General features: G+C 70.4%; 106 protein-coding genes and 3 pseudogenes (1 of these 109 running past the window's edge). 67 read left to right on the top strand and 42 right to left on the bottom strand.

Annotated elements, in window-relative coordinates:
• Positions 1–381 carry the 5' portion of an AAA family ATPase gene (locus tag LR393_RS20395; protein ID WP_231485658.1) on the bottom strand. Its footprint begins 171 nt before the window's first position, so only the first 381 of its 552 coding nucleotides appear in the window; its start codon is at positions 379–381; its stop codon lies beyond the left edge, outside the window.
• Position 382: 1 nt separating this feature from the next.
• Positions 383–775: a MerR family transcriptional regulator gene (locus LR393_RS20390; protein ID WP_231485657.1), complete on the bottom strand. Its 393-nt coding sequence runs from the start codon at positions 773–775 to the stop codon at positions 383–385.
• Between the two features lie 60 nt (positions 776–835).
• Here LR393_RS20390 and LR393_RS20385 point away from each other — a divergent pair, with 60 nt between their 5' ends.
• Positions 836–1,537, top strand: coding sequence for an SDR family oxidoreductase (locus LR393_RS20385; protein WP_231485656.1), 702 nt, complete (start codon positions 836–838; stop codon positions 1,535–1,537).
• A 24-nt stretch (positions 1,538–1,561) separates the two neighbouring features.
• On the opposite strand, the gene LR393_RS20380 is transcribed toward LR393_RS20385, so the two are convergent.
• On the bottom strand, positions 1,562–2,002 hold the full coding sequence (locus LR393_RS20380; protein WP_231485655.1) for a BLUF domain-containing protein: 441 nt from the start codon (positions 2,000–2,002) through the stop codon (positions 1,562–1,564).
• 351 nt (positions 2,003–2,353) lie between these two features.
• Positions 2,354–3,460: a CaiB/BaiF CoA transferase family protein gene (locus tag LR393_RS20375; RefSeq protein ID WP_231485654.1), complete on the bottom strand. Its 1,107-nt coding sequence runs from the start codon at positions 3,458–3,460 to the stop codon at positions 2,354–2,356.
• A gap of 116 nt (positions 3,461–3,576) precedes the next feature.
• On the opposite strand from LR393_RS20375, the gene LR393_RS20370 reads away from it, so the two are divergent.
• The 3 genes from LR393_RS20370 to LR393_RS37100 all read left to right on the top strand — a co-directional run bounded on the left by LR393_RS20370 (position 3,577) and on the right by LR393_RS37100 (position 5,662).
• Entirely contained in the window at positions 3,577–4,587 is a 1,011-nt protein-coding gene (locus tag LR393_RS20370) for a phosphotransferase family protein (RefSeq protein ID WP_231485653.1), read from the top strand.
• Between the two features lie 69 nt (positions 4,588–4,656).
• Positions 4,657–5,103 (top strand): NUDIX domain-containing protein, encoded by a 447-nt coding sequence (locus LR393_RS20365; protein ID WP_231485652.1) that lies wholly within the window; start codon positions 4,657–4,659, stop codon positions 5,101–5,103.
• Positions 5,104–5,275: 172 nt separating this feature from the next.
• On the top strand, positions 5,276–5,662 hold the full coding sequence (locus LR393_RS37100; RefSeq protein WP_407937338.1) for a TDP-N-acetylfucosamine:lipid II N-acetylfucosaminyltransferase: 387 nt from the start codon (positions 5,276–5,278) through the stop codon (positions 5,660–5,662).
• A gap of 33 nt (positions 5,663–5,695) precedes the next feature.
• Here LR393_RS37100 and LR393_RS20360 read toward each other — a convergent pair whose 3' ends face one another.
• Positions 5,696–6,295 (bottom strand): GNAT family N-acetyltransferase, encoded by a 600-nt coding sequence (locus tag LR393_RS20360; protein WP_231485651.1) that lies wholly within the window; start codon positions 6,293–6,295, stop codon positions 5,696–5,698.
• A 130-nt stretch (positions 6,296–6,425) separates the two neighbouring features.
• Here LR393_RS20360 and LR393_RS20355 point away from each other — a divergent pair, with 130 nt between their 5' ends.
• The 4 genes from LR393_RS20355 to LR393_RS20340 all read left to right on the top strand — a co-directional run bounded on the left by LR393_RS20355 (position 6,426) and on the right by LR393_RS20340 (position 10,658).
• Positions 6,426–7,229 carry a universal stress protein gene (locus tag LR393_RS20355; RefSeq protein ID WP_231485650.1) on the top strand — a complete coding sequence of 268 codons (804 nt, stop codon included), beginning with the start codon at positions 6,426–6,428 and terminating at the stop codon, positions 7,227–7,229.
• A gap of 294 nt (positions 7,230–7,523) precedes the next feature.
• A complete protein-coding gene (locus tag LR393_RS20350) occupies positions 7,524–8,780 on the top strand; it encodes a quaternary amine ABC transporter ATP-binding protein (RefSeq protein ID WP_231485648.1) in 1,257 nt (418 codons plus the stop codon).
• The gene (locus LR393_RS20345) at positions 8,773–9,711 is read left to right on the top strand and encodes an ABC transporter permease (protein ID WP_231485646.1); all 939 of its coding nucleotides are present in this window, start codon (positions 8,773–8,775) and stop codon (positions 9,709–9,711) included. Before LR393_RS20350 ends, LR393_RS20345 begins: the two co-directional genes overlap by 8 nt.
• 26 nt (positions 9,712–9,737) lie before the next feature.
• Positions 9,738–10,658, top strand: a complete 921-nt coding sequence (locus LR393_RS20340; RefSeq protein WP_231485645.1) for a glycine betaine ABC transporter substrate-binding protein — start codon at positions 9,738–9,740, stop codon at positions 10,656–10,658.
• Here the strand turns inward: LR393_RS20340 and LR393_RS20335 are convergent.
• Positions 10,636–10,818, bottom strand: a complete 183-nt coding sequence (locus LR393_RS20335) for a hypothetical protein (RefSeq protein ID WP_231485644.1) — start codon at positions 10,816–10,818, stop codon at positions 10,636–10,638. The two genes, LR393_RS20340 and LR393_RS20335, sit on opposite strands and share 23 nt — an antisense overlap.
• 269 nt (positions 10,819–11,087) lie before the next feature.
• Here LR393_RS20335 and LR393_RS20330 point away from each other — a divergent pair, with 269 nt between their 5' ends.
• Positions 11,088–12,089 (top strand): LLM class flavin-dependent oxidoreductase, encoded by a 1,002-nt coding sequence (locus LR393_RS20330; RefSeq protein WP_231485643.1) that lies wholly within the window; start codon positions 11,088–11,090, stop codon positions 12,087–12,089.
• Positions 12,090–12,101: 12 nt separating this feature from the next.
• Positions 12,102–12,716, top strand: a complete 615-nt coding sequence (locus LR393_RS20325) for a phosphoribosylanthranilate isomerase (RefSeq protein WP_231485642.1) — start codon at positions 12,102–12,104, stop codon at positions 12,714–12,716.
• Here the strand turns inward: LR393_RS20325 and LR393_RS20320 are convergent.
• Together LR393_RS20320 and LR393_RS20315 are read right to left on the bottom strand one after the other, a co-directional pair.
• A complete protein-coding gene (locus LR393_RS20320) occupies positions 12,713–13,480 on the bottom strand; it encodes an SDR family oxidoreductase (RefSeq protein ID WP_231485641.1) in 768 nt (255 codons plus the stop codon). The two genes, LR393_RS20325 and LR393_RS20320, sit on opposite strands and share 4 nt — an antisense overlap.
• A gap of 97 nt (positions 13,481–13,577) precedes the next feature.
• Entirely contained in the window at positions 13,578–14,408 is an 831-nt protein-coding gene (locus LR393_RS20315; RefSeq protein WP_231485640.1) for a GNAT family N-acetyltransferase, read from the bottom strand.
• 206 nt (positions 14,409–14,614) lie between these two features.
• Here LR393_RS20315 and deoC point away from each other — a divergent pair, with 206 nt between their 5' ends.
• Positions 14,615–15,289, top strand: coding sequence for a deoxyribose-phosphate aldolase (gene deoC, locus LR393_RS20310; protein ID WP_231485639.1), 675 nt, complete (start codon positions 14,615–14,617; stop codon positions 15,287–15,289).
• Positions 15,290–15,392: 103 nt separating this feature from the next.
• Here the strand turns inward: deoC and LR393_RS20305 are convergent, their stop codons facing one another.
• Positions 15,393–18,770 (bottom strand): pyruvate carboxylase, encoded by a 3,378-nt coding sequence (locus LR393_RS20305; RefSeq protein ID WP_231485635.1) that lies wholly within the window; start codon positions 18,768–18,770, stop codon positions 15,393–15,395.
• A 183-nt stretch (positions 18,771–18,953) separates the two neighbouring features.
• On the opposite strand from LR393_RS20305, the gene LR393_RS20300 reads away from it, so the two are divergent.
• The 3 genes from LR393_RS20300 to LR393_RS20290 all read left to right on the top strand — a co-directional run bounded on the left by LR393_RS20300 (position 18,954) and on the right by LR393_RS20290 (position 22,096).
• The gene (locus tag LR393_RS20300; RefSeq protein ID WP_231485633.1) at positions 18,954–21,041 is read left to right on the top strand and encodes a beta-galactosidase; all 2,088 of its coding nucleotides are present in this window, start codon (positions 18,954–18,956) and stop codon (positions 21,039–21,041) included.
• 140 nt (positions 21,042–21,181) lie between these two features.
• Positions 21,182–21,364, top strand: coding sequence for a hypothetical protein (locus LR393_RS20295; protein ID WP_231485631.1), 183 nt, complete (start codon positions 21,182–21,184; stop codon positions 21,362–21,364).
• Positions 21,365–21,412: 48 nt separating this feature from the next.
• Positions 21,413–22,096, top strand: a complete 684-nt coding sequence (locus LR393_RS20290; RefSeq protein ID WP_231485629.1) for a carbohydrate kinase family protein — start codon at positions 21,413–21,415, stop codon at positions 22,094–22,096.
• Here the strand turns inward: LR393_RS20290 and helR are convergent.
• The 3 genes from helR to LR393_RS20275 form a co-directional block, all read right to left on the bottom strand.
• A complete protein-coding gene (helR, locus tag LR393_RS20285) occupies positions 22,086–24,239 on the bottom strand; it encodes an RNA polymerase recycling motor ATPase HelR (protein WP_231485627.1) in 2,154 nt (717 codons plus the stop codon). The two genes, LR393_RS20290 and helR, sit on opposite strands and share 11 nt — an antisense overlap.
• A 188-nt stretch (positions 24,240–24,427) precedes the next feature.
• Positions 24,428–25,081 (bottom strand): MBL fold metallo-hydrolase, encoded by a 654-nt coding sequence (locus LR393_RS20280; RefSeq protein WP_231485626.1) that lies wholly within the window; start codon positions 25,079–25,081, stop codon positions 24,428–24,430.
• Positions 25,082–25,145: 64 nt separating this feature from the next.
• Positions 25,146–25,595 (bottom strand): nuclear transport factor 2 family protein, encoded by a 450-nt coding sequence (locus LR393_RS20275; RefSeq protein ID WP_231485625.1) that lies wholly within the window; start codon positions 25,593–25,595, stop codon positions 25,146–25,148.
• A gap of 105 nt (positions 25,596–25,700) precedes the next feature.
• Between LR393_RS20275 and LR393_RS20270 the strand changes: the two genes are divergently transcribed.
• Entirely contained in the window at positions 25,701–26,027 is a 327-nt protein-coding gene (locus LR393_RS20270; RefSeq protein WP_231485624.1) for a winged helix-turn-helix transcriptional regulator, read from the top strand.
• A 15-nt stretch (positions 26,028–26,042) separates the two neighbouring features.
• Here LR393_RS20270 and LR393_RS20265 read toward each other — a convergent pair whose 3' ends face one another.
• The gene (locus tag LR393_RS20265; RefSeq protein ID WP_231485623.1) at positions 26,043–26,600 is read right to left on the bottom strand and encodes a TetR/AcrR family transcriptional regulator; all 558 of its coding nucleotides are present in this window, start codon (positions 26,598–26,600) and stop codon (positions 26,043–26,045) included.
• A gap of 91 nt (positions 26,601–26,691) precedes the next feature.
• On the opposite strand from LR393_RS20265, the gene LR393_RS20260 reads away from it, so the two are divergent.
• From LR393_RS20260 to LR393_RS37090, 6 genes and pseudogenes are all read left to right on the top strand, one after another.
• Positions 26,692–27,564, top strand: coding sequence for an alpha/beta hydrolase family protein (locus LR393_RS20260; RefSeq protein ID WP_231485622.1), 873 nt, complete (start codon positions 26,692–26,694; stop codon positions 27,562–27,564).
• Positions 27,565–27,860: 296 nt separating this feature from the next.
• Positions 27,861–28,586 (top strand): annotated as a pseudogene (locus LR393_RS37095) (DUF222 domain-containing protein); the annotation flags it as partial.
• A gap of 645 nt (positions 28,587–29,231) precedes the next feature.
• On the top strand, positions 29,232–30,185 hold the full coding sequence (locus LR393_RS20250) for an HNH endonuclease signature motif containing protein (protein WP_231485620.1): 954 nt from the start codon (positions 29,232–29,234) through the stop codon (positions 30,183–30,185).
• Between the two features lie 20 nt (positions 30,186–30,205).
• Positions 30,206–30,391 (top strand): hypothetical protein, encoded by a 186-nt coding sequence (locus tag LR393_RS20245; protein WP_231485618.1) that lies wholly within the window; start codon positions 30,206–30,208, stop codon positions 30,389–30,391.
• Between the two features lie 122 nt (positions 30,392–30,513).
• Complete coding sequence (locus LR393_RS20240; protein ID WP_231485617.1) at positions 30,514–30,663, top strand: hypothetical protein; 150 nt, start codon at positions 30,514–30,516, stop codon at positions 30,661–30,663.
• Positions 30,664–30,676: 13 nt separating this feature from the next.
• Positions 30,677–30,893: pseudogene (locus tag LR393_RS37090) on the top strand (ABC transporter ATP-binding protein); the annotation flags it as partial.
• On the opposite strand, the gene LR393_RS20235 reads toward LR393_RS37090, so the two are convergent.
• Together LR393_RS20235 and LR393_RS20230 are read right to left on the bottom strand one after the other, a co-directional pair.
• On the bottom strand, positions 30,853–31,464 hold the full coding sequence (locus tag LR393_RS20235; RefSeq protein WP_231485616.1) for a DUF1349 domain-containing protein: 612 nt from the start codon (positions 31,462–31,464) through the stop codon (positions 30,853–30,855). The pseudogene LR393_RS37090 and the gene LR393_RS20235 overlap by 41 nt on opposite strands.
• Before the next feature lie 29 nt (positions 31,465–31,493).
• Positions 31,494–35,423 (bottom strand): amidase family protein, encoded by a 3,930-nt coding sequence (locus tag LR393_RS20230; RefSeq protein ID WP_231485614.1) that lies wholly within the window; start codon positions 35,421–35,423, stop codon positions 31,494–31,496.
• A 167-nt stretch (positions 35,424–35,590) separates the two neighbouring features.
• Here LR393_RS20230 and LR393_RS20225 point away from each other — a divergent pair, with 167 nt between their 5' ends.
• The 3 genes from LR393_RS20225 (at position 35,591) to LR393_RS20215 (ending at position 37,452) form a co-directional block, all read left to right on the top strand.
• Complete coding sequence (locus tag LR393_RS20225; RefSeq protein ID WP_231485613.1) at positions 35,591–36,235, top strand: TOPRIM nucleotidyl transferase/hydrolase domain-containing protein; 645 nt, start codon at positions 35,591–35,593, stop codon at positions 36,233–36,235.
• Between the two features lie 50 nt (positions 36,236–36,285).
• On the top strand, positions 36,286–36,819 hold the full coding sequence (locus LR393_RS20220; protein WP_231485612.1) for a YbhB/YbcL family Raf kinase inhibitor-like protein: 534 nt from the start codon (positions 36,286–36,288) through the stop codon (positions 36,817–36,819).
• A gap of 159 nt (positions 36,820–36,978) precedes the next feature.
• Positions 36,979–37,452: a hypothetical protein gene (locus LR393_RS20215; protein WP_231485609.1), complete on the top strand. Its 474-nt coding sequence runs from the start codon at positions 36,979–36,981 to the stop codon at positions 37,450–37,452.
• On the opposite strand, the gene LR393_RS20210 is transcribed toward LR393_RS20215, so the two are convergent.
• Positions 37,453–38,628 carry a glycoside hydrolase family 53 protein gene (locus LR393_RS20210; protein ID WP_231485608.1) on the bottom strand — a complete coding sequence of 392 codons (1,176 nt, stop codon included), beginning with the start codon at positions 38,626–38,628 and terminating at the stop codon, positions 37,453–37,455. It abuts the gene before it with no gap.
• Positions 38,629–38,769: 141 nt separating this feature from the next.
• Here LR393_RS20210 and LR393_RS20205 point away from each other — a divergent pair, with 141 nt between their 5' ends.
• Positions 38,770–39,825, top strand: coding sequence for a LacI family DNA-binding transcriptional regulator (locus LR393_RS20205; RefSeq protein ID WP_231485607.1), 1,056 nt, complete (start codon positions 38,770–38,772; stop codon positions 39,823–39,825).
• Positions 39,826–39,933: 108 nt separating this feature from the next.
• Entirely contained in the window at positions 39,934–41,046 is a 1,113-nt protein-coding gene (locus LR393_RS20200; protein ID WP_231485605.1) for a glycoside hydrolase family 53 protein, read from the top strand.
• A 41-nt stretch (positions 41,047–41,087) separates the two neighbouring features.
• On the opposite strand, the gene LR393_RS20195 is transcribed toward LR393_RS20200, so the two are convergent.
• The 4 genes from LR393_RS20195 to LR393_RS20180 all read right to left on the bottom strand — a co-directional run bounded on the left by LR393_RS20195 (position 41,088) and on the right by LR393_RS20180 (position 45,366).
• Positions 41,088–43,244 (bottom strand): putative bifunctional diguanylate cyclase/phosphodiesterase, encoded by a 2,157-nt coding sequence (locus LR393_RS20195; protein ID WP_231485603.1) that lies wholly within the window; start codon positions 43,242–43,244, stop codon positions 41,088–41,090.
• A gap of 50 nt (positions 43,245–43,294) precedes the next feature.
• Positions 43,295–44,101: an SAM-dependent methyltransferase gene (locus LR393_RS20190; protein ID WP_231485601.1), complete on the bottom strand. Its 807-nt coding sequence runs from the start codon at positions 44,099–44,101 to the stop codon at positions 43,295–43,297.
• A 243-nt stretch (positions 44,102–44,344) separates the two neighbouring features.
• Complete coding sequence (locus LR393_RS20185) at positions 44,345–44,548, bottom strand: DUF397 domain-containing protein (protein WP_269327571.1); 204 nt, start codon at positions 44,546–44,548, stop codon at positions 44,345–44,347.
• Positions 44,545–45,366 (bottom strand): helix-turn-helix domain-containing protein, encoded by an 822-nt coding sequence (locus tag LR393_RS20180; RefSeq protein ID WP_231485599.1) that lies wholly within the window; start codon positions 45,364–45,366, stop codon positions 44,545–44,547. Before LR393_RS20180 ends, LR393_RS20185 begins: the two co-directional genes overlap by 4 nt.
• A gap of 134 nt (positions 45,367–45,500) precedes the next feature.
• Between LR393_RS20180 and LR393_RS20175 the strand changes: the two genes are divergently transcribed.
• Positions 45,501–45,824, top strand: a complete 324-nt coding sequence (locus LR393_RS20175) for a hypothetical protein (RefSeq protein WP_231485597.1) — start codon at positions 45,501–45,503, stop codon at positions 45,822–45,824.
• A gap of 258 nt (positions 45,825–46,082) precedes the next feature.
• Here LR393_RS20175 and LR393_RS20170 read toward each other — a convergent pair whose 3' ends face one another.
• From LR393_RS20170 to LR393_RS20160, 3 genes are read right to left on the bottom strand one after another with little or no spacing between them, the layout of a single operon-like run.
• Positions 46,083–46,736, bottom strand: a complete 654-nt coding sequence (locus tag LR393_RS20170; protein ID WP_231485596.1) for a methionine ABC transporter permease — start codon at positions 46,734–46,736, stop codon at positions 46,083–46,085.
• Positions 46,733–47,788, bottom strand: a complete 1,056-nt coding sequence (locus tag LR393_RS20165; protein ID WP_231485594.1) for a methionine ABC transporter ATP-binding protein — start codon at positions 47,786–47,788, stop codon at positions 46,733–46,735. Before LR393_RS20165 ends, LR393_RS20170 begins: the two co-directional genes overlap by 4 nt.
• Positions 47,775–48,752 (bottom strand): MetQ/NlpA family ABC transporter substrate-binding protein, encoded by a 978-nt coding sequence (locus LR393_RS20160; RefSeq protein WP_231485588.1) that lies wholly within the window; start codon positions 48,750–48,752, stop codon positions 47,775–47,777. The genes LR393_RS20165 and LR393_RS20160 overlap by 14 nt, the downstream gene beginning before the upstream one ends.
• A 463-nt stretch (positions 48,753–49,215) precedes the next feature.
• Between LR393_RS20160 and LR393_RS20155 the strand changes: the two genes are divergently transcribed.
• On the top strand, positions 49,216–50,583 hold the full coding sequence (locus tag LR393_RS20155; RefSeq protein ID WP_231485585.1) for an LLM class flavin-dependent oxidoreductase: 1,368 nt from the start codon (positions 49,216–49,218) through the stop codon (positions 50,581–50,583).
• Between the two features lies 1 nt (position 50,584).
• On the opposite strand, the gene LR393_RS20150 is transcribed toward LR393_RS20155, so the two are convergent.
• From LR393_RS20150 to LR393_RS20135, 4 genes are read right to left on the bottom strand one after another with little or no spacing between them, the layout of a single operon-like run.
• The gene (locus LR393_RS20150; RefSeq protein WP_231485584.1) at positions 50,585–50,995 is read right to left on the bottom strand and encodes a HutD family protein; all 411 of its coding nucleotides are present in this window, start codon (positions 50,993–50,995) and stop codon (positions 50,585–50,587) included.
• Positions 50,996–51,001: 6 nt separating this feature from the next.
• A complete protein-coding gene (locus LR393_RS20145) occupies positions 51,002–51,862 on the bottom strand; it encodes a sulfurtransferase (protein WP_231485582.1) in 861 nt (286 codons plus the stop codon).
• Between the two features lie 32 nt (positions 51,863–51,894).
• The gene (locus LR393_RS20140; protein WP_231485581.1) at positions 51,895–52,941 is read right to left on the bottom strand and encodes an LLM class flavin-dependent oxidoreductase; all 1,047 of its coding nucleotides are present in this window, start codon (positions 52,939–52,941) and stop codon (positions 51,895–51,897) included.
• On the bottom strand, positions 52,938–53,645 hold the full coding sequence (locus LR393_RS20135; RefSeq protein WP_231485579.1) for a GntR family transcriptional regulator: 708 nt from the start codon (positions 53,643–53,645) through the stop codon (positions 52,938–52,940). The genes LR393_RS20140 and LR393_RS20135 overlap by 4 nt, the downstream gene beginning before the upstream one ends.
• Before the next feature lie 143 nt (positions 53,646–53,788).
• Between LR393_RS20135 and LR393_RS20130 the strand changes: the two genes are divergently transcribed.
• The 5 genes from LR393_RS20130 to LR393_RS20110 are packed head-to-tail and all read left to right on the top strand — an operon-like array spanning position 53,789 to position 57,948.
• Entirely contained in the window at positions 53,789–54,385 is a 597-nt protein-coding gene (locus tag LR393_RS20130; protein WP_231485578.1) for a uridine kinase family protein, read from the top strand.
• A 60-nt stretch (positions 54,386–54,445) separates the two neighbouring features.
• Positions 54,446–55,504 carry an ABC transporter substrate-binding protein gene (locus tag LR393_RS20125; RefSeq protein ID WP_231485576.1) on the top strand — a complete coding sequence of 353 codons (1,059 nt, stop codon included), beginning with the start codon at positions 54,446–54,448 and terminating at the stop codon, positions 55,502–55,504.
• A gap of 4 nt (positions 55,505–55,508) precedes the next feature.
• Positions 55,509–56,423, top strand: coding sequence for an ABC transporter substrate-binding protein (locus tag LR393_RS20120; RefSeq protein ID WP_231485575.1), 915 nt, complete (start codon positions 55,509–55,511; stop codon positions 56,421–56,423).
• Between the two features lie 8 nt (positions 56,424–56,431).
• Positions 56,432–57,202 carry an ABC transporter permease gene (locus tag LR393_RS20115; protein WP_231485573.1) on the top strand — a complete coding sequence of 257 codons (771 nt, stop codon included), beginning with the start codon at positions 56,432–56,434 and terminating at the stop codon, positions 57,200–57,202.
• Positions 57,199–57,948: an ABC transporter ATP-binding protein gene (locus LR393_RS20110; protein WP_231485568.1), complete on the top strand. Its 750-nt coding sequence runs from the start codon at positions 57,199–57,201 to the stop codon at positions 57,946–57,948. Before LR393_RS20115 ends, LR393_RS20110 begins: the two co-directional genes overlap by 4 nt.
• Here LR393_RS20110 and LR393_RS20105 read toward each other — a convergent pair.
• Positions 57,945–58,985 carry an LLM class flavin-dependent oxidoreductase gene (locus LR393_RS20105; RefSeq protein ID WP_231485566.1) on the bottom strand — a complete coding sequence of 347 codons (1,041 nt, stop codon included), beginning with the start codon at positions 58,983–58,985 and terminating at the stop codon, positions 57,945–57,947. The two genes, LR393_RS20110 and LR393_RS20105, sit on opposite strands and share 4 nt — an antisense overlap.
• Positions 58,986–59,336: 351 nt before the next feature.
• Here LR393_RS20105 and LR393_RS20100 point away from each other — a divergent pair, with 351 nt between their 5' ends.
• From LR393_RS20100 to LR393_RS20085, 4 genes are all read left to right on the top strand, one after another.
• Positions 59,337–60,284 (top strand): LLM class flavin-dependent oxidoreductase, encoded by a 948-nt coding sequence (locus tag LR393_RS20100; RefSeq protein ID WP_231485565.1) that lies wholly within the window; start codon positions 59,337–59,339, stop codon positions 60,282–60,284.
• A complete protein-coding gene (locus tag LR393_RS20095) occupies positions 60,281–61,174 on the top strand; it encodes an LLM class flavin-dependent oxidoreductase (protein ID WP_231485562.1) in 894 nt (297 codons plus the stop codon). The genes LR393_RS20100 and LR393_RS20095 overlap by 4 nt, the downstream gene beginning before the upstream one ends.
• A 97-nt stretch (positions 61,175–61,271) precedes the next feature.
• The gene (locus tag LR393_RS20090; RefSeq protein ID WP_231485561.1) at positions 61,272–62,426 is read left to right on the top strand and encodes an LLM class flavin-dependent oxidoreductase; all 1,155 of its coding nucleotides are present in this window, start codon (positions 61,272–61,274) and stop codon (positions 62,424–62,426) included.
• Positions 62,423–63,544: an LLM class flavin-dependent oxidoreductase gene (locus tag LR393_RS20085; RefSeq protein ID WP_231485559.1), complete on the top strand. Its 1,122-nt coding sequence runs from the start codon at positions 62,423–62,425 to the stop codon at positions 63,542–63,544. Before LR393_RS20090 ends, LR393_RS20085 begins: the two co-directional genes overlap by 4 nt.
• Before the next feature lie 14 nt (positions 63,545–63,558).
• On the opposite strand, the gene LR393_RS20080 is transcribed toward LR393_RS20085, so the two are convergent.
• Positions 63,559–64,131, bottom strand: coding sequence for a TetR/AcrR family transcriptional regulator (locus tag LR393_RS20080; protein WP_231485557.1), 573 nt, complete (start codon positions 64,129–64,131; stop codon positions 63,559–63,561).
• Between the two features lie 92 nt (positions 64,132–64,223).
• Here LR393_RS20080 and LR393_RS20075 point away from each other — a divergent pair, with 92 nt between their 5' ends.
• Positions 64,224–65,663, top strand: a complete 1,440-nt coding sequence (locus LR393_RS20075) for an MDR family MFS transporter (RefSeq protein ID WP_231485556.1) — start codon at positions 64,224–64,226, stop codon at positions 65,661–65,663.
• On the opposite strand, the gene LR393_RS20070 is transcribed toward LR393_RS20075, so the two are convergent.
• The 6 genes from LR393_RS20070 to LR393_RS20045 form a co-directional block, all read right to left on the bottom strand.
• Positions 65,627–66,304, bottom strand: coding sequence for an ABC transporter ATP-binding protein (locus LR393_RS20070; RefSeq protein WP_231485555.1), 678 nt, complete (start codon positions 66,302–66,304; stop codon positions 65,627–65,629). The genes LR393_RS20075 and LR393_RS20070 overlap by 37 nt on opposite strands.
• Positions 66,301–67,260, bottom strand: a complete 960-nt coding sequence (locus LR393_RS20065) for an ABC transporter substrate-binding protein (RefSeq protein ID WP_231485553.1) — start codon at positions 67,258–67,260, stop codon at positions 66,301–66,303. The genes LR393_RS20070 and LR393_RS20065 overlap by 4 nt, the downstream gene beginning before the upstream one ends.
• A gap of 27 nt (positions 67,261–67,287) precedes the next feature.
• Entirely contained in the window at positions 67,288–68,124 is an 837-nt protein-coding gene (locus tag LR393_RS20060; protein ID WP_331282967.1) for an ABC transporter permease, read from the bottom strand.
• Positions 68,121–68,912, bottom strand: coding sequence for a hydroxyethylthiazole kinase (gene thiM, locus LR393_RS20055; RefSeq protein WP_231485551.1), 792 nt, complete (start codon positions 68,910–68,912; stop codon positions 68,121–68,123). The genes LR393_RS20060 and thiM overlap by 4 nt, the downstream gene beginning before the upstream one ends.
• On the bottom strand, positions 68,909–70,276 hold the full coding sequence (locus LR393_RS20050; RefSeq protein ID WP_231485550.1) for an LLM class flavin-dependent oxidoreductase: 1,368 nt from the start codon (positions 70,274–70,276) through the stop codon (positions 68,909–68,911). The genes thiM and LR393_RS20050 overlap by 4 nt, the downstream gene beginning before the upstream one ends.
• A 93-nt stretch (positions 70,277–70,369) precedes the next feature.
• On the bottom strand, positions 70,370–71,107 hold the full coding sequence (locus tag LR393_RS20045) for a GntR family transcriptional regulator (protein ID WP_231485548.1): 738 nt from the start codon (positions 71,105–71,107) through the stop codon (positions 70,370–70,372).
• Between the two features lie 422 nt (positions 71,108–71,529).
• Between LR393_RS20045 and LR393_RS20040 the strand changes: the two genes are divergently transcribed.
• From LR393_RS20040 to LR393_RS20005, 8 genes and pseudogenes are all read left to right on the top strand, one after another.
• The gene (locus LR393_RS20040) at positions 71,530–73,143 is read left to right on the top strand and encodes an ABC transporter substrate-binding protein (RefSeq protein WP_231485547.1); all 1,614 of its coding nucleotides are present in this window, start codon (positions 71,530–71,532) and stop codon (positions 73,141–73,143) included.
• A gap of 1 nt (position 73,144) precedes the next feature.
• Positions 73,145–74,107 (top strand): ABC transporter permease, encoded by a 963-nt coding sequence (locus LR393_RS20035; protein WP_231485545.1) that lies wholly within the window; start codon positions 73,145–73,147, stop codon positions 74,105–74,107.
• Between the two features lie 47 nt (positions 74,108–74,154).
• Positions 74,155–74,991, top strand: a complete 837-nt coding sequence (locus tag LR393_RS20030) for an ABC transporter permease (RefSeq protein ID WP_345718944.1) — start codon at positions 74,155–74,157, stop codon at positions 74,989–74,991.
• Positions 74,985–76,592, top strand: a complete 1,608-nt coding sequence (locus tag LR393_RS20025) for a dipeptide ABC transporter ATP-binding protein (RefSeq protein ID WP_231485542.1) — start codon at positions 74,985–74,987, stop codon at positions 76,590–76,592. Before LR393_RS20030 ends, LR393_RS20025 begins: the two co-directional genes overlap by 7 nt.
• A complete protein-coding gene (locus LR393_RS20020; protein ID WP_231485541.1) occupies positions 76,589–77,395 on the top strand; it encodes a DUF1684 domain-containing protein in 807 nt (268 codons plus the stop codon). Before LR393_RS20025 ends, LR393_RS20020 begins: the two co-directional genes overlap by 4 nt.
• Before the next feature lie 29 nt (positions 77,396–77,424).
• Positions 77,425–78,630: an LLM class flavin-dependent oxidoreductase gene (locus LR393_RS20015; protein ID WP_231485540.1), complete on the top strand. Its 1,206-nt coding sequence runs from the start codon at positions 77,425–77,427 to the stop codon at positions 78,628–78,630.
• A 3-nt stretch (positions 78,631–78,633) separates the two neighbouring features.
• Positions 78,634–79,986: an NtaA/DmoA family FMN-dependent monooxygenase gene (locus LR393_RS20010; protein ID WP_231485538.1), complete on the top strand. Its 1,353-nt coding sequence runs from the start codon at positions 78,634–78,636 to the stop codon at positions 79,984–79,986.
• A 179-nt stretch (positions 79,987–80,165) separates the two neighbouring features.
• Positions 80,166–80,495 (top strand): annotated as a pseudogene (locus tag LR393_RS20005) (nucleotide disphospho-sugar-binding domain-containing protein); the annotation flags it as partial.
• Positions 80,496–80,574: 79 nt separating this feature from the next.
• Here LR393_RS20005 and LR393_RS20000 read toward each other — a convergent pair.
• Both LR393_RS20000 and LR393_RS19995 read right to left on the bottom strand, forming a co-directional pair.
• On the bottom strand, positions 80,575–81,096 hold the full coding sequence (locus tag LR393_RS20000) for a cupin domain-containing protein (protein ID WP_231485537.1): 522 nt from the start codon (positions 81,094–81,096) through the stop codon (positions 80,575–80,577).
• Position 81,097: 1 nt separating this feature from the next.
• Entirely contained in the window at positions 81,098–82,006 is a 909-nt protein-coding gene (locus tag LR393_RS19995) for a LysR family transcriptional regulator (RefSeq protein WP_231485536.1), read from the bottom strand.
• A 205-nt stretch (positions 82,007–82,211) separates the two neighbouring features.
• Between LR393_RS19995 and LR393_RS19990 the strand changes: the two genes are divergently transcribed.
• From LR393_RS19990 to LR393_RS19955, 8 genes are all read left to right on the top strand, one after another.
• Positions 82,212–83,579: an LLM class flavin-dependent oxidoreductase gene (locus LR393_RS19990; protein WP_231485535.1), complete on the top strand. Its 1,368-nt coding sequence runs from the start codon at positions 82,212–82,214 to the stop codon at positions 83,577–83,579.
• Between the two features lie 146 nt (positions 83,580–83,725).
• Entirely contained in the window at positions 83,726–85,261 is a 1,536-nt protein-coding gene (locus LR393_RS19985) for an ABC transporter substrate-binding protein (protein WP_231485533.1), read from the top strand.
• A gap of 12 nt (positions 85,262–85,273) precedes the next feature.
• On the top strand, positions 85,274–86,293 hold the full coding sequence (locus tag LR393_RS19980; RefSeq protein WP_231485531.1) for an ABC transporter permease: 1,020 nt from the start codon (positions 85,274–85,276) through the stop codon (positions 86,291–86,293).
• Between the two features lies 1 nt (position 86,294).
• Entirely contained in the window at positions 86,295–87,173 is an 879-nt protein-coding gene (locus LR393_RS19975; RefSeq protein WP_231485530.1) for an ABC transporter permease, read from the top strand.
• Positions 87,170–88,009, top strand: coding sequence for an ABC transporter ATP-binding protein (locus tag LR393_RS19970; protein WP_231485529.1), 840 nt, complete (start codon positions 87,170–87,172; stop codon positions 88,007–88,009). Before LR393_RS19975 ends, LR393_RS19970 begins: the two co-directional genes overlap by 4 nt.
• Positions 87,996–88,838: an ABC transporter ATP-binding protein gene (locus LR393_RS19965; RefSeq protein WP_231485528.1), complete on the top strand. Its 843-nt coding sequence runs from the start codon at positions 87,996–87,998 to the stop codon at positions 88,836–88,838. Before LR393_RS19970 ends, LR393_RS19965 begins: the two co-directional genes overlap by 14 nt.
• The gene (locus LR393_RS19960) at positions 88,835–90,190 is read left to right on the top strand and encodes an NtaA/DmoA family FMN-dependent monooxygenase (protein ID WP_231485523.1); all 1,356 of its coding nucleotides are present in this window, start codon (positions 88,835–88,837) and stop codon (positions 90,188–90,190) included. The genes LR393_RS19965 and LR393_RS19960 overlap by 4 nt, the downstream gene beginning before the upstream one ends.
• Positions 90,187–91,902, top strand: coding sequence for an FAD-dependent oxidoreductase (locus LR393_RS19955; RefSeq protein WP_231485520.1), 1,716 nt, complete (start codon positions 90,187–90,189; stop codon positions 91,900–91,902). Before LR393_RS19960 ends, LR393_RS19955 begins: the two co-directional genes overlap by 4 nt.
• Here LR393_RS19955 and LR393_RS19950 read toward each other — a convergent pair.
• Both LR393_RS19950 and LR393_RS19945 read right to left on the bottom strand, forming a co-directional pair.
• Complete coding sequence (locus LR393_RS19950; protein WP_231485519.1) at positions 91,895–92,278, bottom strand: MerR family transcriptional regulator; 384 nt, start codon at positions 92,276–92,278, stop codon at positions 91,895–91,897. The two genes, LR393_RS19955 and LR393_RS19950, sit on opposite strands and share 8 nt — an antisense overlap.
• A 351-nt stretch (positions 92,279–92,629) precedes the next feature.
• Positions 92,630–93,028, bottom strand: coding sequence for a universal stress protein (locus LR393_RS19945; protein ID WP_231485517.1), 399 nt, complete (start codon positions 93,026–93,028; stop codon positions 92,630–92,632).
• Positions 93,029–93,136: 108 nt separating this feature from the next.
• Between LR393_RS19945 and LR393_RS19940 the strand changes: the two genes are divergently transcribed.
• From LR393_RS19940 to LR393_RS35550, 8 genes are all read left to right on the top strand, one after another.
• On the top strand, positions 93,137–93,391 hold the full coding sequence (locus tag LR393_RS19940; protein WP_231485515.1) for a hypothetical protein: 255 nt from the start codon (positions 93,137–93,139) through the stop codon (positions 93,389–93,391).
• 229 nt (positions 93,392–93,620) lie between these two features.
• Entirely contained in the window at positions 93,621–96,263 is a 2,643-nt protein-coding gene (locus LR393_RS19935) for an aminotransferase class III-fold pyridoxal phosphate-dependent enzyme (protein WP_231485514.1), read from the top strand.
• Entirely contained in the window at positions 96,260–97,309 is a 1,050-nt protein-coding gene (locus LR393_RS19930) for a 3-oxoacyl-[acyl-carrier-protein] synthase III C-terminal domain-containing protein (protein WP_231485512.1), read from the top strand. The genes LR393_RS19935 and LR393_RS19930 overlap by 4 nt, the downstream gene beginning before the upstream one ends.
• A 25-nt stretch (positions 97,310–97,334) precedes the next feature.
• Positions 97,335–97,595, top strand: coding sequence for an acyl carrier protein (locus tag LR393_RS19925; RefSeq protein ID WP_231485510.1), 261 nt, complete (start codon positions 97,335–97,337; stop codon positions 97,593–97,595).
• A complete protein-coding gene (locus LR393_RS19920) occupies positions 97,592–99,331 on the top strand; it encodes an N-acyl-D-amino-acid deacylase family protein (protein ID WP_231485509.1) in 1,740 nt (579 codons plus the stop codon). The genes LR393_RS19925 and LR393_RS19920 overlap by 4 nt, the downstream gene beginning before the upstream one ends.
• On the top strand, positions 99,328–100,368 hold the full coding sequence (locus tag LR393_RS19915; RefSeq protein ID WP_231485508.1) for an NAD-dependent epimerase/dehydratase family protein: 1,041 nt from the start codon (positions 99,328–99,330) through the stop codon (positions 100,366–100,368). Before LR393_RS19920 ends, LR393_RS19915 begins: the two co-directional genes overlap by 4 nt.
• A gap of 1 nt (position 100,369) precedes the next feature.
• Positions 100,370–101,308 carry an SAM-dependent methyltransferase gene (locus LR393_RS19910; RefSeq protein WP_231485507.1) on the top strand — a complete coding sequence of 313 codons (939 nt, stop codon included), beginning with the start codon at positions 100,370–100,372 and terminating at the stop codon, positions 101,306–101,308.
• 239 nt (positions 101,309–101,547) lie between these two features.
• The gene (locus LR393_RS35550) at positions 101,548–102,099 is read left to right on the top strand and encodes a response regulator transcription factor (RefSeq protein WP_269327569.1); all 552 of its coding nucleotides are present in this window, start codon (positions 101,548–101,550) and stop codon (positions 102,097–102,099) included.
• A 14-nt stretch (positions 102,100–102,113) separates the two neighbouring features.
• Here LR393_RS35550 and LR393_RS19900 read toward each other — a convergent pair whose 3' ends face one another.
• The 3 genes from LR393_RS19900 to LR393_RS19890 all read right to left on the bottom strand — a co-directional run bounded on the left by LR393_RS19900 (position 102,114) and on the right by LR393_RS19890 (position 106,577).
• On the bottom strand, positions 102,114–104,591 hold the full coding sequence (locus LR393_RS19900) for an MMPL family transporter (RefSeq protein ID WP_231485506.1): 2,478 nt from the start codon (positions 104,589–104,591) through the stop codon (positions 102,114–102,116).
• The gene (locus LR393_RS19895) at positions 104,588–105,889 is read right to left on the bottom strand and encodes an MFS transporter (RefSeq protein ID WP_231485505.1); all 1,302 of its coding nucleotides are present in this window, start codon (positions 105,887–105,889) and stop codon (positions 104,588–104,590) included. Before LR393_RS19895 ends, LR393_RS19900 begins: the two co-directional genes overlap by 4 nt.
• Before the next feature lie 70 nt (positions 105,890–105,959).
• Entirely contained in the window at positions 105,960–106,577 is a 618-nt protein-coding gene (locus LR393_RS19890; RefSeq protein WP_231485504.1) for a TetR/AcrR family transcriptional regulator, read from the bottom strand.
• A 218-nt stretch (positions 106,578–106,795) separates the two neighbouring features.
• Between LR393_RS19890 and LR393_RS19885 the strand changes: the two genes are divergently transcribed.
• From LR393_RS19885 to LR393_RS19865, 5 genes are all read left to right on the top strand, one after another.
• Positions 106,796–107,776, top strand: coding sequence for a TOMM precursor leader peptide-binding protein (locus tag LR393_RS19885; protein WP_231485503.1), 981 nt, complete (start codon positions 106,796–106,798; stop codon positions 107,774–107,776).
• A complete protein-coding gene (locus LR393_RS19880; RefSeq protein ID WP_231485502.1) occupies positions 107,773–109,392 on the top strand; it encodes a SagB/ThcOx family dehydrogenase in 1,620 nt (539 codons plus the stop codon). Before LR393_RS19885 ends, LR393_RS19880 begins: the two co-directional genes overlap by 4 nt.
• 2 nt (positions 109,393–109,394) lie before the next feature.
• Entirely contained in the window at positions 109,395–111,539 is a 2,145-nt protein-coding gene (locus tag LR393_RS19875; protein WP_231485501.1) for a TOMM precursor leader peptide-binding protein, read from the top strand.
• 15 nt (positions 111,540–111,554) lie between these two features.
• Positions 111,555–112,328 carry a DUF5944 family protein gene (locus LR393_RS19870; protein ID WP_231485499.1) on the top strand — a complete coding sequence of 258 codons (774 nt, stop codon included), beginning with the start codon at positions 111,555–111,557 and terminating at the stop codon, positions 112,326–112,328.
• Positions 112,315–113,330: insulinase family protein (locus tag LR393_RS19865; RefSeq protein ID WP_231485497.1), on the top strand; the 1,016-nt coding region annotated here is incomplete at its 3' end. The genes LR393_RS19870 and LR393_RS19865, both read left to right, overlap by 14 nt.

Below are 113,330 nucleotides of genomic sequence, written 5' to 3'. Positions count from 1 at the left end.
GTGTTCCTGGGTCTGCGGGGCCTGCGTGCGCCGGGCGAAACGAGCGACCGCCTCGTCCACGTCGGAGACCAGAGCGATCTCGACGAACGGCACCCCGGCTCCGGCCGCCAGGCTTTCGAGCTGGAGGACGAAGTCCAGGCGGCCCAGGAACTGCGGCACGACCACGTCGTGCCCGGTGCGCAGGTGCACATCCGCCATGGCCAGGGCGAGTTCGCGGGCGGCCAGACCGGACTCGGTCGGCTGCTCCAGCCATCCACCCAGCATCCCCCGCACCGTGTCGATGTCGAGGGCCAGGGACAGCGGATGATCGTCCGCGAAAATCCGCGCCAGGGTTGACTTCCCGCTGCCCGGAGCGCCATTGAGCAGAATCAGGCGGGGCATCTCAGCGGGATGTCGCGTGGGGAGCGACCTCGGGGGCGGCGGCGCAGTGACCCGGAACGGTGGCGATGACGATCACCTCGTCCAGGCGGTTGCGGGTGGCGGTCAGGTCGCGGATCTGCTGGTCGATGCGCTCGCGCTCGGTGCGGAGCACGGCGAGGGCCTCGGGGCTGGTCTCCTGGGCGTCGACGCAGGGCAGGAGGGTGGCGACGCCCTGGCTAAAGAGGCCGGCGGAGTAGAGATGCTGGATGGTGCGCACCCGCTCGGTGGCGGACTCGGGGTAGTACCGCTGTCCGCTGGTGCTGCGGACGGCGGCCAGCAGGCCCTTCTCCTCGTAGTACCGCAGGGCGCGGGTGCTGACGCCTGCCTGTGCGGCGAGGTCACCGATGCGGAACACGAGATTCCCTCCAGAAAGGACTTGCCCTTGACGTCAGCGTCAAGTTTTAGCGTACTTCGCATGGAACTCAAGAACTCCGTCGCACTCGTCACCGGCGCCAACCGGGGGCTGGGAAGGCATTTCGCGCAGCAGCTGGTCGATCGCGGGGCGGCGAAGGTGTACGCCACGGCCCGCCGCCCGGAACTCGTCGATCTGCCCGGCGTCGAGGTGCTGCCCCTGGACATCACCGATGAGGAGGCGGTCGCCCGGGTCGCGCAGGTGGCGACCGACGTCACCCTGCTCGTCAACAATGCCGGCGTCACGTCGATGGCCGACCTGATCACCGGCGACAAGGCCCAGATCCGCCAGGACCTGGACATCTTCTTCTGGGGAACCCTCGAGATGATGCGGGCCTTCGCGCCGGTGCTGAAGGCCAACGGGGGCGGCGGCATCGTGAACGTCAACTCGGCGATGTCCTGGGTCGCGGCCGACCGGGCAGGCGCCTACCACGTGGCCAAGGCCGCCGAATGGGCCCTGACCAGCGGCGCCCGGCTGGAACTGGCCCAGCAGGGCACCTACGTCGGTGGCGCCTACCTGGGCATGACCGACACCGGGCACCAGGAATGGTGGGACGGGCCGCTGGGCGACGCGGCCGAGGTGGTCGGGAAGATTCTCGACGGCGTCGAGGCCGGTGACCTCGAGATCATCGTCGACGAGCTGGCCGCCCGCGCCAAGGCCCTGCTCGCCGGCGACCCCCGGGACGCCTACCCGAGCTCCTCCTGACCCGGCTGCGGGAGGCTGTCCGGGTCAGCCGGCCCGGACGGTCTCGGCCGTCAGCAGGGCCCGGGCCACGAAGGTGTCCTTCAGCAGGCCGAACGTGTCCTTGGACGTCATCCGTTTCACCTGGTCGCCCACGACCAGCGGCAGCACGGCGTCGGTCGTCGTCGCGGCCAGGCGCATGCGCCAGCCCCCGAACGACCGGGCGACCGTGGTGCCCCGCTGCACCAGGGTGACGTCGGTGTGCAGGGTGCTGTGCCGGATGCGCTCGTAGGTCCGCTCGACCGACTCCTGCGGGCCCTCGAGGAGCTGCACGTAGAAGGCATGGTGCGTCGGCTCGTCGTGCACGTGCAGCAGCATTCCGGTGATGTCGGCGTGCGCGTTGAGGTCGCGGCTCGGGCCGATGAGCATTTCCAGCTCGCCATCGGTCAGGTCCACCACGGCGCGACTGGCGTAGATGAGCTCGTACACGGGCACCTTCTCGGGGTAGCCGGACTGTTACGGCTGTCGCTACGGAGTTCGGCGTCTGGGTGCCCGGCTTGAGTGCTGACGGCAACAAGCCCTCCAGCGGAGCCCCGATTCAGGACGGGTGGTACCGCAGGCGCAGATCCTCCGGTACCAGCGTGATCGTGGTCGGCACCCGCTCCGGTGTCCCGCCCTCCAGATGCTCCACCTGCTGCGGCACCTCGCCCACCAGGTCGTCCAGCCGGGCCGGGGACAGCTGCGCCCGGACACACCGGCGGGTACCTACCCTTAAATCAAGTATTCGCTCGAACCGGGGCGAAAACCATGGTACCGCCCGGGAAGGAACTGTTCACGTGCTCAGGCACCCGGGGCCGGCCAGTCGCGGAGCACGGCGGCGGCCCCGATCCCGGAAGATGCCGGTGGAGCCGGGTTTCCGGGTGGGGTCCGGGAGAAGCGCGGCGCCGGGCCGGGCTGCGGGACGCCGTGGATCTCGAGATGGGTGCCGTGCGCGCGCAGATGCGGGTCGTCCAGGGCCTCGGTCATGCTGAGGACGGGCGTCACGCAGGCGTCGGACCCGTCGAACACGTCCCGCCAGTGGGCCAGATCGTGCCGGGCGAACGCGGCGGTGAACCGTTCGCGCAGGATCGGCCAGCTCCCGCGGTCGGCCCGGTCGGGCAGCTCGTCCGGGGTGATCCCGAGACCGTCGAGAAGCTGCGCGTAGAAGGCAGGTTCGAGGGCGCCGACCGCGACGTGCCGGCCGTCCGCACAGCGGTAGGTGTCGTAGAAGGGTGCGCCCCCGTCGAGCAGGTTGGAGCCGGGGGTATCGGTCCAGCCGCCCTGAGCCCGCCACGACCACATCATCTGCATCAGCAGCGAGGCCCCGTCGACCATGGCGGCGTCCACCACCTGCCCCCGCCCCGAGACCCCGCGTTCGACGAGTGCGGCCAGCACACCGGTGACCAGGAACATCGACCCGCCACCGAAGTCACCGACGAGGTTCATCGGGGGCACGGGCCGCTCCCCGGGCCGGCCGATGCCGTGCAGCACCCCGGCCAGGGCCAGGTAATTGATGTCGTGCCCGGCCTGGTGCGCCCGCGGGCCAGTGCGACCCCAGCCGGTCATCCGGCCGTAGACCAGGCGCGGGTTGCGGGCCAGGCACACGTCCGGCCCGATCCCGAGTCGCTCCGTCACACCCGGCCGGAATCCTTCCAGCAGCACGTCGGCCCGGTCGGCCAGCTCCAGCAGGGTGTCCCGGCCCGCCGGGGACCTGAGATCGAGCTCGGCGGCCCGCCGCCCGCGCAGCACCTGGTCACCGGCGTCCAGGCCCCCGGGCCGGTCGACCCGAACGACGTCGGCCCCCAGATCGGCCAGGATCATCGCGGCGTGCGGAACCGGCCCGATTCCCGCGAGCTCGAGCACCCGCAGCCCCGTGAGTGGTCCCGCGGACCGGCCCTCGTCGCCCATGGGCCGAGTTTATGGCGCGAGTAGGCTGAACGGCGCGAACGGCAGGTGACGAACTCCCGGCGTTGATCACGGTGGGTGGAGCACGGTCAGGGCGGTGGAGAAGGAGCGCGGTGCGGATGGATGAGGTCAGGCGTCTGGCCCGGCCCGATCTGGTCGCTCCGGCCCTGGTGCGGGCCACCGGCGACGAGGGCTGGCGGGACGTGCGGGCCGAGCTGATCACGGGCGGCCGGTCCAACCTGACGTTCCGGCTGCTGAGTGCGGCCGGGGAGCTGATTCTGCGGCGTCCGCCGAGCGGGAACGTGCTGCCGACCGCGCACGACATGGGGCGGGAGACCCGCGTCCAGCGGGTCCTGGCCGAAAGCACCGTGCCGGTGCCGGAGATCGTGCTGGAGGATGCCGGTGAGCTGATCGGGGTGCCGTTCTACGTGATGACCAGGGTGCCTGGCGTCGTCGTCACCGACACCCTGCCGCCGGCGTACGACCTCGAGGATCGCGCCCACCTGGGGGAGAACCTCGTGGACGTGCTCGCCGATCTGCACACCGTCGACCCGAAGGCTGTCGGGCTGGGGGATTTCGGCCGGCCGGAGGGTTTCGCCGAGCGCCAGGTGCGGCGCTGGACCCGGCAGATCGAGGCCACCCCGGCGCCCCCGGTCGACGCGCTCGCGGAGCTGGCCTGGATCCTGGCCCAGCGGCCGCCCGTGAGCAGTGCGGCGTGCGTCGTCCACGGCGACTACCGACTCGACAACTGCGTGGTGGACGAGAGGCACCCGAAGCTCAACGGCGTCCTTGATTGGGAGATGTCGACGCTCGGCGACCCGCTGACCGATCTGGGCCTGCTGATGTTCTACTGGGAGTCGGTCGAGCGTCTGGCGCCCACGCTGGTGCGCTCGGTGACCACGCTGCCGGGTTTTCCGGGGGCTGACGCGATCGCCGCCCGGTGGTCGGCCCAGACCGGGATCGATGTCGAAGACCTCGACTGGTACCGGGCTTTCGCCCACTTCAAGTTCGCTGCCATCGTTCTCGGCGTGCAGGCCCGGGTCGGGGCCGGGGCGATGGGCGGCCAGGACTTCGGCGACCTGTCCGGCAGCGTGGTGGCCATCGCCGAGGCCGGGCTGGAGATCGTCTAGGACAGGACCTGGTACGCGCGCGGAACTCAGGCTACCGGCGGGTCAGTTCCGACCGGTAGCGTCTGCGGCGTGGCTGGAAATGATCACGCGAGCCTCGTGGACGTCTTCGGGCTGCTGAAAGACGACCACGGCCGCCTGCTGCTGATGAAACGGGCCGGGGACATTCCCGGTAGCGGTCAGTGGGCCCTGCCCAGCGGCAAGCTCGAGGCCGGGGAGAGCCTGCCCCAGGCGGTGCGGCGGGAACTGCACGAGGAGCTCGGCGTGACCTGTGACCCGGGCGACCTCGCCTTCAACGGGGTCGCGCACGTGCGCCCGCCCGGCGGCGAGCCGCGCATCGGGTTCAGCTTCGTCGTCACCCGCTGGCACGGGGTGCCCGCCGTGCTGGAACCGGATCTCTGCGACGCGCTGGGCTGGTTCCCGCCCGGACAGCTTCCGGCCGACACTTTCCTCTACACCCGCCTGATCATGGGCCCCCACCTCGGCGGCCAGAACTTCTCCATCTGGGGTTGGTCCTGACGGGAACGGCCCGGTAGACGGCTGATTTCGGCGCGCTGTCGCCCCACGGGGGCTCGTCCGGCGCAGGCCTCTCACAGGCTCTTGCCGGTCGTCCGCCCGGCCAGAACATGATCGGCAGGACGGCAACGGGCGGCGGTCATGAAACCGATCTGGATCGAAAGGTTTTGCTGAAATGCCGGCCTGCAACGGTTCTCGGCCCGGATCGGCGACTGCGACCTGTCGGCCCGCCCGGCGGCAACCGGGTGTCGGCCCGCTGTATCTGCTGCTGCGGCAGGGCGTTCCGGTGGTGCTGCGCCGGGAGGACGGGTTCACGCTCGACCGGGCCCGGTCCGGGGTGCCGTTCCTGACCGACGACTGGGACGAGGCTGCCCTCGTGCGCTGTCACGAGACTCTGGCCGGCACCCGGGTCGAGGTGACGCCCTTCGCCCGGGCCGCCGGCCGTGGTTCTGGCGTCCGGAGGTGCCGGCCCCCGCACCCGCGTTCTCGTTCGACGCCTGGTTCACGCTGCTCTTCCTGGTCACCAGCTACCTCGGCATCCCGCGGTCCTGGCTGCTGGTGAGGTTCTTCGACGTCCCCGCGGTACCGGCCGGGATCAGGGGGCAGCGGTGGGACGGCCGAGGTACAGGTCGTCCGGGTCACCGACCTCGAGCACCCGGAAGCCCAGGCGCTCGTAGAAACCCAGGGCGCGGGTGTTGGCCGGATCCATGCCCAGATACACGGCGGGGGCCCCGGCCGTGTGCACCGTGCGCAGGAACCGCTCGATCAGGGCCCGGCCGTGGCCACCGCCCTGGACCTGCGGCAGCAGATCGATGTGCAGGTGGGCCGGGTAGGCCTCCAGGCCCGGTACCAGCATGTTCTCCGGGTGCAGGCCCAGCTGGAGCAGGCTCCGGTCGGACGCGGCGGGCTCACCCGGATACCGCTCCAGCAGTCGCGGAACCCAGATCTCCCGGTAGCGGCGCACGTACGCCGGGGTGTCGGCGGTGCCGAGCACGTAGCCCACCGGCACGTCGTCGTCGGTGAGGACGAACGCGCACTGCGGCTCGAGCGCCAGGTAGGGCGCGGCGAAGAGGTCGCCGAGCAACTCGTCACTCCCGAACTTCCCCCGCGCGTCGTGGCCGGCCGCCCCGGTGCGCACGCAGATGCCGTAGCAGGCGGCGAGGTCGTCGGCCCGGTACGGACGAATCGTCAGCATCCCGTGGAGTCTTCCTTCTTTCCGTGATCAGGCCAAGGGGCGGGCGACCGTTGCGCGATGAGGGGACTTTCGCCCGTGGACGCTGTGCGGGGGCTGAAGCAGACTGAGGGCAGCGGGGAAGGAGCTGATCATGACGTTCAGGACACGCAAGACTGTCGTCGGTTACGACGGATCTGCGTCCGCACAGGCAGCCCTCGACTGGGCCGCGGTCGACGCCGCCGAGCGGGGCTCGGAACTACTCATCCTGCACGTGGCCGAACGGGGTCCGGCCGAACCCGGCGCGGGCGGTGCGCCGGAACCGCTGGAGCGGGCCTCGGCCATCGTGCTGCAGGACGGACTGGCCCGGGTGCGCCGCCTGGCGCCCGAACTGCCGGTGACGCTGGAGACGGGTCTGTCCGGCATCAGTCGTTCGCTGGTCACGGCCTCGTGTACGGCGGAGCTGGTGGTGCTGGGCGTGCCGGAGTACCGGGCCATCGAGGGCCGGGTGCTCGGTAACACCACAGCCGCGGTCGTGGCCCGGGCCCACTGCCCGGTCGTCGTGGTCAGCCCGGGAGCAGGCGTGGTCCGCGGCCGGTGCGTGACCGTCGGGTACGACGGTTCCACCGGCGCCGAGCGGGCCCTGTCCTTCGCCGCCGAGCGGGCGGGCCGTCAGGGCGTGCCGCTGGTGGTCACCGTGGCCTACGAGGAGGCACAGGAGGCGACCCGGGTCGGGGAGCTGGCCGTCGCCTGGGTGCACCGTTGCTTCCCGGAAGTGGGAGTACGGTACGAACTCGTCGAGGGAACGGCCGTACCGGTGCTCTCCGACGCCTCCCACGGCTGCGGGATCGTCGTGGTCGGTAACCGCGGTCGGGGGCTGACGGCCGGCTTGCTCACCGGATCGGTGGGGAACGGTCTCATCACCCGCTCGCACAGCCCTCTGGCCGTCGTCCATTAAGAACACCGAAAGACCCGTTTCAGCGCGCTCTCGCACACCTGGCCCGGCGACCAGGTGCGCGAGGCGCGCTGACTCATGCTATGACCGCCAGAATCGTGGTGACGCGGTCATTGCTCAGCGTGACTGAGACGAGCGTCACGTAACGCCGGAAGTTCCCTCGGCGATGTCTCCGAAACGCCTTGCTCCGGCGCACTTCGGAAGCCCATCCGGGCCGGTCCGTCCCGGGTGGGCCGGGCGCACTTGCGGCGCAACAAAATTCACTTGGCTTGACACTCTGTCAAGACCGGCGCGAGGGTGAACCGCGATTTTCACAGCAGCAGAGAAGAAGGCCCTCGCGGCGTAGCAAGTGAAATGGAGCGGCCATTGACTTCAGGCACATGGAGTCCGCAGCCGGCACTGCCCACCCAGGCGCCCAGTGCCGAACCTGCCATCGAAGTCACCGGGTTGACGAAGGTCTACGGCGCCCCGGATGCCTCCAGTGGATGGAGGAAGTGGTTCGGCGCGAAGCGGCCCGGGCCCGTCGGCGCGAACGCGGTCGCGAAGAAAGCAGCGGCCGACGACGTCAGCTTCACCGTCGAGCAGGGCGAGTTCTTCGTCATCATGGGACTGTCCGGCTCCGGTAAGTCGACCGTGCTGCGCATGCTCAACCGGCTGGTCGAGCCGACCGCCGGCCGTCTGGTCATCGACGGCCGCGACGTCGCGGCGATGAACCCGGACGATCTGCGCGGTCTCCGGAACCGTAAGATCAACATGGTCTTTCAGCACTTCGCGTTGTTTCCGCACTTCACCGTACGGGAAAACGCCGCCTACGCCCTGCAGGTCCGCCAGGTGCCCGTCGCCGAACGCCACGAGCGGGCCGACTGGGCGCTGGAGACGGTCGGTCTCGGCGACTGGGGCGACTCCCTTCCCGGCGAGCTCTCCGGCGGTATGCGCCAGCGGGTCGGGCTGGCGCGGGCTCTCGCGTCGGACGCCGACATCCTGCTGATGGATGAGCCTTTCAGTGCGCTCGACCCGCTGATCCGCCGCGACATGCAGGACCTGCTGATGACTCTGCAGCGAGACCTCAAACGCACGGTCGTTTTCGTCACGCACGACCTCAACGAGGCGATGCGGATGGGCGACCGGATCATGATCATGCGTGACGGTCGCGTGGTGCAACTGGGCACGGCCCAGGAGATCCTGAAAACCCCTGCCGACGAATACGTCTCGGAGTTCATCGCCGACGTCGACCGTACCCGCGTGCTGACGGCCGGCGACATCATGCAGGAGCCGGTGGCGGGCTCGGTGGGCGACGACCACCAGCGGGTCCGCGACGATGCCGCCCTGAGCGACATCTTCTCGCTGGCCGGCCGGAGCAGCGTGCCGCTCGCGGTCACCGGCCCCGGCGGACAACTGCTCGGCGTCATCCCGCAGGCCACGCTGCTCGCCGCCCTGGCCACACCGGTCCGCGAGAAACCGGGCCGCGAGCAACCGTTACGCGAGAAACCGGTGCGCGAGAAACCGGTGCGCGAGAAACCGGTGCGCGAGAACGGGAAGGAAGCCCATGCCTGAGATCCCCGTCATCGATCTGGGCTCGCCCGTCAGCGACGCCGTCGACTGGCTCACCGAGCACCTCGGCCCGGTCTTCGACCTGGTCACCGACGTGATGCTGCACCTGCTCAACGCGGTGCTGTACGTGCTCACCGCACCGCACGCCTACGTCGTCACCCTGGTCTTCGTGGCGCTGCCACTGGTGCTGCGCCAGGTCGGCCTGGCCCTGTTCGCCCTGGCCGCGTTCATCCTGATCCAGGCGATGGACCTGTGGATCGAGGCGATGCAGACCCTCGCGGTCGTGGTCGTCGCCGCGGTCATCGCGGTGCTGATCGGCGTGCCGGTCGGGATCACCGCCTCCAGCAGCCGCCGCGTCAGTGGCGTGGCCCGCCCGCTGCTCGACCTGATGCAGACCCTCCCGGTGTTCGTGTACCTGATCCCGGCCGTGTTCTTCTTCGGCGTCGGCGTGGTGCCGGGCGTGGTCGCCACCACCGTCTTCGCGATCCCGCCGGCCGTGCGGCTCACCGAGCTGGGCATCCGCGGGGTCGACGCCGAGGTCGTCGAGGCGGCCCAGGCGTTCGGCACCAAGCCGCTGCAGACGTTGCGCCGGGTCCAGGTGCCGCTGGCCATGCCGTCGATCCTGGCCGGCATCAACCAGACGATCATGCTGGCCCTGTCCATGGTGGTCATCGCCGGCATGGTCGGCGCCGACGGCCTGGGCTCCGTGGTCGTGCGCGGCATCAGCACCCTGGACGTCGGCGCGGGCTTCGAGGGTGGTCTGGGCGTCGTGCTGCTGGCCATCTACCTCGACCGTCTGAGCCACGCCCTGGGACAGCCGCGCCGCCGCCCGCGGCGTCCCGCCGAGAAGCGGCCGGCCACCGATCAGCAGCCGCGGCCCTCCGCCGGGACCGGGACCCAGCCGGCCGGCGAGGCTGCCCTCGCGGCTTCCTGAAGCCTTCCGAAAGGGAGAAATCAATCGTGACAAGCAGTTTCAGCAGGCGTTCCCTGCTTGGCGGCCTGGTGGCCGCCACCACCGCCGGTCTGGCCGCGTGCAGCGGCCAGACCGCCCGGTTCAGCGGCGGTTCGGGCTCCGGTTCGAGCAACGGCGACGACGGGGACAGCAAGACGCTCAGCATGGCCGTGGTGGCCGGCTGGGACGAGTGCATCGCCTCGACCAACCTCTGGAAGGTGCTGCTCGAGCAGCGCGGCTACAGCGTGACGCTCCAGGACCTCGACGTCGCCAGCACCTTCACCGGTGTCGCGAACGGCCAGATCGACCTGTACATGGACGCCTGGCTGCCCGGCACCCACGCCGACTACTGGGACCGGTTCGAGGACGACCTGGAGACCGTCGGCACGTGGACCAACGGCACCCTGGTGCTGGCGGTACCCGAGTACACGGACATCAGCTCGATCGCCGACCTGAGGAGCCGCAGGAGCAACTTCGGCGGGCGCGTCGTCGGGATCGAGGCCGGCGCCGGTGAGATGAAGGTGATGCGCGAGAGCATCATGCCGAAGTACGGCCTGGACGACTTCACCCTGGTCGAGGGCAGCACCGCGGCGATGCTCGCCGAGCTCCAGTCGTCGATCAGGCGTCAGCAGGACATCGTGGTGACGCTCTGGACGCCGCACTGGGCGTTCGGCAAGTTCCCGATCAAGACGCTCGACGACCCGGACGGCAACTGGGGCGACCCCGACCAGCTCACCACCATCGCCACCAGGGGCTTCAGCGAGGCGAACCCCGAGGTCGCGGGCTGGCTGAAGAACTACCGGATCGAGGACGACGCCCTCGCCGGGCTGATGTCCCGGATCCAGGAGGCGGGGTCCGGCCAGGAGGCCGAGACCGCGCGGAAGTGGGCCTTGGACAACCAGAAGATCACGGACGCCTGGTTCGCCTGACCTGATCACGTTCGCGCCGGCGGTTCTTCTCCCGGTGGAGGGCCTCGTCGGCGCGGGCGTTCGGTCGTTCCGCGGCCTCACCCAGGTGGCGCACCGCGAACTCGTCGCCACCGATCCGGAAGCCCCGGTCGGTGGCCTCCGGGACGGTACCGGTCTCCATGGTGACCACGCCGTCGGCCCGCAGGAGATCGGCCGCCCGCGGGCCGTCCCTCTCGGGCCCGCTACGCGTCCGCGTCGAGGCCCGGTTCTGGCCAGGACCGCAGTGGGCGTTTGCGGTGATGGTGGCTGCATCGGCTGTGGGGAGGGTCGGGTCGGGGGTGGAAGTTTTCCTCGCCCATCCGTGGTGATCCGACCGGACGTCCCGTAATCTCTATTGCTTCAGTAGAGAATGTGGTGGTGCAGAGAAACGGAAGGCGGTCCGAACCGAGCATGCCGGCCATTACCTCCCTGGCGTTCCTGACTCCCGGCAACTTCGACGACGACGATCCGTACTCCGGTCTCGAGGACACTCTCCAGCTCTTCGAGTACGGCGAGGCCCTGGGTTTCGACGGCGGCTGGATCCGCCAGCGCCATCTGGAGCACGGTGTCGGCTCGGCGGCGGTGTTCCTGGCCGCGGCCGGTCAGCGCACCCGCCGCATCGAGCTCGGTACCGCGGTGATCCCGATCGGTTACGAGAGTCCCTTCCGGCTGGCCGAGGACCTGGCCCTGTCCGACGTGCTCTCGCGCGGGCGGCTGCAGCCCGGCTTCAGCGCGGGCGTGCCCCCGCACGCCGACCTGATGGGGCACCTGGTCTTCGACGGCGACTGGCACACCTACGACCTGTCGTACGGGCGTATCGAGCGGCTCCTGGCCAACCTGCGGGGCGACTTCCTCGGCGACGACGACACGGTGATCCGCTCACCGGGCAACGTGCAGCGGCCCCGGCTCCAGCCGTACAGCCCGGGCCTGGCCGGCCGGGTCTGGTACGGCGGGGGCAGCATCCGCTCGGTGCGCTGGGCGGGGGAGCAGGGGCTCAACCTGCTCACCGGCAACATCGTGGCCGCGGAGCAGGAGACGTTCCTGCAGTCCCAGCTCCGGCTGGTGCGCGAGTACCGGCAGCTCTGCGCCGGTCGTGTCGCCCTGGGCCGGGTGATCGTGCCGTTCGACAGTGCCTCGCGGGCCACCCGCGAGCGCTACCGCGCGTACGCGGCGAGCCGGCACGAGCGCACCCTGGCCCCGGTCGAGTTCGGCGGCCGGCGCATGCACGTCGGGGCGGACCTGGTCGGCCCGAGCGACGAGATCCTCCAGAAGCTGCACGCCGACCCGGTGCTGGCCGAGGTCTCGGAGCTGCGCCTGGAGCTGCCCTACGAGTTCGTCCGGGAGGACTACGAGCAGATCCTGCGTGACACCACCGAGCTGATCGCCCCGGAACTGGGCTGGAAGGCGTCCTGACAGAATGGCCCGGTGTTCGTGAAGATCTGTGGCCTGCGTGACCTGCCGTCAGCCCGAGTGGCCGTGGACGCCGGGGCCGACGCGATCGGTTTCGTCTACCACCCGGCCAGTCCGCGTCACGTCGAGCCGGCGCAGATCCGGTCGATCGTCGACGCGCTGATGGTGGACGGGCGGGGTGACGTTCCGGTCGAGACCGTCCTGGTGGTGCGGGGGCGGCCGGTCGAGGAGGTGCTGCGCGTGGCCCGGGAGGGTGGCGTGCGCACCGTCCAGTTCCACGGCGGTGAGCCCGACGCCGACCTGCAACAGGCCGTGGACGCGGGGTTCACGGTGATGCGGGCGCTGTCGCTGGCCGAGTACGTCGCGGGCGGTTCCTCGTCCACTGTTGATGCCCGTCTTCTCCTGGACGCTCCGGAACCCGGCCAGGGCCGGCTCATGGAGGTTCCCGACCGGGCTCTCCTGCCCCGCACGCCGTGGATCCTGGCCGGTGGCCTGGGGGTCGGCAACGTCGGGGCGCAGATCGAGAATCTGCGCCCCGACGGTGTCGACGTGTCCAGCGGCGTGGAATCGGCGCGCGGGGTGAAGGATCACGCGAAGATCCGGCAGTTCGTCGCGAACGCGCGCGCTTAACGCCCCAGGGCGGCGAGGGCCCCGGAGAACCGGGTCAGCATCTGGTCGTAGATGCCGTTGACCACCGCGTGGCGCTGGGCCCTGACCCGCTCCACCGTGACCTCGCGCGGCGTGGGCTGCTGGGAGAGCAGGCCCACCGACTCGTCGACGAAGTCCTGCAGCGGCATGGCGTTCGGGTCGTTCGCCTGGTCGTCACCCATCAGCGTGGTCGCCACCAGCGGCGGGATCAGCTCGGTGACCTCGACACCGGTGCCGGCCAGCTGCTCGCGCAGCGACTCGGTGTACGAGTGGATGCCCGCCTTCGTCGCCCCGTAGGCCGGGGTCAGCGGGAACGGCACGAACGCGATGCCCGACGTCACGGTGACGAGGGTGCCGGTGCCGCGCTGGAGGAAGTGCGGGGTGAACGCGTCCAGTACGCGGACGGTGCCGAGCAGGTTCGTCTCGACCGTGCGCCGGGTCGTCTCGAAATGGTCAGCCTTGCGCAGGTCTTCGGCAATCATGATGCCCGACATGGTGATCACGGCGCTCAGGCCGGGGTACTGCGCGAGCACCGCGTCGCGGGCCGCGGCCACGGAGGCGTCGTCGGTGACGTCGATCTCCACGGTGCCGATGCCCGGGTTCTGGGCGGCGATGGTGGCGAGCAGGCCGGCCCGGCGGCCCCCGACGATGACGGTGCTACCGGCCGCGGCGAGCTTGCGGGCGATGCCGAGCCCCAGGCCACTGGTGCCGCCGGCGATGAGAACGGTGCTGTTGGTGATGTCCATGGGCGACAGCCTGCGCCGCCTGCGGGCCGGGTGGCAGAGTCCACTCATCCATGGATCGGCGATCCCCGTCTGGGAAGGGCCGCACCGGATCGGGCCCTTATCCGGCGTAGGTGATCTGCAGGAAGTCGGTCTCGGGCTCGAAACCCAGCCGGCGGTAGAGGGCATTGCTCGTGGGGTTCGCCAGATCGGTGAAGAGCACGACCGTGGTGGCGCCCTCGCGGATGGCGCGGCGGATGCTCGCGGTCACCGCGCCCGCGGCATAACCCTTGCCGCGCAACGAAGGTGGCGTGTACACCGAGGTGACGCGGGAGGTGCCGCCGGTGGGGACGGTGGTGCCGGCCAGCGAGACCGGGTGCCCGTCCACCTCCCACAGGGTCAGTGATCCGGTGGCGAGGCGGTCGTCGACCGAGGCCGGCAGGTCGACGACCGCGCCGGTCTCGTCGCCGAACGCGCGGAACCAGTCCAGCAGCAGGCCGCGGTCCGGGGGCAGGGCGGTGCGGGCGGAACCGGCGGGCCACGGGTAGGGCTTGATCAGCTGCTCGAGGTGGAAGAGTTTCTGGGCCATCTCGCCGGCCCGGGACCGCGCGGTGCGGGGCTCCCAGGTGGCGGTGAACTCCTCGACCGTGTCCCGGGGGCCCTGCACCGCCTGGACGGAGGTTCCCCGGTCGGCCAGTTCGACGGCCAGGGCCCGGCCGGCATCGGGTGGGAGGGGGCCGAGGATCAGGGTCCGGATGGTTGTGAGCAGGTAGCTTCCGGTCACGGCGCCGTCGGTCGCCTGCCACCAGCCACCCGTGTGCGCGGGGCCGTCCGGCTCCAGGGCCCGGGAGCTGAGGCTCAGGAAGAGCGTGTGCCGGGCGCGATCGGTGGCCCAGAGACCGCCGGCGGCGCGCACGAGGGCGGGCAGGGATTCTGCGGTGCGCCAGGCCATGACCACTTTCTACCGGAGAAGGAGTGGTGGGCGCCGCCACTTTTCGGAAGGGCGTCACGCTGGTCCGGCCGAATACCGGGAGGGCCCACCCCCGTGAGCGGGCCCTCCGCGTCCTGAGGCTCGTCCTCCATGGTGGGTTGTTCAGTTGCCCGGGCACCGCCGACCGGCTGCCGATCGTCTCCCGGCGGCCCCGTAGGGTGAGAACCATGACCGAGAACCTCGCCCGTTACATCGACCAGACGCTGCTCAAGCCGGAAGCCACGCCCGACGACGTGCGCAAGCTCGTCGCCGACGCCCGGGAGCTCGCCGTGTTCGGTGTGTGCGTGTCGCCGTCCCTGGTGACCGTCGCCAAGGAGGCTGCGGCCGGTTCGGATCTCGCGGTCGTGACGGTGTGCGGTTTCCCCAGCGGCGCCCACAGTGCCGCCGTGAAGGCCGACGAGGCGAAGCGCTCCGTCGCCGAGGGGGCGGACGAGATCGACATGGTGATCAACGTCGGCGCCGCGGTGTCCGGTGACTACTCCACGACCGAGCAGGAGATCGCCGCCGTCCGGGCCGCGGTCCCCGCCCCGCACCTGCTCAAGGTGATCGTCGAGTCGGCCGCCCTGACCGACGAGCAGCTGACCGCCGTGTGCCGGGCCGCGACCCGCGCCGGCGCCGACTTCGTGAAGACCTCCACCGGTTTCCACCCGACCGGCGGCGCCACCGTGCACGCCGTCGAGGTGATGCGCGCGGCCATCAGCCCGCAGGTGCGGATCAAGGCCTCCGGCGGCATCCGGACCCTCGAGGACGCCGAGGCGATGATCGCCGCCGGTGCCACCCGCCTCGGTCTGTCGTCGGCGCGCACCGTGCTGGCGGGCCAGGCATCGACGAGCGCCTACTGAAAACCCTTCCGTGATCGTGCAAACCTTCCCCGGGGAAGGTTTGCCCGACCACGGCGGAAGGGTCTGAGCAGCGCACAGAAGATCCGGGCAGAGGGCTGAACGGCTAGGCCAGTTCGAGCACCAGGTCACCACCGTCCACGCTCTGCACCCCGCTGAAGGCCAGCCGCTGCACCACGCCCTCGACCGGGGCGGTGATCGAGGCCTCCATCTTCATCGCCTCGATCGTGGCGACCGTGTCCCCGGCGGCCACCTTGTCGCCCGCGGCCACCACCAGCGTCACCACGCCCTGGAACGGCGCGGCCACCTGCCCGGGCCGGGCCGGATCGGCCTTCTCGGCCGACGGGATCTCGGCCGCGATCTTGGTGTCGCGCACGCTGATCGGCCGCATCTGCCCGTTCAGCCGGGCCATCACGGTGCGGAAGCCCTTCTCGTCCGGCTCGCTGATCGACTGCAGGCCCATGATCAGGGTCTTGCCCTCGGACAGCTCCACCACGTGCTCCTCGCCCCGGCGCAGACCGTAGAGGTAGTCCAGGGTGGGCAGCCCGGAGGTGTCGCCGTAGGTCGACCGGGCCTCGGCGAAAATTCTTGCCGGGCCGGGGAACAGGAGCTCGTTCAGGGCCTTGCGGGGATCCGCCGCGAGCGCTTCCTCCTGCTCGGCGCTCAGCTCCTCCGAAGGGGCCGTCCAGGAACGCCCTTCCAGGGCCCGGGTGCGGAACGGCTCGGGCCAGCCGCCGGGCGGGTCACCCAGCTCGCCGTTCAGGAAACCGATCACCGAGTCGGGGATGTCGAAGGAGCCCGGGTGCTGGGCGAACCCCTCCGGGTCGGCCCCGGCCGCCACGAGCGAGAGGGCCAGGTCGCCGATGACTTTGGACGACGGGGTCACCTTGGGCACGTTGCCCAGGATGTCGTTCGCCGCGGCGTACATGTCCTCGATCTGCTCGAACTTCTCGCCCAGGCCCAGCGCGATCGCCTGCTGCCGCAGGTTCGACAGCTGCCCGCCCGGGATCTCGTGCCGGTAGACCCGCCCGGTCGGCGAGCTCAGCCCGGACTCGAACGGAGCGTAGACCCGGCGTACCGCCTCCCAGTACGGCTCCAGCGCGTTGACCGCCCGCAGATCCAGGCCGGTCTCGCGCTCGCTGTGGTCGGTCGCGGCCACCAGCGCGGACATCGGCGGCTGGGAGGTGGTGCCGGCCATCGAGGCGCAGGCCGCGTCGACCGCGTCCACCCCGGCCGCGATCGCCGCGGTGAGGGTGGCCAGCTGACCGCCCGCGGTGTCGTGGGTGTGCAGGTGCACGGGCAGGTCGAACTCCGACCGCAGCGCCGTCACCAGCCGCGACGCCGCCGGTGCGCGTAACAGCCCGGCCATGTCCTTGATGCACAGCACGTGCGCCCCGGCCTCCACGATGCGGTGGGCCAGGCGCAGGTAGTAGTCCAGCGTGTAGAGCTTCTCGCCCGGGTCGGAGAGGTCGCCGGTGTAGCAGAGGGCCACCTCGGCCACGGTCGTGCCGGTCGCCCGCACCGCCTCGATCGCGGGACGCATCTGCTCGACGTCGTTGAGGGCGTCGAAGATGCGGAACACGTCGATACCGGTGGACGCGGCCTCGGCCACGAACGCGTCGGTCACCCGGGTCGGGTACGGCGTGTAGCCCACGGTGTTGCGGCCGCGCAGCAGCATCTGCAGGGCGACGTTCGGCACCGCCTCGCGCAGCGATGCCAGGCGCTCCCACGGGTCCTCGGCCAGGAACCGCAGCGCCACGTCGTAGGTCGCCCCGCCCCAGGCCTCGATCGACCAGAGTTGCGGGGTGGTCCGGGCGACGTGGGGCGCGACGGTCAGGAGGTCCCGCGTACGGACGCGGGTGGCCAGCAAGGACTGGTGGGCGTCCCGGAACGTGGTGTCGGTGACGGCGACCCGGTTCTGCTCTCGCAGGCTGCGGGCGAACTCCTGCGGACCGAGATCCAGCAGCAGCTGCCGGGTTCCGTGCGGTGCGGCGCGGTTCAGGTCGGTGGCGGGAAGCTTCAGCGTGGGGTCGAGCATCACCGGCGCCGGCCCGTGCGGCTGGTTCACCGTCACGTTCGCCAGGTAGGTCAGCAGCTTGCTGCCCCGGTCGCCGGTACCGCGGGCCTGGAGCAGGTGCGGGTGGGTCTCGATGAAGGCGGTGGTGACGTGCCCGGAGGCGAAGTCCGGGTCGTCCAGCACCGCCTGCAGGAACGGGATGTTGGTGGAGACCCCGCGGATCCGGAACTCGGCCACGGCGCGGCGGGCCTTCTCCACCGCCGAGGTGAACGTGCGGCCCCGGCAGGTGAGCTTGGCCAGCATCGAGTCGAAGTGCGCGCTGACCTCGGCTCCGGTGTAGGCCGTGCCGCCGTCCAGCCGCACGCCCCCGCCGCCGGGAGAGCGGTAGGTGGTGATGACACCGGTGTCCGGGCGGAAGTTGTTGGCCGGGTCCTCGGTGGTGATCCGGCACTGCAGGGCCGCGCCCCGCAGCCGCACGGTGTCCTGCGACAGACCCAGGTCGGCCAGCGTCTCGCCCGAGGCGATGCGCAGCTGCGACTGCACCAGGTCGACGTCGGTGACCTCCTCGGTCACCGTGTGCTCGACCTGGATGCGCGGGTTCATCTCGATGAACACGTACGTGCCGTCGGGTGCGAGCAGGAACTCCACCGTGCCCGCGTTCCGGTACCCGATCTCGCGGGCGAACCGCACCGCGTCCGCGCACATCTGCGTCCGCAGTTCCGGGTCGAGATTCGGGGCCGGGGCGATCTCGATGACCTTCTGGTGACGTCGCTGCACCGAGCAGTCGCGCTCGAACAGATGGATGACGTTCCCCTCGCCGTCGGCGAGGATCTGCACCTCGATGTGCCGCGGGTCCACCACGGCCTGCTCGATGAACACCGTCGGGTCACCGAACGCGCCGTCGGCCTCGCGCATGCAGACCCCGACCGCCTCGCGCAGGTCCTCCGGGCGGTCGACCCGCCGCATGCCGCGCCCGCCGCCCCCGGCGACGGCCTTGACGAAGAGCGGGTAGGGCAGCTGCTGCGACGCGGCCACCAGCTCGTCGACGTCGCGGGTCGGCTCGATACTGGCGAGCGTGGGAACGCCCGCCGCCCGGGCCGCCGCGATCGCCCGCGCCTTGTTGCCGGTCAGCTCCAGCACGTCCGGGCCCGGCCCGATGAACGTGATGCCGGCCCGGGCACAGGCCTCGGCCAGGGCCGGGTTCTCGGACAGGAACCCGTAACCCGGGTAGATCGCGTCGGCCCCGGCCCGCACGGCCGTCGCCACGATCGTCTCCGGGTCGAGGTAGGCGCGCACCGGGTGCCCGCGCTCGCCGATCTCGTAGGACTCGTCGGCCTTCAGCCGGTGCTCGCTCCAGCGGTCCTCGTAGGGGAAGACCGCCACGGTGCGGGCGCCGACCTCGTAGGCCGCGCGGAAGGCCCGTACGGCGATCTCGCCCCGGTTCGCCACCAGTATTTTCGAGAACACGGGCCTGGCTCCTGACTCGTTCGGTGATGCGGCTTCCGGGGCAGGATAGGTCGCCGCGCGGCGCGGAAACCGGGCCGTGAGGTGGGCTGGATCACAGAGCGGGCGGGGGCGTCACGGTGACGGGGACAAAAGGGAGAATGGCGCCCGACGGACGTTCCCGACGGCAAGGACGCTGACGAACCCATGCTCTACGGCGCGGACTACAACCCCGAACAATGGCCGGAACACGTCTGGGACGACGACGTGCGCCTGATGAAACGGGCCAGTGTGACCACCGTGAGCCTGGGCATCTTCTCCTGGTCGCGGCTGCAGCCGGCTCCGGGCGTCTGGGACTTCACCTGGCTCGACACCGTCATCGGCAAGCTGCACGCGGCCGGTATCGGCGTGAACCTGGCCACGGCCACCGCCTCGCCGCCGCCCTGGATGAGCATCGAGCACCCGGACATCCTCGCCACCGACGAGAACGGCGCCACCTACTGGCACGGGTCCCGGCAGCACTACTCACCCGCGTCGAAGACCTACCGGCGTCTGGCCGCCGAACTGGTGACGCGTCTGGCGGCGCGGTACGCGCGGCACCCGGGTGTGGTGATGTGGCACGTCAACAACGAGTACGGATGTCACCTGCCGGTCGAGTACTCACCCGCCGCCCAGGAGGCCTTCCGGGAATGGCTGCTGTGGCGCTACCGCAGCATCGAGGCGCTGAACGAGGCCTGGGGCACGGCGTTCTGGTCGCAGCGGTACGGCGAGTGGGCCCAGGTGATGCCCCCGCTCAAGGCCCCCTACAGCCGTAACCCCGCGCAGTTGCTCGATTATCAGCGCTTCATGTCCGACCTGTGGCTGGAGTGCTACCTGGCCGAGCGCGACATCATCCGCGCCGCCGGTGCCACCCAGCCGATCTCGACGAACATGATGGGGGCCTTCAAGCCCGCCAACTACGCCGACTGGGCTCAGCACATCGACGTCATCACCGACGACTGCTACCCCGACCCGCAAGACCCGCACCGGGTGCGCAACACCGCCTTCCAGCGTGACCTGATGCGCTCGCTGAAGCGCGGCACGCCGTGGATCCTGATGGAACAGGCCACCGACGCGGTCAACTGGCGTCCCACGAACCCGTCGAAGCAGCCCGGTCAGCTGGCGGCCGAGACCGCGCAGTCGGTCGGGCGCGGCGCGGACGGCATCTTCTACTTCCAGTGGAGGCAGTCCCGCGCGGGCAGTGAGAAGTTCCACTCCGCCATGCTCCCGCACGCCGGTACCCGCACCCGCACCTGGCAGGAGGCGTCCACCCTGGGGGCCGACCTCGCCGCCCTGCCCGGCCTGCCCCCTCCCGGTGACGACGCGTCCGTTGCTCTGGTGTTCGACTGGGAGAACTGGTGGGCCGTCGAGAACCCCGACCATCCTGCCACTCTCGACTACCTGACGTTGATCCGGGAGTGGTACGGCGCGTTCCACCGGCGCGGCGTCCAGGTCGACATCGTGCCGCCCGAGAAGGTCGACGCCCGTTACCGTCTCGCGGTCGCACCGGTTCTCTACCTGATCCGCGACGAGACCCCGCTGACCACCTTCGTGGAGAACGGCGGCGTGCTGCTGACCGGCCCGTTCAGCGACGTCGTGGACGCGCAGGACCGTTTCTGCGACGGCGGTTTCCTGACCCGGCTGGGCCCGCTGCTGGGGGTCGGGGTCGAGGACTTCCGTCCCCTGCCGCCCCCGGTCCGGCAGCGGGTCGCCGAGAGGGCGGGGGAGAGGGTGCTTCAGGACGAGGCGGGCACCGGCGGTGCCGGCCGCACGTCGGTCTCCTTCGCCTCCGGGGAGGCGGGTTTCGGGGCAACCTACTTCGCCGAGGCGCTGTGGGCCGACGACGCGGAGGTCGTGGCCACCTTCACAGACGGCCCGTCCGCGGGCCGCCCGGCCCTGACCCGGCGCGAGTACGGGGGTGGGCAGGGGCACGGCCAGGGCCGTGGGCAGGGTCGTGGGCAGGGCCGGGGTCAGGGTCGTGGGAAGGGTCGCGGTCAGGGCTGGTACGTCGCGACCATGCCGGACGCGGCCGGGCTGGACGCGATCGCCAACCGCCTGCTGGAGGCGGCGGACATCCCCTCGGCCGAACTGCCCGAAGGGGTCGAGACGGCCCGGCGCGGTGACGTTCTCACGGTGATCAATCACGGGGTCGTCCCGGTCTCGGTGACGTTCGAGGGCACCGACCTGCGCACCGGGGCCGCGTTCGGAACCCGGGAGCTGGCCCCGCAGGGGTTCGCGTTCATCCGCACCGGGTGACGTGATCGGGTGGCAGACGCAATCGGTTCTCAGGCCGGCTGGTTCGCGCTCGCGACGATGCTGAGCATCACCGGCCGGGGCAGGAGCCGGAGCAGTCGCAGGTTGAAGCGGTTGCGGGCGCCGGAGACGACGCTGGACGGTTGGCGGCGGGGGGCCGGTCCACCGCCCACGGCGTCGTCTCGCTGCGCATCCACAAGGCCCTGCGCACCGGGCGCACCGACCCGCTCGACGAGGCCGAGAGGCTGCTGGGGCAACTGCTCGGACGTGGCCCGTTGCTCCGTACGGGTGACGCCGCCCGCGCCCGTCCGCGGTGGGCTGACTAGGCTCGCCGTGAGTTCACAGACATCCGACGCGGGCGGGACGTGATCACTGTGACCGGTACTCAGCAGGACCATCGCATCATCATCATTGACCGGGGCGTCGATCAGGCAGCCGCGGCGCAGGCCTTTCTCGGGGAACCCGGCGTGTCGCTGCTGGGGGTGGGCAGCGACGAGCCGCTGAGCCCTGACGACGTGAACACCGACGAGGTGGCCGGGGCCGACGTGGTCCTGGTGGCCCTGGACGTACCGCCGGAAGTGGTGCGGACCGCGCTTTCTCACGCCCACGGCAAGGTTCTGCTCGACCCGACCCCGGTGCCCGGACTCGACGCCGCGGCCCTGCGGGCGTGGGTCGAGACATTCGCCCCCTTCGTCCATGTCCTGCTGCCCGACCTGCCCACCCTGGCGGCCCTGGTCAGCGAGACCGACGAGACCGAGGTGGTCGCGCTGGCCGGGGGTCTCGCCGAGCAGCTACGGGTGAACGTCGTCGTGCCGCTGGGCCGGCAGGGAGCCGTGATCGCCCTCCAGGAGCAGGAACCCGAGGTCGTCGAGGCACCCGAGGCCGAGACGGTCGATTCCTCGGGTGCCGACGACTGCTTCCGGGGCGTGCTGTCCGTGCTGCTGGCCGAGAAGACACCCCTGACCGAGGCCGTCCGGATCGCGGTCCGGGCCACGGCGGAGTACTCGGCCTCGGGGGCCCTGCCGACCAGGGAACGGTCCGCCGCCGTCAGTCGCTGAGGATCACCAGCTGCTGGGTCGCCCGGGTCATCGAGACGTACCGGTCGACGGCGCCCTCGGTGCCGTCGCCGAACTTCTCCGGGTCGACGATCACGACCAGGTCGAACTCCAGGCCCTTGGCCAGGGCCGGCGTCAGCGAGCGCACGCGGGGGGTCGGCCGGAACGTGGGATCGCCGATCACACAGGCGATTCCCTCGGCGTGATCGGCCAGCCAGGTGTCGAGCACGTCACTCAGCTCGACCGGGGTGCCGTAGCGCACGGGCAGGCCGCTGCTGCGGATCGAGGTCGGCACGTTCGCGTCCGGCAGGACGGCGCGGATGACCGGCTCGGCCTGTGCCATCACCTCTTCCGGGGTGCGGTAGTTGATGCTGAGCGAGGCCAGCCCGATCCGGTCGAGCCCGACGCGCTTCAGGCGGTCGGGCCAGCTCTCGGTGAACCCGTGCCGGGCCTGGGCCCGGTCGCCGACAATGGTGAAGCTGCGGGAAGGGTTACGCAGCAACAGCATCTGCCACTCGGCGTCGGACAGTTCCTGGGCCTCGTCCACCACGATGTGGGCGAAGGGCCCGGCCAGGGCGTCGGGAGTCATGGTGGGCCGGGCGGCCTCGTCGACCAGGGCGTCCTGCAGGTCCTTGCCCATCAGCATGGCCACGGCACCCTCGAAATCGTCCTGGGCCTGCAGAAGAGCGTCGGCGACCGCACCGCGGCGCTCGGCCTCGGCCGCGATCGCTGCGTCCTGTCGCATCTTGCGCTTGGCGGCCTGCGGGTCGCCGAGCCGCTGACGGGCCACGTCGAGCAGGGGAAGATCTTCCAGCGTCCAGATCTGCTCGCCGCGCTGCAGGAGGCGGATCTCCTCGCGGGTCAGCCAGGGGGCGCAGCGGCGCAGGTAGGCGGGCACCGTGAAAAGGTCGGAGATCAGGTCTTCCGCCTCCAGCCAGGGCCAGCCCCGGTTGACGGCGCTCGCCAGCTCGGCTGTCTGCCGCAACGACTTGCGCACCTGCCGCGGGGTGGGCCGGTCACCGTTGTCGTCCGCCGGATGCTTGTCGGCCAGGATCGAGGCGATCTCGTCGAGGATGTACTCCTGGCTCTCGTTGTGCGGCGTTCCGGGCGGGGGAGCGTCGAAGGCCAGGGCCCAGTCGTCCGGGGTGAGCCAGACCTCGGCCCACGGGGTGCGCAGGCCCATGGTCTCGGTGGGGGCCTCTTCGTAGAACCGCACGGCCGAGTCGATCACCTTCACCACGTTCAGTGCCGACTTCAGCCGGGCCACCTCCGGGTCGGTCTCCGGCCGGGCCCGGGTGCCCTGCGGAACCAGGTCGCGCAGCGTGCAGGTCTGCACGCCCTCCTCACCCAGGCTCGGCAGCACGTCACCCACGTAGTCCAGGTACGGCTGGTGTGGTCCGACGAACAGCACCCCGCCGCGATGGTGGCCCAGCCGGGGGTCGGAGTAGAGCAGGTAGGCCGCGCGGTGCAGTGCGACCACGGTCTTGCCGGTGCCCGGGCCGCCGTCGACGATCAGGGCACCGCGGGAACCCGCGCGGATGATCGCGTCCTGGTCGGACTGGATGGTGCCCAGCACGTCGCGCATCCGGGGTGAGCGGTTGCTGCCCAGGCTGGCGATGAACGCCGACTGGTCGTCCAGCGCGGCGTTGCCCTCGAGGCCGTCGGCGGTGAACACCTCGTCCCAGTAGTCCGTGATCCGGCCCTGCGTCCAGCGGAACCGCCGGCGGCTCGCCAGCCCCGTCGGGCTACCGTGGGTGGCGCCGAAGAACGGCTCGGAGACCGGCGAGCGCCAGTCGTGCAGTAGGCGGCGTCCGTCGTCGGCCGTGAGACCGAGGCGACCGATGTACAGGGTCTCGCCGTCGTCCTTCACGATGCGGCCCAGGCAGAGATCCAGGCCGAAACGCCGCAAAGTTCGCAGTCGCGAGGTCAGCCGGTGCACCTCCTGGTCGCGCTCGAGCGCGCGCGGACCGCCGCCACCGGGCAGCCGGCGCACGGCGTCGAGGCGCTCGGTCAGCTCGGTGATCGACTGCTCGAGGGTGCCGGCGATCTCGGCGAAATGCTTCTCGTCCGTGGCGATCAGCTGGGCGGCGGACTTGGCGCCGCGGTCTTCGGGAAGGTTGAAAGCGCTGTGGTCGAGGGCTTTCATGAGGTAGGGCTCCGATCTGATGCCGATGCACGGCAGGTCACGATCGGTGATTGTGAGCCATGACCAGGGCCTTGCCGCAAGGCCCCCCTTGCGCTATAACCTTATTAGAGGCAGGGAGCGGGTTCCTTGCCTATTTTCATGCCTACGGGTTTGGTCGCGACCCCTTTGTCGTGGCCTCACCGTACGGATCAGCCCGCGATCTCGATCGACTCGCCGACCGGCACCACGGTGAAAGGCGTCCTGGTCAGGCCCTTCTCGCTGAGGAAATGGGCGGTGGACTGCTGCCCGATCTCGCTGAGCATGGCCTCGTGGATCTGCACGGCCTGCCGCGGGCTGACGGCCCGCACGAAGTCGACGGCCTCGCCGAGCTTGGTCCAGGGGCCGCTGGTCGGCACAAGCAGGGTGTCGACGGCCACACCGGGCACCAGGTAGGTGTCGCCCGGGTGGAACACGCTGCCACCGGCGCTGTCACCGATCAGGTAGGCGGCGTTGTCGGGCATCGTCAGGTCCGGGTGGATCTTGGCGTGGCCGGTGAGGAAGACCTGCACCGGCACCGGGCCGACGGAGAATGCCAGGCCGTCCGTGGCCTCGATCAGGTGGCCGGCCCCGATCTGCGCGATCACCGAGGCCGGGGCGTAGACGGGCAGGTCGGGGCGCTGGGCCACGACGTCCTTGACCGCTTCGACGTCGAAGTGGTCGAAGTGGTCGTGGGTGATCAGGACGGCATCGGCCGTGCTCAGGAGATCACGGGCGTTCGTGGCGAAGGTGCCCGGGTCGACCACGATCGTCGTGCCCTGGTCTTCGAGCACCACACAGGCATGGACGTGCTTCGTCAGCTTCATGACCGCTCCTTGTCGAATCAATACAGTCTAGCTGTATTGATTCGACACCCGGGCGGAATGGCTGTCAACTCGATGCGGCCGTCCGGGGGTCGCCCTCCAGCCAGCTGAGGTGCTGCACCAGCCGGGCGATCTTCCACCCGCCCGCCGTGCGGACGAGGTGGTTGTCGTACGAGCCGCGCATCACGTAATCGCCCTGCTCGGTGTGGTGCTGGGCGTACATCGCCGAGTAGCAGACGGCCTCGTCGCCGTTGATGACCACCTGGTGGTTCGGGCTCAGGTGCTGGGTGGCCGGCCAGATGTCCAGGCCCTGCCGGGCGAAGCCGACGAACTGCTCCCGCGGGAAGTCGGCGGCGGGCATCCCGGCCTCGGAGAAGTCGACGTGCACCTGGTCGGTGAACAGCGAGCTCCAGGTGTTCCAGTCGCGGCGGTCGATGGCGGTGGCGTAGCTGATGACGACGTCGACGATGGCGGCGCGGTCTTCCAGGCGCTGGATGCGGGCTTCGAGAGTGGTCACGGTACGGCTCCCGGGGTGAGGCATGATGGAGGACGAAGTTGAGGGAAAGTTTGCAACTTACTTTTTGTAAGTCGCTTGGATGAGGTAAGCGCGAAGGAGTCGCTCGTGTCAAGTGCGCAGGCGTGCGAGAGCCTGGGGGAACCGCTCTCCCGGGTGATGACCCTGCTGGGCAAACGCTGGACCGGGGTGGTGCTGGCCACGCTGATGCCCGGGTCGGTGTACTTCAGCGAGCTCCGTCGCGGCGTGCCGGGCATCAGCGACCGGGTGCTGAATGAGCGACTGACCGAGCTGATCGGTGAGAACCTGGTCAGCAGAACGGTGATCGAGGGGCCGCCGCTACGGGTGCGGTACGAGCTGACCGAGCACGGCTACGCCCTGCGCCCGGCTCTGGATCAGCTGACGGCCTGGGCGCAGGAGCACCTCGCGCCCTGAGGTGGTTCTCGGGTCCTACTTGCCCAACCCGGCCACCAGGAGACCGACCAGGTGCCGCGCGTCATACGTTCTCGTCGTGCCGGACCCCGCGCACAGGCTGCCGACGGCCCGCATCAGTTCGTAGGGGTCCTGGCCCGGGTTGATCTCGCCGGAATCCTCGGCCGCGCGCAGCAGTTCGGCGCAGACCGGCTCCAGTCGCCCGACGAAGTACTCGTGCAGTGGGTCGTAGCAGGGGTCCGCGGACTGTAGTACTGCGGGCAGGCCGTGCTTGGTGATGACGAAATCGACGAACTCGTGCAGCCACCGGCCGAGAGCCTGGTGCGGTGTCACGTCGGGGCCGGTCAGTTCCGGCCCGCGGGCCGCGAGTGCCTCCACCTGATGCCGGTAGACCGCCACGATCAGGTCGGCTCGGGTGGGGAAGTGGCGGTAGATGGTGGCCGTGCCCACTCCGGCCTCGGTCGCGATGGCCCGGATCGGGGCCTCGACCCCCTGGCTGACGAACACCGCGGCCGCCGCGTCGAGCAGGGTCTCCTGGTTGCGGCGCGCGTCGGCGCGCAAGGTCTTCCCGGTCACGGACGAGAGTCTAGTTGTTAAACGGGACACTGTCCCGTATATTCGAAACGGGACAGCGTCCCGTTTTATTGGTGACCCGAAAGGCCTTCTGATGGAACCCCTTGTCTCGGTCAAGCCACTCATCGTCTCCGCCCCCGGACGGGACGGCGACCTCCAGGTCCGGGTGTCCGCCCCGGCGTCCGGCGACGGTCTGCCGATCCTGCTGTTCGCCCACGGATTCGGTTCCTCGATGCACGGTTACGGACCGCTGACCGACCACTGGGCGTCCGCGGGCTTCGTCGTGGTGCAGCCGACGTTCCCCGACTCCCGCACGGTCGGGGTGGGTCCCGGTGACCCGGGATGGGCGGACGTCTGGCGCACGCGGGTGGCGGACCTGGTGCGGGTTCTCGATGCGTGGGACGAGGTCGAGAGGGCCGTTCCGGGCCTGGCCGGGCGCGTCGACCCGACCCTGGTGGCCGTCGCCGGGCACTCCTTCGGCGGGCAGAGCGCCGGCAGCCTGCTCGGGCTGAGAGTGCTCGACCGCGTCACGGGTGAGGGGGAAGACCTGTCCGACCCCCGGGTCCGGACCGGGGTGCTCCTGGCCACCGCCGGCCGGGGCTCCGACATGACTCCCGAGGCGGTCCAGATGCTGCCGTTCATCAACCCGGACTTCAGCGGCATGACCCGCCCGGCCCTGATCGTCGCCGGCGACCGTGACGACTCCCCGCTCAGCGGTCGTGGGGCCGACTGGATGACCGACCCGTATCACCTGAGCCCCGGCCCCAAGAGCCTGCTCACCGTGTTCGGGGGCGAGCACTCGCTGGGTGGCATTCCCGGGTACGAGGCGGCCGAGACCACCGACGAGAACCCGGCCCGGGTGGCGATGATCCAGCAGGTGACGACGGAGTATCTCAAGGCCGGGCTGGGGCTCGCGTCGTCCGGCGTGGTGGTGTCCGCGGAGCTGGGGCGGCTGGAGAGCAGGTGACCTGCGGCCGCGGAGAATGCCGACGATATTGTTGACAGTGCCGGCATTCTTCAACGGGTGAGGTTGCGAGTGCCGTGACGGTGTCATCGAGGCGCTGCGGCAGGCTGACGTCATGTGAGTCAGGCTGATTCTGTTGCTTCGTCAAACTTCTTGCTAATAGGTGCTTTCTAGATCTCTGGGCCTGCTTCCCCGCTGCTGTTTGCTCATGCGTCACTCCCGGTTTGAGCGGTCTTGCCTACACAAAAATGACGTAGACTGTGGACACCTGTTCGAACCAGGAGTGCGGGGGCGCGGTCATGGGAGAAGCTCTGCTGTCGGCGTGGCCGGAGGTCGATCTCCGGTCCCTGTCCGCCCTCGAACTTCATCAGGCCATCAAAAGCTCGTCCTGGTCAACGGGTTCGGAGAGCGTCTGCCTGGGATCCGTCGTGGCGTCCGAGCGGATCAAACGGAACCTTGACGCAACCCAGGCCGAATGTCTCCACCGGGCGGCTATTCTCGCGGCGCGGAGCACCCCGTCGAACACCTCCTACGACGCGCTCGACGGCATCGAGCTGGTCGGCAGTGAGATCGCCCTGAACCTCGGCCTGAGCAACCGCGACGCCATGGAACGAGTCGGGGACTCCATCGAGATCTGCGAAGACCTGCCACTGATCCTGGCCCTGGTCCGCGAAGGCAACCTGGACTGGCGGGCCGCGGTTTCGGTCAACACCCAGATGCGCATCGCCCTGCAACCCGGCACCCCCGCCTGGAACACCGTCCAAAAAGCCCTGGCCGCCCGTCTGGCCGGCAAGAACCAACGCCAGGCACGAGACATCGCCCAGCAGGAGATCCAGAAGGTCGACCCCGAAGCCGCCCGCAAGCGTCGTGAAGCACGCATGAAAGAACGCTGCGTCTACGCCTCCCCGCTGCCCGACGGTATGGGCCAACTGGAAGCCATCCTCCAGGCCGACCACGTCATGCTCATCCACTCCGTTCTGGACGCCCTGGCCGACGCCTGCCGCGACTACTCACGCCGAGCCGGCACCCCCGACCCCCGCACCCACCAAGAACGCCGAGCCGACGCACTCGTCAGCATCTTCCACGCCATCCACCACCACTATCCCCTGCCCTTCATCCCCGTGCCACCCGACCCCAGTGACACCTTCAGCGGGCGCGTCGTGCCTCACGACCACCCCGACGCTCCTGATACCCCCGACGCCGCTGACATCGCGGGCAAGAACACAGCGCCCACGGCATCAGATGCCTCGAGCGGGCCGGACACCCGGAGCTCATCGAGTGCCCCGCGTTCTTCTCGGGCCCCGCGTCCACCTGGCGATGCGGGTAGGTCTGGCGCTACGGATTCGGCTGGTGGGTCTGGCGTGTCAAGCCCGTCGGCAAGACCGAGAAGGTCTGATACTCCGAGCGCCTCTGCGGCAGCGAACCCCCCGGCCGGAGCGAGCGGAACGGGGGCCTCGGGTTTGTTGGGCAATCCCGGTGGACCCGGAGCCCCGCACCCCTCTACCAGCGCGAACGGGCCCGGTGGACCCGACGCCCCGCACCCCTCTACCAACGCGAACAGGCCCGGTGGACACGGGGCCCCGAGTTCCTCTGCCGGAACAAGCGCGCCTGGAACCACGGGTTCGTCGGACGGTGCGGGCGGCTCCCATGCCCCCAGCCCATCGGGCACCATGAACCCGGAAGACGGTTCACCCTCGACCAGGGCCGCAAACCCGTCCCACGTCCCCTCACCCGGTGCGCCGACGACGGCTGCTACCGCGACGCCCACCGATACCTCGTCCGGCCCGGCAAGCGACGACACCCCATTGGTCCTGGGCTGGTGGCTCCCACCGCAACTACCCAACCAGCAAGGCCGCAAACCCCAACTCGTCGTCACCATCAGCGCCGACACCCTGAGAGGAATCGACGACCTACCCGGCGAACTCAAGCGCTGCGGGGCGATCCCGGCCGACCTCGCCCGGGAAATAGCGCGCCAGGCGGGCAAGGTCACCGTCATTTACATAGGCGAGACCGGTGATCGGCAGGGAAGTAATCAGCAGGCCCGCGAACAGCGTGCCCACGACCGGAACGCCGATATACAGCCCGCCCACGGCTCCGGTGACCCTGCCCAAGGCTCCGGTGACCCCGCCCAAGGCTCCGGTGACCCTGCCCACGGTCCCGGCGACCAAGCCAACTGCACCGAGACCTCACGTCGTTACAAGCCCCGTCAGAGCGTCATCGATCAGGTCGTGGGGCGGTTCCAGACGTGTGTACACCCCGGATGCGGCCGCGACGCCGCGCAATGCGACGTCGACCACGCCATCCCCTTCGCCAAGGGCGGGAAATCCTGCCCCTGCAACCTTGTTCCGCTCTGCCGGGCGCATCATCGTCTCAAGACGCACGGCGGCTGGGCCATGCGCCTGACCCGTCCCGACGAGCCGTACCCGGCGGGCAGCATCGAATGGAGAAGCCGCCTGGGCCAGCGCCGCATCGAGCTTCCCGAACCTCTCCCTGGCGAACCGGACCGGGCCACGCGCGACCGCATCCGCCGCGAGGCCTGGCAGCAAGAACTACGGCGCGTTGATCCCGGAGTCCGCCCGGCCCCGGCGGTTCCCGACGACTACTGGGGAAAGCCGCCCTTCTGAGCCTCAGGCAGGCGCTCGGGGTGGCCCAGTCATCCGGTGCCGTCCCGCGCACCTACGCCCTGGTCGGCGTGGTCGGCGTGGTCGGCGTGGTCGGCGTGGTCGGGGTGGTCGGGGTGGTCGGGGTGCTCGTCAATCTCCTTGCCCGTGGAGCGAAACGCCGCCTGATGCAATGGCATTCGTCGATCCGGCGGGAGGCGGCCGGGTGAGTATCCGAAATTTTGGACGAAGCACCGCGTCCGCGCTCACGGTGCCCCTGCTGCTGGTCGGGTTGTGATGGGCACCGACGGCGAACGGTACGAGTTTCTTCTGGCCATCACTGTCGACCGGGGTGAAGGCGTTCCCCGGCACCTGGTTCGGCGAGCGCATCACCGCCGACTTGCTGCCCAGCGTGGCCCGCCTCAGCGTCGGCTACCTCGGGCGCCGGGAAGACCACGCTACTGCGGTGCATCCGCGGCCTGCTGGAGCCCACGGGCGATGAGGCGCTGCTCGGCGCTGTCTGCCTGGGGGAGCGGGTGCTGGTGCTGTCGGACCGGCCCACGGTACTTCTCGAGGACGTCACCGTGGACCTGCCTGACGAGCGCGACCAGCTCACCACCCGCTCGGACGCCCGGTTCGCACGGCTGCGGGCGGCAGGTGTACCGGCTGATCCAGCAGGCGAAGGAAAGCGTCAGGAGCCGTCGCGCAGATTCTCCAGACGGACGTCTGTGAAGGCCACCTCGTCGAACGTCACCCGGCAGCCCTCACCCACCGGCGACTGGGCCAGGAACCCGATGCGCAGATCGGCCGGAGAACCCTCGGGGATGGCGAAATAACGCACCATAGGCCAGGTTTTCCCGTCCAGCGAGGCGTGGTAGGCGAACGCCCCGTCGATCCGGGAGGCCCGCAGCCAGACCGCGTCGCCGGCCACCGCGAAGGCGTTCGAGTCGTCGGCGACGCCGCGGCACACCACCGAGACCACCATCGGCTCACCGGCCGGAGAGTACTCGAAACAAAGCTTTCCCCAGTGCGTCTCGTCGAACCAGAGAACGAGGACGCCGGCGTCGAAGTCGGCGGCGAAGTCCACGGTGACGCGGGCGGAGAGCTGGAAGTCGCCCTCGGGGGCGGGCGCCAGCAGCGTGACCGCGTCGTGCTTCGGCGCGGCCACGCCCGCGGGGTCGACGAAGACGTCCGACCGGGGGTGCGCCGTGGTGCTGATCGACCCTCCGCCCGGCTCGAGATTCCAGTCCGAGCCGGGCGAGGGGACGAGCCGGAACGGCTTACTCGGAGCGTCGGGCGTCATGCCCGAATCCTCTCAGATCGGGTACTGGTTCAGTCCAGGGGTTCCTCGTCCACGAACCGCCGGATCACGTTGCCGGTGATCCGGGAGATCACCGGGTCCTTGCCCAGCGATCCGCACCAGGAGCTCGCCCCGGTGGTGAACACCGCGCCGTCGGAGGGCGTGACCCGGTAGGTCATGTCGGCCCGCACACCCGGCTCACCGGTCCGGGACAGGCCCTCACCGGTCGCGAGCACCAGCACGTCGGGCGAGGATCCGAGCGCCGCGTCGTACCGGTCCACGCAGTGCGCCCGCAGCTGACCGAAGATCTCTTCGCTCACCCCGTCGAGCACGAACGCGGCCCGCGGGTCGTCGGCGTCGGCCAGGCGGCGGAACCAGCCGGCCAGGTCGGGTCGCTGCGGGCTGGCGCCGATGTTGAAGAACTTGTGCGTGGCGCGGCCGAGAGTGGCCCAGGCACCGCCCCGTTCACCGGAGTAGGCGTGGGTCAGCTCGCCGGGCCGGGCGTCGGCCCGGCGCAGCTCCATCATCCACGGCCGCCGGTAGTCCACCGAGACGCGGGTGGAGAAGCCGTCGGCTCCCAGGTACGCGAAACGTCCACCGCCGTTGACGTACTCCTCGACCGCGTCCAGCATCGTCGTGGTGTAGAGCGACGGGCGGCTGGTCGTGGCCACGGCCGCGTACGGGCGCAGCGCCTCGGTGCCCTGCTCGTGCAGCGCGTGGTCGGTGACCACCTCGTACGCGATGCCCTCGGAGTCCAACCAGGCCAGCAGCTGCATGTCGGCGGCCAGGCGGCCGGTCCCGGTGGAGCGCAGGTGCAGCAGCGGGCGCCGCAGCGACGCGTGGGTCTCCCCGGTGTGGTGCCCGAACTGCGGGTGGTCGTGCAGGTAGAGGTCGGCGTCGGTGACGACGGGTGGGGCCGGCTCGTCCTCGGCGGCCAGGTACGACAGCGTCGGCACGATCACCGCGAGCCGGGCCTCCGGCCACTCCGGCTCGACGAACAGCGGCAGCAGCTCGGTCTCGAAACCGGCCGCGCACAGCCGCACGACGTAGGCGCCGCTGCGCACCTCGTCGGAGACGTCGACCGTGAAGGAGACCGGCCAGCGGCAGTCGTCGAGGTCGGAGCGGTGGAAGTGGACGGCGGCCCACTGGTCCGGGCGGTGGGTGAACGAGTCCTGCATGCCGTTCCACGACGACGAGGTGACGCCCCACGTGGGCGCGTTCAGCGTCTGGGCGAACAGCGAGGGCACCTCTTCCCAGCTACCGCTCTCCGAGCGCACCAGGGCCGGGATCTCGTGGTCCTTGATGCCCTCGTCCCCGAGGTTGGCCGCCACGTCCCAGATCACCACCGCGGTCTCCGCCTCGCGGGCGGGCATGCGGCGCCGGGTGTTCTTGACCACGTCGGCGCCCAGCACCCCGGCCAGGGCCACCGGCGTCTCGATCTTGCCGTCGAAGGAGTCCGTCCAGAACTCTCCCTCGGCCCGGGCCGCGAAGCGCACCGGCTGGTCGGTCATGGTCAGCGCCGCCTCGGCGGTGACCGTCGCCGGGATCAGGTTCACGCCGGAGGTCCAGCCCGAACGCGGCGCGGGCACGGTGGCGACGGTGAACGAGCCCTGCTCGCCCGCCTGGACCGCGACCATGTACCAGACCCCGTTCACGAGAGGTTTCTTGGCGGACGAGGTGGTGCCCGCGGTGGTCAGCTGCGGGTATCCCTCGTGGTCGAGTCCGAACCACCAGCCGTCCGGGCCGTCCTGCGAGAGCACCACCTGGCGCCCGTTACCGATCCCGGTGGGCATGAAGACGGCGCTGAGCACGGAGATCTCGACCGGCAGCAGGCCGGTGACGGCGCACGAGCCGAGCACCGTGCGCTGCGGGGTCACCTGGATCTCGCCGAACGAGGCGACCACCTCGGGGTTGCCGAGGGAGACCAGGTCGGCGGAGACGGTGACCGGGTGGGTGGACGAGAGGTGCACGTCCACCCCCGTGCCCTGCTTCACGCCGAGCCGGTCGGTATAGCCGATGACCCGGGGCAGCGTGATGTCGGGCTCGCTGGCCATCACCCCGGTGTCGTCGCCGGCCACCCGGGGCCGCAGGCCGAGGGCGGCCAGACGGCGCAGGAGGATCTCGTGGAGCGCGGCCTCCTCGGTGGGGTAGCGGCGCACGTCGCTGAGGTCGTTGGGGAACCCGCGGCGCGCGGCCCGGCGGATGATCTGGTAGCTCTCGCCGGGCTTGAGCGCGAGCACGGCCAGGGAGTCGGTCGCGGGGGCCTGGTCGATCTGGTCCAGGAGGTGCCGCAGCCCGGGACCGGTGATCGTGAGGGGGGACTTGCGGTGTTCCTCGAGCAGCTCCTCGCTGATCAGTGGACGGACGTGCTCGAGCGCCCGGGCGGCGAACAGCCCGTCGATCTCGGCGATGCGGTCACCGGGGGTACGGGGCATGTGCGGCCTCTCTTCGGCGTTCTCAGGTGTCGTCGTGCCGGTCGGGTTGCGCGTCACGGGGAAGGTGACGCCGGGTTCGCAGACGAAACCACTGACGATGCTGCCGTCTTCGAGACGGATCGTGCCGAGGCTGAGGGGAAGGGGGATTCCGGCCAGGAGCGGGGAGACGGCGGCCGACGGCAGGGCCCAGATCTCGGCGGTGACGCTGGAGGCACCCGGGCGCCGCACCAGACCGCTGCGGTGCACCACGTACTCCGGTGAGGTGCGCACCTCCCGGACGAACCGCGCACCGTGGCGTGGCAGCTCGTCCTGCGCGGCACCGCCCCGGGCCAGGTCCCCGACGACGGCGATCTCGTGGTGCCCGGGCAGCCAGGCCTGCAACGGTGCGAGGTCGGGACGCACCCGGGCGGCGATGTCCAGCAGCACCCGGTCGCTGAACGCGGGACCGATCAGGGTGACGCCGACCGGCTCGCTGACGTCGGTGTTCATCGGCATGGCGATCGAGGCCAGGTCGAGCAGGTTGACGAAGTTCGTGTAGGTGCCGAGCCACGAGTTCACGCCGGCCGGGTCGGTGATCGCCTGCTGGTGCGTGGGGTGCCCGGGTGCGGTCGGCGTGATGAGCACGTCGATGTGGTCCCACAGCGCGCTCACCCGGGCGGCCAGCGTCCGCTGGATCTGCAGGTCGCGCAGCAGGGCCACGTCGTAGGGCAGCCGGGCGCCGACCAGCTCGGAGATGTCGACCGGCACGATCGTGAGCCAGTCCTGGTCCACCCGCCGCTGAGCCCCCTCGAAGGCACTGCGCCAGGCCGGGGTCAGCGGGTCCAGCCCACTCGGCGTGGGTACGCCGATGCGGACGTGAGCGGGTGCGGCGAGCGGTGCGTCGGCGGGCCAGGGGCGGCTGCCGGGCACGTCGGGGTGGTGACGCACGAGCACGCCGAGCGCCTGCTCGGCGGTGTCGAGGTCACGGGCGTAGATGCTCATCGACTCGTAGCCGGGGGCCGAGAGCACCGCGCCCGCGGCCGGGATCAGGCCCGGGGTCGGCCGCAGCCCGATAATGCCGTTGAACGCGGCCGGCACGCGGCCCGACCCGCCCGCGTCCGTGCCGATGGAGATGTCCGTCAGCCCCCGCGCCACCGCCACCGCACCGCCGGAGCCCCCGGCGATCAGGGCCGGGTCGGCCACCGAGGACAGGTCACCCGACACGTCGCGGCTGCCGATCGACAGCTGACCCATCGTGGTCTTGCCCGCGACGAGCGCCCCCGCCGCGCGCAGGGCCGCCACGACCGGGGCGTCCGCGTCGGGGGTGTACAGCGGACGTCCCGTGGTGGCGCTGGTCAGCATCCCGGCCACGTCGACGTTGTCCTTGACCGAGACCAGCCAGCCCCGCAGCGGTGCGCCGGGGAGCTCACTGAGGCGTGTGAGTTCGGCCTGGGCCCTCTCCTCCCCGGTCAGGATCGACCAGACCGTTGCGTCCGGGGCGGCACGGAGCGCCGCGAGCCGGTCCCGTGCTGACTCGATGTGTTCCATGCGATCTCTTGGTCCTCGGTGGCTCGGGGATCAGGGATGGGTGGATCAGGGACGGGGGATGGGTGACGAGTGTCGCGATCTGCAATATCGGCAGGGTCCCCACCGGCATTAGGCGAGCTCTTAACCGTGGGTAGCTTGACCGCCCGGGTGGGTGAGAGAGTTCCGGCGTGCAGCCTGCCGAAGCCGTCGACCTGGCTGTCGCCACCGGTGCGGCCGCGGTGGTGCTGGTCGAGGGGGAGAGCGACCGGGGCGCGGTGGAGGCCACGGCCCGCCGCACGGGCCTCGACCTGGTCGCGCGGCGCGTCCTGGTGGTGTCGATGGGCGGGGCCTCGGGGATCGCGCATTTCGTCGGGCGTCTCGGCCCGCCGGGGCTGGGGCTGCCGCTGGCCGGGCTCTACGACGAGGCCGAGATCGGCTACGTGCGCCGGGGCCTGGAACGGGTGGGCTGGTTCCCGCGGTACCGGGGCTCCCGGCAGGACCTGTTCGAGGACGGGCCCGCCCGCGCGGACCTGGCGGCGCGAGGATTTCACGCCTGCGTCACGGATCTCGAGGACGAGCTGATCCGGGCCCTGGGTGTGGACGCGGTGCTGGAGGTCGTGCGGGCCGAGGGGGAGATGGCCCGGTTCGAGACCTTCGCCCACCAGCCCGACCATCGCCGGGAGCCGGTCGAGGCCCAGCTGCACCGGTTCCTGGGCACCCGCTCCGGCCGCAAGATCTACTACCCGCCCCGCCTGCTCGAGGCGCTCCCGACGGGAGCCGAACCGGCGTGCCTGGTGGGCGTCCTCCATTCGGTTCTGGCTGAGCCGGGATAATCGGACCTTCGCACGGAGGAACGGGTGCCTCACATCCCGAAAGGAGCGCCATGAACAGCAACGACCCCTTCGCCGGCCTGCCGGAGGTGCCGGGTTTCACGCTGACCAGCTCGACGGTCACCGACGGGGCGACCCTGCCGCCCGCGCAGTACTCCGGCGCCATGGGCGTGCCCGGCGGCGCGGATGTCTCCCCGCAGCTGAGCTGGTCGGGCGCGCCGGAGGGCACGAAGAGCTACGCGGTCACCGTGTACGACCCGGACGCGCCGACCATGTCGGGGTTCTGGCACTGGGCGGTCGCCGACGTCGCGGCCTCGGTCACCGAACTGCCCGAGGGTGCCGGGAATGCCGACGGTTCCGGCCTGCCCGCAGGCGCTTTCCAGCTGCGCAACGACGCCGGGATGGCGCAGTTCATCGGGGCCGCCCCGCCGGCCGGCCACGGCCCGCACCGTTACGTGATCACCGTGCACGCGCTGGGTGTCGAGAAGATCGAGGTGACCGCGCAGGGTTCGCCCGCCTACCTGGGGTTCCTGATCTCGGCGAACGTGCTGGCCCGGCAGAGCATCGTGGTGACGGGCGAGATCTGATCAGGTGGAACCTGATCGTGGTCCCTGGTGCTGGGCGTCCTCCATCAGACTTTTGGACGACGTTCACACCGGGGCCGCGGTGCGACTTTTGCGGGACGCGGGTACCAGGGCTCGCTGACAGGCTTCTCCTGCATCGGTAATGACCTAGGAGAAGCGCCCGTGGACATCGCCCTGATCTTCCTGATCCTCTGCACGGCCGGGTACGCCGCGGTGATCGCGCTGCTGCTGGCCCATCGGCGCGACCACCGGCAGCCGCTGCTGACCGGGGGGATCACGCTGGTGGTCGTGGCCGCGAGCTTCTTCGCCGCCGTCGGCCTGGCCCACCTGAGCCTTCTGGCGATGACTGCCCTCATCGCCGCGGCCACCGCGGGCGGCGCTTACGGGGTGCTACGTGGCGACCTCGGGCACCGGCGTGCCTCGGTCGCGGCGGTGATCGTGATGCTGGTGACCACCGCCGCGTCCGTTCTCGTCTCCTACCTGGCCCCGATGGCCCTCGTCGCCACCGCGAGTACCTATCTGCTGGTGCGGGTCTGGATCAGTACGCGGCAGGCCCTGATGATCATGTCGGCCGCGTTCGGGGGGCTGCTCGGGATGGCCGGGACGGTCTTCTACATCGGCGTGAGCAACATGTGATCAGGGCTTGCGGTACGCGCGGATCGAGGGCAGGGCCCGGCCGGTGAAGTCGAACTGGGTGAGGTTGTCGTTGGACGCCTCGGCGCCGGGCTCCCAGCCCACGCCGGGAATCCATTCCGGTTCCCAGACCAGGAATCCCAGCCCGTTGCCACCCGGCACCCCGACCAGCACCTCGCGCAGGGCCTGGTAGAAACCGGCCTGCCCGGCCGGGGTGGCCGGGAACCGGTCCAGGTCGGGCAGCACGGCGTCGGGGGTGACGATGTTGCCCCGGCCGTCGCCGTCCTCGAACGTCCACGGGTAGCTGACCTCGGCCAGCAGTACCGGTTTTCCGTACCGGGCCACCGAGTCCTCGAGGTTGGCGCGCAGATCCGCCAGCGAGCCGTGCCACATCGGGTAGTACGACTGGCCGATGATGTCGAACGGCACCTGCAGGGTGGTGATGTTGTCGAAGAACCAGCGGGTGTCGGCCAGTTTGCCGCCCCGGTCGATGTGCAGCATCACCTTCGGCGGACGCCGGCCCGCTCCCTGGAGGGCCCCGGTGATACCGGCCTTGAGCAGGGTGGCGAACTCGTCCCAGTGCTGGGACCCGTCGGCCGGGTAGAGCTGCCCGACCGGCCAGAGGATCCCGGCGGTGATCTCGTTGCCCATCTGGAAGATGTCGACCGGCGTGCCCTGGGCGGCGAAATCCCTGACCAGGTCCCGGGTGTAAATGCGGACCTTCTCGGTCAGGCCGGCCAGGTCGGTGGGCCAGCCGGCCGGGATCGGCTGCTTGCTCGGGTCGGCCCAGAAGTCGCAGTAGTGCGGGTCGAGCACGATCTTCAGCCCGGCCCGGTGAGCCCGCCGGGCCAGCGCCAGAGCCCGCTTCCGGTCGGTGTACCCGGCCGGCGGGTCGACCCACACCCGGATGCGCTGGTGGTTGGCCCCCGCGGCGGCGATGATCCGCTCGGCCGGGCGGACGCGGCCGGCCAGGTCGCGGTAGTGGACCCCGGCCTCCTCCAGCTGCGGCAGGAAGGACAGGTCGGCGCCGCGGATGCTGAGGGCCGTGTCGGCGCGCTTTGCTGCTTGAGCGGGGGAAGCGGCGAAGCCGGTGAGGGCTATCCCGCCCACGGCGGCCAGGGCGGCTCTTCGGGACAGGCCTGATTCGCGGCTGTTGGCGGGAGTGCTGGGCGAGGGCATCGACGACCTCCGGGTGAACGTCACGGTGCCGGTCTGGCACTGTGAGCGCTCACAGTCACGTGCTCACGACCGATTTGTCAACAGTCGTGAATCGGTACCGGCTATCGTGCAACGGGATCAGTCGGTGAGGTGGGGAGCGGCATGTCGGACGGCGCGAGTGTGCACCCGAAATCTCGGGGCGCCGCCCGCCGGGCGCAACGGCGGGGTCCGACGATGGAAGACGTCGCCGAGGTGGCCGGAGTGTCCCGCGGCACCGTGTCCCGGGTGCTGAACGGGGCCTTCCACGTCAGCCCGGAATCCCAGGCCGCGGTGCGGGCGGCCATGCGGGAGACCGGGTACGTGGTCAACCAGAGTGCCCGTAGCCTGGTCACCCGGCGCTCGGGGGCGGTCGCCTTCGTGCTGTCCGAACCGCAGGACCGGCTGTTCGAGGACCCGGTCTTCAACGTGCTGCTGCGGGCCTGCACCCAGATCCTCGCCGAGGACGACTCCAGCCTGGTGCTGATGCTGGCCTCCACCCCGCAGGAACGGACCCGGGTGATGCGCTTCGTCCAGGGCGGGCACGTGGACGGCGTGCTGCTGGTGTCCACGCACACCGGAGACCCGCTGGCCACCGAGCTGGACGCGGCCGGGTTGCCGGTCGTGGTCTGCGGCCGCCCCCCGGACGCCGGGCTGCGGATGCCGTACGTCGCGGCCGACGACCGCGGGGGAGCCCGGCTGATCACGCAGTACCTGCTCGACCAGGGGCGGCACCGCATCGCCACGGTCGCCGGGCCGGACGACACGGCCGGCGGGGTGGAGCGGCTGGCCGGTTACCGCGACGTGCTCGGGGCGCGGGTGCCGGACCGGGGCGTCGTGCGGGCCACCGACTTCAGCATTGCCGCCGGGCACGCCGCGATGGCCGCGCTGCTGGCCGGATGCCCGGATCTGGACGCGGTTTTCGTGGCCTCCGACCTGCTGGCGGTGGGGGCCCTGGAGGCGCTGCACGCGGCCGGGCGGCGGGTGCCCGACGACGTGCTGGTCGGGGGCTTCGACGACTCGGCCATCGCCCCGGCCACCCGGCCCCCGCTCACCACCGTGCGGCAGCCGCTGGCCCAGGTCGCGGCGGAGATGGTCGAGGTCCTGCGGCAGCTGATCGACGGGCGGCCGGCCTCCTCGCGGGTGCTCCCCACGACCTTGGTGCGGCGCGGCTCGGCCTGAGCTCGTTCGAGGGGTCCCGTTCCCGGTCAACCCTTGTCCGGAATGTCGGCCGCGTGAGACTGTGAGCGCTCACAGTCCGGTCCACCTCAAAGACGAGTGGAGCACCAGATGAAGCTCAGGAACCTGGCGGGAACGGCGGCCGCGCTCGCCGCCCTGATTACCGTCGGCATCACCGCACCGCCGACCGCCAGTGCGGCCAACAGCCTGACCATGCTCGGGGCGGACGTGTCCACCCTGCAACGCAGTGACGAGCTGGGGCTGAAGTTCTACAACGCCGCCGGCACGCAGCAGGACGCGCTGGACATCCTCAAGGCCGACGGCGTGAACTACGCCCGGCTACGGGTCTGGAACAACCCGGCCAGCGGGTACAACAACGCCGCCAAGGTCGCGGCCTACGCGAAGACGGTGAAGGCCAAGGGGCTGAAGCTACTGGTCGACTTCCACTACTCCGACACCTGGGCCGACCCGGGCAAGCAGGGTAAGCCCGCCGCCTGGGCCAGTCACAACATCACCCAGTTGCAGACCGACGTCTACGACTACACCTATAACCTCTGCACCACGCTCAAGGCCCAGGGCACGACCCCGGACAGCGTGCAGATCGGCAACGAGATCAACCTCGGAATGCTCTGGAACGACGGCAAAGTCGTGAACAATGACTTCACCAACCTGAGTCTGCTGCTGAAGGCCGGGTACAACGCGACCAAGGCCTGCAACAGCTCGACCCAGGTGATCATCCACACCGCGAACTCCGACAGCCTGACCAACGCCCGCTGGTTCTACGACGGGATCAAGGCCAAGGGCGTCAATTGGGACATCACCGGGCTGTCGTACTACTGCATGTGGCACGGCACGCTGGCAAACCTCTACAACGTGATCACCGACATGCGCACGCGGTACTCCAAGCCGGTGGTGATTGCCGAGACCGCTTTCCCGTTCACGGCTTCCAATGCCGACAGCACGTCGAACTCGGTGACCTCGGCCACCTGCGAGGGGATCACGACCTCCTGGGCCGGGCAGGCCACCGAGTTCTCCTACGTGCAGAACACCGCTCGTAACGCCGGGGCGATCGGCGTCTTCTACTGGGAGCCGACCTGGTACGGGCCGAACACCGGAAACGGCTGGGACCCGGCGAACATCGCCACGAGCGGGAACGGCTGGGACAACATGGCCACGTTCGACTGGACCGGCCACGTCAACCCGACGATCAAGTGGACGCCGTGAGCGTCCCTTGCCCACGTCGTCCTCTGCTCTGAACCTCTATCTCAGCGACGCACCTGAATCGTCGGCATGGGTGCGGTGTTCGGGGCGCCCCCGTTGCGCCGGGCCTGCGGGGGCGTGGGTTTGGGGGTGAGAATCCGGCGTGCGGCCGGTTGATGGCTCACGGGGGCAGGTCTGGCGTAGAACCAGCCCTGCCCCACGTCACAGCCGATCTCGCGCACCTGCCGGTCCTGCTCGGCGGTCTCCACACCCTCGGCCGTGACCAGCAGGTCGATGCTGTGGGCGAGCTCGACCAGCGTCTGCAGGATGCGCTGGTCGGTCGGTGACCAGGCCTGGCCGGCGCGGGAACTCTCCAGGAACGCGCCGGCCAGTTTCAGCTCGTGCCAGGGCAGGCGCCGCAGGGCCGCGAGATTGCTGTAACCGGTGCCGAAGTCGTCCATCACCAGGCGAACACCCATGTTCACCAGGGTGTCCAGTACCGCCACCGGCTCGGGGTCGTCGAGGTTCATCACCACGCTCTCGGTGATCTCCACCCGCAGCATCGACGGCTCGATCTGGGCCAGGTCCAGCGCGCACTTGATGTCGTTCAGGAAGCGAGGCGAGTACAGCTGCCGCACACTGACATTGATGTTCACGGCGGGCCAGGCGCTGACCGCCATGTCGGCGCAGGCCCGGTCGAGCACCCAGCGCCCGATCGGCAGGATCGCGGCGTTCTCCTCGGCGATCCGGATGAACATGTCCGGCGACAGCGGCCCCATGTGCGGGTGGTTCCAGCGCAGCAGTGCCTCCACGCTGTGCACGGCCCCGGTGTCCAGGCGCACCAGGGGCTGGTAGACCAGCGCCAGCTCACCCCGCTCCACCAGACCCGGCAGCTGCATCGCCACCTGGAACTTCGTCAGCTGACCGGCGCGGCGCTGCGGATCGTGCTCCACCACGCGGCCCTTGCCGGCCTCCTTCGCCGCGTGCAGGGCCAGGTCGGCAGCCTGCATGATCTCGGCCGAGTTGGCGCCCGCCGCAGCCAGTTCCACCACGCCGATGCTGGCGCCGACCTGCACCGGGAGCTGCCCGGTGACATTCAGCGGCTGCTTCAGCGCGGCCAGCAGCTCCTCGGCCACGGTCATCGGCCGCTGCTCGTCCAGACGGCTGGACAGCAGCGCCACGAACTCGTCACCCGCCAGGCGCGCCACCAGCGCTCCCGAGGCCCGGGCGGCCTCGGCCAGACGTTCGGCCACCGCGATGAGCACCCGGTCGCCGACGATGTGACCCCGCGAGTCGTTGACGAACTTGAACCCGTCCAGGTCGATGAACAGCACCGCCACCCGGTCGTCCGGACCGGGGTCGGCGACCGCGCGATCCAGACGGCGCAGGAAGAGCACCCGGTTCGGCAGGCCCGTCAGCGGATCGTGCGTGGCCTCGTGGCTGAGCTGTTCCTGCAGCGTGTGCCGCTCGGTGATGTCCTCGACCACCGCCACCTGGAACGCCGGCTCACCGTCGGGGTCGCGGATCAGGCTCACGCTCAGGTTGGTCCAGGCGACCTCGCCGTCCTTGCGGACGTACTGCTTCTCCATCCGGTACTCGTCACTGCGGCCGGCGACCAGGTCGGCGTAGGTCTCCCAGACGTCCTCACCGTCCTCCGGATGTGTGAACTGCTCGATCCGCATGCCGCGCATGTCGTCGAGGGAGAACCCGAGCATCCGCTGCAACGACGCGTTCGCCTCGAGGATGTTGCCCTCGATGTCTCCGATCGCGATGCCCACCGGAGCCTGGTCGACCAGCCGCCGCCAGCGCGCCTCCGACTCGGACAGCGCCTGGGCCACCTCGTCACGGGCCGCCGACGCGGCCTGGTGGATGGCCTCCTGCTGGGTCAGCAGACGCTGCTGAACCGCCGAGGCGTGACCGGCCGCCAACCCGCCCTGCATGAGCAGGAGCTGGCGCTCGCGGTGCAGGTCACCGACGTCCGGGGCGTACCGGGCCAGCACCATGACGGCCTGCCCGATCGCCCGGGGCGCGGTGAAGTGCGCGTCGGCCAGCATCCGGCCCAGCCGGCGGCCGGACTTCTCCGCATCGGCCGTCGGGGTCAGCCCGGCCAGGGTCACCATGGCCAGGCGCTCCGCGAGATGGGCGAAGTCCTGCCCCGCCAGCGGGTCACCGGACTCGCGCAGGGCCTGTTCCCAGTCCGCGCTCAGACGCTTCTGGCTCATCCGGCCTCGTTCATCCGGTCTCGTTCATCGGGCAGAGGGGGAACTGCTGCTCATAGCTTCCGGCCGACTCCGGCCCAGCCCGGGAAGCGCTCCGCGTCCTGGGTCGAGGCGTCTTCGTCCGGGCGCCAGCGGGTCAGCAGCTCGATGCCGGGCTCGACCAGGTCGTAGCCCTCGAAGAAGGTCGCGACCTCGTCCCGTCCACGGAAACGCATCTGGCTGGTCGCGTTGCGGTAGAGCTGCTTGAAGCCCTCCGTCTGCTCGGTGGGGTGCAGCTCGTGCGTGGCGTGGCTGATCATCAGGTAGCTGCCCGGCGCGCTCCAGTCGCGGTAGTGCGCAATCAGTTCCGTGGGTCCGGCCTCGTCCGGCACGAAGTGCAGCAGGGCGTTCAGCAGCACCGCGGTCGGCTGCTGCGGGTCCAGCAGCCCGAGCTCCTGCACTTCCTGGAGCAGGTCGGCGGGCCGGGTGAAGTCACCGGCCAGCGCCGCCGCGCCGGTGTTGCCCTCGAGCAACTGCTTGCTGTGCGCCACGGCGACCGGGTCGGTGTCGACGTAGACGATCCTGGCGTCCGACGCCAGCTCCTGCGCCACCTCGTGAACGTTTCCCACCGTCGGGATGCCCGAGCCGATGTCGAGGAACTGCCGCACACCCTGGTCGATCAGGTACGTGACCCCGCGGCGCAGGAACGCCCGGTTCGCGCGCATGATCTGGGGAAGCTCCGGCCAGCCGGCGATCGCCTTCTCGGCCATCTCCCGGTCGGGCCCGAAGTTGTGGAAGCCCCCGAGGTAATAGTCGTACATCCGGGAGACGCTGGGACGGGTGAGGTCGATGTCATCGCCCACCCACTGCGGATTGGTCAAGCCGAGCCACCCATCAGCCGTGGCGCCGGGTGCCCAGGATCCGATGAGCCCAGGCCCCGAACGCAACCGAAGCGCATTCCGTACCGGACGGTATCAGAATCCGGTTAATGGGCGGTTTAGCTCGCTAATCGGGCGTTGATCGATTCGTCTGTGCGGTGGCCCAGGCCGATCCCCGCGATGCTCGCGCTCGGTAAGGTCGCACAGCGTAGCGATCTCGCTACTCAGTTCCGAATCGCGAGCTGTTCACGGGTGCCCGGCGAGATGATCGAACTCGCCCCGGCGGGCACCGTCGAGCCACGCGGTGGTCGCGTTCACCGAGAGCTTGAGGACGTCGTTGTCGGGGTTCTTGGAATCGCGGACTTCGGGGGCGCCCCGGTGGCGGCGCATCTGCACACAATTTTCTGTTCCTGATGCGGAAGCCTTGATCCAAGGGGACTCGGTAGTCATCTCAGGTACTCCTCGATCGGAACGGCCAGGGATAGCAAGTGATCGTACTTCTTCCGCTGGAGGCTGACCGTGGCCGCTGCTTCCTCGTACCGCCCGCCGAACAGGGCCTCGACGTAGGCCACATCGGGGATGTCCTCGGCATCGAAGTGCAGGAGGCTCAGTGAACTGCCCATGAGGGCATGTGCCGGTGCTGTCCACGGCAGGACCAGGATGTCGACGCCGGGCCGCTCGGCGACGGTGAGCAGGTGCTTTCGCTGGGCGTCGAGAGCCCGCGCTCCGCCTACTTGCTGCAGGAGTGCACCGGCACCGAGAACGATTGACATCCGCATCGCGTTCGCACGATTGAACACGTTCTTCTGTCGTTCCCGGCGGAAGGCGACTTGCCGATTCCGGTCCTGCTGAAGACCGGTTGCCTGCGAATGGGCGTCAAAGATCGCGGCTGTGTACTCGGGGACCTGGAACAGCCCGTGGACGAACTGTTCCTCCCAGGCGCAGAGGCCGTCGGCGATGGATTCAAGTTCGACGTAGGTGCCGAAGTGGGGATTGACGATGAGATCGGAAAACCCCTCCCACCAACCGTTCTTATCGGTATTCAGGGACATCGCGGAAAGGCGGCTCTTGACTTCCGGGGATGCCTTGTACAGATCGCACAGGGCCCACACCGTTTCCAGGCGTACGGACACTTCGCCGTGTTCCAGGCGATGCAGTTTGCTCGTGCTCGCGATTTTGCTAGCAGCAACTTGCGATGGCCTCACCCCCGCTGCATGGCGCAGCGCGGCGAGTTGTCGGCCCAGGGACTTCCTCACCACGACGGACATATTCCACGTGTGACAGATGTCGTATGAGTCAAAAACCAGTCCCGCTGCGGGTGTCCGTTAACGGGACTCCCGACATGAATGCGTGCACGGCAATGTCTCGGAGGTCAGGCTGGACGTGTCGAAAGGAGTCAGGAATGCGCGAGATCTTTCACGGGGACGGTCTGTGGACGAGGTCCTCGGTGGTGGACGAAGAGGCCGTCGACCACGAACGTGAGATCGGGATGGTCAGGGCGACCGGGGACACGATCCTGGTGCGGGTGGCCCAGCGGGTCGACTACGACCTGCTGGCCGATCCGGTGGTGAGGCAGGTGGGGGCACCGCGCATCACGGTGGGCAACCTCTTCGACGTCAATGCCGAGCAGGCCCGGGAACTTGCCGAATATCTGCTGCTGGCATCCGGTTTCGTCATCCGTCTCGGACGCCTTTCGCTGGGGCCGCGGCTGGTCGCGCGGGCCTGAAAAGGTCCGTCGCAGCGACGGTGCACGCGACATCGCCCGTCCCTCCGGGCGGTGCCGGGCGCCGTCATCCTTGCCTCCCCGTGTCTTCCGCCTCGACCTGGCAGATGTGCAGCACATTCTGGAGGTGTACCTGAAGACGGGGATTCGCGGCAGTGATCTGGCCCGGACCCGGTTGACCTGGCCGTCCGATTCGGGGATGCCCTGATCGACGCCGGGTCCGGGGGCAGCCGGCCGATGGTCGGCTGTCCCCGGTTCTGGCTAGCGGCGCAGGGCCTTTCGGGCCAGGTAGTTGCCGAGGAACTGCCCGGCCTGGACCAGGATGATCATCGCGGCGACGCTGATGTACACGACCGGCCAGTTGTAACGCTGCGAGCCGTAGGTGATGGCGAAGTCACCGATGCCACCACCCCCGAACAGGCCTGCCTGGGCGGACATGTCGACGATCGCCACGAAGATGAACGTGTAGCCCAGGATCAGCGGGCCGAGGGCCTCGGGCACGAGCACGGTCAGCAGGATGCTCACCGGCCCGGCGCCCGCTGCCCGGGCCGCCTCGATCACGCCCGGGTTCACCGTGAGCAGGTTCTGCTCGACGATGCGGCTCACCGCGAACGCCGCCGAGAGCGACAGGGCGAACGTCACCGCGTTGGTGCCGATCGTCGTGCCGATCGCGGTGAGCATCAGCGGCTGGATGGCCACCAGGAAGATCACGAACGGGATCGGGCGCACGATGTTCACCAGCACGTTGAGCAGGATGAACACCGGGCGGCTGGACAGCAGGTTGCCCGGCCGGGTGGCGTAGAGCACCAGGCCGAGCAGCAGCCCGATCAGGCCACCGACGACGACCGAGATCGAGACGATGAAGAACGTCTGGCCGATGGCGGTCCGGAAGACTTCCCAGTCGAAATCGTTCACCGTGAAGCCCCCTCGTGCTCGTCGAGGTCGAAACCGTCGGCGCGTAACTGCTTCAGCAGCTCGTCGACGGAGCCTTCGCCACCGGTCAGCGAGTAGGTCAGGCTGCCCACCGGCCGGTCCTGCAGCTCGCTGATGCCGCCGAACACCAGATCGGCCGTGACGTCCCGCTGGAGGAAGGCCACCGACAGCGAGTTCTGGAACGCGGGCCGGTCCTGCACCCGCACCGTCACCAGCCGGCCCGGGTGCGAGACCCGCAGCCGTTCCAGAGTGGCCGCCGAGGGCCGGTCGCGCAGTGTGCTGCTGACGAACCGGGTCGCCTCGGGTGTCTTCGGCGCGGCGAAGATGTCGTACGCGCTGCCGCTCTCCACCACGTGACCGGAGTCGATCACCGCGACCCGGTCGGCGATCTGCCGGATCACGTCCATCTCGTGGGTGATGATGACGATCGTGATGCCCAGTTCGCGGTTCACCTGCTTGAGCAGGCTGAGCACGTCCTGGGTGGTCTCCGGGTCCAGCGCGCTGGTGGCCTCGTCGGCCAGCAGCAGCGACGGGTCGGTGGCCAGGGCCCGGGCGATGCCGACCCGCTGCTGCTGACCGCCCGAGAGCTGCTCGGGGTGGTCGTTGGCGCGCTGCAGCAGGCCGACGAAGTCCAGCAGCCGCGCGACCTTACGGTCCCGCTCGGGCTGCTTCACCCCGGCGACCTTCAGCGGGTAGGCCACGTTGCCGGCCACCGTGCGCGACCGGAACAGGTTGAACTGCTGGAAGATCATGCCGATTTCGCGCCGCACGGCCCGCAGCTGCCGCTCGCTCAGCCCGCTGACCACCCGGTCGCCGACCGTGATGCGGCCCGACGTGACCGGTTCCAGGCCATTGATGAGCCGCACCAGCGTGCTCTTGCCCGCACCGGACTGGCCGATGATGCCGAAGATCTCGCCCCGGTGGATCTCGAGGTCGATCCCGCGCAGCACCTGCTGCGCGGGATCCTTGCGACCGCGACCGGGAAAGGTCTTGGTCACATCCTCGAAGCGGACGTGGATGTCACTTGGCGGCACGCGCCTGTTCCTCCACCTTCGCCAGCTCGGCCTGCAGGTCGGCGGGGGAGGTGTCGCGGAAGACCGCGGTTCCGCCGTTGGCCTCCTGCACGCCCTTCTCGACCGACGCGTCGTGGTAGAGCTCGGCCAGCTTCAGGTAGGTGGGGTTGTCCTTGTCCTCCGCGCGGGCGGCGAAGATGTTGACGTACGGCGCGGCCACGTCGCTGGAGGGGTCGTCCTGGTAGATCGCCTCGTCGGTCTTCAGGCCGGCGTCGGTGGCGAAGTTCTTGTTCACGATCGAGGCGGCGGTGGAACCGCTCTTCACCGCGCCGGCGGTCTGCGACGCGTCCAGCGGCACGACCTTGATCTTGCTGGTGTCGATGTCGTCGACGCTGGAGAAGGCGCCGCCGCCGTCCTTCAGGGTGAGCAGGCCGGCCGCCTGGAGCACGAGCAGGCCCCGGGCCTCGTTGATCGTGTCGTTCGGGATGGCGATCTTGGCCTTGGCCGGGATCTCCTCGGGGGACTTGTACTTGGTGGAGTACAGCGGCAGCGGGTAGACCGCGGTCGCGCCGATCGGCTGGATCGTGTCCTTGCTGGTGACGTTGTAGTCGGCCAGGTACTGGATGTGCTGGAACTGGTTCAGGTCGGTCTGGCCCTGCTTCAGCGCCGGGTTCGGCTGGCTGTAGTCGCTGAAGTTGACCAGCTTGACGTCGACGTTCAGCTCCTTCTTGGCCAGGTCCTGGTACGTCTTCCAGTAGGCCTGCGAGGCGTCCGCGACACCGATGCTGACGGTCTTCGTCGTTCCCGCCACACCGGCGGCGGTGTCGTCGTCATCGTCGCCGCCCGAGGTGACGGCGAAGGCGATGCCCGCGATCGCGACGACGGCGACAGCGGCACCGGCGATGATCGCCGTGCGGCGGTTGTCGCGCGGCTTGGCGGGGAGCTGGGGTTCGTTCGGCTCGGCCGGGGTGATGGGCTCGGACATGGTGAAGGCATCCTTGGGGGTCTGGGATGTGAGCAGGGGGCATCGACCGGTCCGGACAGGTCATGTCAGGACCGGGCGACGGTGTGTCGGTCACAAGAGGTCTGCGGGGGCGTAACGAAACGGTGAGCCAGGGATGATCGGGCCGGGCAGGGCCGGAAGATACTGGCGGTTACGCGGAATCAGATCCGACAGAGCGAGCTTGCGACCCTGGCATAGTCCACCGCGCGGCGACTGGTGAGCAGGGTGCTGGACACCCGATGGATGTTAACAGAAGATGTCCAGGTGCAGGTCACGCTCCGGTGACGGTCCAATCCCGCATTCCGGCAGTGTGGTTCGTTCGGTTCGTTCACGCCCCTCTCTCCTGTGTGTTCTCTATTAAACTAGTATAAAAAGCCGGTGAATGTGCACCCCACGAGACGAGAGACACGCGCGAACCTGGTCCGATCCCAAATAGTCTGCTGCCATGAGCATTCCGCGCATGCGGCTGAACGGCCTGCGGCAGAACACAGTTGGCCACACGGCCATGGGCCTGTGGCGCCACCCCGATTCCCGCGCCCACGAGTACCGCACCGTCCGGCACTGGGTGGAGACCGCCCAGATCCTCGAGTGCGGCGGGTTCGACTCCCTCTTCGTCGCTGACGCGCTCGGCCCGCTCGAGGTCTACCAGGGCCGCGTCGACGCCGCCCTGCGCGACGGGATCCAGACGCCCACGGGCAACCCGCTGCTGGTGATCCCGGCGATGGCCGCCGCCACGAGCCGGCTGGGCTTCGCGGTGACGGTGTCGACCACGTACGAGCAGCCCTACGCGCTGGCCCGCACCATGACCACGCTCGACCATCTGACCGACGGCCGGATCGGCTGGAACGTCGTCACCTCCGCCCTCGACTCGGCGGCCCGCAACCTCGGCCTGGACCGGCAGATCCCGCACGACGAGCGCTATCTCATGGCGGACGAGTTCATGGACGTGGTCTACAAGCTGTGGGAGGGCAGCTGGGAGGACGACGCGGTGGTGCGCGACGCCGTCGCCGGGATCTTCGCCGACCCGGCCAGGGTGCACCCGATCGAGCACCGCGGAAAGTACTTCAGCGTTCCCGGCATCGCCCTGTCCGAGCCCTCGGTGCAGCGCACACCGGTCATCTTCCAGGCCGGAAGCTCACCGTCGGGCAGCGCTTTTGCGGGCAAGCACGCCGAGGGCGTGTTCGTCAGCACGTACAAGGCCGAGATGGCCCGGGACCTCTCCCGCCGCTTCCGGGCGCAGGCGAAGGCCCAGGGGCGCGATCCGCACGACCTGAAGATCTTCGCGATCGCCACGGTGGTGACCGGCGCCACCGACGAGGCCGCCCGCGAGCGCCTGGCCGACCTGCAGAGCTACACCTCGCTGGAGGGCAGTCTGGCCCGCTGGAGCGCGCTGCTGCACATCGACCTGTCCGGGCTGGACCCGGACACCCCGCTCGCGCACTCCGAGACCGAGGGAATCCGCGGGCTGGTCGACGTTTTCACCACGATGGACCCCGACCGCACCTGGACGCCCCGCACCCTGGCCGAGTTCGTCGGGGTCGGTGGCGGCGGGCCGCTGTTCGTCGGGTCGCCCGGTCGGGTGGCCGACGAGATGGAGGCCTGGATGGAGACTGCGGAGATCGACGGGTTCAACCTGGCCGACCCGATCCCGCCGACCGGGCACCGTGAGTTCGTCGACCTGGTGGTGCCGGAACTGCGCCGCCGGGGACGGGTCTGGGACGAGTACGAGGGCGACACCCTGCGCGAGTACTTCCGCGGCAAGGGTTCACCCCGGGTGGCCGACACCCACCCGGCGTCGGCCTACCGGCGCTGATTCATCGGTTCGCCGGGGTCAGCCTGATCCCGGCGAACCGGTCGTCACCGAGGCGGATGACGAAATCGGCTTCATCCGGGGCCTTCCTCGTGAGAGTGATGTCGCCGGAACCATGGCCCCGGCGGATCATCAGGTTGAGCGCACGACCGGGATGACGGACGACGGCGGCCACGGGCCGCTCACCCGCGAACCGCAGCTGTTCGCCCGGGCCGAGTTCCCGGCCGTCCAGGGTGATGGATCCGGACAGCAGGACGAACAGCCGGTCGATGCCGGGCAGCTCGGAGAAGGGGGCGTCCGCGGTCAGGTCGGCGACGCTGATCCGGATCGGGCCATCGTTCCACAGCTCGCGGGTGATGCCCGCCCCGTTGCGCCACGGCACCGGCGTCGCCATGGCCGGATCGAGAAGACGCATCCGGAGTCAGCCGAGCTGGAGGGGCAGGTCGGGCTGCGCCGACCACTCGGCCAGCGAGCCGTCGTACAGGCGCACGTCGTCACGGCCGGCCAGGTACCAGCCGAACACGTCGACCGTGGCCGAGATCCCGCCGCCGCAGTAGGCCACGACCGGCCGGTCCTGATGCGGTTCCAGCGCCGCCGCCCGGGTCTGGGCATCGCGCCACACCAGCGTCTGCCCGTCGACCAGCTCGGTCCAGGGCAGGTTCACACTGCCCGGGATCCGGCCCGGGCGGCTGTACGAGGTCACGCCCTCGCCCCGGAAGACGGCCGGGGTCAGGGCGTTCACCAGGCATCCGGCGTTCTCCGACAGTTCCTGCACCTGGGTCTGCGTGGCCAGCAGGTCGTGACGCGGGCGCGGTTCCAGCACAGCGGTGGGGAACCGTACCGGCCCCGACTCCACCGGCAGCCCGGCGGCCTTCCAGCCGGGCAGACCGCCGTCCAGCACCGAGACGTCGTCGTGGCCCAGATAGTGCAGCAGCCACCACAGCCGGGTCGCCCACATCGGCGAGTTCCGCGCGTAGATCACCACGTGCGTCCCCGATCCCAGTCCGATCGCCCCGAACGTGGCCGCCAGGGCTTCGGGTTCGGGCAGGGTGAACGGCCGCGGCGCCCCGGCGACCGAGAGGTCGCCGCCGATGTCGGCGAAACCCGCCCCCGGCAGGTGCTCCTCCTCGTACCCAAGCCGCCCCGACCGCACGGTGTAGGGGCCGCCACCCGCGGGCCGGTCGAGGTAACCGGTGGCGTCGACGATGCGCAGGCGGGGATCACCCAGCACGGCGTGGACCTCGGGCGCGGAGGCGAGCGGGGGAAGGAGGGAGGACGACACGGGCCGGTGCCTTTCGGGGAAGGTGGGCATGATCACGGACGTAGGTGGGCGGGGTGGCGAGGGGGTGGGGGCGCGACCGCGCCATCCGGTCGTGATCCTGCAGACATTCCCCGGGGCAGGCGGGGGAGTAACAGCTCGGTGAGGGCTTCGACCTGGGCGGGGACGTCGGTGCTCAGCGGCTCGATGGCCAGGTGGGTGGCGCCGGCCTCGGAGAGGCGGCCGATCAGGTCGGCCGCCTGCTCGGGCGAGCCGATGGCCGCGATGCCGTCCAGGTCTTCCACCGACACCCCGCGAGGTGCGGTCTGGAACCAGCGCTCGCGCGCGTCCTCAAGCACCGTGGCGGGATCGAGCCCGACATTGGTGTTGAGGAAGACGCAGACCTCGAGCGGCCCGGTCTCTTCGGGACGCACCTGGGCGCGCAGTTCGTACAGACGGTCCACGCGCGTGCGCAGTTGGGAGGGAGTCACGTTGAAGGTCATCCAGCCGTCGCCGAGACGGGCCACCCGGCCCAGCAGGCGGTCGACCGTGGCCTGCCCGGCGCGCGGCGAGGGGTTGGCCGCGACCCAGACCGGGAGTGGTCGCTGCACGAAACCTTCACCCAGGTCGAGGTTCTCGACCTGGGTGAAGGGCCCCTGGAACGAGGTCGCACCGGTGCTGACCTCCCGCAGGAAAGCTACGGCCTCCTCGAACCGGGCGACCTTCTCGCGGTAGTCCAGGCCGAACGTGCGCAGCTCGTTCTCGACCGCGGTGCCGGTGCCGTTGCCCGGGCAGGCGGCCAGCAGCATCCGGCCGCCGGACAGCGCGTCCAGGTCGGCCCACTGCCGGGCCACCGTGACCGGGTGCCGGAAACCCAGCGAGGCCATGCAGCCGATCCCGAGCCGCGCGCGGCGGGTGCGGGCGGCGAGCGCGGCCAGCAGCACCCCGGAGTCGAGGAAGGGCAGGGCCATGATCGAGTCGGCGACCCACAGTGTGTCCCAGCCGTCGTGGGCGTCGGCGTACTCGGCCAGGCGCAGGATCGCGTCGTACCCGTAGCTGACCGGCCGGTGGCGTACCGGGAGCACCAGTCCGGTGGTGGTCACGCCTCGCTCCCGAACCGGTGCAGGCGGACCTCGCGGGCCCGGGTCAGGTGATCGATCATCGCGCCGCGCGCGGCTTCCGGGTGGCGGTCGGTGATGGCAGCCAGGATGCTCTCGTGCTCGGCGCGGGTCTGTTCCAGGTCGTGGGGGGTCTCCTGGGTGCCGCGGTCGTAGATGCGCAGCTGGGCGGTGAGCCGGTGCAGCAGGGTCTCGATCGTGCGGTTGTGCGAGGCCCGCCAGATGGTCGCGTGCCAGGCCGAGTGGGCGCTGCGCTCGGCGTCGTTACGGGTCTCCCCGGTCAGGACGGTCTCGTGCAGGTGCCGCAGCCGGGCCAGATCCAGTTCGCCGCGGCGTTCGGCGGCGCCGGCGGCGGCCTGACCCTCCAGCACGATGCGCGCCTCGTAGACCTCGAGCACGTCTTCGGCGGTGCCCGAACGCACCCGGTGCCCGCGCCCGGCCTTCTCGACCAGGCCCTCGTGCTCCAGGCGGGCCAGGGCCTCGCGCACGGGGGTGCGGGAGACGCCGTATCGCTCGGCCAGCGGTAGTTCCTGCAACAGTGCGGTGGCGCCGAACTCACCGGCCAGGATGTCGGACCGCACGATCTCGTAGAGGGTGCCCGGGCCCGTCGTGGGGGTCTCGGTACTGCCTGGGCGTGGGGACAAGGGGTTCTCCCGGCGGATGATCAGCGTGAGGACGAGCGCGAGCATACCTGTGTATACATGGGCATGCGAACTTGTTGACATTCTCGACAGGACTGATCCAGTATTCAGCGCAGAGCCCTTACTCCCAGGGGTCTCAGCAGGTCACAGCGATTCGACAGAAGATTCGACAGCAGACAGAAGGCAGCACCGTGAACCGAGGCACCGGCACCGCCCCCATGGTGGTCGAGGAGTTGGCGGGGCACGTGCTCCGGCGGCCTCCGTCGGTGGGAGCCACCCGCCTCGTCGCGGTCGACGGCCGCTCCGGCTCGGGCAAGACCACGCTCGCCCGGCACCTGGCCGCACGGCTGGGGGCCCCGCTGATCCACCTCGACGACCTCTACGAGGGCTGGCAGGGTCTGGCCGGTGTCGGGGAGCTGCTGCACGGATGGATCGCCGAGCCCCTGGAGCAGGGCCGCACCGCCCGCTGGCGTCCCTACGACTGGGCCACCGGCACCCGCGAGGCCTGGCGGGAGGTGCCCGCCTCTCCCGTCGTGGTGCTGGAGGGTTGCGGTTCCGGCAGTGAGCCGCTCACCGGCTGTCTGAGTCTGCTGATCTGGGTGGAGTCCGACGACGACACCCGGCGGGAACGCCTGCGGAGCCGGTCCGACTGGGACAGCTACCGGCAGCATCACTTCGCCGACTGGGCTCGCCAGGAGGAGACCCTCCTGCGCCGCGAGAACACCCCCGGCCGGGCCGATGTCGTCGTGCACAACGACCCCGAACCCCCGCACCTGATCGTGACCTGACCAGCCTGACCACCTCGTCCTCTGCTCGACCATGACCCCGACCCCGTAACGGATACCGTGATGAACCGATCTGCATCGCTCACCCGCCGTGGCCTGCTGGCCGCCACCCTCTCCGCCACCGTGCTCGCGGCGTCCGCCTGCGGTGGCTCCTCGTCCGGGACGGAAGCGGCCTCCGGTGATCTGACCGAGGTCACCGTGGCCCTGAGCTGGACCCCGAACACCGACTACACCGGCGTCTTCGCGGCCGACGAGCTCGGCTACTACAAGGACGCGGGCATCAGCCTCAAGGTGATCCCGTACTCCTCCACCTCGCCGGAGACGCTGGTCGCGCACGACAAGGCCGACTTCGGGTTCTCCTACCAGGCCGGCGTGACCTACGCCCGGGCCGCCGGGCAGGACGTCGTGGCCGTGTACGCGCCCGACAGGAAAGGCACGTACGCGATCTCGGTGAGCGCCGACCGCGACGACATCCAGAGCCCGAAAGACCTGGACGGCAAGACCTACGCCGGGTTCGGGTCGCCGGACGAGGGCCCGCTGCTGAAGTACGTGATCCAGCACGACGGCGGCGAGGGTGATTTCAGGAGCATCGCGCTGGACACCTCTGCGTACCAGGCGGTCTACAGCAAGAAGGCCGACTTCACCATCCCGGTCGTGACCTGGGAGGGCGTGGAGGCCGAGCGCTCGGGCAAGCCGCTGAAGAACTTCGCCCCCACCGATTACGGCTTCCCCGACCAGTACTCGGTGCTGCTGGCCTCCAGCGACAAGTACCTCAAGGCCAACTCCGACGTGGCCAGGAAGTTCCTGGCGGCCACGGCGAAGGGCTACAGCTACTCCGCCGCCGAGCCGGAGAAGGCCGCCGACCTGCTGGTGCAGGCGAACCCGACGCAGCTGAAAGACGCCGACCTGGTGCGCGCGAGCCAGAAGCTCCTGGCCGGCGACGGCTACCTGAACACCGAGGAAGGCCACGTCGGCGTGCAGGACGAGACGTTCTGGAAGAATTACGGCTCGTTCCTCTACGAGAACGGGCTCCTCACCGACGCGGACGGCAAGAAGCTGACGGCCGAGCCGGACTGGACGCAGTACTACACCAACGCCTACCTCACCGCCTCGGGGAGCTGACGACATGAGCGTGCGCGTCGTCCTGGAATACCTGCACCCGTGGACCAACTCGGCCGGATTCTTCGTGGCCAGCCGGCAGGGCTGGTTCGCCGAGGCCGGGCTGGATGTCGAACTGACCGTGGCCGACCCCTCGCGGGGCGACTCCCTGGCCTACCTCTCCCGGTTCGAGGCCGATTTCGCGGTCTTCCCGAGCAACCGGCTGCTCGTGCGCCGGGCCCGCCACGAACCGCTGCAGGCGGTCGCGGCCATCAACCACCGGGCGATGGAGACCATCCTCACCACCACCGCCACCGGTATCACCCGCCCCCGTGACCTGGAGGGCCGTCGCCTGGCCCTCAACCCCACACCCCGGGGCCTGGCCATGGTCAGGCACCTGATCGCCGCCGACGGCGGCGACTTCTCCCGGGTGCAGGTGGTGAACAGCGGCACCCGCGAACTGCTGGCGGACGACGTGGCGGCCGGCGAGGTCGACGCCACCTTCGGCAACTACTGGGCCTGGGACGCGCTGCTGGGCAACCTGCCCGAGTCCGACCGCGTGGTCTGGCCGGTCGACACCCTCGGCGCCCCGCCGTACCACAGCTACCTCCTGGGCACCCAGGAATCGACGATCGAGCGCAACCCGGTGCTGGTGCGCACCCTGCTGGAGATCGTCGAGCGCGGCTACCGGGCCGCCCGCGACGAACCGGACCTGGCCGCGGACGCCTTCGAGCGGTATGTGCCCTACTTCTCCCGCGAGATCCTGCGGCGCTCGCTGGATCTCATCACCCCGACCTGGTTCCACGAGGGACGCTGGGGTCAGGTCCGCGACGAGCTGATGCAGCCGTACGCGCAGTGGCTCGCCGACTACGGAGTGCTCCCGTCGGCCGGTGGCTGGGAACGGTCCTACAGCAACAACTTCCTGGCGGTCCCGGTCTCGTGATCACGAAAATGCCCCGACCCGGCGTGGTTCTGCCTCCCCTCGTGCTCGTGGCCCTGCTGCTGGCGATCTGGGAGATCTACGCCGCCACGATCGGCCCGGGCGCGGACGTACTGCCCACCCCCTCGCGGGTGGCGCAGCAGGGCTGGGCCGACCGGGAGAACCTGCTGGCGAACACCTGGCCCACCCTGCGGGCCACGGTGATCGGCCTGGCCCTGTCGGTCGCGGTCGGCTTCGGGTTCGCCGTGCTGGTCGACCTTTCCGGCCTGGCCCGGCGGGCCGTGCTGCCGGTGCTGGTGGTCAGCCAGACCCTTCCCCTGGTCGCGCTGGCCCCGCTGGTCATCGTCTGGTTCGGGTTCGGGCAGTTCCCCAAGATCCTCCTCATCGTGTTCGTCAACTTCTTCTCCACCACCCTGAGTTTCGTCGAGGGGTTCCGCTCGGCCGACCCGGACAGCGTGGCCCTGCTGCGCTCGATGGGCGCCGGGCGGTGGCGGGTGTTCCGCACCGTGCGCCTGCCCTCCGCCCTGCCGTACTTCATGGCCGGGCTGCGGATCGCCATCACCTACTCGGTGGTCTCGGCCATCTTCGCCGAATACGCCGGGGCAGAGGCCGGTCTGGGCGTGTACATGCAGTTCGCCAAGAACACCTTCCGCACCGACCTGGTGCTGGCGGCCGTGTTCGTCACGGCCTCGCTCACCCTGATCCTCTTCGCCCTCAGCTACCTGATCGAGCGGATCGCCCTGCCCTGGGCGTTCCTCGTGCGTGCCGGGGAGGCATCATGACCCAACCGGCGCTGAGCATCAAGGATCTCGACGTCACCCTCGGCGGGCTGCCGGTGGTGCGGGGCCTGGACCTGCACGCGAGAGCGGGGGAGTTCGTCTCGATCCTCGGCCCCAGCGGCAGCGGCAAGAGCACCACCTTCGGGGTGCTCACCGGTGAGGTCTCGGCCGACCGGGGAGACGTGCGGATCACCGGGGACGCCCTGCACGGCGGACGCTCCCGGGTCGCCTACATGCCCCAGCGGGATGCGCTGCTGCCGTGGCGCACCGTGCTGAACAACCTGACCCTCGGTCTGGAGGTGCGCGGCACGAAACGCGCCGCCGCCCGGGAGAAGGTGCGTCCGCTGCTGGAACCGTTCGGCCTGGAGGGGTTCGAGAACCGTTACCCCGCGCAGCTGTCCGGCGGCATGCGACAGCGGGCGGCGCTGCTGCGCACCGTGGCCCAGGAGCAGCCCCTGCTGCTGCTCGACGAGCCGTTCGGGGCCCTCGACGCCCTGACCCGTTCCCAGATGCAGGGCTGGCTCGAGAACATGTGGGAGAAATACCGCTGGACGGTCGTTCTCATCACCCACGACGTGCGCGAGGCGCTGTTCCTGTCCGACCGCGTCTACGTGTTCAGCCCCCGCCCGGCCCGGGTGGCGGCGGAGATCGTGGTCGACTTCCCCCGCCCCCGCACCCAGGCCCTCTTCGCCGATCCGCGCTTCGCGGCGCTGGAGGCGGAGCTGTTGCAGCAGCTGACCCGGGCCTAAAGAAGGGGGAGGAGGGTGCGGCCCTGGTGGGCCGTCTGCTCCAGGTACGGGGTGTCGGACAGGATGAAATGGGTGACGCCCAGCTCGCGGTAGCGGTGCAGCGCGCCGGCGACGTCGGTGGGGGAGCCGACGAGCCAGGTCGAGCCGGCCCCGCCGGCCCCCGCCGAGCCCGGCGCGGTGTACAGGCAGGTGTCGAGCACCTCACCCTGGGAGGCCAGGTCGTAGAGGCGGCGCTGTCCTACGGCGTGGTCACGGTTCCCCTGCCACCACGGCTCGGGCTCCTGACCCCGCAGGCGGGCGACCCGGGCGCGGGCGGTGACCCACGCATCCGGGGTTGTCTCACCCACGACCGTGGTGACCCGCAGACCGAACTCCAGGGGCGCGTGACGCCGCCCGACCTCGTCACTGAGCCGGCGCAGGCGGGCGATGCGGGCGGCGATGGCCTCCAGCGGCTCGCCCCAGAAGAGCTGCACGTCGGCCTCCGCGGCGGCGACCCGCTCGGCCGCCTCCGACGCCCCGCCGAAGTAGAGGGTCGGGGGTGCGCCGTAGGGGCGGGAGGCCACGGTCGCGTTCTCGACGGTGAAGAACCGCCCCGTGAAGGTGACGTCTTCCTCGGTCCACAGCCGCCGCACCACGTGCATGAACTCTTCGGTGCGGGCGTAGCGGTCGGGGCCCGCGACGACCGGGTCGCCGTAGGCGGCGGGCTCGTCCACCCCGCTGACGATGTTCACCAGCAGCCGGCCCCGGCTGAGCTGGTCGAGCGTGGCCGCCGCGGCGGCGAACTGGGCCGGCTGCCAGTAGCCGGGGCGGGCCGCGACCAGGGGCCGGAACGTGGTGGTGCGCGCCGCCAGGGCGGTGGCCAGGGTGAAGGTGTCGGGACGGCCCCAGCTGGTGCCGATCAGGGCCCCTGACCAGCCGCTGCGCTCGGCGGCCAGCGCCAGCTCGGTGGAGTGCTCCAGCGAGCCCCAGCCCTGGGTGGCGGTGTCACCCCGGTGCCCGGGCTCGATCGTGTTGGGGATGTACCAGAGCAGTGTCATCGATGTCTCCGATCAGCGATGGCCCTCAGCCTATATTCTCGACAGGAATGATTGACAATGCTGGTCACGACTTGGACACTTGTGCTCATGAATCGAGGCCCGCTGCTGGCGAGCGCGCGCTGGGTAGACCTGCAGAGGGTTTCCAGTACCTGTTGTTGAACTTTCCGTTTGCCTGAGAGCTAAGACCGGGCAAGGGTTTATGGGTTCCAGCTCTTCGGCGGAGTGCCCCGGAGCCGCGATCCCGTAACCCTGCCCGGCGAAATCTTCACACTCTTTCCGCCACATTCTTTTGCTGACGAAGGATTTCGCCGTGACCCGTTACTCGCGCGCCCTCCCTCCGCAGGCCCGGCCATGACCGGCCGCCTGCACCTCACGCTCGCCGTCTCCGCGGCCGGGATCCTCGGCCGCGCGGGAAGCTTCGACGCGGATGCCGACAGTTACGCCGAGACCGCCCGCCGGGCCGAGGCCGCCGCGCTGGACGCGGTGTTCCTGCCCGACTCCCCGGCGCACGAACCCACCACGCTGCTGGCCGCTCTCGCCGCGGTCACCGACCGCATCGGTCTGATCGGCACCCTCTCGGCCGGGCACCACGACCCTCTGGAACTGGCCCGCCGGGTCGCCGACACCGACTACCTGAGCAATGGACGAATCGGCTGGCGGGTCGCGGAGAACGAGCCTTCGCGGCGGATCTTCGGGGCCGGTCCGCAGAGTGTTCCCGATCGCTGCGCGTTCGTCGACTCGGTGGTGCGCCGCTGGCACGAGCGCACGGAACTGCGCTCACCGCAAGGACGTCCGGTGGTCGTGCGGGGTAGTGGCGACGCCGACGTGGTGCTGGTCGACGGCCGAGGAGTCCATGATCACCGTCGGGGGCTGCGGGAGGCGCTGCGCGCGCAGGGCCGGGATCCCGACTCGGTGGTCGTGCTGCAGAACATTGCCGTGGTGCTGAGTGCCACCGAGCCGGAGGCCCGGGAACTGGCGCCCGCCCTGGGCGATCTCGACACCGGCGGTCACGCGGTCGTGGCCGGCACGCCGGCCCGGGTCGCCGACGAGCTCCAGGAGCGGCTGCGTCGCGGTCTGGCCGACGGCTTCAACGTGCTGCCCGACGTGCTGCCCTCGGGGTTCGACGCGTTCACCGAGCAGTTGCTGCCCGAACTGCGCCGGCGCGGCCTGTTCCGTTCCGGCTACGAGAGCCGCACCCTGCGCGGCCATCTCGGCCTGGCCATCCCGGCCGGAGCCGACTCGCCCAAGGTGCGCACCGCGTCCCTCGTCGCGCGTTCCCGCCGGCCGGTGACGGCATGAGCCTCGTGGTGATCGTCGACCTGGCCGTCGGTGACGGGCTCGGCCTCGACCAGGCGCGCGAGGTCGCCGAGGTGGCGAGTGACGTCGGCGTGACCGCGATCCGGGTGAGCGACGGGCCGCCCGGTGAGCTCGCCCTGCTCGACGCGAGCAGTGTGGCCGGGCACCTGGGCGCGCTGTACCCGGGCCTGCACTGGATCGTCGACGCCCCGACCACCCACAACGCCCCCGCCAACCTGGCCCGGCGCGTCCTCTCGCTGGACCGCGCCACCCACGGCCGGGCCGGGCTGGCCCTGCGGGCCGGGGACGGCGACGAGGTCACCGATGCGGTGCTCGATCTGCCGAAACCCGGCCTGCCGGTTGACACCGGGGGAGCGGCGCGGCCCTTCCGGTGGAAGGAGTACGCCCGCGTCGTGACCGGGCTGTGGGACGGCGAGGTGGATCACGAGGGGCGCTTCTACCGGGTGAACGGCTCGCTCGGCGGGCCGGTGTCGGAACAGGGGCGCCCGGTCCTACTGGCGGACGGGCGTGATCATCTCGACTGGGTGGATGCCGCCCGCCTGGCCGACGTCTTCGTGGTGCCGCGGATCGAGCTGGTCGACGGCGGCAACACCCGCCTGATCGACGCGGTGGTGAGCTCCGGCCGGCGCCGCGACGAGGTGGCGCTGGTGGCCCGGGCCGGCATCGTGCGCGAGAACGGCCGGGTGACCGCGGGCGAGCTCGCGCGCTGGAGCGTGAACCACGCCCTGGACGGCCTGGAACTGGCGACCACCGGAGGGCGCGACGAGCTGATCGGCGTGCTCAGATCCGTGGTGCCGCGCCTGGAACCGTCCGGCGGCGACACCCTGCGCTCCGCTCTCGGCCTGCCCGTCCCGGCCCCCGCCCCGGTGTGATCTCTTCCTTTTCTGTAGAGAATGGACACCGCTGGTCAGCCGGGTTAGCCTGACGAGAAGTCGTCGTCGAAGGGGGTTCGAAAGCGGTGGCCGCCGGATGAAATTCCTTCTGAGCACGCTGATCGTCCATGCTCCCCACCCGATCACCGGTGAGGTCACGAGCACCTCGCGGCGCTTCGCGCAGGTCGTCGAGAAAGCGCTCCTGGCCGAAGAACTGGGTTTCGACGGGTTCGGGGTGGGGGAACGGCACGAAAGGCCGTTCATCTCCTCGTCCCCGACCGTCGTGCTCAGTCACCTGGCCGCCCTGACCCGTACGATCCGGCTGTTCACCACCGTGACCACGCTGAGTCTGCTCGATCCGGTACGCGCCTACGAGGACTACGCCACGCTCGACCACCTCTCCGGCGGCCGGCTGGAGCTGATCATCGGCAAGGGCAACGGCTCGGCGCAGCGCGAGCTGTTCGACGTCACGCCCGAAGACCAGTGGGACCGTAACGCCGAGTCCTACGAGGTGTTCCGCACGATCTGGCGGCAGGACAAGGTCACCGTCGACACCAGGTTCAGGCCCCCGTTGCGGGATGCCGAGGTCTGGCCGCGCCCGCTGCAGCAGCCGGTACGGGTCTGGCACGGCAGCGCCACCAGCCAGGCGTCGGTCGACCTGGCGGCCCGCTACGGCGACCCGCTGTTCTCGGCCAACGTCACCCACGCGATCGAGCCGTACGCCGAGCTGATCCGCTACTACCGCGAACGCTGGGCCCACTACGGTCACGACCCGGCCCGGCTCGCGGTCGGGTCCGGTACCGCCGGCTACCACGCGCGTCCCAACTCCCAGGATGCGGTGAAAGCCTGGGAACCCGCCTACGCCGGGTACCTGGCGATGCAGAACCGCCTCGGCACCGCACCGGTCTTCCCCACCCTGGAAGATTACGTGGAGCGCAGCTCGGCGCTGATCGGCAGCCCGCAGCAGGTGATCGAGAAGGTGCACCGCTACCACGAGGCGTTCGGGCACAGCGTGGTCAACATCCTCGCCGACCCGCTCGGCGTGCCCGACGACGAGCAGCGGGCGAGCCTGGAGCTGTTCCAGTCGCAGATCGCTCCTGTGCTGCGCCGGGATCTACCCGATCCGCCGTGGCCCTGGGCCCCTGCACTAGCCCCCGAAGCCCCTGCACTTGCCTCCGAAGCCCCTGCACTTGCCCCCGAAGCCCCTGTGCTCGCCCCCGAAAAGCCCACCGAACAGGAGCTCGTACCGTGACCACCACCCCGCTCGGTGTTCTTGACCTGGTTCCGGTCTCGACCGGCTCGAACGCCTCTGAGGCGATCCGCAACAGCATCGACCTGGCGCAGCACGCCGAGCGGCTGGGCTACGCGCGGTACTGGTTCGCCGAGCACCACCTGAACCCGGGTGTGGCCGGCACCACCCCCTCGCTGCTGCTGGCCCTGGCCGCGGCCGCCACCGGGCACATCCGGCTGGGCTCGGGCGCGGTCCAGATGGGCCACCGCACGGGGCTTTCCGTGGTCGAGGAGTTCGGTCTGCTCGACGCCGTGCACCCGGGCCGGTTCGACCTCGGGCTGGGGCGTTCCGGCGGGGTGCCGCGTGAGCCGCGGCAGGTGCCGAAGGCGTCCCCGGTGGTCGACGGCAAGGCCCCGGGCGGCCTGCTGATCCCGCCGAAGTTCGACTTCCGCCCCCTGCTCGGCTCACCGCGCTTCGCCCTGCAGAAGAAGCTCCTGGCCCAGCCCGGGGCCCAGCCGCAGGACTACGACGAGCTGCTCGGCGACGTGCTCGCCCTGATCGCCGGTACCTACACCTCGCCGGAGGGCGAGGAGGCGCACGTGATCCCGGGAGAGGGTGCGGCCGTGCAGATCTGGGTGCTCGGCAGCAGCGGCGGCGAGAGCGCCGAGGTGGCGGGCGAGCGCGGTCTGCGGTTCGGGGCCAACTACCACGTCGCCCCCTCCAGTGTGCTGGAGGCCGTGGACGCCTACCGGGCCGCGTTCAAGCCGTCGGCCGATCTCGACCGGCCCTACGTGACGGTCTCGGCCGACGTGGTGGTGGCCGACGACGAGGCCACCGCCCGCTCGCACGCGGCCGGTTACGGGGCCTGGGTGCGCAGCATCCGCACGGCCGAGGGCGCCATCCAGTTCCCCACGCCGGACGAGGCCCGGCAGCGGGTCTGGAGCGATGCCGACCGGGCCCTGGTGCAGGACCGGGTCGACACCCAGTTCGTCGGGTCACCGGTGCAGGTGGCCGACCAGCTGGAGATCCTGCGCGACGCGACCGGGGCCGACGAGCTGCTCGTCACCACGATCACCCACGACCACGCCGACCGGGTGCGCTCGTTCGAGCTGCTCGCGCAGGAGTGGTCGGGCCGCTGACGGGCTGCGGGTACTCACGAACGGCCGGTCTGCAGGCCGTTCGTCAGTACGCGCAGCATGCGCCGTGAGCGCTCCTCACCGCTGAAGTACTGCACCCAGCCCGCGGCCGCGCCCATCGTCACCACGTCGGTCGCGTCCAGATCGGCGCTGACCGCCCCCTGCGCCTGAGCCTTCTCCAGCAGGTGCTGCACCGCCGCCATCATGGCCAGGCAGGAACGGTGCAGCTCGGAGTCCTTGTCCTGCAGCGCCGCCATCACGTCGGACGGCAGGCCTCGCTGGGCGCCGCACCTCTGCGCGAACCGCGCCGTCCAGGCCTCCAGCTCGTGCGCGGGATCGTCGGCGCTCAGCGAGTTCTCGGCCAGTTCACGCAGGCTGTCGATCCCGTCGCCGAGCACCGCCTGCAGCAGCGCCACCCGGTTCGGGAAGTGCCGGTACAGGGTGCCGATGCCCACCCCGGCCCGCCGGGCCACGTCGCGCAGCGACGCGTCCGTGCCCTCCTCCGCGAAGACCTCGCGTGCCACCGCGACCAGAGCGGCGCGGTTGCGCCGCGCGTCCTCCCGCAGGTCCCCGTCCGCCTTCCGCGCCATGCGTAAAACTCCCTTGCTCAATCGGAGCACCGCTCCCTATCATTCGGCGGAGCAGTGCTCCACATATTACCGCGCTGAGCGAGGGAACCTTTATGAGCCCGCCCGAACCCTTTTCGCCTGCCCTGAAACGCCTCATCCTGGTGACCACCCTGGGGTCGTTCATGGCGTTCCTCGACTCCACGATCGTCAACGTGGCGCTGGAGTCGCTGACGGTCGACCTGCACGCCGACCTGGCCACCATCCAGTGGGTGCTGACCGGGTACCTGCTGGCCATGGCCGCGGTGATCCCGGTCTCGGGCTGGGTCTCGACCCGGTTCGGCGCCGTGCAGACCTACGTCGTGGCCCTGGCGGCCTTCACCGTCGCGTCCCTGATCTGCGGCCTGGCCGGCTCGGTCGAGATGCTGGTCGCGGGCCGGGTGCTGCAGGGGCTCGCGGGCGGCCTGCTGATGCCGGTCGGCTCGATGATGATGCTGCGGGCCACCGGCCCGGGCCAGATCGCCCGGGTGATGGGCGTCGCCGGTGTACCCACCGTGATGGCGCCGGTGTTCGGGCCCACCGTCGGCGGGCTGATCATCGAGCACGCCGGCTGGGAGTGGATCTTCTTCCTCAACCTGCCGATCGGTCTGCTCACGCTGATCCTGGCGGTTCGTCTGCTGGCCTTCGACGCGCGGGGCGAGGCCGGCCCGCCCGACCTGGCCGGTCTGGTGCTGATCATCGGCGGCACCGTCGGTCTCACCTACGGACTGGCCGAGATCGGTTCCGCGGGAGGGCTGCACGCCCGCAGCGTCGGGGCCCTGACGATCGGTGCGGTAATGCTCGTGGCCTTCGTGGCACACCAGCTGATCGTTCCGAAACCCCTGCTCGACCTGCGGCTCTTCCGCAACCCCCGGTACGCCGTGGCGTCGCTGGCCAACTTCTGCCTGGGGGCGGCCATCTTCGGCGCGATCATCCTGCTGCCGCTGTACTTCCAGCTGGTGCGGGGCGAGGACGCGGTGGCGACCGGTCTGCTGCTCATGCCGCAGGGTGCCGGGGTGGCGCTGGGCATGATCGTCGGCGCCGGGCTGACCGACCGGATCGGCAGTGGCTGGACCGGGGTGTCGGGCTCGCTCCTCAGCCTGGTCGCCACCCTGCCGTTCACCGCCATCGGGGTCGGCACCTCGTACGTGCTCCTGGACAGCCTGATGGTGGTGCGGGGTCTCGGGGTCGGGTTCTGCGCGGTCGCGGTGTCGGCCGCGGCGTTCCGGGCCATCGACGCGTCCCGGATCCCCGATGCCACGGTGCAGAACAACGTGTTGCAGCGTCTGGGCGGCTCGGCCGCGACGGCCGCCTTCGCGGTGATCCTGCAGCACCAGCTCGAGTCGGCGACCAGTTCTCAGGCGGTCGCCGACGGGTTCGGCACGGCGTTCTGGTGGGTGGTGGCCATCTCGGCGGGCAGTGGCCTGCCGCTGTTGTGGCTCATCCCGGCCGAACGCCGTGCCGCCCGCCCTCCGGAGGATCAGACGCTGACGCCGAGCGCCGCCAGCAGTTCCTGACCGAGACCGGCCAGGGCCGGGTCGTCCGGCCGGCGGGGGCCGCGCCCGGGGACGGTGAGCTCGAGCTTGATCGACCCGTCCCCGAGCACGATCACCCGGTCGGCCAGGCGCACGGCCTCGTCCACGTCGTGCGTCACCATCACGACCGTCCAGCCGTGATCGCGCCACAGCCCGCCGACCAGCGACTGCATCTCGAGCTTGGTCAGGGCGTCGAGGGCCCCGAACGGCTCGTCCAGCAACAACACCCGGGGCCGGCGGGCCAGGGCCCGGGCCAGGCTCGCGCGCTGGGCCTGGCCGCCGGACAGCTGCAGCGGCCAGGCACCGGCCTTGTCCTCCAGCCCCACCTCGGCCAGGGCCTGGACGGCCCGGGCCTGGTCGCGCAGGCCCAGGGCCACGTTGTCGCCGACCTTCAGCCACGGCATCAGCCGGGGCTCCTGGAAGGCGACGGCCACCTCGTCCGGGGACTCCACCGTGCCGTCGTCGGGCTGCTCCAGCCCGGCGACGATCCGCAGCAGCGTGGACTTCCCGGTGCCGGAACGCCCGATCACGGCCACGAACTCACCCTCGGCCACGGTCAGGTCGAGCCCGTCGAGCACGACCGTCCCGCCGAAACGCTTGGAGACGCCGGAGAAGGTGATCACGACTCGTCGACCACGGCGGTCTTGATGTCCGGCACCGACTTCAGGAAGCCGAAGTCGACGTACTGCTGACCGAGCTTCTCCAGATCGGCGACGACGGTGGAGTCCATCGGCTCGATGGTGGGCACGTCGAACGTGGCGATCTGCTGGACCAGCTCGTCGGTGGCGCCGAACTCCTTGTAGGTGTCGGTGATGACGCTCGGGTCGGCCTTGGCCCGCGCGGCCTCGCGCACCAGGCCGTCGTACATCGCCTTCAGCTCCTTCGGGTGAGCCTCCGCCCACTCGCGGCTGACGATGTGGATCGACCAGTTGTACGAGTTCATGTCGGCGCCGGTGATCAGCACCTTCGAGCCCTCGGTGGCCATCGCGGCGGCCAGGTTCTGGTCGTACGAGGCGATCGCGTCGACCTGACCGCTGGCGAACGCGGTGGCGAACGTCGAGGTGTCCAGCGTGACCTTCTCGACCTTGCCGACGTCGAGCCCGGCCTCCTTGAACGCCAGGTTCAGCAGGTAGTCGCCGGTGCCGCCGGGGGAGTCGATGCCGACCTTCTTGCCGTACAGGCCCTTCAGGTCGGTGACGCCGCTCTGCTCGTTCGCGACGATGCCCTGGCTCTTGCCGGAGTACTTCTCCAGCGCGAAGGCCATCCAGTCGTCGCCGGTGCCGGCCAGGTTCACGAAGTACCCGGTGCCGGTGGACGAGACGTCGGCCTCGCCGGCGGTCACGGTGTCGTAGGCGGTCACCGGGTCGAGGGGGCCGATCCACTTGACCGTGGTACCGACCTTCTTGCCCTCCTCCTCCAGGTAACCCGACTCCTTCACCGTGGTCAGGTAGTTGGCGGTGGGCAGGTAGGCGACGCGGAACTCGGTGCTGCCGGCCCCGGCGGCCCCGCTGCTGGACGAGCCGCAGGCGGAGAGGGCGAGCAGGGAAGCGACGACGAGGGCGGGGAGCTTGTAGCGCATTTTGGTTCCTTGATGGTCGGGAGGGGCTCAGCGTCCGCTGAAACCCTTGCGCCAGCGCAGCAGCCGGGCTTCCAGCAGCCGCACGAGCCAGTCGGTGAGTACGCCGAGCAGGGCGTAGATGACGATGCAGAGCACCACCTGTTCGGGGCGCACGAAGCGCTGGGCGTTGATCAGGATGAACCCGATGCCCGAGGTGGTGTTCACGGTCTCGCTGGTGACCAGGGCGATCCACGCGATGGCCAGCGAGAAGCGCAGTCCGGTCAGAATACTCGGCAGAGCGCCGAGCAGGAGGATCTTCACGGCGACCAGGCGCCGCGAGAACTTGTACACCACCGCCACCTCGACGAGTTTCACGTCGACGTTGCGGATGCCCGCGTAGGTGTTGAGATACACCGGTATCAGCACACCTTCGGCGATTAGGAGAACCTTCATCGACTCGCCCACCCCGAAGGCGATGATGAACAGCGGCAGCAGTGCGTTGAACGGGATCGCCCGCAGCATCTGCAGCGGCCGGTCGACGGTGAGCTCACCCAGGCGCGAGTAGCCCGAGACCACGCCCATCAGCAGGCCGAACGTCACGCCCAGCACGGTTCCCAGCGCCACCCGGGTGAGGCTGGTGCCGAGGGCCTGCGGCAGCGTGCCGTCTTTCGTCAGGTCGACGGCCGCGGTGAAGACCCGGGCCGGGGCGGGGAAGGTGCGGTCGCTCAGCCAGCCCCGGTCCGAGGCCAGGGCCCACAGACCGAGGATGGCCAGGGGGCTCAGCCAGGGTAGGAGGGCATGGCCCAGGCGACTGAACGGAATTGAGGACGTCGATGTCGCCCCGGGGGGTCGGTGGTGGGTTCTCGGGGTGGTCGGCGTCGTCACGATCCCTCGGCCAGGACGGTGAGTTCATCGAGTACCGCGGCCGCGAAAGTACCGGTTCCCCGGGCGTGCTCCACGGCGCGTTCAGCCGCCACCGCCAGGGCGGCGTGCGCCGCGACCGTGGCGCGCAGGGGATCGGTGCCCGGGGCCAGGAAGGTCGCGACCAGCGCGCCCAGACTGCACCCCGCGCCTGTCACCTTGGTCAGCCAGCGGTGGCCGCCCGGTACGGCGATCACCTCGGAGCCGTCGGTGACGTAATCGGTCGGTCCGCTGATGGCGATGACCGCACCCGTCCTCCGGGCCAGGTCCTTGGCGTAGGGGACGGCGTCCTCGGGCGTTGCCGTGGCGTCCACGCCCCGGCTGGTCGCGGTGCCACCGGCCAGGGCGATGACCTCGGAGGCGTTGCCGCGCACAGCGGTCGGTGGCACCGTCGTGATCAGCCCGGCGGCCAGATCGTCGCTCACCGGGATGCCCGCTCCCACTGTCACCGGGTCGAGCACCCAGCGGGTGCCCGCGTCGTGGGCGGTCCGGGCGGCGGTCAGGAGCAGCTCGGGGGTGTCGGTCACCATCGCCGCGAGGTTGATCCAGACGCCGGAAGCAGCGGTGGCCAAGGGTTCGACGGCCGCCGGGTTGCCGCCGATCGCCGGTGAACCACCCACGGCCAGAACCATGTTGGCGTTCAGTCCGGCGGTGATGTAGTTGGTCAGCCCGAACACCAGGGGGGACGCCTCGACGACGGCCCGGAGGGGCCCGGTGACGTAGGGGTCGGGCCAGCGGATCTGCGTGGTCATGGCTGCGTCGCTTTCCTGAGGGTGCTGGCTGCGCGGTTCTTCCACTCCTCGCGCTCCGGGCGGGGCAGGCCCAGGTGGTCGCGCAGGGTCTTTCCGGTGTACTCGGTGCGGAACCGGCCCCGGCGCTGCAGTTCCGGTACGACCTGGCTCGCGAAGTCGGCGAACGCGGCGGGCACGTGGGTGGCGACGACCATGAAGCCGTCGGCGGCCCCGCGGTCGATCCACTCCTCCATCCCGTCGGCGATGTCGGAGGCCGAGCCCACCAGGTAGCCCTCGGTACGCGCGCCGTACCACTGGCCGAGCTCCCGGATGGTCAGGTTCCTCGTCCGCGCGTACTCCAGCACCTCGCGGTAGTGGCCCATCACGCCGGCCACCTCCATCTCCGGAAGCGGGCCGTCCAGGTCGAACTTCGTCAGGTCGACGTTGATGTGGTACGCCAGGCGGGACAGCCCGGCCTCCGGCTCGACCAGGTCCTCGAACGCGTGGTGCCGGGCCTGCGCGTCCTCCTTCGAGTCACCCACCACCACGGCGGCCGCCGGGAGGATCTTCAGGTGGTCCGGGTCGCGTCCGTACTTCGCCGCGAGAGCCTTGACGTCGGAGTAGAACTCGATGGCCGACTCGATCGACTCGTGCGAGCAGAAGATCACGTCGGCCCAGCGCGCCGCGAAGTCCCGGCCGCTGGGCGAGGCGCCGGCCTGCACGATTACCGGGTAGCCCTGCGGCGGGCGCGGAACCCCCAGCGGACCCTGCACCTTCACGTACTCACCCTGGAAGTCCACGGCGCGCACCTCGTCCGGACGTCCGTACTGCCCGGAGACCTTGTCGTGCACGACCGCGGCGTCCGACCAGCTGTCCCACAACCTGGCCGTCGCCTCGAGGAACTCCTCGGCCCGGGCGTAGCGTTGTTCCCGGGGCGGCAGCGCCTCGAACCCGAAGTTCTGCGCCTCGGCGTCCTGGAAGCTGGTGACCACGTTCCACCCCGCGCGCCCCCCGGTGAGATGGTCGAGCGTGGCGTACGAGCGGGCCACGTTGTACGGCTCGTTGTAACCCGTCGACGTGGTGGCGGCCAGCCCGATGTGACGGGTGGCCCCGGCCATCAGCGAGATCGCCGGGATCGGGTCGAGGCGCGGTGACCCGGCCCCGTACCGTACGGCCGGGTCGAAGCGCCCACCCAGACTACGCGGCACGGCCAGTGAGTCCGGCACGAAAATCAGGTCGAACAAGGCCTCTTCGAGCAGCCGTGCGGTGTCGGTGTAGTAGGCCGCGTCGAGGAAGTCGTCCCGGGCCGCGGCGTGCCGCCACCCGACGGTGGCCATCGGCCCGGCATTCATGAAAGCAGCCAGATGAATGTGTTTTTCGGGCATGGATGAATCTCCAGGTGGTTCCAGGCAAAGACGATGGACACGTGGCCACCGTGATGAAGGAGGAAACCCCGCCGTGAACAAGGGCGAGGGGTTTCAGGGGGCGTGGGGGGCCGGACAGTCCTTGGTGACCACGTCGTCCTCCGGTAGACCCAACGACTGCGAGACCAGTTGACGGATGCGGATATCGCGGTCGCGGGCGAGGTGCTCGAGCATGGTGGTGCGGGCGGTCTCCGCGTCGCTGCGGCGGATCGCGTCGAGGATGAGCGCGTGCTCGGCGTGGCTGTCGGCGAACGACGCCTGCGTCGCCTCCGGGCTCCACGGGGCACTGGACTTCACCTGGGCGTCGAGGGTGTGGACGAGGCCCAGGATGGTGTGGTTGTGGGCGGCCGCGCGGATGCCCGCGTGCCACTGGTTGTACAGGTCCCGCACGGCCTGGTGGGAGGTCTCGTCGGCGGCCGTGCCGTCGGGGCCGGTGTGGGCCACGGCCCGGCGGTGCAGTTCCTCCAGCTTGGCCAGGTCGATGGTGCTGCGCCGCATCGCCGCGGCCGAGGCCGCCGACGACTCGAGGATCGCGCGGACCTCGAAGATCTCCAGCGTCTCCTCGATGCTGCGCCGGCGGACCGAGAACCCGCGGGTGCCGGCGACCAGCAGCCCGTCGCGCTCGAGCAGGGCCAGGGCCTCCCGCACGGGGGTGCGGGAGACCCCGAACTCCTCGCTCAGGGCGTTCGGTACCAGGGCGCCGGCGTCCCGGTAGTGACCGGACATCAGCCGGCGCCGCAGGGCCGAGTAGATGGTGTCCCGGGCGCTCACCCGGGCCTCGTCGGCGCTCATGATTACGACTGTATGCAGCCGTATGCGATCAAGGCGAGAGGTATGCAGTCACTTTCACCGGCGCTTCACCGGGCTGCCGATCAACGTCCGGGCGCGCGGACGGTGTCGAGAACATGCACGTAACCGCCCATAGCGCCACGAGATGGAGGCGACATTGTCTATCTTGTCTATATGCATTGACCTGAATGCAGTCGCGGCTTAGCGTGGTGTGAAGTCGGCTGGTGCGGTGCTGAGGAGGGAATGTGAACAGCGGTCTGTTCTCCCGGCGCCGTCACATCGATCTGCTGCGCGTCTGCGCCGATCTCTGTCAGATCCCCACGCGCTGACCGAGAGCGCGACACCAGTTCTTTCGCCGCACATCCATCGGAACGTCCGCCGGCACCCGTGTGCCCGGACGCCTCGTGACGAGGAGAACCCCTGACGTGGGTAGAACGCTGAAGCATGCCTGGCTGAACGTGGGACTGGTTGCCGGACTGGTCGTCCTGACCGGTTGTGGCGGCGGTGACAGCGCCGGATCGGGGGCGGGCAGTAGCTCGACACCGAAAAGCGGCGGCACACTGACCTTCGCGGTCGGCTCCGACACCGGCTGCACCGATCCGCAGCAGGTGGCCAGTAACGACTCGATCTACTCCGTGCGCCAGCTGGTCGACTCCCTCACCGACCAGGACCCGCAGACCGGCAAGATCGTGCCCTGGCTGGCCGAGAGCTGGGACATCAGTAAGGACGCCACCACCTTCACCTTTCACCTGCGCGAGGGTGTGACGTTCAGCGACGGCACCCCGCTGGATGCCGAGGCGGTGAAGGCCGACTTCGAGGCCGTGCCCGACCTGGGGGCCCTGGCCGGTCTGGCCACCGGCTACCTGGCCGGGGTCGAGAAGATCACCGCCGACGACGCCCAGACCGTGACGGTGACCTTCGCCCAGCCGAACGCCCAGTTCCTGCAGGCCACTTCGACCCACTCGCTGGGCATCGTGTCACTCGCCTCGTCAAAACTGCCGGCGCCGGACCGCTGCACGAAGGGCATCATCGGGTCCGGCCCGTTCACCCTGGCCGGGTACGCGGCGAACCAGTCGACCACGCTGAAGAAGCGCACCGGTTACGCCTGGGGTTCCTCGCTGTGGAAGAAGCCGGGTGAGGCCTATCTCGACCAGGTGGTCTTCAAGGTGCTGCCCGAGGCCGGGGTGCGTACGGGGAGCCTGCAGTCGGGACAGGTGGACGCGATCGGTAACGTCGGGCGGGCCGACGAGAGTGCGCTGGAGTCGGCCGGGGTCACCCTGGAGGCCCGCGCCAACCCGGGCGTGGTGTTCGGGCTCTCGCCGAACAACGCGCACCCGATCCTCAAGGACGCCGCGGTGCGGCAGGCCATCGGCTACGCCATCGACCGGCAGCAGATCGCCGACACGGTGTTCAACACCGGCACCGAACCGGCCACCAGCGTGCTCGCCCACACCACGCCCGGCTACGAGGACCTCTCCGGGCAGCTCACCTTCGACCTCGACAAGGCCAAGAGCCTGCTGGAGGGCGACGGCTGGAGCGCGGGTGCCGACGGGATCCGCGAGAAGGACGGCAAGAAGCTCTCGCTCGCCATCACCTGGTTCGCGAACTCGCCCACCAACCAGCCCTCGCTGGAGCTGATCCAGCAGCAGCTCAAGCAGGCCGGCATCGCCGTGGAGCTCAAGCAGAACGAGATCTCGCAGTTCGCCACCATTCTGCAGACCGGTGACTTCGAGCTGGCCTGGGGCAACGTGACCCGCGCCGACCCGGACATCCTGCGCACCCAGTTCTCCACCGCGCTGGCCAACTTCTACCAGGTGCCGGAGACAGGCCTGGAGAAGACGCTGACGCAGCAGGCGGGCACCGTCGACGAGGCGGCCCGGGAGAAGCTCGTCGCCCGGGCCCAGGAAGACCTGGTGGAGAACGCCTACACGGTGCCGGTGGTGGAGCTTCAGACCAAGCTGGGTGTCGCGAAGCGGGTGCACGACCTGAACTTCGAGGCCTCGAGCCGGATTCAGCTGCACGACACCTGGGTCGAATGAGATGCCCCGCTACGTGATCCGGCGTCTCGTCCAGGCGGTGGGGGTGCTGTGGGCGGCGTACACGCTGTCGTTCTTCATCCTCGTGCTGCTGCCGGGTGACCCGGTCTCGGCCATGGCCGGCGCGGGTGCGGACTCCGCGCCGGTCGACCCCGCCCGGCTCGAGGCCCTGCGTCACGAGTACGGATTCGATCAGCCCGTGCCTCTGCAGTACCTGAACCACCTGGGGCACGCGCTGATCGGTGACCTGGGTGACTCGGTGGCCACCGGCCGCCCGGTCACGCAGCTGATCACCCAGGCCCTGCCCCAGACCCTGCTGCTGACCGCGAGCGCCCTGACCCTGGCGTTCGTGCTCGGCGGCGGGCTGGCGCTGGCCGCGACCTTCAGCGCGCGTCCCGGGGTGCGGCAGGTGCTGCTCTCGCTGCCGCCGCTGGGGGTCTCGGTGCCGACGTTCTGGATCGGGCTGATGCTGGTGCAGTTCTTCTCGTTCCGGAACCAGTGGTTCCCCGCCTTCGGCAACGACGGTCTGAAAGGCCTGGTGCTGCCGGCCGTCACGCTGGCGGTGCCGACCGGGGCACAGATCGCCCTGGTGCTCGCCAAGAGCCTGATCACGACCCTCGACGAGCCGTACATCGGCACCGCCCGGGCCAAGGGCGCCGGAAGGAGACACGTGCACCTGCGGCACGCTCTGCGCAACGCCTCGTTACCCGCCCTCACCGTGGCCGGTCTGCTCGTGGGTCAGCTGATGGCCAACGCCGTGGTGATCGAGACGGTGTTCTCCCGCAACGGTCTGGGGCGGGTGACCCAGTCCGCCGTGAGCACGCAGGACATTCCGGTCGTGCAGGGGGTGGTGGTCTACGGGGCGCTGGTCTTCGTGGTGGTCAATCTGCTCGTCGACCTGGTCTACCCGGTACTGGACCCGCGCATCGTGCTCGCCCCGAGGCGTCCTGTGGTGGCTGCCGTATGAGTGAACTAATCGCCCCGGTGGCACCGGTTCTGGAGCGGCCCGCGCGCATGCATGACGGACGTCTGCGGCGGACGCTGAGTTTCTTCGGTCACCGCCCGGGGTTGCTGGTTTCGGTCGTGGTGGTCTTCCTGGTGGGCGTCTCGGCCTTCGCGCCGGATGTCTTCAGCAGTCAGGACCCCACCGCGGGGGTGCCGGCGGAGAACTTCCGGGCTCCCGGCGCGGCGCACTGGTTCGGTACCGACAGCCTGGGCCGTGACCTGTTCACCCGGGTCGTGCACGGTGCCCAGCTGTCGTTGCGGGCCACGCTGATCGCGGTGGCGTTCGCCTTCGTGGTCGGCGGGACCATCGGCCTGGTCGCGGGTTTCGTCGGCCGGTGGGTGGACGACGTGCTCATGCGGCTGGTCGACGTGGTGCTGTCGATCCCCACCCTGTTCCTGTCGCTGGCCGTGGTCACCGCGCTCGGCTACGGCACCACGAAAGTCGCCGTCGCGGTGGGCTTCGCGAATGTGGCCGGGTTCGCCCGGGTAATGCGCTCGGAGGTGCTGCGGGTGCGCCTGGCCCTGTACGTGGAGGCATCCCGCGGGATCGGCGCGCGGTGGTGGAGCGTGCTGGGCCGGCACGTGCTGCCCAACAGCATCGGCCCGGTGCTGGTGCTGGCGACGCTGGAGTTCGGGACCTCGATCCTGGCGGTGTCGTCGCTGAGTTTCCTCGGGTACGGCGCTCCGCCGCCGGCCCCGGAATGGGGCACGCTGATCTCGGACGGGCGCAACTACCTGGCCAACGCCTGGTGGCTGACCACGCTGCCCGGCCTGACCATTGCCGCGACCGTGCTGGCGACCAACCGGATCGCCCGGGCACTCGACGGGGAGCTGAGGCAGTGGTGAACCTGCTGGAGATCCGCGACCTGGTGGTTTCGTACCGCACCCGGTCGGCGCCGGTGAGAGCGGTTGACGGGGTGTCGCTCTCGGTGGCTCCCGGCGAGATCGTCGCGGTGGTGGGGGAGTCCGGGTCGGGCAAGAGCACCACGGCCCACGCCGTGGTGCGGCTGCTGGCCGGGAACGCGCAGATCGAATCGGGCAGTATCCAATTCGAGGGCGCGGATCTGGCGCACGTCCCGGAACGCTCGCTGCGGACCGTGCGCGGCGCCCGGATCGGCCTGGTGCCGCAGGATCCGGCAGTCTCGCTGAACCCGGTCAAGCGCATCGGCGAGCAGGTGGCCGAGGTGCTGCGGCTGCACGGGCTGGCCGATCGCCGCAACGCAGCACTGAAGGCCGTCGAGATCCTCGACCGGGCCGGGCTTCCCGAGCCCGAGGGGCGCGCCCGGCAGTACCCGCACGAGCTCTCCGGCGGGATGCGGCAGCGGGTGCTCATCGCGATCGCCATCGCCGCCGACCCCCGGCTGATCATCGCCGACGAGCCGACCAGCGCCCTCGACGTCACCGTGCAGAAGGTCATCCTCGACCACCTGCAGCACCTGGTCGCGCAGTCCGGGGCGGCGGTGCTGCTGGTCACCCACGACCTGGCCGTGGCCTCGGACCGGGCCGACCGGATCGTGGTGATGTCGCAGGGCCGCATAGTCGAGACCGGCCCGACCGCCGCGGTGATGAACGACCCGCAGCACGAGTACACGAAGAAGCTCCTGGCCAGCGCGCCTGGTCTGACCCTCGCCGCCGCGCCCCCGGCGAAGGCCACGGGGAAGCGGCTGCTGGAGGCCCGAGACCTGGTGAAGGAGTTCCCGCTGCCCGGCGCGGCGCCCCGGCGGGCGGTGGACGGCGTGAGCTTCCATCTGGACCGGGGCGAGACCCTGGCCCTGGTGGGGGAGTCCGGGTCGGGAAAGTCGACCACCGGGCGGCTGGTGCTGCGGCTGGCGGATGTCGGCTCGGGCACGGTCACCTTCGACGGGGCCGACATCACCCGGTCGCGGCCCCCGGCCACCCGGGCCCTGCGTCGCCGGGCCCAGCTGATCTACCAGAACCCTTACGCCTCGCTGGATCCGCGTTTCACCGTGGCCCAGGCGATCGAGGAACCGTTGCGGGTGTTCCGGATCGGCGACCGGGCCTCCCGGGGCGTCACCGTGCGCGGCCTGCTCGATCGGGTGGCCCTGCCGCAGACCCTGCTGACGCGGCGGCCGGCGGAGCTGTCCGGCGGGCAGCGCCAGCGCGTCGCGATCGCCCGGGCCCTGGCCCTGTCACCCGACCTGGTGGTGTGCGACGAGCCGGTCTCGGCGCTGGACGTCTCGGTCCAGGCGCAGGTGCTGGAACTCCTGGTGCAGCTTCAGGAAGAAACCGGTGTGGCCTATCTGTTCATCTCCCATGACCTCGCCGTGGTCCGGCAGCTCGCGCACCGGGTCGCTGTGATGCGTCACGGGCGCATTGTCGAGACCGGTTTCACCGCAGACCTGTTCACGAATCCGCAACACGACTACACCCGGGAACTCCTGGCCGCGATCCCGGGCCGGATCATCTCCGAAGGAGCACCGTCATGACCACCTCCACGACCACCGAATTCGCTGCCGACTGGCAGGAGTGGCACCAGGCCCAGGAGGCGCGGCTCGCCGATCCGCACGGCTTCCTGGCGATCACCAGCCTGCACTTCCTGACCGAGGAGGCGGAGCGGTTCCGCGACGCGCCGGGTGAGTGGACGTCGGTGGACGACCGGGTCACGGTGGAGCTCGGGCCCGGCGAGGAGATCGTGGTGGACGGCCAGAAACACACCGGCAGCTACCGGTTCGACCCGATCCCGGAGCGCGGCGGGGTGAACGCGGTCTGGGGTGACGCGGTGATCGAGGTGGCCAGGCGCGGTGGTTACCACATCGTCCGTCCCCGCCACCCGGACACCGAGCTGCGCAAGGGTTTCCACGGCACACCCGCGTACGCCCCCGACCCGCGCTGGGCGGTGGCCGCCACCTACAAGCCGTTCGAGGTGCCGCGCCCGGTCACGGTCGGTGCCGCGGTGGAGGGCCTGGAGCACGTCTACGACGCCACCGGGCAGCTGGAGTTCGAGATCGACGGCCAGGCGCTGAGCCTCACGGCCTTCCCGAGCTACCGGCCGGGCGCGCTGATGGTGCTGTTCACCGACGCCACCTCGGGCGTCACCACGTACGCGGCGAACCGGGCGATCCAGGTGCCGGCGCCGGACGCGGACGGGCACGTGGTGCTCGACTTCAACCGGGCCGCCAACCTGCCCTGCGCCTACACGGCCCTGGCCACCTGCCCGCTGCCGCCCCCGGAGAACCGCCTGAGCGTGGCGATCGAGGCCGGCGAGAAGATTCCCCACGAAAAGCCCTGATCAGCGCCGATATTCTTGAAGGAGATCACGTGACCGGCAACACCCCGCTTCATCTGGGCGTGGCCCTCGACGGTGCCGGATGGCATCCCGCCGCCTGGCGGCAGGCCGATGCCCGGCCGAAAGAGCTCTTCTCCCCTCGCTACTGGGCCGATCTGGTGACCGAGGCGGAGGCCGGGCTCCTCGACCTCGTCACCATCGAAGACGCATTGAACCTGCAGTCGGACGAGTTCGCCGAGCAGGACGCGCGGGCCGATCGGGTGCGGGGCCGGCTCGACGCGGTGTTGATCGCCGCCCGGGTGGCGCCGCTGACCCGGCACATCGGCCTGGTGCCGACGGTGATCGCGACCCACACCGAGCCCTTCCACATCTCCAAGGCGATCGCGACCCTCGACTACGCCGCGACCGGCCGGGCCGGGGTGCGGGTACAGGTGGCCGCGCGCAACGACACGGCGAAGCACTTCGGGCGGCGGGAGTTCCCGCCGATCGACCTGGCCCGCATCAACGAGCCCGAGGTGCAGCAGCTGGTGGCCGACCACTTCGACGAGGCCGCCGACTACGTGCAGGTGCTGCGCCGGCTCTGGGACAGCTGGGAGGACGACGCCGAGATCCGGGATGTTGCCACCGGCCGCTTCGTCGACCGCGACAAGCTGCACTACATCGACTTCGACGGTCGCTGGTTCTCGGTCAAGGGTCCCTCGATCACGCCCCGCCCGCCGCAGGGCCAGCCGCTGGTGGCGGCGCTCGGCCACGCGGACATCCCCTACCGGCTGATCGGGCGCGCGGCCGACCTCGGGTTCGTCACGCCCCACGACGCCGAGCAGGCCGCCGACCTGGTCGCCCGCATCGACGAGCAGCGCCACACGGCCGGGCGGCAGGACGAGAAGATCCACGTCTGGGCCGATCTCGTGGTGGTGCTCGACGACACCGAGCAGGCCGCGCGCGACCGCCTGGCCGCGCTGGACGAGCTGGCCGGGACCGAGTACACGAGCGATGCCAAGATCTTCACCGGCACGCCCGCCCAGCTGGCCGACCTGCTGGTCCAGTGGCAGGCGCAGGGGCTCAGCGGTTATCGCCTGCGCCCGGCCACCCTGCCCCACGACCTGCAACGGATCACCCGTGGCCTGGTTCCGGAGTTGCAGCGGCGCGGCCTGTTCCGCACGGAGTACCCGCAGAGCGGCACACTGCGGGGGCTGCTCGAGCTGGACCGTCCTGCCAACCGCTACGTGAGGGCCTGAGCGATGACCAAGCAGATCCACCTCGCCGCCCATTTCCCGGGCGTCAACAACACCACCGTCTGGAGCGACCCGGCGGCGGGCAGCCACGTCGAGTTCGACTCGTTCCGACGGTTCGCCCAGATCGCCGAGCGCGGCAAGTTCGACTTCCTGTTCCTGGCCGAGGGCCTGCGGCTGCGCGAGCAGAAGGGCCAGATCTACGATCTGGACGTGGTCGGCCGCCCCGACACGTTCACCGTGCTGGCGGCCCTGGCCGGTGTCACGCAGCGGCTCGGCCTGACCGGCACGATCAACTCCACGTTCAACGAGCCCTACGAGGTGGCGCGTCAGTTCGCCAGCCTCGACCACCTCTCCGAGGGGCGCGCCGCGTGGAACGTGGTGACCAGCTGGGACCAGTTCACCGGCGAGAACTTCCGCCGGGGTGGCTATCTCGCCCAGGGCGACCGGTACGAGCGGGCCCGCACGTTCCTGCGCACCACGACCGAGCTGTTCGACTCCTGGAACGGGGTGGAGATCCTCGCCGACCAGGAGCAGGGCCGGTTCCTCGACACCGACCGGCCGGGCACGTTCAGGCACCAGGACCGGTTCTTCGACATCGAGGGCCAGTTCAACGTGCCCCGCAGCCCACAGGGCCGGCCGGTGATCTTCCAGGCCGGTGACTCCGAGGAGGGCCGCGAGTTCGCCGCCTCGGGCGCCGACGCGATCTTCTCCCGATACGCCACCCGGAAAGAGGGCAAGGCGTTCTACGACGACGTGAAGGGCCGCCTGCCGAAGTACGGGCGCGAGCGCGACGACCTGCTGATCCTGCCGGCCGCGAGCTTCGTGCTGGGCGACACCGATGCCGAGGCCGAAGAGCTGGCCCACCAGGTGCGCCGGGCCCAGGTCTCGCCGCAGACCGCGATCAACTTCATCGAGCAGCTCTGGAACACCGACCTGTCCGGCTTCGACGTGGACGGCCCGCTGCCCTCGTTCGACCCGGTGGTGGAGGGCGAGGCGATCGCCAAGGGCCGGGCCAGCGTCCGGCAGCTGGCGAAAGACCCGATCGCGCTGGCGAACGAGTGGCGGGACAAGGCCGAGGTGGAGAAGCTCTCGGCCCGCGACCTGGTCATCGAGGTCACCGGCCGCCAGACCTTCGTCGGGTCGGCGAGCACCATCGCCGAGACAATCAATCAGTTCGTGCAGGAAGATGTTTCGGATGGTTTCATCCTGGTTCCCCACATCACGCCCGACGGCCTGGGGCCCTTCGTCGACACGGTGGTGCCCCTGCTGCAGGAGCGGGGGGTGTTCCGCACGGACTACGAGGGAACGACGCTGCGCGACCACCTCGGGCTGAAATACCCGGGGGACCCTCAGGCATGAAAAAAGGAGAGGGTTTCCCTCTCCACTCCTAAGGTACAGCGCACCCGGGGCCTTGCGGCAAGGCCCCGGGCCTGCCCCAGAATCACTGGCTTGGACGTCAAAAGCCTTGGGGGGGATGAGCAGTGCGTGTCGTTCTGTCGACCTACGGGTCGCGTGGAGACCTGGAACCACTGGCCCTGGCCGTCGGGGAGGCCAACCAGCAGACGCTGCTCGCGCGGTGCGCCGCGCTCGTGCACCACGGCGGTGCGGGCACGACCACCACGGCCGCCGGCGCCGGCGTGCCCCAGGTGATCGTGCCGCAGGTGGTCGACCAGCCCTATTTCGCCGGCCGGGTGGCCGAACTCGGCATCGGCGTCGCGCACGAGGGCAGTGTGCCCACGCTCGAGTCACTGACCACTGCTTTGCGGACGGTGTTGTCACCCGAGGTGGCCAGGCGGGCTCGCGAGGTGGCCGGGTCGGTGAGCCAACAGGGGACGTCGGTGGCGGCGGGGCGGCTGGGCGCGGTGTGAGCGTTGTGGGCAGGGAAACTTGGCCGGATCACGGAGGAAGCACCGCCTCGTTCGTGATCCGGCAGACATTCCCCGGTGGCTACGAACTCGTGTTCACCTCGGACCAGTCGAGCTGGCCGAGGTTGACCACGACGGCCTCCTGGGTGGTGCGGGCTATGACCACCAGGGCCTCGTCGTCGGGGTCGGGGTTCTCCTCGCGGTGGGGGACCCACGGGGGCACGAACACGTAGTCGCCGGGCGAGGTCTCGATACGCCGCTCGACCGGCTCGTCGCCGTCCAGGTCGGCGAACACGAACACCGGGTGCCCCGCGACCACGTAGATGGCGGTCTCGGAGGCCCCGTGGTGGTGATTGCCGGAGTTGGTCAGGGCGGGCACGTGGGTCTGGCCCATCCACAGGTGCTGGGCACCCACGGTCTTGCCGCTCACGGCCTCCAGTCGCTTCATGCCGGAGGTCTGCGTGGTCTGCCCGACCAGGCTCGCGGGGGCGATCTGGTGCAGGCGGGTGTGGAACGGGTCGATGCCGGGCGGCAGCAGCACGCCGCTGGGGGTGCGGACCGGCTCGTCGCCGTGCTCGTCGGGGGTCAGGTGGATGGCGGGCATGTCAGGCTCCCTGGGCGAACTCGACTTCGGCGTAGGACGATCCGCGGGTCGCCAGGCGGCCCGGCTCGGTGAGCAACCCGCGCAGTGCCTGCGCGACGGCGGTGGACGTGTGGGAGGGCAGACCCTGCCGCGACCAGACCGCGAGCGGCAGGGGCCGGGGCGCCGGCAGGTCGTGGCGGGCGGCCAGGCCCTCGGGGGTCTGGCCGAGCGTGGCCATCAGGGCGACGCCGAGGCCGGCGCCGACCGCTGCCTGAACTCCGGCCAGCTGGATCGCCTCGGCGTTAACCATAGCCGGGATGCTGTTTTCCGCAAGGGTTTCCAGAGCCCGGGTGCGCAAGGCGCAGGGCTGGTCGAATGCCACCACCGGAATCGGGGCGGGCGCCGGGGGCCGTCGCCAGGTGGGGGCGGCGTACCAGGTCAGCTTCAGGTCGCCGACCGGTGTGGCCCGCGGGTCGTCGGACGGGCCGAGCAACAGGGCCAGGTCGACGCGACCCTCGGTCAGGCCCTCCCGCAGCCGGGTACCCCGGTCGAGACGGAACCGGAAACGGTGGTCGGGCAGACTGCTCGCCAGCTGGGTGGACAGGGACGGCAGCAACTGCGCGGCCGCGTGCTCGGTCGAGCCGATCACCACGGTCTCGACGGTGCGCCGCCCGAAGCCACGCAGGGTCTCGTCGTGCAGCGCCAGAATGCGCCTGGCCTGCGACAACAGGCGCTCGCCGTCGGCGGTCAGACGGGATCCACGGCCGTGCCGCTCGACCAGGGGCCGTCCGGTGGCGCTCTCCAGCTTCCGCACGTGCTGACTCACGGCCGCCTGGCTCAGGTGCAGCGACGTGGCAGCCCGCTGGAAACCGCCGGTGTCCGCGACCGCGACGAAGCTGCGGAGAGGGGCGATGTCCAGAATCTGACTCATGTCTACCAGAATACTAGAGAATGATTCGTTTTCGTGATGGGTGTTCATCACAAAGCATCGTTAGACAGAAATCTCCTGGTCACGCATGCTCGACCCATGACCCGAACAGCCACTGTGACCCTCACCGGCTGTCGCTGACTCAGTTCGGCAACCCTGGGCGTCGTCCCCCATTTTTTCTCCCCGTCAATGGCCGGAGGGTCTCGTCATGCCCGAATCACCCCGTCGCACCCTCAAACTCGGCGCCGTCCTGCTCGGCGTCGGTGGACCGGGCCAGCATCACACCTGGCTGGACCCGCAGATCCCCACCGACGCCAGCGTGGACGTGCGCTGGTACATCGCCCGGGCCCAGGAGGCCGAGGCGGCGAAGTTCGACCACGTCTTCATCGTCGACAGCCAGTTCATCACCCCCGACTCCCCGAACCACTACCTCAGCCGCCTGGAACCGCTCACCCTGCTGTCGGCCATCGCCGTGCACACCGAGCACATCGGCCTGGTCGGCACGCTCACCACCTCGTACAACGAGCCGTTCAACGTGGCCCGGCGGCTGGCGTCGCTGGACCACATCAGCGGCGGGCGGGCCGGCTGGAACGTGGTCACCAGCGGAGACGCCGGAACGGCCGGGAACTACAGCCGCGACGCGCACTTCGACTACGCCACCCGCTACGGCCGGGCCCTGGAGCACGTCCGGGTCGCGCAGGGCCTGTGGGACTCGTACGAGGCCGACGCCCTGCCCCGCGACCGCGAGCGCCGGGAGTTCCTCGACCCCACGAAACTCCATGCTCTGCACCACACCGGCGAGCACTTCCGGGTCGTCGGCCCGCTCAACCTGGAGCGCACGCCGCAGGGGCAGCCGGTGATCTTCCAGGCCGGTGACTCCGAGGAGGGCCGCGACCTGGGTGCCGCGATCGCCGACGCGATCTTCACCCACGCCCAGACCCTCGAGCAGGCCGTCGCGTTCCGCACCGAACTGCGCGAGCGCGCCGCGGCCAAGGGCCGTGACCCGCAGAACGTGCTGATCGTTCCGGGGATTCACCCGATCATCGCCGAAACCGACGAGGAGGCCCGGGCCCGGCAGGACGCGGCCCTGGGCGCCAGGAGCTTCGAGAAGGCGCTCGCCGAACTCGGAAGGCCCTTCGGCTGGCACGACTTCAGCCAGTACGACCTGGACGCCCCGTTCCCCTCGGTCGCCGCGGCCGGCGCCCTGAGCTTCCGCACCCAGGCCGAGGGCATCACCCGCCTGGCCATCGAGAAGGGCTGGACCCTGCGGCAGGTCGTGCAGCACCAGCTCGACGCCGGGCGCTCGCCGTTCGTCGGGTCGCCGCTCACCGTGGCCGACGAGATCCAGCGCTGGTTCGAGGCCGGGGGTTTCGACGGCGTCAACATCACCGTCAACGCCCCCGGCGACTTCGCCCGCTTCACCGACCAGGTGCTGCCCATCCTGCGCGAGCGCGGCGTCGTGCGCAGCGACTACGAATCGACCACCTTGCGCGGCAACCTCGGTCTGCCCGTGCCGGAGAACCGTTACACCGCGGCCCGTCCCGAAGAAGCGAAAGCCGCGTCCCTCGTCCCCTGACCGACCCACCCGCGCAACCGCGACCAGCCCGCGGGCGCCGTGGCGATCGTCCCCCATTCCAACTCGTTCGTGATCAGGCAAAGTTTCCCCGGGGAGACTTTGCCTGATCACGAACGAAAGAGAGATCAGCGAAGGAAAGCCCTCCCATGACCCTTGACTCCTCGCCCGGCCTCGGCCGGCGGTCCTTCCTCGGCGGCCTGCTCGCCGTTCCCGCGCTCGGGGCGGTACTCGCGGCCTGCGGTGACGGCGGATCCAGCGCCGCGGCCGGCGCCGCCACCCTGAAATGGGCGTCGTCCTTCTTCCCGACCCACTGGGACCCGGTGGTGGGCGGCAGCGGTGCCCAGTTCCGGCACCTGTCACTGGTCTACGCCTCGGTGACCCGGGTGAACGAGAAGGGCGAGGCGGTGCCCGACCTGGCCGAGAGCTGGGACTACAACGACAAGGGCGATCAGGTCACGTTCCACCTGCGCGAGGGCCTGACGTTCAGCGACGGCACCCCGGTGAACGCGGACGCCGTGAAGAAGGCCGTCGAGCGGGCCAAGACCCAGGAGGACTCGGCCCTTTTCGGTGACCTCACCTCGATCGACAAGGTCACGGCCGACGGTGACCTGGACGTGGTCGTGGACCTGACCCAGGTGGACTACCAGATCCCGCTGCTGTTCGGTGAGCGCGTGCTCCAGGTGGCCAGCCCACAAGCTGCCGCCGACCCGAAGGCGCTCGACCAGAAGCCGGTCGGGCACGGGCCCTTCGTGATCACGCAGCTCATCCCGGGCACCAAGGCCGTGCTGGAGAAGAACCCGGACTACTGGGACGCCGCGAACATCCACATCGACAAGGTCGAACTGGTCTCCGCCCCCGACGCCTCCACCGTGGTCTCGGGTCTGCAGACCGGGGTGTACAACTTCGCCGACGTGGCCGCGGCGCAGGCGCAGGCCGCCGAGAAGGCCGGGCTCGACGTGTTCGTGCAGCCCGGCTACAACGCCTCGAACCTCAGCCTGAACGTCAACAAGAAGCCGTTCGACGACCCGAAGGTGGTCGAGGCCGTGCGGTACGGCATCGACCGGCAGGAGTTCGTGGACAAGCTGACCTTCGGCTACGGCACGGTCGCCACCCAGCCGTTCCCGAAGGAGTACATCGCCTACGACCCGCAGTCGGCCGACCTCTGGCCGCATGACGTGGCGAAGGCCAAAGCCGCTCTGGCCGAGTCGAAGTACTCCGGTGACGACCTGACGATCGACCTGGTGATCCCGGCCGAGGACCCCGCGGCCGAGGTGGTGCAGTCGCAGCTGGCGGCGATCGGCATCACGGTCAACATCAAGATCGACAAGAACTGGGCCACCCCGTTCTTCGCCAAGGACCTCGTCGCCTCGCTGTACGGCACGACCGGCCGCGACTCACCGTTGCAGACCCTCACCGCGCACTTCGGCCCGAACGGCCCGCTGAACCTCAGTACCCCCTACGAGCCGGACGGTTTCGAGAAGGCGGTGGCGAAGGTGCGCCAGACCCCGCTGGAAGACGGTGACTACGAGGCGAACCTGCAGGCCGCCACCCGGGCCGGCCTGGTCAGCGAGGCGCTGGTCTTCACCTACTCCCAGCCCAGCGTCTACGCCAAGGACCCCTCGATCTCGGGTCTGCCGGCCAATCCGGGGCACATCAACTGGACCGGCGTGAAGATCTCCTAGGGGTTGGTGCAGATGACCGCGAGTACCCTTGCCCCGCCCGGGATCCCCGGTGCGTTCCCGGCCGCCCGCCGGGTGCTGGGCCGGATCCTGCTCACCCTGGCCCAGTCGGTCGCGATCTTCGTGCCGGTGTTCCTGGTCGCCACCTTCGTGACGTTCGCGCTGCGGGCGATCAGCGGGCTGAGCCCGGCCCGGATGCAGCTGGGCGAGCAGGCCACACCGGAGGCGATCGCCCGGATCGAGGCGGAATGGGGCCTGGACCGGCCCTTCCTGGCCCAGTACGGGACCTGGCTGACCGACATGCTGCACGGGAACCTGGGCAACAGCTGGTCCAACGGGGTCGGGGTGGCCGACCTGATCGGCATGGGGCTCGGCGTCAGCCTGTCGGTCGCGGCGCTGGCCCTGACGATCGGCATCACGCTGGGGTTCGCGTTCGGGGCCCTGGCCGCGCTGAGGCACACCACCTGGATCGACCGGGCGATCACCGCGGTGATGACGGTGATCTCGGTGATGCCCGCCTTCGTGGTCGGCATCGTGCTGGTCACGGTCTTCGCCGTGGGGTTCGGCTGGTTCCCCGCCTCCGGCTACGTGCCGCTGGAACTGGGCCTGTGGCCCTGGCTCTCGCACATCCTGCTGCCGGCGCTGGCGCTCAGCTTCGACACCGTCGCCGACGTGGCCCGGCAGCTGCGCTCGGGCCTGATCGGGGCCTACCGGGAGAACTACGTCACCGGGGCCCTGGTGCGGGGAATCAGCCCGCGGCGGATCTTCTGGCGGCACGTGCTGCGCAACGGCACGGGCCCCACGCTGGCGGTGCTCGGGCTGAAGTTCCCGGCGCTGATCGGCGGTGCGGTCGTCACCGAATGGATCTTCGGGCTCCAGGGTTTCGGCCGGTTCGCCAACGACTCGGCGCAGGCCGGGGACGTGCCGGCGGTGCAGGGCGTGCTGGTCGTGTCGATCGTGCTGGTCGTCCTGTTCAACCTGATCGTCAACGTCGTCCTCGGCCGGCTCACCCCGGCCTCACAGCGAGGGGTGTGACATGACCCGCCGGATCTGGGCCCTCCCCACCGGGAAGGTCGCGTTCGCCATCCTGGCGCTGGTCGCGGTCCTGGCCGTGTTCGGGCCGCTGCTGGCCCCGCACGACCCGCTCGCGGGCAGCACCACCACCCTGGCCGGGCCCTCCGGGGGACACTGGCTGGGCACCGACTACCTGGGCCGCGACGTGCTCAGCCGCCTGCTCGACGGATCCCGCACGAGCATCGTCGGGTCGCTCGAGGTGGCGCTGGTGGCGCTGTTCGCCGGCGCCGTCCCGGGCATTGCCTCGGTCTACCTCGGCCGGGTCTTCGAGTGGAGCGTGCTGCGCCTGACCGACACGCTGATCTCCCTGCCGTTCCTGGTCTTCGCCGTGGCCGTCACCGCCCTCCTCGGGAACGGCATCACCCAGGCGATGTTCGTGGTCGGGGTGCTGGTGTCGCCGTTGTTCTTCCGGGTCTCGCGGGCCGCGACGCTGGCCGTGGCCCGGTCGCAGTACGTCGAGGCCGCGCTGATCTCCGGCGCCTCGTTCGGCCAGATCGTGCGCCGTCACGTCTGGGCCAAGGTGCTGCCGGCGATCGGCGTCGCCCTGGCCCAGACGATCGGCATCGGATTCGTGGTGGTGTCCAGCCTGACCTTCCTCGGCGTCGGGGTGCAGCCCCCGGCCCCGACCTGGGGCGGTCTGCTGGCCTCGGACCTGGGCTACCTGGACTACCAGCCGTGGGCGCCCGCGGTGCCGGCCCTGCTGATCATGGGCACGGTGTCGGGCTGCAACCTGCTGGCCGACGCCCTGCGGGACGTCCAGACCGTACGAGAGGTGAAGTCCGTGACCGACCCCAGAACCGTTCTTGATCAGGCAGAACCTCCCCGGGGCGGTCTTGCATGACCGCGGAGAAGAAGGTGCTCGCGCTTCAGGACGTCCGGATTGCCCACGGATCGAGGGAACTCGTGCACGGGGTCTCGTTCGACCTGGAGCCCGGTGGGGTGGTCGGGATCGTCGGGGAGTCGGGCAGCGGCAAGACGCTCACCTGCCGGTCGGCGCTGGGCATCCTGCCACCGGGGCTACGGCTGTCGCACGGCTCGATCGCGATCGACGGGCAGGACATCTCCGGCCTCACCGCGCGACAGTGGACCGGCCTGCGGGGCTCGACGATCGGCGCGGTGTTCCAGGACCCGGCCTCGTACCTGAACCCCTCGCTCACCGTGGGCTCGCAGATCGCCGAGGCCCTTCGGGTCAAGGCCGGTCTGGGCCGCCGGGCGGCCCGGCAGCGGGCCCTGGAACTGCTCGCCGAGGTACACCTGAGGGACCCGCACCGGGTCTACGACCGGTACCCGCACGAGCTGTCCGGGGGTATGCAGCAGCGGGTGCTCATCGCGGCGGCCATCTCGCTGCGCCCGAAGATCCTGATCGCGGACGAGGCGACCACGGCCCTGGACGTCACCGTGCAGGCCGAGATCCTCGATCTGCTCACGGATCTGCGGGAGAGCACCGGCCTGGCCCTGGTGGTGGTGTCGCACGACCTGGCCGTGGTCGCCCAGCTCTGCGAGCAGGTGCTGGTGATGCGCGACGGGGTGGTGGTCGAACAGGGCCCGACCGCCTCGGTGCTGCACGACCCGCAGCACGAGTACACCCGGCTCCTGATCACCGAGCACGAGCAGTACGGGCTGGAACGTTATCTCGACCGACCCGACCTGAAGGAGACTGCCGGTGCCGGGCATTGAGGACGAGGTGCTCGAGGTCTCCGACCTCGATGTCCACTACGGGGTGGGTCGGCGCCGACATCGCGCGCTGTCCGGTGTGTCGCTCCAGGTGCGGTCCGGGGAGACGCTCGGCCTGATCGGGGAGACCGGCTCGGGCAAGTCCACGCTGGCCCGCACGGTGCTGGGGCTGGTGCGGGCCTCCGGCGGCCGGGTCCGGATCGGCGGCGAGGACGTCACCGGGTACTCGCAGCGGCAGTGGCGGTCCTTCCGCCGGCGCGGCGTGGTGCAGTACGTGTTCCAGGACCCGCTGCGCAGCCTCGACCCGGACCTGACCGTTCAGGAGTCGCTGCTCGAACCCCTTCTGCTGCGCGGCGACCCGCGCGCGTCCGCCCTCGAAGCGGTGCGGGAGCAGTTCGCCCGGGTGAACCTCGACGAGCACCTGCTGCCGCGCCGCCCGGCCGAGCTGTCGGGCGGCCAGCGGCAGCGGGTCGCGGTGGCCCGGGCCCTGGTCGTCGAGCCCGCGCTGATCATCCTCGACGAGCCGGTGTCCGCCCTGGACGCCGCCAACCGGGTACAGATCCTGCAGATCATCAAGAACCTGCGCGACGCCGGCACCGCCCTGGTCTTCATCTCGCACGACCTCGGCTCGGTGGCCGGTGTCGCCGACCGGATCGCGGTGCTGTACCAGGGTGAGCTGGTCGAGTCCGGTTCCACCGCAGAAGTTCTCCGGACGCCGCAGCACGCCTACACCCGGCTGCTGCTGGGTTCGGTGCCCACGCTGCACGCGCCGCCCGCCACCCGGGCCGAACGTCAGGCACTACGAGCTCAGCTGAACGGAGAACCGGTATGACGCGCAGACTTCACCTGGCGGTCGCCGCCTACGGGGTGGGTGGCCCGGGCCAGCACGGGCTGTGGAAAGACCCGCGGGTGCCGAAGAACGCCAGCATCGACATCCAGTACTACATCCGGCAGGCTCAGATCGCGCAGGCCGCCCTGTTCGACGCCTTTTTCATCGTCGACAGCCAGTTCATCACCCCCGACTACCCCTCGCACTACCTGAACCGCCTCGAACCGCTGACCCTCCTCTCGGCGGTGGCCACGCACACTACACACATCGGCCTGGTCGCCACGGCGAGCTCGACCTACAACTCGCCGTTCAACCTGGCCCGGCGCTTCGCCTCGCTCGACCTGATCAGCGGCGGCCGGGCGGCGTGGAACGTGGTCACCAGCTTCGACACCGGGACCTCGCGCAACTACGGCCTGGAGGAGCACCTCGACTACGCCACCCGCTACGGGCGGGCCCTGGAGGCCGTGCAGGTCGTGCGCGGGCTGTGGGACTCCTACGAGGACGACGCCTTCCCCGCCTCCCTGGACGACAACCAGTTCCTCGACCCCTCGAAACTGCACGCGCTGAACCATGTCGGCGAGCACTTCTCGGTCGCCGGGCCGCTGAACGTCTCCCGCTCGCCGCAGGGACAGCCGGTGATCTTCCAGGCCGGGGTCTCCGAGGAGGGGCGGAACCTGGCCGCGCAGGTGGCCGAGGGCATCTACGCGCCCGGCGGCACCCGGGCGCAGGCCCAGGCCTACTTCAGCGACATCAAGCAGCGGGCCACCGCGGCCGGGCGCGACCCCGACCACGTGTTGATCTTCACCGGGGCATCGCCGGTGGTCGGGTCGAGCGACGCGCAGGCGCATCGCCGGTCCCGCGAGATCTACGACCAGGACAACGACTTCGACCGCAAATTGGGCTTCCTGGGCCGTAGTTTCGGGGCGTACGACTTCGCGCAGCACGATCTGGACGCGCCGTTCCCGGATGTCGCCCACCTGGCCGAGAAGGGGGGACGCACGGCGGGGCAGGCGATCGTCGACCGCGCGGCCTCGCAGGGCCTCACCCTGCGGCAGGTGGTGGAGACCCTCACCGAGTACCGGCCCTCACCGTTCACCGGGGCGCCGGACACCGTCGCGGACGCGATCGAGGAATGGTTCACCGCCGGTGCCGCCGACGGCCTGAACCTGCGCTTCCGGGCCCTGGAGGATCTGGAGCGCTTCGCCGGTGACGTGGTGCCGCTGCTGCAGAAGCGAGGTCTGTTCCGGACCGCTTACGAACACGACACCCTGCGAGGCCATCTGGGCCTCCCGATCCCGGAGAACCGCCACTCTGTTCGTGATCAGGAAGACTTTCCCCGGGGAGGATTTGCATGATCACGAACGAAGAATTGAGGGACGAGGCGTACCGGCCGGATCTTTCCCTCACCGGTGGGCGCGACGTCCATACGGTGGTCTTCCCGCGTGATGCCCTGCCCGATGCCGTGGACGTGCTGGTCGTGGGGGCCGGACCGGTCGGGCTCTCCGCCGCGATCGAGCTCGCGGGGCGCGGTGTCAGCGTGGCCGTGGTCGACAAGGCCACCGAGGCCACTCTGGTACGGGCCGGGGCGATGGGCCACACCCCGCGCGTGGTCGAGCATTTCCGGCGCTGGGGTCTGTTGCAGCGCATCCGCGACGAGTGGACCTTCCCCCCGGAGTGGAACCGGGGCATCCGCCTCATCACCTCGCTGGTGGGGCATGATCTCGGCCCTACCGGGCCGGCCGTCCCGAAAAGGCGGGCCAGCCCCGAAGAAGCCCTGAGGCGTCCGCAATCGGCCCTGCAGAAGGTGTTCATCGAGCGCCTGGGCGAACTGCGCGTGCCGGTCTCCGGCGGCTGGGAACTGCGCGCCCTGGAGGAGGATGCCGACGGGGTCGAGGCCCGGGTGATCTCCGACGGTGAGGCGCGCCTGGTGCGGGCCCGCTACGTCATCGGTGCGGACGGGAACCGCAGCACGGTCCGCACCCTGGCCGGCATCGAACGCGACGGGGAACGGGCCCGGGAACAGCGTTTCCGGCTGATCGTGCGCACCCCCGACATCAGCGACCGGGTGGGGCCCGCCCCCAGCGGCGTGAACATCGTGTTCAACGAGAAGTCCTCGGGATTCCTGGCGGCGGTCAGCCATCGCGAGTGGCGCGTGTACGCCGGCCCCTTCCCGCTCGACCACCGGCCGACCGAGCGCGAACTGCTCGACACCGCCCGCGCGTCCTTCGGTTTCGATCTGGACCTGGAACTGGTCTCGGCCACCCCGTACTACGACTCGACCCGGATCGCGCGGACGTTCCGGCAGGGCCGGGTGCTCCTGGTGGGAGATGCCGCCCACGTACGCACCCCGGGCGGCAACCTGGGCGAAGGGTTCGGTGACGTGGTCAATCTCGGCTGGAAGCTGGCGGCCGTCCTGCGGGACCAGGCGCCGACGGAGTTGCTCGACTCCTACGACGAGGAACGCCGGCGGCACAATTGGAGGGTTGCCGACCACGCGCTGGAACGCTCACGGCGTGCGCGCGCGACCCTGGCCGAGCTGCGGGACGAGGGCATCCCGGCCGATCAGGACACGAGCGGGTGGGCGCTCGAGCGCCGCGAGAAGATCCGGGCCCGATTGGCCGCGGAGTCGGTGGTGGCGCCGGGCGTCACGTTCGACGAGCGGTACGACCAGTCCCGGGCGATCTGGTACGAATCCAGTCCGGTGAGGGACGAGACACCTTGGGAGCCAGAAATTTACGAGGACGATCCACGGCCGGGCCACCGCGCCCCGAACGGTCTCGTCGACACCTACGGCGGCACCCTGCACGACCGGATCGGATCCGGCTTCGCGCTGCTGTCGATCGGTGAGGACCGTTCCCTGGAAACCTCTTTCACCGAGGCGGCGGCCCGGCGGGGGATTCTCCTCGCGGTGGTGCACGTGAAGGACGTGCCGGCCGGGAGCCCGTACCGCGACGCCCTGTACTTCCTGGTGCGGCCGGACCAGCACGTGGCCTGGCGGGGCGACGCACTGCCCACGGGCGGAGCCGAGGCCGTGCTCACCCGGGTACTGGGCGGGAACCTCAGGTGACGTCGGGAGTCGCCTCGTCGAGCCGGTCGCGGCGCGCGCGGTTGAGCGTGATCAGCTCGTCGAGCGACTCCAGCGTGCGGGTCAGGCCCCCGATGTGCTCGCGCAGCTTGTCGCGTTCGGTCACCAGATGGGCGAACGCGGCGTCGCTGGTCTCCCCGTTCGGTGACTCCAGGCAGGGCAGCACCCGCAGAATGGTCTGGCTGGACAGCCCCGCCGAGTAGAGCCGCTGCAGGTACTCGACCCGGTCGATCTCCTGCTCGGTGTAGTGCCGATGGCCCCCGGCGCTGCGCTCACTGCTGAGCAGCCCCTGCTCCTCGTAGTACCGCAGCGAGCGCACACTCACGCCGGTGCGCTCCGCCAGCTCACCGATCCGCATCACGCTCTCCCGGGGTTCTGGCGATCTTCACGTCAGTGTCAGGTTCTAGCATATGTCCAGGAGGGGAGACTCCGAGTGCCCCGACCGGCGGCCGGATGCCGCTTGTCCTCGTTCCGTCCTGGGGTGGCCGACGGGCCGTAGGGGGAGAACGCCGGCTGATGCGCCATGATGATCGCCCGGTGGATGTGTGGATTGCCCGGTGCCACCGCTACGACGTGGCTGTGCCGTGCCGTGGAGCGGGCAGGCGAGAGTAACTCCCGGGGAAGAGAACTGGATCTGGCTCGGTCCGAGCGGCTTCTGGTGCCCCGGACGGGTTTGCTGCTACGGGCCGGGGGTTCTGGACCCGATCCCCTACCCCGCCGGAGGTGACTTGACCGCGAGGACGGGGCAGTCGGCGTCCAGGATGATGCGCTGGGCGACGCTTCCGAGCAGGAACTTGCCCACGGTCGAGCGGTGGCGCACGCCCAGCACGATCAGGTCGGTGTCGTACCGGCCGGCGACGGTCAGGACGGCGGCGGCGATGTCGGCGTCGACGGGACGCTCGATCGTCAGGCCGACCCCGCGACCCGAGGCGCGCTGCGAGAACTCGGTGAGGGCCGCGTCCGTCGCGTACTTCGGGTCGACCAGGGCCTCGCCCTTCGCGGCGTTGACGAGGACCAGGTCGGTGTCGCGGAAGACGGCCTGTTCCAGGGCGGACCCGAAGGCGGCCCCGGCGGAGGCGTGGGGGGTGTGGGCGAGTACGACGGTCACCGGTTCACCTCGTCGGGAGTGGGGGACCTGCGGATCACGCGCAGGATCAGGGGGAGATGATCACGACGGCCAGGACGGCCGATCGTGCCTCCGGGCCCCTCGATGTTGATGACCTGGGTTCCTCACCAGGTCGGAGCCGAGGGCCCGGGCGGTGCCGTCCCGGCCGCCGCCCGGCGCGGCCGGGGCGACCAGCTGGAGCTGCCCGGTCGACGGAAAGCCGGAGGCGCTGCTGGTGGGCGCCTCCTGTCCGCAGCCGGCCAGACCAAGGGCCGGCACCAGCAGGAACCCGGCGGCCACGGCGCGCAGGCATCGATGCGACCAGGACGCTCCCCTCTCGGCAGTGAGCTGCGCCGCACCCCATAAAACAACTTTACACGGCGAAATGTCTACAAAGTCATGGTTCGAATGACTGACGTCTGCGGCCCGGTCGGTGGGTGGGTGAAATTCGTTTCTGCGCAGCCATAACGCGGGGGTCCGGGAAAACGGGGGCGCCCACGGATTCCCGGGATGCCGACCGGTGGATGTCGTCCCTAGTCTCAAAGGGGGAACTTCGACGGTGCCGCACGAAATCATTTTCCGGACCGGGGGATTCATGCGCGATTCCTGGCGTCTTCTACCGCACCTGGTCTCCGAGGGGGCCAGGATCGTCGGCTGGAGCTGTGTTTTCGGCCTGCGCCGGGCGCTGCCCGGCGGGCCGGGCGATGCCGAGCTGCTGCGCGGCTACCTGTTGCGCCTGGGGCCGCTGTACGTCAAGGCGGGCCAGGTGCTCGGTACCCAGTCAGGAGTGCTGGCGGGTGACACGGTCGAGCAGTTCCGCTCCTTCTTCTCTGACCTGCCCCCGATGCGCCGCGACCAGCTGCGCGCCACGCTGAAACGCTCGGGAGAAGGGCTTTTCGCCGACTTCGACGAGGAGCCCATCGCCGTCGGGTCGGTCGCCCAGGTACACACGGCCCGGCTGGTGGACGGCCGCCGGGTGGCTGTCAAGGTGGTCAAGACCGGGGTGCGCGAACGCCTCGCCGCGGCGTCGCTGATCCTCGATGCCCTGATCCGGGGCGCCGGCCTGCTGGTACCCGCCGTGCGGCACTACGACCTGGCCGGGCACTTCGCCGCCCTGCGCCCGCTGCTCACCGGGCAGTGCGACCTGCTGGCCGAGCAGGCCCGGCAGGAGGCCGTGGCCGAGAACTTCCGTAACCACCCCTACGTGCGGGTGCCGCGCACGATCCCGGCCGCGTGCCGGGAGGACCTGCTGGTGATGGAGTACGTGCGGGGCGTGCCCGGCCAGGACCCGGGCCGCGCCGGCCACCGCCGCGAGGACCTGGCCGCCCGCCTGCTCGACGCCTTCAACACGATGGTCTACTTCCACGGCCTCTTCCACGTCGACCCGCACCCGGGCAACTTCCTGTTCGAGCCCGGCGGGCGCATCGTGCTGCTCGACTTCGGTCTGGTGGGGCGCCTGTCCGAGGACGACAAGTGGAACCTGTCGTCGTTCTACTTCGCCTGCGTGCGCCAGGAGTGGGAACGGGCCGCCGACCGGTTCACCACGACCTTCGCGCAGCACCCCGACCGAGCCCGGGGGTCGGGGGAGTACCACGCCGAGCTCACCGGCATCCTGCGCCGCCACTTCACCACCGAGACCGGCCACTGGTCGACCATGTCGTTCCTCGACGAGGCCTCCCGCCTGCTCCGGCGGCACGGCAGCCTGATCTCCACCCGCTTCTCCCTGCTGGCCCTCAGCACCCTGACCGGTGAGGGATTCCTCAGCCAGGTCGACCCGCAGCTCGACATCTGGCGCAACGGGCGCAAGTTCACCGACCGTTTCTCCCCGTACCTGAGCGACGACCTGCGCGACACCTTCGAACGGGAGCTGCGCGACCGCACCCCGATCACCGGCGCCGCCCGCCGCGACGCCGCCCGGTACCTGGTCGCCCCCACCCACTTCGACCGGTTCGTGTTGCCCGCCGCCTACCCGATCGTCGTCGCGAAGGCCTCCGGTTCCCGGCTCACCGACCTGGACGGCAACGAGTACGTGGACCTGTCGGGCGGATTCGGCCCCCACCTGCTCGGCTACGGCCACCCGGTACCGGCCGCGGCGATCCGACGCGCCGTCGACTCCGGTGGGGTCAACGCCCTGGGCAGCCCGGCCGAACTCACCCTGGCCCGCACCCTGACCGCGGCCTTCCCCGCAACCCTGGCCGTGCTGGCCAACTCCGGTACCGAGGCGGTGCAGATGGCCGTCCGGATGGCCCGCGCCCACACCGGCCGCCAGCGCGTGGCCAAGTTCGAGGGCCACTACCACGGCTTCTCCGATCAGGGCATGGTCAGCTCCTGGTTCCGCTACCGCGGCGAGGCGAACGCACCGTCACCGGTGGCCAACTCGGCCGGCGCGCAGCACAGCGTCGTCGACCAGACCCTGGTGCTGCAGTACGGCCTGGACGAGAGCCTGCACCGCATCACCGACGCCGCCGGCGACCTGGCCTGCGTGATCGTCGAGCCGATGCCCTCGGTCACCGGGGGCTTCGACGCCGGCTTCCTGCGCCGCCTGGCCGCGACCTGCCGCGCCCACGGCGTGCTGCTGGTGTTCGACGAGGTCGTCACCGGCTTCCGGGTCACCTACGGGGGAGTGCAGCACCTGGCCGGCGTGACCCCCGACCTCACCTGCCTGGGCAAGATCATCGGCGGCGGCCTGCCCTGCGGCGCCGTGGTCGGGCGCCCCGACGTCGTGGGCGTCGCCCGCAGCAGCGGCGACCCCTTCCTCGACGTGCACAGCCGCGCCTTCGTCGGTGGCACCATGAGCGGCAACTCGATCACCGCGGCCGCCGGCGCCGCCGTGCTGGGCCACCTGCGCGACCACCCGGGCATCTACACCGGGCTGGAGAGGAAGACCGCCTGGCTGGTCGGCGAACTGCGCTCGCACGTGGCCGCCCTGGGTCTGTCCTGCGAGATCTCCGGGCAGCGCTCGCTGCTCGGCATCACCTTCGACTACGCCCGCCCCAAGCTGATCCGTGACCGGCTGGCGGGCTCCCACACCAAGGCCAACATCGCCCTGGCCTGCTACATGCGCAAGCACGGCGTGTACCTGCCGGAACTGCACACCCTGATGATCGGCGACGCGCACACCGACGCCGACCTCGAACTCGTCGGCCGGGCCTTCGCGCAGTCGCTCGCGGAGATGACGCAGGCCGGGTTCTTCAGCTTCGAGTCCACCCCACCGGTCCCCGCGAGGAGCGCCCCGTGAGATTCCTGGCCATCGAGCACGTGCTCCCCTCGCGGCCGGTCACCAACGCCGAGGTGATCGGCGCGGTCCGGCACGCCAGCGCCCGGCACCTGCCGGCCTGCGACCTGGACGTGGTGGAGCGCCTGCTGCGCAGCAGCTTCGACTCCTGCGGCACCACCGTGCGCTACCACTGCGGCGCCGGGGAGCTGCCGCACGAGCTCGCCCTGCGGGCCGGGGAACAGGCGCTGGCCACCGCCGGGACCGACCGGGACGAGATCGACCTGCTGATCTACACCGGCGTCGCCCGGGCCGTGGTCGAACCGGCCGCCGCCACGGCCCTGCAGGCCGGTCTGGGCCTGCGCAACGCCACCGCCTTCGACGTCTCCGACGCCTGCGCGAGCTGGGTGCGCTCCCTCGACCTGGCCCGCAACCTCCTGGCCACCGGTGCCTACCGGCGCATCATGATCCTCAACGCCGAGTTCGGATCGCGGCAGAGCCACCACTACGAGCTGCGCTCGCTGGAAGACTTCCCGAGCTGGCACCCGGGCCTGACCGTGGGCGAGGCCGCGACCGCCACGATCGTCTCCGACGACGACGAGAACGACCACTACGAGTCCAGTTTCCGCACCTACGGCGACCGCTGGCAACTGTGTTACGTGCCGCTGGCCAACGCCGGCGACTGGTTCGGTCACCACGCCCCGGAGGCGGCCGCGGCCGAGCCCATGCGCTTCGTCTCGCACGGCCTGCGGCTGATGGAGTTCGCCCTCGCCCGCCTGGTCGAGCACTACCGGGAGCGCCCGGAGTACGAGCAGTTCAAGCCCGACGTGATCTTCGGGCACTCGGCGAGCGACGGCATGTCCCGCCTGCTGGCCACCCGCTGCGGCCTGGACCCCGACCGCTTCCGCCTGGGTCACCACGAGACCGCGAACACGGTGTCGGCCTCGGTGCCGGTGGCGATGTCCCGGGCGATCGGGCGGGGACAGCTGGTGGACGGCGACCGGGTGGTGCTGCTCGTGGCCTCGTCCGGTGTCGCCACCGCGCTCACCAAGTTCGTCTACCGATCCTGAAACAAGCCGTCGATCAGGAGGAACCGTGACCAGGAACCAGATCTTCGCCACCGTCGTCGAGTTCGCCACCGCGGTGGGCGACCAGGTGTCCGGGCAGGCCATCGCCCTGGACGACACCCCGCTCAGCGTGCACGGGCTCAGCTCGATCGGCCTGCTCCAGCTGTTCACCCAGCTGGAAGACCATTTCGGCATCCGGATCAGCGACGGCGACGGGCTGCGCGCCGGGAGCGCCCTCGACGTCGTGGACCTGGTCGAGCGCAAGCTCGGCGCCCGGGAGGCGTCGTGACCTTCGACCTGATCATCCGCCGCGGACGGGTCTTCGACGGCACGGGAGCCCCGTCCGTCCTGGCCGATGTCGGGATCCGGGACGGGGTGATCGCCGAGATCTCCGGCCCGCCGCTCCCGGTGGACGGCTGCCCCGAGGTGATCGACGCCGACGGTGCCTGGGTCACCCCGGGCTTCATCGACGTCCACACGCACTACGACGCCGAGATCCTGGTGAACCCGGGCCTGCCCGAGTCGCTGCGCCACGGCGTCACCACGGTCGTGATGGGCAACTGCTCCCTGTCCACGGTCTTCTCCGACCCGGTGGACTGCGCCGACCTGTTCAGCCGGGTCGAGGCCGTGCCCCGCGACCAGGTGCTGAAGACGTTGCGGGACAAACGCTCCTGGTCCGGTCCGGCCGACTACATCGACACCATCGACGCGCTGCCGCTGGGCCCCAACGTCGCCGGTTTCCTCGGCCACTCCGACCTGCGGGCCCACGTGCTCGGCCTGGGCCGCTCGGTCGACCCCCGGGCCCGGCCCAGCCGCGCCGAGATGGCCCGGATGGAGGCCCTGCTCGAGGAGGCGGTCAAGGCCGGCATGCTCGGGATGTCGTCGATGACGAGCCCTTTCGCCCGGCTGGACGGTGACCGCTACCGCTCGGCCCGGCTGCCCTCGACCTACGCCACCTGGCACGAGTTCCGCCGCCTGCACGCCGTTCTGCGTTCGCACGGGGCCGTGCTGCAGAGCGCCCCGAACACCACCCGGCCGCTCAACACCGTGCTCTTCCTGCTGAGCAGCTCCGGTTTCGGCGTGCGCCCGGCCCTGCGCACCACCCTGCTGACGGCGATCGACCCCAAGGCCGCGCCGTTCTTCTTCCGGGTGCCCGGCTTCAGCGCCCGCACGGCGAACCGGTTCGGCCGCGCCGACGTGCGCTGGCAGCACCTGCCCCTGCCGTTCGAGCTCTACGCCGACGGCATCGACCTGGTGATCTTCGAGGAGTTCGGCGCCACCGCGGCGGCCCTGCACCTGCGCGACGAGGTCGAGCGGCGGGAACTGATGGCCGATCAGGGGTACCGGGACTGGTTCCGCGCCGAGTACACCCGCCGGTTCCCGGTGAAGGCCTGGCACCGGGACCTGTACGACGCGCAGATCGTCGACTGTCCCGACGACTCGCTCATCGGCCTGAGTTTCGGCGAGGCCGCGGACCGCCGGGACATCCACCCGGTGGACGCGTTCTGCGAGCTGATGGTGCTGCACGGGCAGAAACTGCGCTGGCGCACCACGATCGCCAACCACCGGCCCGACGTGCTCGACCGGTTGGCCGTCGACACCGGGGTACAGATCGGTTTCGCCGACTCCGGTGCCCATCTGCGCAACATGGCCTTCTACAACTTCCCGCTGCGCCTGCTGTGGAGAGTGCGGGAGGCCCAGCGCGCCGGGCAGCCGTTCATGACCACCGAGGCGGCCGTGCACCGGCTCACCGGTGAGCTGGCGGCCTGGCTGGGCCTGGACGCGGGCCGCCTGGAGGTGGGAGCGCGGGCCGACGTCACCGTGATCGACCCGGAAGGGCTCGACCAGGAGGTGAACGCCTACCACGAGGCGCCGATGGACGTCTTCGGCGGGCTGCGGCGCATGGTCAACCGCAACGACCGCGCGGTTCCCGCGGTGTGTGTGGGCGGGCAGGTGGTCTTCCGGTCGGGGGTGGCGTCGCCGGTCGCGGCAGGGCGCTATCTGAGGACGCGGGTCGGCTCGTGAGGGTGCTGCTCACCGGGGGAGGTGGTTTCCTCGGGCGGGCGATCCTGGTGCAGCTACGCGCAGCCGGTCACCAGGTGCGGGTGCTGAGCCGGCGCGCACTGCCGTCGCCGGCCGACGAGCCGGTCGACGTGGTGCGCGGCGACCTGCGGGACGCACGGGACGTGGCCCGGGCGGTGGCGGGCAGCGACGCGGTGGTGCACTGCGCGGCCCGCACCGGCTTCTGGGGGCCGTCCGAGGACTTCTTCGAGACCAACGTGCGCGGCACCGAGCACGTGCTCGCGGCCTGTCGCCGGCACGGTGTGGACCGGCTGGTGCTGACGTCCAGCCCGAGCGTGGTGCACGGTGGCCGGGACCTGTCCGGCGTCGATGAGAGCGTGCCCTACGCGACGCGTTTCACCTGTCACTACCCGCGCACCAAGGCGATCGCGGAGCAGCTGGTACTGGCCGCGAACGGCTCCCGCCTGGCCACCTGCGCCCTGCGCCCGCACCTGGTCTGGGGGCCGGGCGACCCGCACTTCGTGCCCCGCCTCGCCGAGGCCGCCCGGCGGGGGCGGCTGCGCCAGGTCGGGCCCGGCGATCGGCTCATCGACACGGTGTACGTGGACAATGCCGCCCACGCACACGTTCTCGCGCTCGGGCGGCTGGAGCCGGGATCGGCCCCGGCCGGGCGAACCTACTTCATCACCCAGGACGACCCGCGGCCGGTCGCGGCCACGATCAATATGTGGCTCGGGGCGGCCGGACTGCCGCCGGAGCACCGGCGGATCGGCGTGGGGACCGCCCGGGTGATCGCCGCCGCCGGTGAGACCGCCTGGCGCCTGGGCTCTCTGCCGGGGGCACCGCCCCTGACCCGGTTCCTGCTCGAGCACCTCACCACCGAGCACTGGTTCGACATCGGCGCGGCCCGGCGCGACCTGGGCTATGCCCCCCTGGTCAGTACCGCCCGGGGACTGGAACGCCTGAGGGCCTCCCTGTCCGGTCACCGGATCGAGACCACCCCCGTCCCCGATATCCCTGATGTTTCTGAGGAGATCTGACATGGCACTGCTCCAGAACCCGGTCAAGGGCCGCTACCGAGGTGTCTCGGTCGAGGCCGCACGCAAGCACTACGACCTGCCTGACGACTTCTTCCGGATCTGGCTGGGCCCCAGCCTGGCCTACTCCGCGGCCCTCTGGCAGCCCGGCGACACGCTTGAGCAGGCCCAGGACCGCAAGATGGACTATCTCGCCGAGCAGGCCCGGATCGAGCCCGGGCAGCGGGTTCTCGACGTCGGGTGCGGGTACGGCACGGAGGTGAAGCGGCTCCTGGAGAAGGAGGGGATCTCCGAGGCCGTCGGGATCACCCTGAGCCAGACCGGGGCCGACTGGCTGGCGGCCCGGAAGATCCCGGGGCTGGAGGTGCGGGTCGAGAACTGGGCCGACCACCGGCCGGTGCGGCCCTACGACGCGATCATCTCGTTCGAGGCGTTCGAGCACTTCGCCCGGCCGGGGATGTCGCAGCGGCGCAAGATCGCCGGATACCGGGCCTTCTTCGAGCAGTGCCGCTCGATGATCGCGCCGCAGGGCCGGCTGGTGGTGCAGACCATCACCTGGGGGCACCGCTTCCCGCTGGAACGCCGCTGGCTGAGCGACCTGTCGATGGCGGCGAAGAACTACCCCGAGTGCAACCCGGCGTTCCTCAGCGAGGTCGTCGCCGCGTCCGACGGTCTGTTCGACCTGGTCGCCGCCCGCAACGACTTCGCCGACTACTCGCGCACCGCGGCGGCCTGGGTGCGCAACCTGGACGCGGACTGGGAGCATTCGGTGGACCTGGTCGGCCTGAAGAAGACGCAGGACTTCAAGCAGACCATGACGGCGGCGGTGCGGGCCTTCGCCTCGGGCTGGTTCTACCTGCACCGGCTCACCTTCAGCCCGGTCGAGCAGCCGACGAAGCCCGCCCGGCACTTCCTGGTCAACAATGTGATCGGCCGATTCTGATATTACCGATTGGTTTTTCGTCGCCCATTCGGGATTGATCGGGGCGCGGGGGTTAAATATCCGTCCGATCTGGTTAGGATCAGTTGGATAATCCGATCAGCGCCGTACGTGCACTTACGGACGAGGGCCTTTGGCATGAGCGGGGGGACGCAGCCTTGGACTCATCAGTACGTCAGCAAAAAGGATGTGGCAACGCCATTCTTCTAGGGTCGTGGTGGCCGACCGGAACGCACGGGGCCATGCGCCAGGGCGGGGTGGAGATCGTGCCCTGCGCCGACATGAGCGAGTTCCCGGCGCTGATGGCCGACCCCGACATGGGGTGGTTGCTGTTCGCCGCCGACCTGGACGACCATCACATCGAGCAGACCCTGTGGCGGGCCCGGACGGCGCGCAGCGACATCGAGATCGGCCTGCTCGGAGCCCGTCACGACCGTCGGCGGGCCGAACGCTGGATCCGCCGGGGGTGCGCCGTCTACCTCGAGCTGGAGACCAGCCCGAGACGGGTGATCGAGGCGATGGACCTGGTGAGCCGGTTACGGGTGCGGGTCATCGACTCGATCTTCCACGAGGGTCAGCACGCCGGTCTCTCCCTGCCCCGGGTGGGGCTCACGAGACGTGAGAGAGACGTTCTGCAATTACTCGATCATGGTCACCGGAACAGCGAGATCGCAGGCTTTCTGCATATCAGCGAGAATACCGTCGAGTATCACATCCGGCACATTCTTCAGAAGCTCGGGGTGCGTAATCGCATGGAGGCCTGTCGTCAGGCCGCCGTGCTCGGGCTGATTTAGTTCCGGGCCTTCTGCTATTCCAGGTGCACCTTCGGAATGGCTCTTTCCAGGGGTCCCGGCAGCCACCAGTTCCACTTGCCGGCCAGTGTCATCACGGCGGGTACGAGCACCATCCGGATCACGGTGGCGTCGAGGGTCACGGCGACGGCGAGGGCGAAGCCCATCTGCTTGAGCTCCAGCACGTCGGCCACCAGGAAACTGCCGAAGACCACCATCATGATCGCGGCGGCGGCGGTGATCTGGCGGCCGGTGTGACTGAGGGCGGTGGCGACCGTGACCACGTGGTCGTGCGAGCGGTCCCACTCCTCCTTCATGCGCCCGACCAGGAAGACCTCGTAGTCCATCGAGAGCCCGAAGAGCAGGGCGAAGAGCGTGACCGGCAGGTAGGCCTGCAGGGTGCCCACGTTGCTGAACCCGAGCAGCGACTCGCCGTGGCCCTCCTGGAACACGAACACGGTCAGGCCCAGGGCCGCGCAGGTGGCCAGCAGGTTCATCACCGCGGCCTTGAGCGGGAGCAGGATGCTGCGGAACACCACGAGCAGGTAGAGGAACGACAGCCCGAGCACGATCGAGATCACCAGGGGGAGCTTGGCGGTGGTCTCGTCGCTGAGGTCGACGTACTGCGCGGTCAGCCCACCCACCAGGAACGTGGCGCCGGTGCCGGCCAGGGCCCCCGGGAGGATGTCGTTCCGCAGGTCGCGCACCAGCTGCATAGCGCCGACCGAGTCGATCGGCACGTCGGCCACCACGGTGAGCAGCAGATGGCGGCCCCCGGTATCCAGGTCGACGAGCTGGCCCAGGTCGGTTCGGAGGGCGGCGTCCCGGGCGGCGGCGCGCAGGGCGGGGGCGTCGTGACGGCCCGCTGCCTGGTCGAGTGCCTCGGTCGGCGAGACAATCTCCGCCACCGAGGAATTCGCGCGCAGTGAGTCGCCCAGGGCGGCCACGGCGTTCAGGTCGGCCGTGGTGATGCCCCCCGCCCCGGCGTCGATCACGATCTGCACCGGGGCGACGGCGCCCGGGGTGAAGGTGCCGGCTACGATCTGCTGCGCCCGGCCGGACTCGGTCTTGCCCAGGGCATTGAGGCCGAGGTCGAGGCCCAGCTTGATCCCGCCCAGCGGCAGGGCCATCACCACGAGCAGCACGATGCTGGCGCCCGCGCACAGCCAGGGCCGGCGCATCACCATGCGGGCCCAGCGCCCCCAGAACGTGGTCATCGGGTCGCCGCCGCCCCCGCCGACCGTGTCTTGCGGGCGCATCCGCCGCGGCAGGGCCAGCTTCTCCACCCGGGTGCCCAGCAGCCCCAGGATCGCCGGCAGCAGGGTGAGACTGACCAGCAGGGAACAGGTCACGACGATGCCCGTGCCCAGGGCGATCTGCTGGAACACGTGCCCGCGGATGACGACCATCGAGCAGAGGGCGACCATCACGATGATGCCGGAGGCCAGGACGGTGCGGCCGGAGGTGTGCAGGGCCTGGCCGACCGCGCCGCTGACGATGCACTTGCGCTCCCTGCGGGTCGAGGCCTCGGGGATGCGGTGGGCCAGTTCCTCGCGGAACCGGCTGACCACGAAGAGCCCGTAGTCGATGCCCACGCCGACGCCGATCATGCTGGCGATCACCGTGACGAACTGGTCGAGCCCGAAGACCGGGGCCACCAGGGCCAGCACGCCCATGCACAGCAGCACGCCGAGCAGGGCGGTGACGACCGGCAGCAGGGCCGCCACCAGGGCACCCGAGGCCAGCAGCAGCACCGCCAGGGCCACCGGGATGCCGATCATCTCGGCGCGTTCCTGGTCGTGCAGCTCGACCTCGGACAGGTCTTTGTTCAACGGGGTGGAGCCCGAGTACAGCGCCTCCACACCGGTTCCCGAGGCGGCGGCGGTCGCCGCCGTACTGATGTCGTCACTGAGGTCGGCCCGCTCGCTCGCGTCGCCGCGCATGCCGATCAGGGCGACCGCGGTGCGCCCGTCGTCACCGATGCGGCTGATGCCGCCCTCGGTGTACGGATCGACCACACCGGTGATGCCGGGAAGGGCCCGGACCTTCTCCAGCACCCCGGCGACCGCGGCCCGGTAGGCGGTGGAACGGGCGCCGGTGCCCGCCGCCGTGAACACCAGTACCCCCTGCTCGTTGCCCAGGGCCGGGAAGTGCTCGCCGAGCAGCTCCTGGGCCTGGTCGGACTGGGAACCGGCAATCGTGTAGCTGGGGGTGGACAGTTCCCGTTGCAGCATCGGGTAGAGGCACCCGGCCACGGTCAGGATCACGGCCCAGATACCGACGGCGATCCAGCCGTGCCGGGCCACCAGCGCGCCCCAGCGGTTGAGCAGGGACAGGCGCTGGTCGTCGTCGCCGCCCCGAAATCCCCGGTGTCCGTGCGACCCGTGCCGCATCGGTCCTCGTTCCCGGGTGGCGCCGTCCCGGCTGAGCGGGACGGACGCCTGATGGCGAGGTGCGTGGACGGGCGCGTGCCGGCGGTGCAGGAGGCTGGTCACGACGGTCTCTGCGAGTCGTCACCGGTCAGCCCGGCGATGGAGGGCGCGCCCAGGGCGGCGGCCCCACCACCCACGACGGTCAGGACGGCGATGGCCGTGAGCGCTCCCGACAGGTCGAGAGCATCGGTGAGGGGGCCGGAGAGCAGGGGCCCGATCAGCAGGCCGATGGCGTAGGCGATGTTGAAGAGGGCGTAGGCGCCGCCGAGGGCCGGTGGGCTGGCCTTGCCGCCCTGCACACCGATCAGGGTGGTGGCGGGTGCCGCGACGAAGGCCGTGGCGGCACCGAGCAGGGCCATGGCCAGGGCGACCGACCAGGTGCTGTCCGCGGCCCCGGCCCACCAGATCGACACCGCTCCGGCCAGCACGCCGATGCCGGTCAGCAGCCGGTTGTCGACGGTGGCGACCAGGCCCCCGACGATCGGGTTGAGAGTGGCGCCGGCCACCACGGTGAGGGCGAAGAGCAGGCCGATGCGGGTGCTGTCGGCGGCGATGGTGTCGGCCAGGTGGAAGGGCAGGACCGGTTCCAGCGCCGCGATCAGCCCGGCCTGCACGATGATCAGGCCGACGACGGCCAGGGTGCCGGGCACGCGCAGCACGGCGGTGGGGCCGGCCGGGTCGTCGTTCTGCCGGTGCGGCAGCCGGGGCACGAGCATCAGCCGGGCCACGGCGTCGAGCAGGGCCACGACCGCGGCCACCACGAACGGTGCGTGCGTGCCCCAGTGGGTGGCGATGAATCCGCCCAGCGGCGGCCCGGCGAGCACCCCCAGGGCGACCATGCTCATGGCCAGGCCCATCCAGCGGGCACGGTCGGCCAGCGGTGTGACCAGGGCGATGAGGGAGAGCCCGGCGACCCAGGACAGGCCCGCCGCGGCGCCCTGGAAGAGCCTCCCGAGCAGCAGCAGCGGGTACGGCCCGCCGACGGCGAACAGCAGGGTGGCGGCGCCGAGGCCGATCAGCCCCAGCAGCAGCGGGGTGCGGGGGCCGTGCCGGTCGACCAGGCGCCCCGCGAACGGGGTGATGAGCAGCAGGCTGGCGGCGTAGCTGGCGAACAGGATGCCGGTGCCGGTGGACCCCGCGTCTTTCAGGGCGGGCAGCAGCGGCAGGACCGGGATGGCCAGGCCGTAGACCAGCATGTCGACGAAGAGGGCCACACAGACCACGGCGATGGCCGCGCCCCGGTACCGGGCGTGTGGATCTGGTTCCGTGACCGGTGGTTCCGTGCCGCCGGGCGGCTGCTCGGCGTGGTGCAGCGAAACGGACACCTCTTCCGTACGTGCCGGATCCCCGTCGGTGTTCATCGATCGCGCTCCTTCGGCCCGCCCCTGAAGAGGTCCCCCCTGGACGGGGGCAGGCAGTGGTGGTGAGGGCTTATGCGGCGGTGACCGTTCTGAGCAGACGCTCGGCCAGGGCCCGGGACTGGGCGCTGTCGGGCAGGGGCGTCTCGCCGAGAGCGGCGCTGACGGTCACCCCGTAGGTGGTGCTGGCGATGAGGAACACCGCCGTGTCGAGATCGAGGGCCAGGGGTTCCTGGGCGCTCAGTTCTTTGAGGACGTGCCGGATCTGCTCCGACCAGCCGGACAGGGCCACCTGCTTCTCCGGCAGGCCCCCCTGCTCACCGGCCTCCCCGGTGGACTGGGGAGCCACGATGGTCGAGACCACGGCCAGCGTGCGGAACTGCGGATCTTCCCGGAGCGCGTCGAGATAGCCGGCGACGAACGCCACCAGGCGCTCGCGCGGATCGGTGCCCTCGGCCTGCAACTGCGCGAACGCCGGGGCGGGATGGTCTTGCCAGGCCTGGGACAGGGCGGCGTGGAGCAGAGCGGTCTTGTCGGTGAAGTGGTGGTGCACCGCCCCCCGGGTGACCCCGGCCTGCTCGGCGACGCCGACGAACGACGTGCCGTTCCACCCCTCGGAGGCGAAACGCTGCAGGGCCGCACGCAGGATCTTCTCCCGGGTGCGAGCAGCTTCCTCCGCCGTGTTCCGCATACATACAGTCTTGCATGTATGTAACGAGGGTGTCCAACGGGCCGTCCGAAAGGGTGAGGGGCGGCCCCGGGTTTTCCGTGGGAAAGAACAACGGCTGGTGCTGGCGCCGGGCCGATCCGGTCCCACCTAGCCTGGAAATCCACGCACCGCAGGCGAAAACGACTGCCGGGGCGACCAGCACGTCCACTGTTTCCGGCTCCGACCGCCCTGGAGGCCAGATGACCACGACCGCCCCGGTGATCGGGACCGGAGACGCCTGCCTGACCCGGGTCGGCCCGGGCCTGGTCACCCTCGGCAGCGCCGCCCGCACGCTCGAGGTCCGGGCGGACGACGAGGTGGCCGCCGAGCTGCACCGCCTGATCGACCAGGTGCTGCCGCTCTTCGCCTTCCCCGCCGCGCCGGGTGAGCTCGATCCCGGCGACCTGGAGCTCTACGACAAGTACCGCGAGCTGATCGAGCGCCTCGACCTGGTGCGCACCCCGCGGTCGGAGGTGCTGGAGCGCATGGTCTCCCCGGCGCACAGCGGGCTCTACCGGTACCTGGCCCGGCACAGCAGTGAGCCGGACGAGCACTTCCTGGCGGTTCTCGACCGCAGCGTCGTGCTGCACGGGCCGACCGCCTACGTGCGGCGGCTCGGGCGCATCGTCGCCGAGCAGGGGCTGGCGGTCCAGGTCGGTCAGGACTGGCGCCCGGGTGATCCGCTCCCGCAGCCGGCGCCGGGTGAGAACGGCGTCACCGTGATGGTGGCGATGCAGGCGGGTGCGTCGGTGGCCGACTGGCGGGCGGTCAACCAGGCCCATCAGAACAGTGGACGTCTGTGGGCACCGGTGCTCGTCACGCCGGCGGACGTGCGGCTGGGACCGTGGACGGCACCCGGGGAGTCGGCCTGTCCCACCTGCCTGGAACGAGGTGGGACAACGAATTCCGGATCGCCGGCGGTGGTGGGTTCTTCGTCGGTGGGGGCGGCCTGGTCGGCGTGGGCCACCACCCAGGCGGCGATGCTGCACTGGACCGGAGGAGTGCTGGCGCACCTGCTGCTGCGGATCGCCGCCCCGACCGGGCCGAACCACCCGTGGGGCAGCGTTTTCACGCTCGACGCGGACCGGATGCGGCAGGAGTCGGTGCGGGTGTGGCGCGACCCGGCCTGCCCCGACTGCGGTGTCACCGGCCTGCGCACCCCGGCCTGGCGGGACCTGTGACCGCCGGTGCGAGTGCCGGTGCCAGTGCCAGTGCCAGTGCCAGTGCCAGTACCGGTGCGGGTGCCGGTGCCCTGGCCGTCGACCACGACGCGGTCCTGGCGGGTCTCGGCCTCGCCGCCCGGGTTCTGCCGCCGCCCTGGCCGATGCCCGCGCACGTGCTCGCCCTGGTGGACCGGCGTCTCGCGGGGGAGGGCAATGCTCTGCGGGCGGGGCCGGTACCGCTGCGCGACCTGGTCGTCGCCCCGGATCAAGCCGAGGCCGAGCTTCTTTCGCTGGAAGCCGGATTCGCTGTCCGTCTGTCCACCCCTCAGGAAACGGCTTTCACCGGGGCGGCGGCGGACGAGGACGAGGCGGTGCTCCGGTCGCTGCTGCGGGCTCTGGAGGTGTTCGCCGTTCCCCGCCACCCCTGGGAGCCGGACGGACTGCGATCGGTGGTGGTGCGCGTCCTCAAGCATCTGGGGGCCGTGACCTTCTCGGCCGGGCGGGCCGGTGCTGATCTGTTCCAGGTGGTGGCGGCCCGTGCGGACGGGACCGCGGGCAGCGGGTGGGGGCGGTCCTTGGAAGAGGCTGCCGAGCGGTCGGTCCGGCATCTGGTGGGTGTGCTCGCGGGACGGTGGCAGGTGAGACCGATCGAGGTGGCCGGTGGTCGTCTGCCGATCCGGGACTTCCTGCGGGAGAACGGACGCGGGGTCTCCTGGCGGGTCGTGCATCAGGGGGACGGGCTGGTGGTCGTGCAGACCCGGCTGAGAAGACCGGTGCCCCGCAAACCCTGGTCGGCCCCGGCGCCGAACCAGCTGAATCTGGCTGTCCCGGACGAACGGGTCCGGCTCTCCCGGCTCTACCACGAGAACTCCAAGCTGCAGAGGAACTTCCGCGACCTGCCACCGGTCGACCTGGCCACCGTCACGCCCGCTCTGCAGACCGTGGTGGCGCAGGCCGCCCGGGTGGTCGCGCCCGGCACCCCCGAGGTGCGACTGCCCCGGCGCGACCGGCAGCGCCCGCAGAAAAGTCTCGACCTGGCGTTGCGCAGTCGCCGGTCGTGGGCCGGGATGGACGAGGCATCCATGACGCTCGACGATCTGGGGCATCTGCTGGACAGCGCGATCGGCGTGACCGGGAGCTCGGGCCTGCCGGACTCGACGGTCCGGATGCCGATGCGCGCGTTCCCGGCCTCCGGCGGGCTGTTCTCCACCGACGTGTACGTCTATGCCCGCCGGATCGAGGGTCTGGCGCCCGGGGTGCACTACTACGAGCCGATCCGGCACAGCCTGCACCACGTGCGGGCCGACTGCGACGACCAGGAGGTGCTGGAGAACATCGGCTACCCGGCCCGGGCCCGGCAGGCGGCCGCGGTGCTGGTGTTCGCCGCCTCGTTCCGCCGCCTGCAGTGGAAGTACTGGGAAAGGGCCTACCGGATGGTTCATCTCGACTGCGGGCACCTGGCCCAGAACGTGATCCTGGTGGCCGGTGCGATGGATCTGGTGGCCCACCCGATGATCGCCTTCACCGACGACTACTTCGACCGTCTCACCGGCGTCAACGGCCAGGACGAGGCCGTCATCCATCTGACCCTGCTCGGGCCCGCGCGGGCCGGCAACCCCCGGCCGAAGGAGTGACCATGGCGAAACCCGCTCTGGAAGACGAGATCGTGCTCTCCCCGGGGACCCACGTCCACGCGGTGGACGACGACAGCGGTTTCCTGGAGGAGTCCGCCGGGGTACGGCGGATCCAGGGGGAGCGCCTGGGGGCGGCCGTCAGCGAGGTACTCGGCGCGCTGACCGTGCCGCGACGGGTCGGGGACGTGCTCGACGGGGTGCGCGACCTGTCCCGCGACCAGGCCCTGACCTGGCTGTCGGACCTGCTGGAGGCCGGGCTGGTGCGCCCCGGCCGGCCCGTGGCCGGCACCACGGTGCAGCTGTGCGGCGACGAGACCCTCACCGCCTGCGCCCGGGTGGCCCTGCCCGCGCACGCCCGGGTGAGTGCCGACGGGGCCGATCTGTTGCTGGTGATCGCCGACTCGCTGTACGACGCGCGGGCCGAGGCGCTGGCCCGGGACTGTGTGCGGCGGGGCAGCGCGTTCCTGGTGGCCGGGGCGGATCCGGGGCGCGGGGCGTTCGTCACCCCGGTATGGCGGCCGGGCGAGCGGCTGGCCTGCTACGAGTGTGTGCGCACCCGCCTGCACGCGAACGCGCCGACCGGGCGCACCCGCTGGGAGTACCAGCAGAGCCTGTCCCGGGGCGGCGTGAGCTCGGGGCGGGGTCCGGTCGGCGTGGCCGGCGCCCTCGGGGTGGCCGCGGTGCTCGCCGGGGTGCGGGCGGCGGCCTGGCTGAACGATGCCGACGGTCCGCAGGACGACCTGATCTGGATCGGTGACGACCTGAGCGCCGGGCACCGGCCGGTGCTGCCCGTCCCCACCTGTTCCTGGTGTGATCAGCAGCAGACAGGGCGGGAACGGGTCGAGCCGGGCGGGCTGCTCGCGGCGGTGGACGACGTGGCCGGCATCGTGCACTCGGCCACGGTGCGCCTGGCCGAGTCCGGGCCGCGGGTGCACCTGGGCGGCAGCGTGGCGGCGGACAACAGCCTGGTGCGGCCCTCGCTGCGGGTCACGCTCAACGGGGGCGCCGGCTTCACCCGCAGCGCCGCCCTGCTGTCCACGGCCGGGGAGAGCGTGGAACGGTACGCGGCCGGGATCTGGCGCCGGGAAGACCTGGTGGTCGCCCGGTACGACGATCTGGACGGGCCGGCCGTGCACCCGGGCGAGTTCGCGCTGTACTCGCCGGAACAGTACGCCGACCCGGCCTTTCCCTACCGGCCCTTCACCGCGTCGGACGTGGTGCGCTGGACGCGGGCGCACCGGCTGCGCGACGGGGCGGAGGTCTGGGTGCCGGCCTCGACCGTGTACCTGCCCTACCGGCGGGTGCGCGAGGAGGACGAGTTCGCGCCGTCGATCTCCACCGGCCTGGCCGCGGGCCCCGGGCACATCGCGGCAGTGCTGTCCGGTCTTCAGGAGGTGATCGAGCGCGACGCCCTGGCCATCTCCTGGCTGCACCGGTTACCGCCCCGGCCGGTGTCGCCCGAGGTCGTGGCCGCCTCGCCCCGGGTCGCCGAGCAGCTGGCCCTGGGCACCTCGTGGACGGTCGACTTCCACGACCTGTCCCTGGATCTCGACCTGCCGGTGGTGGCCGCGGTGATGCGGTACCGGCGTGACCGGGAGGATGTGCTGTCGTTCGGCAGCGCCTGCCGTGGCGACCTGACCGGGGCCGTGGAGAAGGCGTTCCTGGAGGCGGCGCAGGGGCTCACCTACGTGCGGCGGCTGCTGCGCACCTTCGCGGACTGGGAGGCGGCCCCGGACTTCTCCGACGTCGACGAGTTCAACAAGCACGCCATCCTCTACACCCGGTACCCGCACCTGCGGGAGCGGGCCGGGTACCTGTTGCACGGGCCGATCACCCGCCGCCCCGCGCGTCTTTCCGTCCCGGCGCCGGAGGGCGACGAGGCACTGCTGGACTCGGCCGTGCGGCAGCTGGCCGGGGCCGGGCACGAGGTCTACGTGGTGGACCTGACCACCCCCGACGTGGCGGCGCTGGGCGTGCGCGTGGTGCGGGTGCTCGTGCCGGGCCTGCAGCACCTGTCCGGCAGTCACGCCCTGCGCTTCCTCGGTGGTCGCCGGCTGAACGAGATGCCGCTGCGGCTGGCCCGTTCCGAGGGACACGAGTCGTGGAGCAGCCGACCGGACAACTCCTTTCCCCACCCCCTACCGTGATCATCTGGAGGAACCATGACCTATCTTGCGCCCCGGCAGGTGGTGGACACCGTGTTCGGCCGGGAGTTCGACGACACCGACGACCTGTCCGAGGCCTTCGCCCGTAACGTGACCAGCGAGCTGCTGGCCGGCACCACCACCGAGATCGATTTCCGGGCCGAGGTGATCGGTGACAGCGGCCTGAAGGTGTTCGTCCGCAGCATCACCCAGGGTCTGGTCGGCGAGGCCACGATCAGCCACCGCTTCTACTTCATCGACCGCGAGGAGATCCGCACCCGCCTGCACCAGGTCTCGGCGGAACACCCCGAGGCCGAGACCGAACTGCTGGTGCTGCTGCCCGACGGGGTGGACCGGGACTACTTCCACGCCGCGGTGCACGACTCGCACGACCGGCTGCTGGCTGTGCAGGCCGTGGTCTACGATCGGCAGGGTCACCACACCCGGTACCCGTTCCGCTCCGCCCTGGTCTCCGACATCCGTGCGGTCTGCGCCGACACCAGCGTCGTGACCTCCGGAACCGATTCGCCTCAGGCCCGTTTCACGCTCGACACGGAACCTCAGGAGCGTGACCGGGAGATCACCGTGCTCTGGGAGTCGATGGGCCTGATCCTGCGCTACCCGGTCGCGCTCCCCGCCGGGCAGACCCAGGTGGTGGTCGGGGTGTCGCTCGGGCCGGACGGTCCGCTGGCCACCGGCGACTGGGTGCTCATCGCGGTCGACGAGAACGAGGGTTTCATCACCCAGGCCCTGTTCGTGATGAGCCCGGCGGCCTCTCATGTGCCCGGCTGAGCTTCTGCTGGCCCAGGGGCGCGCGCGGCCCGGCCCGGTGGCCCTGAACCTGAGGCTGCCGGTCGGCAGCGGATCCGAGGATCCGCAGGCCGAGGGACTCGTCCATCTGCTCGAGCACCTGGTCGTCGCCTCGGTGCCCACCCGTTTCCGTCATCGGGTCCGGGCCGCGACCGGGCGGGACGTGACGGTCTTCGAGATGTCCGTGAGCCCGGACGAGGCCGCGCAGGCCGTCCGGGGCCTGCTCACCGCGGTGCGGTACCCGGTGCTCGGTGAGGTGGACGTGGCCCGGGAGAGACCGGTGGTGGCGCAGGAGACCCGGGAGCGGCACGCGTCCACCGGCTGGCGGTTGCAGCAGCGGTTCCTGGTGGCGTGGTGGACGGGGACCAGCTGGGCCCACAGCACTCTCGGTGACCCGGCCGCTCTCGACGACGTGCGGGCCGGATCTCTCGATGTGGTTCACCGGCAGTGGATCTCGGCGCCGGGGGCGGTGCTCGGGGTGGCCGGTCCGGAGGAGGGAATCCGGGCCGTCCGGCGGGAGGTGCGCGAAAGCGCCGGGGCGGGTCGGGGCGGTGGGGTCCGGGCGGACGGAGCGGTCCTGACGGACGGAGCGGTCTTGACGGACGAGGTGGTTCGGTCGGGCGGGGTGGGTCGCCGGGGTGATCCGGTGACGGGAGGTGGCTTCCCGGGATCGGAATGGCCGGTTGCACTGGGCATTTTCGTCACGACGTGGACCGATTCGCCCACCGGGCAGGTCATGACGGGTATCGGGCTGGCCGACGAGGTCGCCGGACCCGCCACCGAGACTGCCCGCGACCTGGCCCAGATCTTGCTGGAGGACGCTGGTGGCCCCCACCTCACCACTCATCGGCTGGGTGGGGTGCGGGCCTCGTGGCTGGTCCGGCCGGACGAGAGCCTCCGACCGTCCGGCGACCGGCAGCAGGGGCCGGTGCCGGGAGGCGTTCCGCCATCCGGTCTCGTTCATGACCTCGGTCTGGCTCTGCG

This window comes from Kineosporia mesophila (genome assembly GCF_021129235.1).
Classification (GTDB): Bacteria; Actinomycetota; Actinomycetes; order Actinomycetales; family Kineosporiaceae; genus Kineosporia; species Kineosporia mesophila.
Note: the sequence above shows the minus strand (reverse complement) of the source record. Positions and strands in the feature narration are given on the sequence as shown.

Excerpts from the sequence above, each read along its gene's own strand:
- LR393_RS20385 (WP_231485656.1), top strand. The coding sequence starts at position 836 with ATGGAACTCAAGAACTCCGTCGCACTCGTCACCGGCGCCAACCGGGGG.
- LR393_RS20375 (WP_231485654.1), bottom strand. The coding sequence starts at position 3,460 with ATGGGCGACGAGGGCCGGTCCGCGGGACCACTCACGGGGCTGCGGGTG.
- LR393_RS20370 (WP_231485653.1), top strand. The coding sequence starts at position 3,577 with ATGGATGAGGTCAGGCGTCTGGCCCGGCCCGATCTGGTCGCTCCGGCC.
- LR393_RS37100 (WP_407937338.1), top strand. The coding sequence starts at position 5,276 with ATGCCGGCCTGCAACGGTTCTCGGCCCGGATCGGCGACTGCGACCTGT.
- LR393_RS20360 (WP_231485651.1), bottom strand. The coding sequence starts at position 6,295 with ATGCTGACGATTCGTCCGTACCGGGCCGACGACCTCGCCGCCTGCTAC.
- LR393_RS20355 (WP_231485650.1), top strand. The coding sequence starts at position 6,426 with ATGACGTTCAGGACACGCAAGACTGTCGTCGGTTACGACGGATCTGCG.
- LR393_RS20345 (WP_231485646.1), top strand. The coding sequence starts at position 8,773 with ATGCCTGAGATCCCCGTCATCGATCTGGGCTCGCCCGTCAGCGACGCC.
- LR393_RS20335 (WP_231485644.1), bottom strand. The coding sequence starts at position 10,818 with ATGGAGACCGGTACCGTCCCGGAGGCCACCGACCGGGGCTTCCGGATC.
- LR393_RS20330 (WP_231485643.1), top strand. The coding sequence starts at position 11,088 with ATGCCGGCCATTACCTCCCTGGCGTTCCTGACTCCCGGCAACTTCGAC.
- LR393_RS20320 (WP_231485641.1), bottom strand. The coding sequence starts at position 13,480 with ATGGACATCACCAACAGCACCGTTCTCATCGCCGGCGGCACCAGTGGC.
- LR393_RS20315 (WP_231485640.1), bottom strand. The coding sequence starts at position 14,408 with ATGGCCTGGCGCACCGCAGAATCCCTGCCCGCCCTCGTGCGCGCCGCC.
- deoC (WP_231485639.1), top strand. The coding sequence starts at position 14,615 with ATGACCGAGAACCTCGCCCGTTACATCGACCAGACGCTGCTCAAGCCG.
- LR393_RS20300 (WP_231485633.1), top strand. The coding sequence starts at position 18,954 with ATGCTCTACGGCGCGGACTACAACCCCGAACAATGGCCGGAACACGTC.
- helR (WP_231485627.1), bottom strand. The coding sequence starts at position 24,239 with ATGAAAGCCCTCGACCACAGCGCTTTCAACCTTCCCGAAGACCGCGGC.
- LR393_RS20280 (WP_231485626.1), bottom strand. The coding sequence starts at position 25,081 with ATGAAGCTGACGAAGCACGTCCATGCCTGTGTGGTGCTCGAAGACCAG.
- LR393_RS20260 (WP_231485622.1), top strand. The coding sequence starts at position 26,692 with ATGGAACCCCTTGTCTCGGTCAAGCCACTCATCGTCTCCGCCCCCGGA.
- LR393_RS20250 (WP_231485620.1), top strand. The coding sequence starts at position 29,232 with ATGAACCCGGAAGACGGTTCACCCTCGACCAGGGCCGCAAACCCGTCC.
- LR393_RS20235 (WP_231485616.1), bottom strand. The coding sequence starts at position 31,464 with ATGACGCCCGACGCTCCGAGTAAGCCGTTCCGGCTCGTCCCCTCGCCC.
- LR393_RS20230 (WP_231485614.1), bottom strand. The coding sequence starts at position 35,423 with ATGGAACACATCGAGTCAGCACGGGACCGGCTCGCGGCGCTCCGTGCC.
- LR393_RS20220 (WP_231485612.1), top strand. The coding sequence starts at position 36,286 with ATGAACAGCAACGACCCCTTCGCCGGCCTGCCGGAGGTGCCGGGTTTC.
- LR393_RS20210 (WP_231485608.1), bottom strand. The coding sequence starts at position 38,628 with ATGCCCTCGCCCAGCACTCCCGCCAACAGCCGCGAATCAGGCCTGTCC.
- LR393_RS20205 (WP_231485607.1), top strand. The coding sequence starts at position 38,770 with ATGTCGGACGGCGCGAGTGTGCACCCGAAATCTCGGGGCGCCGCCCGC.
- LR393_RS20200 (WP_231485605.1), top strand. The coding sequence starts at position 39,934 with ATGAAGCTCAGGAACCTGGCGGGAACGGCGGCCGCGCTCGCCGCCCTG.
- LR393_RS20195 (WP_231485603.1), bottom strand. The coding sequence starts at position 43,244 with ATGAGCCAGAAGCGTCTGAGCGCGGACTGGGAACAGGCCCTGCGCGAG.
- LR393_RS20185 (WP_269327571.1), bottom strand. The coding sequence starts at position 44,548 with ATGACTACCGAGTCCCCTTGGATCAAGGCTTCCGCATCAGGAACAGAA.
- LR393_RS20180 (WP_231485599.1), bottom strand. The coding sequence starts at position 45,366 with ATGTCCGTCGTGGTGAGGAAGTCCCTGGGCCGACAACTCGCCGCGCTG.
- LR393_RS20175 (WP_231485597.1), top strand. The coding sequence starts at position 45,501 with ATGCGCGAGATCTTTCACGGGGACGGTCTGTGGACGAGGTCCTCGGTG.
- LR393_RS20160 (WP_231485588.1), bottom strand. The coding sequence starts at position 48,752 with ATGTCCGAGCCCATCACCCCGGCCGAGCCGAACGAACCCCAGCTCCCC.
- LR393_RS20155 (WP_231485585.1), top strand. The coding sequence starts at position 49,216 with ATGAGCATTCCGCGCATGCGGCTGAACGGCCTGCGGCAGAACACAGTT.
- LR393_RS20150 (WP_231485584.1), bottom strand. The coding sequence starts at position 50,995 with ATGCGTCTTCTCGATCCGGCCATGGCGACGCCGGTGCCGTGGCGCAAC.
- LR393_RS20135 (WP_231485579.1), bottom strand. The coding sequence starts at position 53,645 with ATGCTCGCGCTCGTCCTCACGCTGATCATCCGCCGGGAGAACCCCTTG.
- LR393_RS20125 (WP_231485576.1), top strand. The coding sequence starts at position 54,446 with ATGAACCGATCTGCATCGCTCACCCGCCGTGGCCTGCTGGCCGCCACC.
- LR393_RS20120 (WP_231485575.1), top strand. The coding sequence starts at position 55,509 with ATGAGCGTGCGCGTCGTCCTGGAATACCTGCACCCGTGGACCAACTCG.
- LR393_RS20115 (WP_231485573.1), top strand. The coding sequence starts at position 56,432 with ATGCCCCGACCCGGCGTGGTTCTGCCTCCCCTCGTGCTCGTGGCCCTG.
- LR393_RS20110 (WP_231485568.1), top strand. The coding sequence starts at position 57,199 with ATGACCCAACCGGCGCTGAGCATCAAGGATCTCGACGTCACCCTCGGC.
- LR393_RS20105 (WP_231485566.1), bottom strand. The coding sequence starts at position 58,985 with ATGACACTGCTCTGGTACATCCCCAACACGATCGAGCCCGGGCACCGG.
- LR393_RS20100 (WP_231485565.1), top strand. The coding sequence starts at position 59,337 with ATGACCGGCCGCCTGCACCTCACGCTCGCCGTCTCCGCGGCCGGGATC.
- LR393_RS20095 (WP_231485562.1), top strand. The coding sequence starts at position 60,281 with ATGAGCCTCGTGGTGATCGTCGACCTGGCCGTCGGTGACGGGCTCGGC.
- LR393_RS20090 (WP_231485561.1), top strand. The coding sequence starts at position 61,272 with ATGAAATTCCTTCTGAGCACGCTGATCGTCCATGCTCCCCACCCGATC.
- LR393_RS20080 (WP_231485557.1), bottom strand. The coding sequence starts at position 64,131 with ATGGCGCGGAAGGCGGACGGGGACCTGCGGGAGGACGCGCGGCGCAAC.
- LR393_RS20075 (WP_231485556.1), top strand. The coding sequence starts at position 64,224 with ATGAGCCCGCCCGAACCCTTTTCGCCTGCCCTGAAACGCCTCATCCTG.
- LR393_RS20065 (WP_231485553.1), bottom strand. The coding sequence starts at position 67,260 with ATGCGCTACAAGCTCCCCGCCCTCGTCGTCGCTTCCCTGCTCGCCCTC.
- thiM (WP_231485551.1), bottom strand. The coding sequence starts at position 68,912 with ATGACCACGCAGATCCGCTGGCCCGACCCCTACGTCACCGGGCCCCTC.
- LR393_RS20050 (WP_231485550.1), bottom strand. The coding sequence starts at position 70,276 with ATGCCCGAAAAACACATTCATCTGGCTGCTTTCATGAATGCCGGGCCG.
- LR393_RS20045 (WP_231485548.1), bottom strand. The coding sequence starts at position 71,107 with ATGAGCGCCGACGAGGCCCGGGTGAGCGCCCGGGACACCATCTACTCG.
- LR393_RS20035 (WP_231485545.1), top strand. The coding sequence starts at position 73,145 with ATGCCCCGCTACGTGATCCGGCGTCTCGTCCAGGCGGTGGGGGTGCTG.
- LR393_RS20030 (WP_345718944.1), top strand. The coding sequence starts at position 74,155 with ATGCATGACGGACGTCTGCGGCGGACGCTGAGTTTCTTCGGTCACCGC.
- LR393_RS20020 (WP_231485541.1), top strand. The coding sequence starts at position 76,589 with ATGACCACCTCCACGACCACCGAATTCGCTGCCGACTGGCAGGAGTGG.
- LR393_RS20010 (WP_231485538.1), top strand. The coding sequence starts at position 78,634 with ATGACCAAGCAGATCCACCTCGCCGCCCATTTCCCGGGCGTCAACAAC.
- LR393_RS20000 (WP_231485537.1), bottom strand. The coding sequence starts at position 81,096 with ATGCCCGCCATCCACCTGACCCCCGACGAGCACGGCGACGAGCCGGTC.
- LR393_RS19995 (WP_231485536.1), bottom strand. The coding sequence starts at position 82,006 with ATGAGTCAGATTCTGGACATCGCCCCTCTCCGCAGCTTCGTCGCGGTC.
- LR393_RS19990 (WP_231485535.1), top strand. The coding sequence starts at position 82,212 with ATGCCCGAATCACCCCGTCGCACCCTCAAACTCGGCGCCGTCCTGCTC.
- LR393_RS19985 (WP_231485533.1), top strand. The coding sequence starts at position 83,726 with ATGACCCTTGACTCCTCGCCCGGCCTCGGCCGGCGGTCCTTCCTCGGC.
- LR393_RS19980 (WP_231485531.1), top strand. The coding sequence starts at position 85,274 with ATGACCGCGAGTACCCTTGCCCCGCCCGGGATCCCCGGTGCGTTCCCG.
- LR393_RS19975 (WP_231485530.1), top strand. The coding sequence starts at position 86,295 with ATGACCCGCCGGATCTGGGCCCTCCCCACCGGGAAGGTCGCGTTCGCC.
- LR393_RS19970 (WP_231485529.1), top strand. The coding sequence starts at position 87,170 with ATGACCGCGGAGAAGAAGGTGCTCGCGCTTCAGGACGTCCGGATTGCC.
- LR393_RS19960 (WP_231485523.1), top strand. The coding sequence starts at position 88,835 with ATGACGCGCAGACTTCACCTGGCGGTCGCCGCCTACGGGGTGGGTGGC.
- LR393_RS19955 (WP_231485520.1), top strand. The coding sequence starts at position 90,187 with ATGATCACGAACGAAGAATTGAGGGACGAGGCGTACCGGCCGGATCTT.
- LR393_RS19950 (WP_231485519.1), bottom strand. The coding sequence starts at position 92,278 with ATGCGGATCGGTGAGCTGGCGGAGCGCACCGGCGTGAGTGTGCGCTCG.
- LR393_RS19940 (WP_231485515.1), top strand. The coding sequence starts at position 93,137 with ATGACCTGGGTTCCTCACCAGGTCGGAGCCGAGGGCCCGGGCGGTGCC.
- LR393_RS19935 (WP_231485514.1), top strand. The coding sequence starts at position 93,621 with ATGCGCGATTCCTGGCGTCTTCTACCGCACCTGGTCTCCGAGGGGGCC.
- LR393_RS19910 (WP_231485507.1), top strand. The coding sequence starts at position 100,370 with ATGGCACTGCTCCAGAACCCGGTCAAGGGCCGCTACCGAGGTGTCTCG.
- LR393_RS35550 (WP_269327569.1), top strand. The coding sequence starts at position 101,548 with ATGCGCCAGGGCGGGGTGGAGATCGTGCCCTGCGCCGACATGAGCGAG.
- LR393_RS19895 (WP_231485505.1), bottom strand. The coding sequence starts at position 105,889 with ATGAACACCGACGGGGATCCGGCACGTACGGAAGAGGTGTCCGTTTCG.
- LR393_RS19890 (WP_231485504.1), bottom strand. The coding sequence starts at position 106,577 with ATGCGGAACACGGCGGAGGAAGCTGCTCGCACCCGGGAGAAGATCCTG.
- LR393_RS19885 (WP_231485503.1), top strand. The coding sequence starts at position 106,796 with ATGACCACGACCGCCCCGGTGATCGGGACCGGAGACGCCTGCCTGACC.
- LR393_RS19875 (WP_231485501.1), top strand. The coding sequence starts at position 109,395 with ATGGCGAAACCCGCTCTGGAAGACGAGATCGTGCTCTCCCCGGGGACC.
- LR393_RS19870 (WP_231485499.1), top strand. The coding sequence starts at position 111,555 with ATGACCTATCTTGCGCCCCGGCAGGTGGTGGACACCGTGTTCGGCCGG.